General features: G+C 53.8%; 109 protein-coding genes (2 of these 109 cut by a window edge). 46 read left to right on the top strand and 63 right to left on the bottom strand.

Going from position 1 to position 115,343, the window contains the following annotated elements; translation table 11 throughout:
- Both malF and malG read left to right on the top strand, forming a co-directional pair.
- Nucleotides 1-424, top strand: partial view of a maltose ABC transporter permease MalF gene (gene malF, locus CUN67_RS22400; RefSeq protein WP_208717660.1) — the 3' end only. The gene continues 1,115 nt to the left of window position 1, outside the view; only the last 424 of its 1,539 coding nucleotides appear in the window; the start codon falls outside the window, past its left edge; the stop codon is at nt 422-424.
- Between the two features lie 9 nt (nt 425-433).
- Nucleotides 434-1,324, top strand: a complete 891-nt coding sequence (gene malG / locus CUN67_RS22405) for a maltose ABC transporter permease MalG (RefSeq protein ID WP_208717661.1) — start codon at nt 434-436, stop codon at nt 1,322-1,324.
- A gap of 89 nt (nt 1,325-1,413) precedes the next feature.
- Here the strand turns inward: malG and CUN67_RS22410 are convergent, their stop codons facing one another.
- From CUN67_RS22410 to CUN67_RS22440, 7 genes are all read right to left on the bottom strand, one after another.
- The gene (locus tag CUN67_RS22410) at nt 1,414-2,607 is read right to left on the bottom strand and encodes an ABC transporter substrate-binding protein (protein WP_208717662.1); all 1,194 of its coding nucleotides are present in this window, start codon (nt 2,605-2,607) and stop codon (nt 1,414-1,416) included.
- Between the two features lie 4 nt (nt 2,608-2,611).
- The gene (locus tag CUN67_RS22415) at nt 2,612-3,634 is read right to left on the bottom strand and encodes a CobW family GTP-binding protein (protein ID WP_208717663.1); all 1,023 of its coding nucleotides are present in this window, start codon (nt 3,632-3,634) and stop codon (nt 2,612-2,614) included.
- The gene (locus CUN67_RS22420; protein ID WP_208717858.1) at nt 3,634-3,924 is read right to left on the bottom strand and encodes a hypothetical protein; all 291 of its coding nucleotides are present in this window, start codon (nt 3,922-3,924) and stop codon (nt 3,634-3,636) included. Before CUN67_RS22420 ends, CUN67_RS22415 begins: the two co-directional genes overlap by 1 nt.
- Nucleotides 3,925-3,935: 11 nt before the next feature.
- Complete coding sequence (locus CUN67_RS22425) at nt 3,936-4,682, bottom strand: SDR family NAD(P)-dependent oxidoreductase (RefSeq protein WP_208717664.1); 747 nt, start codon at nt 4,680-4,682, stop codon at nt 3,936-3,938.
- 9 nt (nt 4,683-4,691) lie between these two features.
- The gene (locus CUN67_RS22430; protein WP_208717665.1) at nt 4,692-5,468 is read right to left on the bottom strand and encodes an SDR family NAD(P)-dependent oxidoreductase; all 777 of its coding nucleotides are present in this window, start codon (nt 5,466-5,468) and stop codon (nt 4,692-4,694) included.
- Between the two features lie 9 nt (nt 5,469-5,477).
- Nucleotides 5,478-6,842, bottom strand: a complete 1,365-nt coding sequence (locus CUN67_RS22435; RefSeq protein ID WP_208717666.1) for an MFS transporter — start codon at nt 6,840-6,842, stop codon at nt 5,478-5,480.
- An 85-nt stretch (nt 6,843-6,927) separates the two neighbouring features.
- Nucleotides 6,928-7,803, bottom strand: coding sequence for a polysaccharide deacetylase family protein (locus tag CUN67_RS22440; protein ID WP_208717667.1), 876 nt, complete (start codon nt 7,801-7,803; stop codon nt 6,928-6,930).
- Nucleotides 7,804-8,114: 311 nt separating this feature from the next.
- Here CUN67_RS22440 and CUN67_RS22445 point away from each other — a divergent pair, with 311 nt between their 5' ends.
- On the top strand, nt 8,115-9,125 hold the full coding sequence (locus tag CUN67_RS22445; protein WP_208717668.1) for a GntR family transcriptional regulator: 1,011 nt from the start codon (nt 8,115-8,117) through the stop codon (nt 9,123-9,125).
- 73 nt (nt 9,126-9,198) lie between these two features.
- Here CUN67_RS22445 and CUN67_RS22450 read toward each other — a convergent pair whose 3' ends face one another.
- The 5 genes from CUN67_RS22450 to CUN67_RS22470 all read right to left on the bottom strand — a co-directional run bounded on the left by CUN67_RS22450 (nt 9,199) and on the right by CUN67_RS22470 (nt 14,247).
- Nucleotides 9,199-10,083: a polysaccharide deacetylase family protein gene (locus CUN67_RS22450; protein WP_208717669.1), complete on the bottom strand. Its 885-nt coding sequence runs from the start codon at nt 10,081-10,083 to the stop codon at nt 9,199-9,201.
- Between the two features lie 4 nt (nt 10,084-10,087).
- Nucleotides 10,088-10,834 (bottom strand): SDR family NAD(P)-dependent oxidoreductase, encoded by a 747-nt coding sequence (locus tag CUN67_RS22455; protein WP_208717670.1) that lies wholly within the window; start codon nt 10,832-10,834, stop codon nt 10,088-10,090.
- The gene (locus tag CUN67_RS22460; RefSeq protein ID WP_208717671.1) at nt 10,831-11,844 is read right to left on the bottom strand and encodes a ketopantoate reductase family protein; all 1,014 of its coding nucleotides are present in this window, start codon (nt 11,842-11,844) and stop codon (nt 10,831-10,833) included. The genes CUN67_RS22455 and CUN67_RS22460 overlap by 4 nt, the downstream gene beginning before the upstream one ends.
- Before the next feature lie 16 nt (nt 11,845-11,860).
- Nucleotides 11,861-13,168: an MFS transporter gene (locus CUN67_RS22465; protein WP_208717672.1), complete on the bottom strand. Its 1,308-nt coding sequence runs from the start codon at nt 13,166-13,168 to the stop codon at nt 11,861-11,863.
- A gap of 320 nt (nt 13,169-13,488) precedes the next feature.
- Nucleotides 13,489-14,247: an IclR family transcriptional regulator gene (locus tag CUN67_RS22470; RefSeq protein ID WP_208717673.1), complete on the bottom strand. Its 759-nt coding sequence runs from the start codon at nt 14,245-14,247 to the stop codon at nt 13,489-13,491.
- A 239-nt stretch (nt 14,248-14,486) separates the two neighbouring features.
- Here CUN67_RS22470 and CUN67_RS22475 point away from each other — a divergent pair, with 239 nt between their 5' ends.
- A complete protein-coding gene (locus CUN67_RS22475; RefSeq protein ID WP_208717674.1) occupies nt 14,487-15,830 on the top strand; it encodes an MFS transporter in 1,344 nt (447 codons plus the stop codon).
- Nucleotides 15,831-15,880: 50 nt separating this feature from the next.
- Here the strand turns inward: CUN67_RS22475 and CUN67_RS22480 are convergent, their stop codons facing one another.
- The 8 genes from CUN67_RS22480 to arnB all read right to left on the bottom strand — a co-directional run bounded on the left by CUN67_RS22480 (nt 15,881) and on the right by arnB (nt 24,499).
- Nucleotides 15,881-17,023 (bottom strand): DSD1 family PLP-dependent enzyme, encoded by a 1,143-nt coding sequence (locus CUN67_RS22480; RefSeq protein ID WP_254711416.1) that lies wholly within the window; start codon nt 17,021-17,023, stop codon nt 15,881-15,883.
- A 126-nt stretch (nt 17,024-17,149) separates the two neighbouring features.
- Nucleotides 17,150-17,524 (bottom strand): 4-amino-4-deoxy-L-arabinose-phosphoundecaprenol flippase subunit ArnF, encoded by a 375-nt coding sequence (gene arnF / locus CUN67_RS22485; protein ID WP_208717676.1) that lies wholly within the window; start codon nt 17,522-17,524, stop codon nt 17,150-17,152.
- The gene (gene arnE, locus CUN67_RS22490; protein ID WP_208717677.1) at nt 17,521-17,853 is read right to left on the bottom strand and encodes a 4-amino-4-deoxy-L-arabinose-phosphoundecaprenol flippase subunit ArnE; all 333 of its coding nucleotides are present in this window, start codon (nt 17,851-17,853) and stop codon (nt 17,521-17,523) included. The genes arnF and arnE overlap by 4 nt, the downstream gene beginning before the upstream one ends.
- Nucleotides 17,850-19,499, bottom strand: a complete 1,650-nt coding sequence (gene arnT / locus CUN67_RS22495; RefSeq protein ID WP_208717678.1) for a lipid IV(A) 4-amino-4-deoxy-L-arabinosyltransferase — start codon at nt 19,497-19,499, stop codon at nt 17,850-17,852. The genes arnE and arnT overlap by 4 nt, the downstream gene beginning before the upstream one ends.
- Before the next feature lie 6 nt (nt 19,500-19,505).
- A complete protein-coding gene (gene arnD / locus CUN67_RS22500) occupies nt 19,506-20,402 on the bottom strand; it encodes a 4-deoxy-4-formamido-L-arabinose-phosphoundecaprenol deformylase (RefSeq protein ID WP_208717679.1) in 897 nt (298 codons plus the stop codon).
- On the bottom strand, nt 20,399-22,381 hold the full coding sequence (gene arnA, locus CUN67_RS22505) for a bifunctional UDP-4-amino-4-deoxy-L-arabinose formyltransferase/UDP-glucuronic acid oxidase ArnA (protein WP_208717680.1): 1,983 nt from the start codon (nt 22,379-22,381) through the stop codon (nt 20,399-20,401). The genes arnD and arnA overlap by 4 nt, the downstream gene beginning before the upstream one ends.
- A complete protein-coding gene (arnC, locus tag CUN67_RS22510; RefSeq protein WP_208717681.1) occupies nt 22,378-23,361 on the bottom strand; it encodes an undecaprenyl-phosphate 4-deoxy-4-formamido-L-arabinose transferase in 984 nt (327 codons plus the stop codon). The genes arnA and arnC overlap by 4 nt, the downstream gene beginning before the upstream one ends.
- 1 nt (nt 23,362) lies before the next feature.
- Nucleotides 23,363-24,499: a UDP-4-amino-4-deoxy-L-arabinose aminotransferase gene (gene arnB / locus CUN67_RS22515; RefSeq protein WP_208717682.1), complete on the bottom strand. Its 1,137-nt coding sequence runs from the start codon at nt 24,497-24,499 to the stop codon at nt 23,363-23,365.
- A 520-nt stretch (nt 24,500-25,019) separates the two neighbouring features.
- Between arnB and CUN67_RS22520 the strand changes: the two genes are divergently transcribed.
- From CUN67_RS22520 to CUN67_RS22535, 4 genes are all read left to right on the top strand, one after another.
- The gene (locus CUN67_RS22520) at nt 25,020-25,229 is read left to right on the top strand and encodes a hypothetical protein (protein WP_208717683.1); all 210 of its coding nucleotides are present in this window, start codon (nt 25,020-25,022) and stop codon (nt 25,227-25,229) included.
- Nucleotides 25,230-25,357: 128 nt separating this feature from the next.
- Complete coding sequence (locus CUN67_RS22525; RefSeq protein WP_208717684.1) at nt 25,358-26,113, top strand: prepilin peptidase; 756 nt, start codon at nt 25,358-25,360, stop codon at nt 26,111-26,113.
- A gap of 212 nt (nt 26,114-26,325) precedes the next feature.
- Nucleotides 26,326-27,711, top strand: a complete 1,386-nt coding sequence (locus tag CUN67_RS22530) for a diaminobutyrate--2-oxoglutarate transaminase (protein ID WP_208717685.1) — start codon at nt 26,326-26,328, stop codon at nt 27,709-27,711.
- 14 nt (nt 27,712-27,725) lie between these two features.
- The gene (locus CUN67_RS22535) at nt 27,726-29,198 is read left to right on the top strand and encodes a pyridoxal phosphate-dependent decarboxylase family protein (protein WP_208717686.1); all 1,473 of its coding nucleotides are present in this window, start codon (nt 27,726-27,728) and stop codon (nt 29,196-29,198) included.
- A gap of 167 nt (nt 29,199-29,365) precedes the next feature.
- Here CUN67_RS22535 and CUN67_RS22540 read toward each other — a convergent pair whose 3' ends face one another.
- Both CUN67_RS22540 and CUN67_RS22545 read right to left on the bottom strand, forming a co-directional pair.
- Nucleotides 29,366-29,515: a Hok/Gef family protein gene (locus CUN67_RS22540; protein WP_208717687.1), complete on the bottom strand. Its 150-nt coding sequence runs from the start codon at nt 29,513-29,515 to the stop codon at nt 29,366-29,368.
- Nucleotides 29,516-29,776: 261 nt separating this feature from the next.
- Complete coding sequence (locus CUN67_RS22545) at nt 29,777-30,961, bottom strand: pyridoxal phosphate-dependent aminotransferase (protein WP_208717688.1); 1,185 nt, start codon at nt 30,959-30,961, stop codon at nt 29,777-29,779.
- A gap of 211 nt (nt 30,962-31,172) precedes the next feature.
- Between CUN67_RS22545 and CUN67_RS22550 the strand changes: the two genes are divergently transcribed.
- Nucleotides 31,173-32,036, top strand: a complete 864-nt coding sequence (locus tag CUN67_RS22550; RefSeq protein ID WP_208717689.1) for an aldo/keto reductase family oxidoreductase — start codon at nt 31,173-31,175, stop codon at nt 32,034-32,036.
- Between the two features lie 21 nt (nt 32,037-32,057).
- Here the strand turns inward: CUN67_RS22550 and CUN67_RS22555 are convergent, their stop codons facing one another.
- The 3 genes from CUN67_RS22555 to CUN67_RS22565 all read right to left on the bottom strand — a co-directional run bounded on the left by CUN67_RS22555 (nt 32,058) and on the right by CUN67_RS22565 (nt 34,866).
- Nucleotides 32,058-33,203, bottom strand: coding sequence for a glycosyltransferase family 4 protein (locus CUN67_RS22555; RefSeq protein WP_208717690.1), 1,146 nt, complete (start codon nt 33,201-33,203; stop codon nt 32,058-32,060).
- A 231-nt stretch (nt 33,204-33,434) separates the two neighbouring features.
- Nucleotides 33,435-34,307 carry a 23S rRNA pseudouridine(2604) synthase RluF gene (gene rluF / locus CUN67_RS22560; RefSeq protein ID WP_208717691.1) on the bottom strand — a complete coding sequence of 291 codons (873 nt, stop codon included), beginning with the start codon at nt 34,305-34,307 and terminating at the stop codon, nt 33,435-33,437.
- 88 nt (nt 34,308-34,395) lie between these two features.
- Complete coding sequence (locus CUN67_RS22565; protein WP_208717692.1) at nt 34,396-34,866, bottom strand: Lrp/AsnC family transcriptional regulator; 471 nt, start codon at nt 34,864-34,866, stop codon at nt 34,396-34,398.
- A gap of 137 nt (nt 34,867-35,003) precedes the next feature.
- On the opposite strand from CUN67_RS22565, the gene CUN67_RS22570 reads away from it, so the two are divergent.
- Complete coding sequence (locus CUN67_RS22570) at nt 35,004-35,426, top strand: DUF2000 domain-containing protein (RefSeq protein ID WP_208717693.1); 423 nt, start codon at nt 35,004-35,006, stop codon at nt 35,424-35,426.
- Here the strand turns inward: CUN67_RS22570 and CUN67_RS22575 are convergent.
- A complete protein-coding gene (locus tag CUN67_RS22575; protein WP_208717694.1) occupies nt 35,423-36,310 on the bottom strand; it encodes an AraC family transcriptional regulator in 888 nt (295 codons plus the stop codon). The genes CUN67_RS22570 and CUN67_RS22575 overlap by 4 nt on opposite strands.
- A 93-nt stretch (nt 36,311-36,403) precedes the next feature.
- Here CUN67_RS22575 and CUN67_RS22580 point away from each other — a divergent pair, with 93 nt between their 5' ends.
- Entirely contained in the window at nt 36,404-37,141 is a 738-nt protein-coding gene (locus CUN67_RS22580; RefSeq protein WP_208717695.1) for an SDR family oxidoreductase, read from the top strand.
- On the opposite strand, the gene CUN67_RS22585 is transcribed toward CUN67_RS22580, so the two are convergent.
- On the bottom strand, nt 37,138-37,740 hold the full coding sequence (locus CUN67_RS22585; RefSeq protein WP_208717696.1) for a helix-turn-helix transcriptional regulator: 603 nt from the start codon (nt 37,738-37,740) through the stop codon (nt 37,138-37,140). The two genes, CUN67_RS22580 and CUN67_RS22585, sit on opposite strands and share 4 nt — an antisense overlap.
- A gap of 43 nt (nt 37,741-37,783) precedes the next feature.
- On the opposite strand from CUN67_RS22585, the gene CUN67_RS22590 reads away from it, so the two are divergent.
- Nucleotides 37,784-38,476: a B3/B4 domain-containing protein gene (locus CUN67_RS22590; protein ID WP_208717697.1), complete on the top strand. Its 693-nt coding sequence runs from the start codon at nt 37,784-37,786 to the stop codon at nt 38,474-38,476.
- A 29-nt stretch (nt 38,477-38,505) separates the two neighbouring features.
- Here the strand turns inward: CUN67_RS22590 and CUN67_RS22595 are convergent, their stop codons facing one another.
- The 3 genes from CUN67_RS22595 to CUN67_RS22605 form a co-directional block, all read right to left on the bottom strand.
- Nucleotides 38,506-38,913: a nucleotide triphosphate diphosphatase NUDT15 gene (locus tag CUN67_RS22595; RefSeq protein WP_208717698.1), complete on the bottom strand. Its 408-nt coding sequence runs from the start codon at nt 38,911-38,913 to the stop codon at nt 38,506-38,508.
- Between the two features lie 88 nt (nt 38,914-39,001).
- Nucleotides 39,002-39,508 (bottom strand): DUF1543 domain-containing protein, encoded by a 507-nt coding sequence (locus tag CUN67_RS22600; RefSeq protein WP_208717699.1) that lies wholly within the window; start codon nt 39,506-39,508, stop codon nt 39,002-39,004.
- A gap of 95 nt (nt 39,509-39,603) precedes the next feature.
- Nucleotides 39,604-40,752 carry an MFS transporter gene (locus CUN67_RS22605; RefSeq protein ID WP_208717700.1) on the bottom strand — a complete coding sequence of 383 codons (1,149 nt, stop codon included), beginning with the start codon at nt 40,750-40,752 and terminating at the stop codon, nt 39,604-39,606.
- 105 nt (nt 40,753-40,857) lie between these two features.
- On the opposite strand from CUN67_RS22605, the gene CUN67_RS22610 reads away from it, so the two are divergent.
- Together CUN67_RS22610 and cybB are read left to right on the top strand one after the other, a co-directional pair.
- Nucleotides 40,858-41,352 carry a MarR family winged helix-turn-helix transcriptional regulator gene (locus CUN67_RS22610; protein ID WP_208717701.1) on the top strand — a complete coding sequence of 165 codons (495 nt, stop codon included), beginning with the start codon at nt 40,858-40,860 and terminating at the stop codon, nt 41,350-41,352.
- Between the two features lie 91 nt (nt 41,353-41,443).
- On the top strand, nt 41,444-41,983 hold the full coding sequence (cybB, locus tag CUN67_RS22615; RefSeq protein ID WP_208717702.1) for a cytochrome b561: 540 nt from the start codon (nt 41,444-41,446) through the stop codon (nt 41,981-41,983).
- Here cybB and CUN67_RS22620 read toward each other — a convergent pair.
- The gene (locus tag CUN67_RS22620; RefSeq protein WP_208717703.1) at nt 41,975-42,868 is read right to left on the bottom strand and encodes a helix-turn-helix domain-containing protein; all 894 of its coding nucleotides are present in this window, start codon (nt 42,866-42,868) and stop codon (nt 41,975-41,977) included. The genes cybB and CUN67_RS22620 overlap by 9 nt on opposite strands.
- 110 nt (nt 42,869-42,978) lie before the next feature.
- Here CUN67_RS22620 and CUN67_RS22625 point away from each other — a divergent pair, with 110 nt between their 5' ends.
- Nucleotides 42,979-43,977 (top strand): class I SAM-dependent methyltransferase, encoded by a 999-nt coding sequence (locus CUN67_RS22625; protein ID WP_208717704.1) that lies wholly within the window; start codon nt 42,979-42,981, stop codon nt 43,975-43,977.
- Here CUN67_RS22625 and CUN67_RS22630 read toward each other — a convergent pair.
- Together CUN67_RS22630 and CUN67_RS22635 are read right to left on the bottom strand one after the other, a co-directional pair.
- Complete coding sequence (locus CUN67_RS22630; protein WP_208717705.1) at nt 43,961-44,314, bottom strand: MmcQ/YjbR family DNA-binding protein; 354 nt, start codon at nt 44,312-44,314, stop codon at nt 43,961-43,963. The two genes, CUN67_RS22625 and CUN67_RS22630, sit on opposite strands and share 17 nt — an antisense overlap.
- A 68-nt stretch (nt 44,315-44,382) precedes the next feature.
- Nucleotides 44,383-46,323: a methyl-accepting chemotaxis protein gene (locus CUN67_RS22635; protein ID WP_208717706.1), complete on the bottom strand. Its 1,941-nt coding sequence runs from the start codon at nt 46,321-46,323 to the stop codon at nt 44,383-44,385.
- A gap of 414 nt (nt 46,324-46,737) precedes the next feature.
- Here CUN67_RS22635 and CUN67_RS22640 point away from each other — a divergent pair, with 414 nt between their 5' ends.
- Nucleotides 46,738-49,557, top strand: a complete 2,820-nt coding sequence (locus tag CUN67_RS22640; protein ID WP_208717707.1) for an RHS repeat domain-containing protein — start codon at nt 46,738-46,740, stop codon at nt 49,555-49,557.
- A gap of 88 nt (nt 49,558-49,645) precedes the next feature.
- Here the strand turns inward: CUN67_RS22640 and CUN67_RS22645 are convergent, their stop codons facing one another.
- From CUN67_RS22645 to CUN67_RS22670, 6 genes are read right to left on the bottom strand one after another with little or no spacing between them, the layout of a single operon-like run.
- Entirely contained in the window at nt 49,646-50,113 is a 468-nt protein-coding gene (locus tag CUN67_RS22645) for a GlcG/HbpS family heme-binding protein (protein WP_084880987.1), read from the bottom strand.
- 46 nt (nt 50,114-50,159) lie between these two features.
- Complete coding sequence (locus CUN67_RS22650) at nt 50,160-51,560, bottom strand: c-type cytochrome (protein ID WP_208717708.1); 1,401 nt, start codon at nt 51,558-51,560, stop codon at nt 50,160-50,162.
- A gap of 3 nt (nt 51,561-51,563) precedes the next feature.
- A complete protein-coding gene (locus CUN67_RS22655; RefSeq protein ID WP_208717709.1) occupies nt 51,564-53,156 on the bottom strand; it encodes a GMC family oxidoreductase in 1,593 nt (530 codons plus the stop codon).
- Nucleotides 53,157-53,181: 25 nt separating this feature from the next.
- The gene (locus tag CUN67_RS22660; RefSeq protein ID WP_208717710.1) at nt 53,182-53,838 is read right to left on the bottom strand and encodes a sugar dehydrogenase complex small subunit; all 657 of its coding nucleotides are present in this window, start codon (nt 53,836-53,838) and stop codon (nt 53,182-53,184) included.
- A 15-nt stretch (nt 53,839-53,853) separates the two neighbouring features.
- Entirely contained in the window at nt 53,854-54,330 is a 477-nt protein-coding gene (locus tag CUN67_RS22665) for a GlcG/HbpS family heme-binding protein (protein ID WP_208717711.1), read from the bottom strand.
- Nucleotides 54,331-54,379: 49 nt separating this feature from the next.
- Entirely contained in the window at nt 54,380-54,778 is a 399-nt protein-coding gene (locus tag CUN67_RS22670) for a DoxX family protein (protein WP_208717712.1), read from the bottom strand.
- A 493-nt stretch (nt 54,779-55,271) separates the two neighbouring features.
- Here CUN67_RS22670 and CUN67_RS22675 point away from each other — a divergent pair, with 493 nt between their 5' ends.
- The 5 genes from CUN67_RS22675 (at nt 55,272) to CUN67_RS22695 (ending at nt 61,295) form a co-directional block, all read left to right on the top strand.
- Nucleotides 55,272-56,249, top strand: coding sequence for a hydroxyacid dehydrogenase (locus tag CUN67_RS22675; RefSeq protein WP_208717713.1), 978 nt, complete (start codon nt 55,272-55,274; stop codon nt 56,247-56,249).
- Nucleotides 56,250-56,251: 2 nt separating this feature from the next.
- Nucleotides 56,252-56,944 carry an RraA family protein gene (locus tag CUN67_RS22680; protein WP_208717714.1) on the top strand — a complete coding sequence of 231 codons (693 nt, stop codon included), beginning with the start codon at nt 56,252-56,254 and terminating at the stop codon, nt 56,942-56,944.
- 224 nt (nt 56,945-57,168) lie between these two features.
- A complete protein-coding gene (locus CUN67_RS22685; protein ID WP_208717715.1) occupies nt 57,169-58,629 on the top strand; it encodes an MFS transporter in 1,461 nt (486 codons plus the stop codon).
- Between the two features lie 686 nt (nt 58,630-59,315).
- Nucleotides 59,316-60,068, top strand: coding sequence for a hypothetical protein (locus CUN67_RS22690; RefSeq protein ID WP_208717716.1), 753 nt, complete (start codon nt 59,316-59,318; stop codon nt 60,066-60,068).
- 120 nt (nt 60,069-60,188) lie between these two features.
- The gene (locus CUN67_RS22695; protein ID WP_208717717.1) at nt 60,189-61,295 is read left to right on the top strand and encodes a Fic family protein; all 1,107 of its coding nucleotides are present in this window, start codon (nt 60,189-60,191) and stop codon (nt 61,293-61,295) included.
- Between the two features lie 44 nt (nt 61,296-61,339).
- Here CUN67_RS22695 and CUN67_RS22700 read toward each other — a convergent pair whose 3' ends face one another.
- The 11 genes from CUN67_RS22700 to CUN67_RS22750 form a co-directional block, all read right to left on the bottom strand.
- Complete coding sequence (locus CUN67_RS22700) at nt 61,340-61,672, bottom strand: YebG family protein (protein ID WP_208717718.1); 333 nt, start codon at nt 61,670-61,672, stop codon at nt 61,340-61,342.
- A gap of 73 nt (nt 61,673-61,745) precedes the next feature.
- Complete coding sequence (locus CUN67_RS22705) at nt 61,746-62,540, bottom strand: SIR2 family protein (protein ID WP_084880999.1); 795 nt, start codon at nt 62,538-62,540, stop codon at nt 61,746-61,748.
- Complete coding sequence (locus CUN67_RS22710) at nt 62,537-63,097, bottom strand: non-canonical purine NTP pyrophosphatase (protein WP_208717719.1); 561 nt, start codon at nt 63,095-63,097, stop codon at nt 62,537-62,539. Before CUN67_RS22710 ends, CUN67_RS22705 begins: the two co-directional genes overlap by 4 nt.
- A 251-nt stretch (nt 63,098-63,348) precedes the next feature.
- Complete coding sequence (locus CUN67_RS22715) at nt 63,349-64,143, bottom strand: amino acid ABC transporter ATP-binding protein (protein WP_208717720.1); 795 nt, start codon at nt 64,141-64,143, stop codon at nt 63,349-63,351.
- On the bottom strand, nt 64,127-65,053 hold the full coding sequence (locus CUN67_RS22720; protein ID WP_208717721.1) for an amino acid ABC transporter permease: 927 nt from the start codon (nt 65,051-65,053) through the stop codon (nt 64,127-64,129). The genes CUN67_RS22715 and CUN67_RS22720 overlap by 17 nt, the downstream gene beginning before the upstream one ends.
- Nucleotides 65,054-65,062: 9 nt before the next feature.
- Nucleotides 65,063-65,575 (bottom strand): GNAT family N-acetyltransferase, encoded by a 513-nt coding sequence (locus CUN67_RS22725; RefSeq protein WP_208717722.1) that lies wholly within the window; start codon nt 65,573-65,575, stop codon nt 65,063-65,065.
- A 9-nt stretch (nt 65,576-65,584) separates the two neighbouring features.
- Complete coding sequence (locus CUN67_RS22730; protein WP_208717723.1) at nt 65,585-66,520, bottom strand: ABC transporter substrate-binding protein; 936 nt, start codon at nt 66,518-66,520, stop codon at nt 65,585-65,587.
- A 15-nt stretch (nt 66,521-66,535) separates the two neighbouring features.
- Entirely contained in the window at nt 66,536-67,849 is a 1,314-nt protein-coding gene (locus CUN67_RS22735) for an LLM class flavin-dependent oxidoreductase (protein WP_208717724.1), read from the bottom strand.
- Between the two features lie 52 nt (nt 67,850-67,901).
- Nucleotides 67,902-69,059 (bottom strand): amidohydrolase, encoded by a 1,158-nt coding sequence (locus CUN67_RS22740; protein WP_208717725.1) that lies wholly within the window; start codon nt 69,057-69,059, stop codon nt 67,902-67,904.
- A gap of 22 nt (nt 69,060-69,081) precedes the next feature.
- The gene (locus CUN67_RS22745; protein ID WP_208717726.1) at nt 69,082-70,080 is read right to left on the bottom strand and encodes an MsnO8 family LLM class oxidoreductase; all 999 of its coding nucleotides are present in this window, start codon (nt 70,078-70,080) and stop codon (nt 69,082-69,084) included.
- Nucleotides 70,081-70,310: 230 nt separating this feature from the next.
- Nucleotides 70,311-71,117 carry a hypothetical protein gene (locus tag CUN67_RS22750; protein ID WP_208717727.1) on the bottom strand — a complete coding sequence of 269 codons (807 nt, stop codon included), beginning with the start codon at nt 71,115-71,117 and terminating at the stop codon, nt 70,311-70,313.
- A gap of 288 nt (nt 71,118-71,405) precedes the next feature.
- On the opposite strand from CUN67_RS22750, the gene CUN67_RS22755 reads away from it, so the two are divergent.
- Entirely contained in the window at nt 71,406-72,320 is a 915-nt protein-coding gene (locus CUN67_RS22755) for an alpha/beta hydrolase fold domain-containing protein (RefSeq protein ID WP_208717728.1), read from the top strand.
- 61 nt (nt 72,321-72,381) lie between these two features.
- Here the strand turns inward: CUN67_RS22755 and CUN67_RS22760 are convergent, their stop codons facing one another.
- Nucleotides 72,382-72,543, bottom strand: a complete 162-nt coding sequence (locus tag CUN67_RS22760; RefSeq protein ID WP_208717729.1) for a hypothetical protein — start codon at nt 72,541-72,543, stop codon at nt 72,382-72,384.
- Nucleotides 72,544-72,556: 13 nt separating this feature from the next.
- On the opposite strand from CUN67_RS22760, the gene CUN67_RS22765 reads away from it, so the two are divergent.
- The 8 genes from CUN67_RS22765 to CUN67_RS22800 are packed head-to-tail and all read left to right on the top strand — an operon-like array spanning nt 72,557 to nt 81,731.
- Nucleotides 72,557-74,179 (top strand): TIGR04028 family ABC transporter substrate-binding protein, encoded by a 1,623-nt coding sequence (locus CUN67_RS22765; RefSeq protein WP_208717730.1) that lies wholly within the window; start codon nt 72,557-72,559, stop codon nt 74,177-74,179.
- A gap of 12 nt (nt 74,180-74,191) precedes the next feature.
- Entirely contained in the window at nt 74,192-75,133 is a 942-nt protein-coding gene (locus CUN67_RS22770) for an ABC transporter permease (RefSeq protein ID WP_208717859.1), read from the top strand.
- Nucleotides 75,133-75,990, top strand: a complete 858-nt coding sequence (locus tag CUN67_RS22775) for an ABC transporter permease (RefSeq protein WP_208717731.1) — start codon at nt 75,133-75,135, stop codon at nt 75,988-75,990. The genes CUN67_RS22770 and CUN67_RS22775 overlap by 1 nt, the downstream gene beginning before the upstream one ends.
- Nucleotides 75,987-77,597: a dipeptide ABC transporter ATP-binding protein gene (locus CUN67_RS22780; RefSeq protein WP_208717732.1), complete on the top strand. Its 1,611-nt coding sequence runs from the start codon at nt 75,987-75,989 to the stop codon at nt 77,595-77,597. Before CUN67_RS22775 ends, CUN67_RS22780 begins: the two co-directional genes overlap by 4 nt.
- On the top strand, nt 77,594-78,589 hold the full coding sequence (locus CUN67_RS22785; protein WP_208717733.1) for a putative FMN-dependent luciferase-like monooxygenase: 996 nt from the start codon (nt 77,594-77,596) through the stop codon (nt 78,587-78,589). Before CUN67_RS22780 ends, CUN67_RS22785 begins: the two co-directional genes overlap by 4 nt.
- Before the next feature lie 12 nt (nt 78,590-78,601).
- Nucleotides 78,602-79,705: an alkylhydroperoxidase domain protein gene (locus tag CUN67_RS22790; RefSeq protein ID WP_208717734.1), complete on the top strand. Its 1,104-nt coding sequence runs from the start codon at nt 78,602-78,604 to the stop codon at nt 79,703-79,705.
- A gap of 2 nt (nt 79,706-79,707) precedes the next feature.
- Nucleotides 79,708-80,859 (top strand): amidohydrolase, encoded by a 1,152-nt coding sequence (locus tag CUN67_RS22795; protein WP_208717735.1) that lies wholly within the window; start codon nt 79,708-79,710, stop codon nt 80,857-80,859.
- Between the two features lie 23 nt (nt 80,860-80,882).
- Nucleotides 80,883-81,731 carry a VOC family protein gene (locus CUN67_RS22800; protein ID WP_208717736.1) on the top strand — a complete coding sequence of 283 codons (849 nt, stop codon included), beginning with the start codon at nt 80,883-80,885 and terminating at the stop codon, nt 81,729-81,731.
- A gap of 25 nt (nt 81,732-81,756) precedes the next feature.
- On the opposite strand, the gene CUN67_RS22805 is transcribed toward CUN67_RS22800, so the two are convergent.
- Nucleotides 81,757-82,533 carry an ABC transporter ATP-binding protein gene (locus CUN67_RS22805; protein ID WP_208717737.1) on the bottom strand — a complete coding sequence of 259 codons (777 nt, stop codon included), beginning with the start codon at nt 82,531-82,533 and terminating at the stop codon, nt 81,757-81,759.
- Nucleotides 82,534-82,723: 190 nt separating this feature from the next.
- Between CUN67_RS22805 and CUN67_RS22810 the strand changes: the two genes are divergently transcribed.
- The 7 genes from CUN67_RS22810 (at nt 82,724) to CUN67_RS22840 (ending at nt 90,646) form a co-directional block, all read left to right on the top strand.
- Nucleotides 82,724-83,785 carry an ABC transporter substrate-binding protein gene (locus CUN67_RS22810; protein WP_208717738.1) on the top strand — a complete coding sequence of 354 codons (1,062 nt, stop codon included), beginning with the start codon at nt 82,724-82,726 and terminating at the stop codon, nt 83,783-83,785.
- Nucleotides 83,786-83,795: 10 nt separating this feature from the next.
- Nucleotides 83,796-84,803 (top strand): ABC transporter permease, encoded by a 1,008-nt coding sequence (locus tag CUN67_RS22815; protein ID WP_208717860.1) that lies wholly within the window; start codon nt 83,796-83,798, stop codon nt 84,801-84,803.
- Nucleotides 84,804-84,839: 36 nt separating this feature from the next.
- The gene (locus CUN67_RS22820; RefSeq protein WP_208717739.1) at nt 84,840-85,889 is read left to right on the top strand and encodes a PLP-dependent cysteine synthase family protein; all 1,050 of its coding nucleotides are present in this window, start codon (nt 84,840-84,842) and stop codon (nt 85,887-85,889) included.
- Nucleotides 85,890-86,020: 131 nt separating this feature from the next.
- Nucleotides 86,021-86,533, top strand: coding sequence for an SRPBCC domain-containing protein (locus CUN67_RS22825; RefSeq protein ID WP_208717861.1), 513 nt, complete (start codon nt 86,021-86,023; stop codon nt 86,531-86,533).
- A gap of 237 nt (nt 86,534-86,770) precedes the next feature.
- Nucleotides 86,771-88,228 carry an OmpA family protein gene (locus tag CUN67_RS22830; RefSeq protein WP_208717740.1) on the top strand — a complete coding sequence of 486 codons (1,458 nt, stop codon included), beginning with the start codon at nt 86,771-86,773 and terminating at the stop codon, nt 88,226-88,228.
- A 14-nt stretch (nt 88,229-88,242) separates the two neighbouring features.
- Nucleotides 88,243-89,808, top strand: coding sequence for a hypothetical protein (locus tag CUN67_RS22835; protein WP_208717741.1), 1,566 nt, complete (start codon nt 88,243-88,245; stop codon nt 89,806-89,808).
- Between the two features lies 1 nt (nt 89,809).
- Nucleotides 89,810-90,646 carry a hypothetical protein gene (locus CUN67_RS22840; protein ID WP_208717742.1) on the top strand — a complete coding sequence of 279 codons (837 nt, stop codon included), beginning with the start codon at nt 89,810-89,812 and terminating at the stop codon, nt 90,644-90,646.
- Between the two features lie 52 nt (nt 90,647-90,698).
- Here the strand turns inward: CUN67_RS22840 and fhuE are convergent, their stop codons facing one another.
- Nucleotides 90,699-92,870, bottom strand: a complete 2,172-nt coding sequence (gene fhuE, locus CUN67_RS22845; RefSeq protein ID WP_208717743.1) for a ferric-rhodotorulic acid/ferric-coprogen receptor FhuE — start codon at nt 92,868-92,870, stop codon at nt 90,699-90,701.
- A 406-nt stretch (nt 92,871-93,276) separates the two neighbouring features.
- Nucleotides 93,277-94,164 carry a LysR family transcriptional regulator gene (locus tag CUN67_RS22850; protein WP_208717744.1) on the bottom strand — a complete coding sequence of 296 codons (888 nt, stop codon included), beginning with the start codon at nt 94,162-94,164 and terminating at the stop codon, nt 93,277-93,279.
- A gap of 128 nt (nt 94,165-94,292) precedes the next feature.
- Between CUN67_RS22850 and CUN67_RS22855 the strand changes: the two genes are divergently transcribed.
- The 3 genes from CUN67_RS22855 (at nt 94,293) to CUN67_RS22865 (ending at nt 97,564) form a co-directional block, all read left to right on the top strand.
- The gene (locus tag CUN67_RS22855; protein WP_208717745.1) at nt 94,293-95,423 is read left to right on the top strand and encodes an L-dopachrome tautomerase-related protein; all 1,131 of its coding nucleotides are present in this window, start codon (nt 94,293-94,295) and stop codon (nt 95,421-95,423) included.
- A 281-nt stretch (nt 95,424-95,704) separates the two neighbouring features.
- Complete coding sequence (locus CUN67_RS22860) at nt 95,705-97,000, top strand: CitMHS family transporter (protein WP_208717746.1); 1,296 nt, start codon at nt 95,705-95,707, stop codon at nt 96,998-97,000.
- 162 nt (nt 97,001-97,162) lie between these two features.
- Entirely contained in the window at nt 97,163-97,564 is a 402-nt protein-coding gene (locus CUN67_RS22865) for an H-NS family histone-like protein (RefSeq protein ID WP_208717747.1), read from the top strand.
- 52 nt (nt 97,565-97,616) lie between these two features.
- On the opposite strand, the gene CUN67_RS22870 is transcribed toward CUN67_RS22865, so the two are convergent.
- Nucleotides 97,617-99,326, bottom strand: coding sequence for a M60 family metallopeptidase (locus tag CUN67_RS22870; RefSeq protein WP_208717748.1), 1,710 nt, complete (start codon nt 99,324-99,326; stop codon nt 97,617-97,619).
- A 114-nt stretch (nt 99,327-99,440) separates the two neighbouring features.
- On the bottom strand, nt 99,441-100,373 hold the full coding sequence (locus CUN67_RS22875; RefSeq protein WP_208717749.1) for a LysR family transcriptional regulator: 933 nt from the start codon (nt 100,371-100,373) through the stop codon (nt 99,441-99,443).
- 173 nt (nt 100,374-100,546) lie between these two features.
- Here CUN67_RS22875 and CUN67_RS22880 point away from each other — a divergent pair, with 173 nt between their 5' ends.
- Together CUN67_RS22880 and CUN67_RS22885 are read left to right on the top strand one after the other, a co-directional pair.
- Entirely contained in the window at nt 100,547-101,224 is a 678-nt protein-coding gene (locus CUN67_RS22880) for a type 1 glutamine amidotransferase domain-containing protein (RefSeq protein WP_439332296.1), read from the top strand.
- Nucleotides 101,225-101,593: 369 nt separating this feature from the next.
- The gene (locus CUN67_RS22885) at nt 101,594-103,786 is read left to right on the top strand and encodes a TonB-dependent siderophore receptor (protein WP_208717751.1); all 2,193 of its coding nucleotides are present in this window, start codon (nt 101,594-101,596) and stop codon (nt 103,784-103,786) included.
- A 55-nt stretch (nt 103,787-103,841) separates the two neighbouring features.
- On the opposite strand, the gene CUN67_RS22890 is transcribed toward CUN67_RS22885, so the two are convergent.
- The 4 genes from CUN67_RS22890 to CUN67_RS22905 form a co-directional block, all read right to left on the bottom strand.
- Nucleotides 103,842-104,570, bottom strand: coding sequence for a helix-turn-helix transcriptional regulator (locus tag CUN67_RS22890; RefSeq protein ID WP_208717752.1), 729 nt, complete (start codon nt 104,568-104,570; stop codon nt 103,842-103,844).
- A gap of 224 nt (nt 104,571-104,794) precedes the next feature.
- Nucleotides 104,795-105,391 carry an N-acetyltransferase gene (locus CUN67_RS22895; protein ID WP_208717753.1) on the bottom strand — a complete coding sequence of 199 codons (597 nt, stop codon included), beginning with the start codon at nt 105,389-105,391 and terminating at the stop codon, nt 104,795-104,797.
- A gap of 2 nt (nt 105,392-105,393) precedes the next feature.
- Nucleotides 105,394-106,893 carry a pyridoxal-dependent decarboxylase gene (locus tag CUN67_RS22900; protein WP_208717754.1) on the bottom strand — a complete coding sequence of 500 codons (1,500 nt, stop codon included), beginning with the start codon at nt 106,891-106,893 and terminating at the stop codon, nt 105,394-105,396.
- Nucleotides 106,894-107,158: 265 nt separating this feature from the next.
- Nucleotides 107,159-108,202, bottom strand: a complete 1,044-nt coding sequence (locus CUN67_RS22905) for a LacI family DNA-binding transcriptional regulator (protein ID WP_254711417.1) — start codon at nt 108,200-108,202, stop codon at nt 107,159-107,161.
- A 119-nt stretch (nt 108,203-108,321) separates the two neighbouring features.
- On the opposite strand from CUN67_RS22905, the gene iolE reads away from it, so the two are divergent.
- Nucleotides 108,322-109,245 (top strand): myo-inosose-2 dehydratase, encoded by a 924-nt coding sequence (gene iolE / locus CUN67_RS22910; protein ID WP_208717756.1) that lies wholly within the window; start codon nt 108,322-108,324, stop codon nt 109,243-109,245.
- 12 nt (nt 109,246-109,257) lie between these two features.
- Nucleotides 109,258-110,439: a Gfo/Idh/MocA family protein gene (locus tag CUN67_RS22915; RefSeq protein WP_208717757.1), complete on the top strand. Its 1,182-nt coding sequence runs from the start codon at nt 109,258-109,260 to the stop codon at nt 110,437-110,439.
- On the opposite strand, the gene CUN67_RS22920 is transcribed toward CUN67_RS22915, so the two are convergent.
- Complete coding sequence (locus CUN67_RS22920; RefSeq protein ID WP_208717758.1) at nt 110,436-111,335, bottom strand: alpha/beta fold hydrolase; 900 nt, start codon at nt 111,333-111,335, stop codon at nt 110,436-110,438. The two genes, CUN67_RS22915 and CUN67_RS22920, sit on opposite strands and share 4 nt — an antisense overlap.
- A gap of 52 nt (nt 111,336-111,387) precedes the next feature.
- A complete protein-coding gene (locus CUN67_RS22925; protein ID WP_208717759.1) occupies nt 111,388-111,996 on the bottom strand; it encodes a TetR/AcrR family transcriptional regulator in 609 nt (202 codons plus the stop codon).
- Nucleotides 111,997-112,145: 149 nt separating this feature from the next.
- On the opposite strand from CUN67_RS22925, the gene CUN67_RS22930 reads away from it, so the two are divergent.
- Nucleotides 112,146-113,054 (top strand): DMT family transporter, encoded by a 909-nt coding sequence (locus tag CUN67_RS22930; RefSeq protein ID WP_208717760.1) that lies wholly within the window; start codon nt 112,146-112,148, stop codon nt 113,052-113,054.
- 5 nt (nt 113,055-113,059) lie between these two features.
- Here CUN67_RS22930 and CUN67_RS22935 read toward each other — a convergent pair whose 3' ends face one another.
- Nucleotides 113,060-113,947 carry a MurR/RpiR family transcriptional regulator gene (locus tag CUN67_RS22935; RefSeq protein ID WP_208717761.1) on the bottom strand — a complete coding sequence of 296 codons (888 nt, stop codon included), beginning with the start codon at nt 113,945-113,947 and terminating at the stop codon, nt 113,060-113,062.
- 444 nt (nt 113,948-114,391) lie between these two features.
- Here CUN67_RS22935 and CUN67_RS22940 point away from each other — a divergent pair, with 444 nt between their 5' ends.
- Nucleotides 114,392-115,343, top strand: partial view of a TonB-dependent siderophore receptor gene (locus CUN67_RS22940; protein WP_208717762.1) — the start only. It continues 1,178 nt past the right edge of the window; only the first 952 of its 2,130 coding nucleotides appear in the window; it begins with the start codon at nt 114,392-114,394; its stop codon lies beyond the right edge, outside the window.

Consider the following 115,343-nt stretch of genomic DNA (forward strand, 5'->3'; position numbering starts at 1 on the left):
CGTCAACACCTGGCTGGGCTACCCCTACATGATGATTTTGTGCATGGGGTTATTGAAAGCGATCCCTGATGATCTTTATGAGGCTTCCGCGATGGACGGTGCCGGGCCGTTGCAGAACTTCTTTCTCATTACCCTGCCGCTGCTGCTGAAACCGTTGATGCCACTGATGATCGCCAGCTTCGCCTTCAATTTTAATAACTTCGTGCTGGTACAACTGCTGACCAATGGCGGTCCTGACCGGATCGGTACCACCACCCCGGCGGGCTACACCGACCTGCTGGTGAATTACACCTGGCGTATCGCGTTTGAAGGCGGCGGCGGTCAGGACTTTGGTCTGGCAGCGGCAATTGCCACCCTGATCTTCCTGCTGGTGGGTGCGCTGGCGGTGATTAACCTGAAAGCTGTGCGGATGAAATTCGACTAAGGAGACGTTATGGCTATGGTGCAACCTAAATCGCAGAAGCTGCGCCTGTTGCTGACGCATCTGCTGCTGCTGGGCTTTATCGCGGCGATACTTTTCCCGCTGATGATGGTGCTGGCAATCTCACTGCGTGCCGGTAACTTCGCCACCGGCAGCCTGATTCCGGACCAGGTGTCGTGGGAACACTGGCGGCTGGCGCTCGGTTTGAGTATTACCCATGCCGATGGCAGCGTGACGCCACCGCCCTTTCCGGTGCTGCTGTGGTTGTGGAACTCGATAAAAATTGCGGCGATCAGCGCACTTGGCATTGTGACGCTCTCCACCACCTGCGCCTATGCCTTTGCGCGCATGCGTTTTGCAGGACGCGCCAGCCTGCTGAAAGCGATGCTGATCTTCCAGATGTTCCCGGCGGTGCTGTCGCTGGTCGCGTTATACGCGTTGTTTGATCGACTGGGCCAGTATCTGCCGTTTATTGGTCTGAATACCCACGGCGGCGTGATCTTTGCCTACCTCGGCGGTATTGCGCTGCACGTCTGGACCATCAAAGGCTATTTCGAAACCATTGACGGCTCACTGGAGGAAGCCGCAGCGCTGGACGGTGCGACGCCGTGGCAGGCTTTCCGTCTGGTGTTGTTACCGTTGTCGGTGCCGATTCTGGCGGTGGTTTTTATCCTCGCCTTTATCGCTGCGGTCACCGAAGTGCCGGTCGCCTCGCTGCTGTTGCGCGATGTTAACAGCTACACGCTGGCGGTCGGCATGCAGCAGTATCTCAATCCACAGAACTACCTGTGGGGTGACTTTGCCGCAGCGGCGGTGCTCTCAGCCATCCCGATTACGCTGGTGTTCCTGCTGGCCCAGCGCTGGCTGGTCAGCGGCCTCACGGCGGGAGGCGTCAAAGGATAAGTCTTCATCATTGCGTTGCCACTGCTTCCTCAATGTTCACTGCCATTGAGGGATTGAGTCTTTGGCGGCCTGCGGGCCGCCTCTTTTCTTTACGAACGCAAAAAATCCTGCCAGCGCCGCGTCAGATAATTATGCTCATCCATCACCGAGTTCCACACGGCGATATGGCTCATCCGCTGTTCATAACTGCCGCCATCGCGGCTTTCTCCCTGCGGAATCAGCGGAGCGCCCCAGGCGTCATACAGCATTTCTGCGGCGGGTTTGCCGCCATACCAGAAATCCCACTCGGCGGCGGAAAGATGCGCCTGACTGCGCTGCGGATTGGAGATGTAATATCCCTGACGTGCCATCACCGCACCCGGCCAACCGGATTGCCACCAGTTGAGGTAGGCGTAAGCAGCATCTTTGATTCTGCCGGTGGCGCAACGTGACAGCGACATGCCGCCATACCAGGCACGATAACCTTCGCGTGGATGCGCCATTTTATAGCCACGCTGATGGAAATGATGACGGAAGTAGATGGGTGCCCACAGGCTTTGTACTTCCACCTGACGGTTTTCAATTAAATCGCACGCCTGCTCCTGACTGGACCAGAACGCCGCAAAATGACCGTGGCGATTCAGACGCGTCAGCTCCTGGGTGAGCACATCAATTTCTTCCAGCGTCAGATTGCCGGTGTTGGCGAAACGCGCCAGACCAGCTCCCTGCATTGCCAGTGCGGCATCCAGCCCGCCCATTGCCGCATCTTCCTGCAACGCCACCTGGCCAGTGAGTGCCGGATGCAGCAGCCAGCTCCAGCTCTCCTCCTCTTCACGCAGCGCGGCGGGCAGCCGATCGACGTGATAAGCAAAGCTATCGGCGTTGTGTGTCAGGGGCAGCATACTGATGCGGTCGCTCGGCTGGCTGCCAAGGTGCAAATCACGCTGCACATACAAACGTTGCGACGGTACGCTGCCATCTGCCAGCGAGCCATCGCTATGCAGCGTGCCGGTTTTGGCCAGTGCATTCACTTCGTCCCAGTAGGTCAGGCGCTTTATCTCCAGCGGCTGAATGGCACGCGCCGGCCAGACGAAATCAATATTGTGGAACCATTGATCGTAGAGATCGTAACTTTCGGGATGCATCACGGCGATACGTTGCGCATCTTCCACGCTGCGCAACATATATTCGATTTTGATGCCGAGATCCTGTTCCGCGCGCACGCGCAGCATCTCCAGCAACGTGACGGAAGTTCCGAGCACGCGTAAGGTCAGCTGGTCATTGACCACTGCCGCAGAATTCATACCGTTATGGCTCCTCAAACGCCCGCAGGGTGCGACTGAACGCCTGTTGCAGACGATCGGCCCCCAGCCCACGCAAAATAAATACCAGTTTTGAACTCTCCAGCTCACCAGGCCAGTCGGCCAGATGTACCGGCGGATGCAGCGTATGCTGCACGCCATGAATCACCACAGGCGCGCTGCTGTCGCTCACACGTAAAATGCCCTTCATGCGGAGCACCGTGCGGCCATGGCAATGTAATAGCATTGATAGCCAGATAGCAAACGCAGGCCAGTTTATCGTTTGATGCAGAGTGATCACGCAGGTTTGCGTAACCGGATGTGAAGTGTTGTGCGCAGCAGGGGTTAACGTGACACCGTCACTGGCGCAGGCACCCAGCCAGCGGAAGCGTTGCTGCCGTGACCCGCTGGTCACTGTCTGACTAAACAGGCTTTGCGCATCGCGCAGTGCCTGTTCGGTATCACTCAGTTGGGCTAGCGGGTTAAGCTGACGCAGCCAGGCCAGCCTCTCAGCACGCACCGCATCTGTTACCCTGTCACCTTTACTCAGCAACAACTTATCTGCCGCGCTGACTTGTGCCAGCCACTCGGGTTGGGTGTCAGCCTGCTGGGTTGCGTGTTCCGCATCCACCAGCGTGACCAGCACTCCCTGGGTAAAATGGTGTTGCAGCTGGCGATCATGCTGCAGCGTTGACAGTATCGGTGAGGGATCGGCCAACCCGGTGGTTTCCAGAATCACCTGTTTGAACGGTGGGAGTTGCCCGCGTGCGCGACGTTCATAAAGATCGAGCAGCGCGGTTTTGAGTTCACCGCGAATCTGGCAGCAAACGCAGCCACTCGGCAGCAGCACCGTATCGGGCGCGACTTCATTCAGCAAATGGTGATCAATGCCCACTTCGCCAAACTCATTCACCAGCAGCGCAATATCATTCAAATCCTGCTGTGCCAGCCAGCCTTTCAGCAGCGTGGTTTTGCCACTGCCGAGAAAACCGCTCAGGACATGCAGGGATAACTTCTCTTCGTATTGCATCAGCCCTCCAGCGCCGCCAGCCAGTTTTCATCAAGTGGATCGATGGGGCGCCGTATCATCTTTTCTGCTTCTTTCCATAACACATCCAGCGAGTTGACCAGCGTTTGCTGGCCGGTCTGACTGGCCAGCAGCCAGCTGTTATGAAACTCAGTCAGGGATAACCGCCATGGTTTAAGCGCACGATTAAGCAGCGCCAGTTGTTGCAGGCGTAGCTGGCGGGCGGGTAGATCCTGTCGCAGTGGATCGCTCCACTGCGGCCCGTTATCAAGCAGACCGCAGACTCCACACATCATCGCCTCCGTTACGGCATCACATCGCCGGAATTCGGTCCCAGCGTCTGGCCGACAAACAAATTGCCGCCCGGCTCACTCGCTAGCAGCAGCGCCACGGGTGCCACCTCTTCCGCCCGGCCAAACCGTCCCAGCGGCAGCTCCGCCGCTTTTGCCTGTTTCCACGCCTGGTTGATACCCTCAATTAACGGCGTTTCAATCGGGCCGGGCGCGATAGCGTTGACCAGCACGTTATCGGCGGAAACCTCCAGCGCCAGAGATTTGGTAAAACCGATAACGCCCGCTTTCGCCGCAGCGTAGTGGCACAATTCAGCGCCACCTTTAATACCCAGCTGCGAAGCGATATTGATCACCCGTCCCCAGCGCTGGGCCAGCATTGCCGGCAGCGCGCGCTGCGTGGCTAAAAAGACGCTGCGCAGATCGACAGCCATCATCTCTTCCCACATTGCCAGGGTGATCCCGGTGCAACGCGCCTGGGTCAGCATACCGGCGTTATTAACCAGCACATCGATGCCGTCAAAGCGGGCAATACAAGCATCCACACCTGCGGTGGCACCGGCGATTTCACCAACATCCGCCACCACGCCATGACACTCAGCACCGAGTTGCTGGCAGTGCGCCACCCGCAACGCGAGTTTGTCGCCGTCGCGATCGGTCAGTACCAGCCGCGCACCTTCGCGCGCAAACAGCTCAGCAATGGCTGCGCCAATGCCGCTGGCGGCCCCGGTAATCACACAACGTTTATTTTGCAGTTGCATCGCGACTCCTTAGTCCGGCCAGCGCACGGTCAGGCCACCATCAACAATCAGGCTTTGCCCGGTGAGATAGCTGCTTTCCTCGCTGGTCAGAAACGCGATCACTTTAGCGATTTCTTCCGGGCGACCTACGCGTCCCAGTGGGATGGCACCGGCAGCTTTCGCCAGCCCTGCCGGGCCAAGGGAATTCTGCTTATCCAGCGACTGAGGCGTTTCAATCAACCCTGGAATGATGGCGTTGCAGCGTACACCGCGCGCAGCCAGTTCCACTGCCAGCGATCGGCAGATACCCGGCACTGCGGCTTTCGCCGCGGCATAGTGGGCATGATCCTGCCAGCCATAAACACCACCGGCGATGGAAGAAACCGCCACCAGGCTGGCACCGGCACGCAAATGAGGTGTGGCGGCGCGGAAACAGCGCATCACCCCGGTCAGGTCAACATTAAGCATGTCGTCCCAGCGGGCGTCGCTCATCTCTTCAATCGGCGCGCGGCGTAAAATGCCCGCATTCGCCACCATATAATCGAGGCGACCAAAATGCATTACCCCCTGCGCGATAAAAGCATCCACCGAATCCGTTGTGGCGACGTCCAGCGGCAGCCAGATGGCATCACCACCGGAGGCTTCCACCTGTGCCGCCGCAGCGGCCGGATCGTGCGGATCGGCGGGATAATAACCGGCGATCACCCGCACCCCGCGTTGTGCATACAGCGTTGCCAGCGCCAGGCCGATACCGCTGGCGGCGCCGCTTATCGCGGCGACCGGTTGAGTTGAAACAGAATCCTGCATGGTTATTCCTTAAACTGAAGTGACAGCGGCGCTTACGCCCGCGCGCTGATGCGCGTTAGCCCGCGCAAAGAACATGATGATGCCGGAGATAAAGCACGGAACGGCACCGAACCACAGTGCAGCATCCTGCCAGTGGCCGCCGCTGCTCAGAACGCTGGTGGTACCAACGCCAGCAATAATCGCGCCGACCGGTCCCATCGCCCCAATCAATGCCCCGGCGGTGGCGCGAATGGCAGTCGGAAAGCTTTCACTGATAAAGAACAGCGCCGCAGCGTAAGGACCGATCAGGAAAAACAGACCGATGCTGTAGAGGGCGACGATAGTGGCGAAATTGTCCGGGCAATACAGCATGGCGGCAAAGGAGACACCGCCCAGCATCCAGCCCACGGCGATGGTGTTGCGACGACCAAAGCGGTCACCGAGCCAGCCATGTACCAGATAGCCGCAGTAACCCACCAGATTGGACAGAATCAGAATCAGCAACGAGCTGTTAAAAGAGACGTCGTGGGTTTTGGTGATAACGGTAGTCCCCAGCACGCTGAAAATCTGAATGGCAAACCAGTTGATCAGTACTGCACCGCCCAGCACCAGGGTGGCACGCAGCGAAGGGCCACGGAATGCCGCCGCCATGCCTGCGCTATGTTGTTCTTCATAAGACACCTGATAATCCGCGGCGACCTGGCGCGCATCGCTATCGTGACCTGCGGCGCGCAACTGCTGAATCTTTTTCTGTACCTGGAATTGCGGGGTTTCTTTCAGCTTCAGCGCCAGCAGGGCAATCACCAGCGACGGCAGCGCGGCAAAGATAAAGCTGCCCTGCCAGCCGATGACGGGCATCAGAATCGCGGTCAGGGCTGAAGCCACCAGCGCACCGACCGGCCAGCCGCCCTGTACCAGGCTGTATACGAAGCCTTTACGTTTATTGAGTTTTGGATCGTCCAGCGCGGTATACAGCTCAGACAAATAGGTGGCGTTGACGGTTTGCTCGGCATAACCCAATCCGGCGACAGAGCGAATCGCGGTCAGCGCGCCTTTACCCCAGGCACCGCCCACTGCCGTCAGCAGCGAGCACAGCGCCGCACCGCCTACGGTGATGACAATGCCCATGCGGCGACCGAGGCGATCCACCAGCGGACCAATCGCCAGGGCGATCACCGCTCCGCCAACGGCGACCCAGGTGGCAATTTCCGCCTGCTCAACCTCGCTCCAGCCAAAATGACCACCGATTTCCGGCAGCAGCGTGCCAAACAGGATGAAATCATAAACAGCAAAAACCCAGGCAAAAAAAGCAATCCAGGTGGCAAATTTTACATCCCTGATGGTCAACTGCTGCGGCTGCCAGCCATTTACGGAGATTTTTTTAAAGATGCTCATAGCGCTATCACTCTGTCAGGGGCAGGTCACCATAAATGGCGACCCTACGGGGTTCTTGTAGGGAGCGCATTAATGCGCTCCGGGGTTAGCGCGGTTGGCGCTGTTTAAAGTCATCGGCGATTTCGTCAAAAGTCACGAAACGCACGCCTTCATGGCTGCGGATGTACTGAATCAGACGCTCCAGCATCAGCAACACCTGCGGGCGACCTGATACATCGGGATGGATGGTCATGGTAAAGACCGCGTAGTCGTTTTCGCGGTAGACCCAGTCAAACTGGTCACGCCACATCTCTTCCAGATGGCGTGGATTGACGAAGCCGTGGCTGTTGGGTGATTTTTTGATGAACATCATTGGCGGCAGATCGTCGAGATACCAGTTGGCAGGGATCTCTACCAGATCGGTTTCCGCCCCGCGCTCCAGCGGCTTCATCCACGCATCGGGATGCTGGCTGTAATCGATTTTGGTCCAGCTATCACCGACGCGGACGTAGTAAGGATGGAAATCGTTATGCATCAGGCTGTGATCATATTTGATCCCTTTCTTCAGCAGTAACTCGTTGGTGACATTGCTGAACTCCCACCAGGGCGCAACGTAACCAGTGGGACGTTTTCCTGCCAGTTTGGTGACCAGTTCGATGCTGCGATCCAGCACCGCTTCTTCCTGCGCTGGCGTCATGGCGATGGGGTTTTCATGGCTGTAACCGTGAATACCGATTTCGTGCCCGGCATCCACCACCGCTTGCATCTGTTGCGGGAAGGTTTCAATGGAATGCCCCGGAATAAACCAGGTCGTGCGCAGGTTTTGCTCGGCAAACATCTTCAGCAACCGTGGTGCGCCGACTTCACCGGCAAACAATCCGCGTGAAATATCATCCGGCGAATCTTCTCCGCCGTAAGAACCGAGCCAGCCAGCAACGGCATCAACGTCCACACCAAATGCGCAAAGGATTTCTTTGGCCATATCTGCAACTCCATAAATGTACATTTAAAAAAATATCCATTTATCGTTTGCAATAGCAATGCCAGGATTTTTGAAAGGTTTGTCTCCCGGGATGTCAGCCAACTATTAATATAAATTAATCAATGGGTTAAGTAATTTATCTCATCCGTAATATTGTGGCGATGCGCTTTTCGCGCTGCAACGCTAAAAATGTACATTTGTAGTTATGATCCATTATTGTGCGACGTGCACCAGGATTGTGCCTCACCGGTCGCGGCTTTGCAGCACGTCAGGATGTGATAATGTAGCGCGATGAAAACAGGACCGATGACATGACAATGCGGACAAAAACCCCTCCGGCAGCGACAGAAGAAACCGCTTCTGCACGCTATGAAGTTATTCGCCAGCTTTTATATAACGTGCTGAGGCAAAAACGCGTGCCGCAGGGGCTGGTGTTGCTGGAAGGCCCGCTGGCGCAGCTGTTTGGCACCAGTCGTGTGCCGGTTCGCCGTGCGCTGAGTTTGTTACATGATGAGGGGCTGATTGCCCGTTTCGAAGGCCGTGGCTTTATCGTGGCGAAGGAAGCGCAGGAAGTCGAACCGCTGCGCATCGCCCTGACGCGCGAATTACTGGGGCTGGATGAACAGGAAGCGCTGGTGGATACCCGCAGTACCGGGGAAAAAGTGCTGGAGAACCTCCAGGTGGTGCTTTCCACCGCCATGGTGTTTGGTTGTTATCAGGTGGATGAACAGCAAGCGGCACAGCATTACAACATCAGCCGCGCGGTGATACGTGAAAGTCTGATGCGTCTGCGCGACAAAGGTCTGGTGGAAAAAGAACCCTATTCCCAATGGTTGACCGGCCCGCTGACCGCGCGTGAAATTGCCGACCACTTTGAAATTCGCGCCAGCCTTGAGGCCACCGCGTTGCGCAAAGCGGGCCGTCATCTTGGCGTAGATTGGTTGACGGCATCGCTGGAAAAAGCGCAGAAATTCAAAGGGAAACAATTGACAGCCGCCGAGCTGGAGTTGCTGGAGGAAGATCTGCACGTGCGCTGCCTCGAACCGGCAGGCAATAAGCTGATGATGCAGATTCTGCGACAGAATCAATCCCCCTTTATCGTCACCCGTATCTTTTATGATTTGCTCGCCATACCGGTGGAAACCGCGATGCTGGAAGAACACAGCCTGGTGTACGAAATGTTGCTGAAGGGTAATTGGGAGCTGGCCGCGGCTTGTCTGCGCGACCATCTCGAACGGGCGCAGGTACGTACCTTGCAACGCCTGAAAGTTCTTTCGGTGCTGCCGGTCCCTGCTCTGCCGTCATTTATGGAGCGTCGTTAAACAATTAGCGCAATAAATTGCGCCGCTACAACCTGGTGCGATATTGGGTAGCGGCGCGATTTATCGCGCGTGTTCAGGCGTGCTCTTTTACCCAGCGCACAATATCCGCATGGGTAGCAAACCACGCATTGCAGGATTTCCCCAACCGGATGATCTCTTCCAGAATCCACACGCGGGAGCGTGGTGAAATGATGTGGGGGTGCATCGTCAGCTGGAACAGGCCGCCTTCCTGGTGGGCATACTCCAGCTCACGCCGGAAGATATCAAACACCGCTTCCGGTGGCGTGTAAGGACGGTGCGCCTGAAAACGGTTCATCATAAAATAAACTGCATCGTCGCGAATCCACTCCACCGGCAACTCGACGACTCCCGTCGGTTCACCCTCCAGCAGCAGTTCATAGCAATGTTCATCGGCCATCAGTGAGGAGTCATACATTAACCCCATCTCTTTAGCGATACGCAGCGTGTGCGGGCTGAAATCCCAGGACGGCGTACGCATACCCACCGGGCGCTGCCCGAGCACTTTCTCCAGCGTATCAGCAGACTTAAGCATCAGCGTGCGTTCATCTTCATAAGACAGTACCGAGTTCAGCTCATGGATCCAGCCATGCAGGCCGATTTCATGCCCCTGGGCACTCAGACGCGTTTGTTCTTCCGGGTAGAGCAGCGCGCAGACGGCGGGTACATAAAAACTGGCTGGCACCTGATATTGACTCAGCAGTGCCTCAATGCGTGGAATACCCACGCGGGTACCAAATTGTCCCCAGCTCATGCGTCCGAATGAGTTGCCACCGTCCCGCAGTTCATTGGATTCATGGTCGCTGTCGAACGACAGCGCCACAGCAAAACTCGCACCGTTGGGCCAATGCGAGGGTTTAAGCGCTTTACCTGCGCGCACGTGATTAACCTTCTGCTGCCAGACGTGATCCGGCCACTGCCAGGGCTGCTGCTCTTGCATCTGTTTAACTCCCACCATCAACTGAAATGATTTGTCCGTTAATAAATGACGCCAGGTCCGACGCCAGAAACAGCGCGACATGGGCAATATCCTGTACCGTGCCCAGTCGGCGCAACGCGATGCTGTTTAACACCTGCTGTTGACGCTGTGCACCAAAGTTGTCCCATTGCTGCTGCGTGGCTTCATTAGTAAAAACAAACCCTGGGGCGATGGCGTTCACCTGGATACCGTGCGGCCCCAGCTCATGTGCCAGCTGACGGGTGAGACCCAGCACCGCATGTTTGGCAGCACAGTACGCCTGCACACCGGTGAGTGACGCTTTGAGCGCCGCACCGGAGCTGATGTTGATAATGCGTCCCTGCCCGGCTTGTTTCATCAATGGGGCAACGGCCCGGCTCAGCACAAATGCGGCGCTCAGGTTGATGTCTATCACCCGGTCCCAGTCGGCATCGCTGACCTGTTCCAGTGCTTTGCCCTGCTGACCGGCAACGCCGCCAGCGTTATTAATCAGCACGTCGATCGGACCTGTTGCACCGATATGGCTGATCCACGCGGCTGCCGCCTGACGATCCAGCAGATCGACAACGCGGGTGGCGATCCCGGACGCCGCTAAATCGTGCATGGCTTCGGCCCGGATATCGCAAACGTGCACTTCAGCACCGAGGGAATGAAATTGCTGCGCCATCTCACGACCAAAACCGATCGCGCCGCCGCTGATGACGACGCGTTTACCGCTAAAGGAGAGCATCATGGCAATAACTCGTTGAGGTTATGATCAGCCAGCGGGCGTTCACCCGCCTCGATCTGATGGATCATGGCGATCAGCGCATCCACCGTGGGACAGGCAATGCCGCGTTTTGCAGCCAGACTGCTGACGATCCCGAGTTGCCCCTCAACTTCGGTGGCGCGCTTGCGCACCGCCAAATCACGCCAGATGCCGGAGTGGGTTTTGCTGTTGGGACGATTAAACGCTACCATCGCCGCGAAGGTTCGATCGATTTCCGCCTGACAGGATCCAGCGCGGAACGCAGCAGGATCGAACCCATTAAAACCTTTCAGTGGGATCTGTGCTGCCTCGGCCAGCTGCACAATCTCCCCTGCCAGCCGGGTCAATACCGGGCGAATATCTTCGCGCGCCAGACAATCGGCAATCCCCTTCTCCCCGGTGGCCTGTGCAAACAGCAATGAACCATAGGCCAGCTTACCCCATAACCAGCTATCGAGGTTGTCGGCCTGAATCACGTCCGGTTCAAAGTGGCGTAAATCGGCATGCAGCGCCGCCAGACGTGGCGTCATGCTGCCATCCAGCTCACCAATCACCGCGGCACCACGGTTGGAGTAGTGGATTTCACCGGGAGCCTGCCAGTCGGCATAAAAGTTGATAAAGGCACCCACCGTGCGGTGTGCACCAACGATCTCCGCGATCATCGGTTCGCATAAACCATTCTGTAGCGACAAGACATAACCGTCTTCCGCCAGGAATGGCAGCAACTGTGTGGTTGCCTGTACGGTATGGTGTGCTTTAACGGCGAGAAAAATCCGCTCCCAGCGCCCCTGCAATTCCCCAGGCAAAAAAGCCGGTGCCACCACGTGGAAATCTTCCACCCCGCTGAGGTGCAACCCTTGCTGTGGATCGCGGATACGACTGATATGTTCGGCATCGATATCCACAAAGGTCACCGCAAAACCTGCACGGGCCAGCCATGCGCCGACCGTACCGCCGATGGCTCCGGCTCCCCAAACCAATATTTTGTTATCCATCACATCCCCCTGTAGGTTATTGCAGCGTTTCTTTGGCCGTTTCACGCAGGCGCATAATCACCAGACCCGAGGCAATGCCTGCCAGCATCAGATAGAAAGTGGGCGAAATCGCCATGCCCGTCAGGTCAATCAACCCGGTAGAAATGAACGGTGCAAAGCCACCAAAGATGGCGGTGGAGAGGCTATAACCAATCGATAGCAGCATGGTGCGGGACGCAGTGGGAAATATTTCACACAGTGCCGCAGGCGCGGCCCCGGAAAAGGCGGCGATAAACAGGTTGAAGATAATCTGCACCGTTAACACCACGGCCAGCGTTTTACTGGTCAGCACCCAGAGAAAAAGCGGGTAAGACAGTACGGTGAACGCCAGACAGCAGGCCAGCAGTAGCGGTTTGCGCCCGATGCGATCGGAAAGCGCGCCAAAAAACGGAATGGTGGCAACCATAATCGCCAGCGCAATCGCGTTGGAGAACAGCGCCTGAGTCTGGGTAAAGCCGACCTGCTTATTCAGGAAGGTTGGCATCCACGACAGCATAACGTAGTAGGAAACGGTCCAGATAATGGCAAAACCGAAGGTCTGCGCCATCAGACGGATGGCGGTCGCGGTCGGCATTTTTTCAGCGGGTGCGGGATTATTTTGCGCCGCCACGAAAGCGGGGGTTTCTTCCAGATTGCGCCGCATATAGGCACCCACCGGCAATAATACCGCGCCCAGCAGAAACGGAATACGCCATGCCCATTCCACCATTTGTTGTTCACTGAAAATCAGCGTCACTACCGCCACGACCAGGCTGGTGACCAGTTGTGCTGAGGCGATAGCCGCCTGGCCTAACGCACCGAAAAATCCACGTTTTCCCATTGGCGCGGATTCCACCACAAAGGTGGTCGCCGTGCCCCACTCGCCACCTGCCGCCAGCCCCTGAATCAAACGGATAATCACCAGCAAAATGGGGGCAAGGATCCCGGCAGTTTCATAGGTGGGCAGCAAACCAATGCCTACCGTTCCCAGCGCCATACCATAAATGGTGATTTTCAGCGCCAGGCTGCGGCCATACTTATCAGCAATCCGCCCGATAACCGCACCGCCCAGCGGGCGGGCCAGAAAACCCACGCCAAAGGTGGCAAAACTCGCCAGTAAACCTGTGGCCCCGTCTCCCTGATAGAAGTTATGGGCGATAAGGGAGGCCATATAGGCAAAAATAATAAAGTCGTAATATTCCAGCACGTTGCCGATCATCGCGGCAAACAATTGCCGACGTTTCGGGGCAACAACGCGGCCCTGCGGATAATGATTTAACTCCTGGGTGAACTGGTCTTGGCTCATAGTCTGGCTCTCGGTCAGGACGACAGGAAAAATGAAAGTTCATATATGTGAACACTGGTTCTCATATATGAATTACGCTGACACAAAATTTCGGGGAGATAAAGTGGCAGCCAGAGTCAGGGAAGGAGAGGTTAATAAAACGTTAATAGCGCGATAACCCGCAATAATGCAGCGATAAATACGACACTTTTAATAATTAAAAGCATTTTACGCTGCAAAATAAGGTGAATCATGCTATCTGGCGGCGTGTGAAACGCCAAAACTGAACGTCAAAAATAAGAAGTTCGTATCATAACCAACAAAAAATCTGTCAGATGAAGTTATCCACTCAGTTGGTCAGTGAGCTTCTTCCCCTCTTCCAGCACCGCTTTGATAATGCGAGTTTTCTTGTCGCTGAAACGCGCTGAGACGCAGGAAACATTGAGCATCGCCACAGGCTCGCCTTGCGCATCACGAATCGGCGTACAGACGCCAGTACCACCAATATCCACTTCATCAGCGGAGATAGAATAATTGCGCGCGCCAGCTTCATTGATAAGCAACTCAAGCTGCCGGGCATCGGTGACGGTGTATTTGGTCCAGGGAACGACCGGGTAGCGTGCCAGCAGTGCCTGTCGTTCTTCTGCGCTTTTCACCGCCAGATACATACGGCCCATGGCGGTGCAATGCACGGGCAACTGCATCGACAGCGACATTTCATAACGTATCGTTTGTGACGTGAGTGCCTGATGTACAAGCCGAATTTTCCCCTCAGCCGTCAACACGCCGAGCGTCACGGTCTCTTCCAGCTCGCTGGCCATGCTGGCCATCACCGGTTTTGCCAGCGTCAGCAACTGCGTTAAACGCGCACCGCCCCAGTTGAAACCATGGCTGCGGAACGTTTCGTTGAGACGGTAGATACCTTGTTCATCCTTATCCAGATAACCGCGGGCGCACAGAGTGCGGAGCAGTCCCAACGCGCTACTCTTGGGTAAATGGAAGGTCTGGGAGATAGCCGCCAGATTGGCTTCTTTGCCACTTTCGCTGAAGAATTCCAGCAGATCTAATACACGAGCTGCCGAACGAACCACTTCACTCATAGTAATTCCATATAGGTACGCATGTTCATATATACGAACACTATACGAGTTTTTGAGGAGGGATGCACCGTAGCGGCGCGATAAATCGCGCCGCTACAAAATGTGCCTTAACTGAGCGGTATCACGCAACCTTCACTTACATCTGACGCTTTTTACTGAAGATGTGATCGTTTTCTCATCAGACTGAATAGCTATTCTTGTATGGTAGTAGGACAAAAACACACCTGCAGGTATTGATTATGTCTTCCTCTGCTGTTTCTTCGACCCAGGCTTCTCAGACAACAGACACCTCACTCATAAAGCGTGTTGCCGGGGCATCTGCCATTGGCACTGCGGCGGAATATTATGATTTCTTCGCTTACGGTACCGCTGCGGTGCTATTTTTTGGCCATCTTTTTTTCCCCAGCCACGATCCACTCGTCAGTACCCTCGCCGCTTTCGCCACTTATGCGGTAGGTTTTTTGGCTCGTCCGATTGGTGGCATCGTATTTGGTCATATCGGCGATAAAGTTGGACGTAAAAAAGCGCTGGTGGCGACCATTCTGATCGTCGGTCTGGGTACTTTCTGTATCGGGCTGCTGCCGACCTATGAAAAAATCGGTGTCTGGGCACCCGTCTTGCTGATTCTGATTCGTTTGTTACAGGGATTTGGCGTGGGTGGTGAACAGGCTGGTGCCGTGTTGATGACGGCGGAATATTCACAGTCTTCACGTCGGGGTTTCTTCGCCAGCTGGGTGCAGATTGGCGCACCGGTGGGCTTTTTGCTGCCTTTGGCGCTGTTTGCCATCCTTAACGCCACGTTATCTGACGATCAGATGATGGCCTGGGGTTGGCGTGTTCCCTTCCTGCTCAGCGCATTGCTGGTGATTGTTGGGTTGTTTATTCGCCTGCGTATTGATGAATCTCCGGTTTTTGCCGCCATTCGTGCCACTAAAGCCGCAGAATCCCGCCCACTGAAAGAAGTGATTCAGGGGAATCCGCGCCTGGTGATCAACGGCGTGGCAGCTAAGTTGATTGAAGCCTGCGCTTTCGCCCTGTTTACCGTCATCATCCTTGCGTGGGGCAAAGCCAACCAGATCGACGCAGGTATCCTGATGAATAGCATGATTGTTGCGGTGATTCTGGAAGTGTTCTCGATCCCGCTGATGGGAGCGTTGTCCGATAAAATAGGACGCAAACCGGTGTATATGATCGGTGCATTGCTCATCGTGTTATCTATCGTGCCATTCTTCCTCGCACTGTCGCAAAACAGCTATTGGCTGACGCAAATCGCCATGATTGTGGCGCTGACGCTGGGTCACAGCATGTGTTATGCCCCGCAGGCTTCCTGGTTTCCGGAACTGTTTCCCACCCATATTCGCTGTAGCGGCATCGCCGTGATCTGGCAGGTCGGTTCACTGATCGGCAGCGGCGTGCTGGGGCTGGTGGCGGTGAAGATTCTGCAGGTAACGGACGGACACTGGTATGGTCTGGCGATTTATGTGGCGGTGCTTGGGGTGATTTCCGTGCTCGGCCTGCTGCGACTGCCGGAAACCGCACCGGGTCGGCGCAACGGTGAATATCAGGAGTGGCAGCAGCATTAATGTTGTCAGGGCGGCACAGCATGCGCCGCCTGAGTGACAACGTCACACCATCACCAACCGAGAATACGCGACCAGCTTAGCGGCTGGTCATTTTCTGCCTGTAGCACCTGATATTGCTGATGCATAGCGGCGGTAGCACAGGCGTGATTTGGTAAAATACGTACGCGTGACCCCACCGGGAAATCCTGCACGCCGAGGCTGCCCTCTGCTGGCAAAGCGATGATCCCGTGTTCCTGATTGGTGGTACTAAGGCAGACATCTAACGGGGTTCCCTGCATATCGCACACCAGCCCGTAACCATAATCCACCGGGCCAGCCGCAGTGCCGCGATCACGCGACATCGCCATCCAGCCAGCATCAACGAATACCCAGTTCTTTTCGCTGTTGTGACCGATGACCGTGCTCACTACCGACAGCGCAATGTCCTGCTTTTGACAGACGCCAACGTTATGCATCACCAAATCAAAGGTGGTGAACACACCGGCCCGGACTTCGCTGATCCCCTCAAGTTCTTCGGCGTAATGGGCGGTCGGGGTCGCGCCAACGCTGAGAATCGGACAGGCAATACCCGTCTCACGCACCCGGCGCGCGGCGCGGCGAATGGCGTCGCACTCATTGCGCGCTGCCGCGCGAATCGCGTCTTCGCTACGACAATTATAAGATTCACCGGCATGGGCCAGCAGCCCACGTAGCACCGCCCCCTTACCTTCCAGCTGTTGGGCGATCTGCAACAATGCATCGCTCTCAGGAGGAATGCCGCCACGGTGACCATCACAGTCGATTTCAATAAATACCGAAAACGTGATGCCATGCTGGCGGGCAAATTCCGTCACCGCCTGCGCCTGTTCGGAGGTATCCAGCAGGATATGTATATTCACTCCCTGCTGCATCAAATGCGCCACTCGCGGCAATTTATGCGGCGCGATGCCGACGGCGTACAACAGATTGCGATAACCCGCCGCCGCAAAACCCTCGGCTTCTGCCAGGGTAGATACGGTAGCCGGATGCTCAGAGGTCTTCAGGAGATAAGCCGCGGCTGCAACCGAGCGCAGCGTTTTCAGATGCGGACGGACTACGCTGCCAAGGTGGGTGACACGCTGATATAGCCGATCAATATTGCGCTGATAACGCGCTTCGTCGATCAACAAATAAGGCGTTTCAAGTTGATGAAGCCAGTCGGGGGTCAATTTCACGGACATCTCCTGCGGAATGAGTGCGCTGAAGCAGCCAGGTCAAACGCCTGGCCCTGAAATGACAAAATATATAAAATTAGACAAAAAATCTATCCAATTCGGACACCCGCGATGCCCGCCAGAAGATTATTTTTTGCCTGGCAGGGATACGCAGAGCAGACCGGCAACAATCAATCCAACGCCAGCCAAACTACTCCAGCGGAAGGTTTCGCCGAATATCGGCAATGAGATCGCAGCCAGCCACACCAGCACATAACTGATGCTGAGCAGAGGATAGGCTCGATTCAGTGCCAGATGACGCAAAGAAATTATCCAGCACAGCATCGACAGTGCATAAGCGCTTAAACCAATAAACAGGAATACCAGCGGCAGCGGATGTTGCCAGAGTGCCGGGGTGAGAATATCCGGCCATGCCGGAAATTGCAGCATTGCGGTGCGCAGCAGCAGTTGTGCCAACGACACCAGCACAACACTGCATAATGCCAGTCCATAGCCTTTCATAGATGACTTCCCATCAGGGCCACGCCAGCCACAATCAATAGCGTGCCGAAAATCTGGCGAACGGTGAACGTTTCCCGCCAAATCAGACGGGCGGCGCAGGCGACCAGCACAAAGTTAAGGCTAAGCATCGGATAGGCCACCCCAACCGGAACCAGGCGCAGCACCGCCAGCCAGATCAGCATGGCAACGCCCAGCAGCAGCATGCTGAGCGCAATCCACATCAGTAAACGCGCCTTGCCATAACGTCTGCCAATATAAGCCGCCTGCTTCTGGCACAGCTGGGCGACGCAACTTAACAGGCTAACCAACAGGATCAATAACAGGCTCATGGCAATGAATGATATCCGTAATAAACCAGACGCCCCTGACGATAGATAAAGTCAGGTTTCGGTAAACCAGGGTCCGGGTTGGCATCGACAGATGACATCATCAGTACCAGTGAGACGTTACCATGCTGACGATGCTCAGCCAGCCAGTTGCTGAAGGCCTCAGCCGATACATAACGTTGTTGTGCGTCCGGGTAGTGCAATCCGTACTCCACTTCACCCTGCTGATCGTAGAGAAAAATATCGCTGCGCTGCACTTGCCATGCCACCGCAGAAGCAACACCAGGACCATTTGCCAGAATATAACGGCTGTCGGCAAGTTGCCCTGCGACCACATTCAGAAAGCTCTGCGGTTGCTTGGAATCACGTACCTTGTCCGGGATGGCAAAACCAATGATCAGCGCCAGCACCAGCGGACAAAGCGCGGCCAGTTGCCAGTTGCGGCGACTTAACGCCCCCGCCAGGCTCCAGCCGCCAAAGGCCAGCACGCCCAGCAGCAATTTATAATGCTCGCTCACGCTAAACGGTGGGCGATGCGCAACGCCCCAGGGGGCCAACACCACCAGCAGTGCCAGTGCCGCGATGCCACCAAATAGCATGTTGATCCAGGCATTTGCTTTCAGTGCTTTGATCACCTGCGGTGTCATGCTGTGCGCGTAGTGCGCCATCAGCAGCGCCAGCGGGGCAAAGCACGACAGTATGTAGGTTGGCAGTTTACCTTTGGCAATGCTGAAAAACAGCAACGGCATCACCACCCAGCTCAGCAAATAACTGAGGCCAGACTGCTGGCTACGTTGCCGCCAGCCCTGTAAAAGCGCACCCGGCAGCAATCCCAGCCACGGCAGTGAACCCGCCAGCAAAACCGGCAGGTAATACCAGAACGGCGCTTTATGCTGCGCATCGGACTCGGCGAAGCGCTGGATGTGTTCAACCCAGAAAAAGTAATGCCAGAAATCACCTTGCTGGCGATAAATCGCCAGTGACCAGGGGGCACTGACCAGCGCCGCGACCAGCACGGTCAGCGGGCCAAATCGCAACAGTTCGCCAAAACGACGTTGCGCAATGGCCCACGGCAAAATCGCCAGTACCGGCACCGCCAGCGCCAGAAACCCTTTGGTCATAAACCCCATGGCACAGGCAACGCCCAACAGCACATAGCCTGCCATCCGCTGCCGGGTGTCGTTGGCCTGCGCCACCAACCAGTAACTCGCCATGGCTGCCACCAACCACAGCGTCAGGATCGGATCGAGTACCGCATAGGTACCGACACCGTAAACCAGTAGCGAGGTGAGGAAAATGATGCTGGCACTCAGCGCCACCGCGCGGTTGGCAAATAACCGGATACCCAGCCAGAACACCAGCAGTGCGGAGAGCGTGGTACTGATAATGGAGCCTGCACGCACGCCAAAATTCGTATGACCAAATAGCAGTTGCCCGAGGTTATTCACCCAGTAGCCTGCTATCGGTTTTTCGAAATAGCGCAGGTCAAAAAAGTGCGGCGTGACCCAGTTACCGCTGACCAGCATTTCCCGGCTGATCTCCGCATAACGGGTTTCATCTGGTTGCCACAAGGCGCGGATTTCGATGGGGATAAGGTAATAAAGTGCAAATACAAACAGCAGCAGAGCCGTTTTGGTGCCAGTACGCATCCGTGGTTACCTGTATTGTTCTTGCTGACAACCAAGCCAGCCTTCGCGTCCGGGAATTTGTCCGCGCACGATGTTGCCAATTGGCAGCGTGCTTAAATCATCAGGTAGCAATTCACTGAGCGGACAGAATTGTATGCCCAGCTTTTCCGCCCGGGTAAGTAATTCCGCAAACGCCTGATGCCCGACAATCCCTTCCACCTCGGCGTGGATAGTGTAAACCGCTGAATCTCCTGCATCGCGCAGATGATCAAGCAGATAGTCGTTAAAATCAATGGCACTGACTTTCGGACCCACCACCTCATCCCAGGTAGGTAACGTCACCGGAATTTGCACCGTGCCCAGCGTACCGTCACTCAGGCGTGGCAGGAAAGGTCTGGTGCCGCGACAATCGCTGTTATAACGGAAGCCAAACTGTTGTTTTGCCTCAACCACCCGGCTATCAGCACGCCAGCCTGCCACTGCCGAACAAGTGACGTTGTCACCAATTATCCTTTCCAGCGCCTGCTTGCCTCGGGCAATCTCTTCGATTAAACGCTGTTCCGGCCAGCCCCCTGCCCAGGTTTGCCAGGCAAAATGGTCCCAGGCATGCAGACCGACTTCATGATGATCCGCTGTCGCGCTGATGATTTCCTCAAGACCGCGCCCAATTTGCTTCCCCGGCCATGCGGTACCGGCCAGCAAAATGTCCCAGCCATACAAAGATGCTGCGCGTGAACGCAGCATTTTCCATAAAAAGCGTGGCTTCATAAGACGCCACAAGTGGCGTCCCATGTTGTCCGGCCCGACGCTGAAAAAGAAACTGGCCTGCACCTGATGCAGGCTGAACAGTTCCAGCAGCGCCGGTACGCCTTGTTGCGTACCGCGCCACGTATCGACATCAACGCGCAAACCTACTTTTTTCATGAATTCTCAGCCTGCAACTCTACGGTACGCAGGAAGAAGTCGAGGGTGTTGTCGATGGTGATATCCATCTGCACTTCCGGCTTCCATCCCAGCAGACGACGGGCGTTTTTAATCGATGGCTTACGATGTTCAACGTCCTGATAACCTTTACCGTAGTAGCTGCTGCTTTCCACTTCGCGGAAACCGGCAAACGGCGGGAACTGACTGCGCAACGGGTGACGTTCAAAGCTGGCCAGTAACTGCTCGGCAAGTTCTTTGATGCTGGCTTCGTTATCCGGGTTACCGATATTGATAATCTGCCCATCACAGTTGTTTTGCTTGTTCTCGATAATGCGGAACAACGCTTCAACACCGTCACGGATATCGGTAAAGCAACGTTTCTGCGCCCCACCGTCAATCAGTTTGATCGGCGAACCTTCCACCAGGTTAAGAATCAACTGGGTAATGGCGCGCGAGCTACCGATGCGTGCCGCATTGAGGTTATCCAGACGAGGCCCCATCCAGTTAAACGGACGGAACAGGGTAAAACGCAGCCCCTCTTTCTCACCGTAGGCCCAGATCACGCGATCCAGCAGCTGTTTGGAAACAGAGTAGATCCAGCGCTGTTTGTTAATCGGTCCCACCACCAGATTTGAGTTATCTTCATCAAAATGGCGATCGGTACACATGCCGTACACTTCTGAGGTCGACGGGAAAATGATGCGTTTTTTGTATTTCACGCAATCACGGATAATTTTCAGGTTTTCTTCAAAATCCAGTTCGAAGACGCGCAGCGGATTACGTGTGTACTCAATCGGGGTAGCAATCGCCACCAGCGGCAGCACCACGTCACATTTTTTGATGTGATACTCAATCCACTCTGAGTGAATGCTGATATCACCTTCAACAAAATGGAAGCTGGGGTGACCCAGGAAACGACTGATCGCATCAGAGCTGATGTCCAGGCCATAAACTTCAAAGTTGTCATCTTCCAGCAGACGCTCGGTCAGGTGGTTCCCGATAAAACCATTTACACCGAGGATCAACACGCGGGTACGACGTTTCACCGCAGCGACCGGCTTCGAATAGAGCAGCGCGCTCGGCACCATACCCAGGCTTTGCGCCAGCTGGCTGCCGTTCATGTAAACGCCGTTCTCGCTCTGACCAGTGATGACTTCCAGCGCACCCTCACCGCAGGCAACCAGGAAAGGTTCAACCGACAATACGGTGCCTGGTTTAGCCCCGTGAGCGGCAGGGTGAACACGCCCTTTCCACACGATAAATTTCACTGTGCCAGCATAACCAAACGCACCAGGCCAGGGATCGGTGACGGCACGAATCAGGTTATTGATCTCCTGCGCCGGACGTGACCAGTCGATGCGTCCATCTTCCGGCGTGCGACGCCCTACCACGGTGGCTGCACTGTCATCCTGCGGCTGGGCATTGATTTCGCCGCGTTTCATCGCGGGTAATACGCTTTCCAGCAGTTGTGTGGCGCTGAGCACCAGCTTGCGGTGCAGCGTCAGCACATTGTCCTGCTCGTCAATCTGAACACGAACCTGAGCAACGATATCCCCGGCATCGGCACGTTTCACCATCCGGTGCAGGGTCACACCGGTTTCGGTTTCGCCATTGACCAGTACCCAGTTCAGCGGTGCGCGGCCACGGTATTTCGGCAGCAGAGAACCATGCAGGTTATAAGCACCGAGACGGGCGCTGTTGAGGATGTCGTCGTTCAGCAGGTTACGGTAGTAAAACGAGAAAATGATTTCCGGTGCCATCGCTTTGATGCGATCAACCCATAACGGGTGATTGACATCATCCGGCGCATAGACCGGGATGCCCTGTTCTGCGGCGATACGAGCAACCGAACCAAAAAAATGGTTCTCATTAGCAGCGTCCGGATGAGTGAAGATGGCACTAATCTCAAAGCCAGCTTGCAGCAGGGCATTAATACCTGCACAGCCCATATCGTGATAGGCGAAGACGATGGTTTTCATTGCTCAATTTCCTGTACAGATACATCTTTTTGCGGATGGATAACACGTTGAATGAAGTAGCGCGGACGGGCGCGTACATCGTTGTAAATGCGGCCGATATATTCGCCGAGCAGTCCCATACCAACGAACTGCGCGCCAACAAACATAAACAGCACGGCAAACAGCATAAATACGCCATCGCCCGCCCAGGCTGCGCCGAGGAATAAGCGCAGCACAATCAAAATTAATGAAAAGGCAAAACCTGCCAGCGCAATCATGCTGCCAACCACACTCAGCAAACGCAGCGGTGTGGTGGTCAGGCAGGTCACCAGGTCGTACATCAGGTTAATCAACCGCATAAAGCTATATTTTGAATCACCAAATTCGCGTTCAGCGTGTTTAACCGGTAACTCAATAGTGCGGCGGGCAAAGGTGTTTGCCAGGATAGGAATAAAGGTGCTGCGTTCGTGGCAATTCAGCATGGCATCAACGATATGACGGCGATAGGCTCGCAGCATACAACCGTAATCGCCCATAGCTTTGCCAGTAACACGTTGAATCAAATGGTTAATGGTGCGTGATGCCCGGCGGCGGAACCAGCTGTCCTGACGATTCTGACGAACCGTGCCGACCACGTCGTACCCTTGCAGTGCAGCGGCAACCAGATTCGGGATCTCTTCCGGTGGATTCTGTAAGTCCGCATCCAGGGTGATAATCAGATCGCCGCTGACGTGGCTGAAGCCCGCCATAATCGCGGAGTGCTGACCATAGTTGCGATTGAGCAACACACCCACCACGTGGCTGCCTGGCATATCGGCGGCCTCCGCGATCATTTCGCCTGAACGGTCACTGCTGCCGTCGTCGACCAACAGGATTTCATACTCCAGATTAATGGTGTCGCACGCAGCGTGGGTACGACGGATCAGCTCCGGCAGGCTCTCTTGTTCGTTGTAGACCGGGATGACCACGGACACTTTACGAATCGGTTTTTCTTCCAGCATTTCAGACTCCGGCCAGCTTACGCAGCGCGTTGATGACCCGCTCAACATCATCATCATTCATATCAGGGAACAGCGGAATGGAGCAGATGCGGTCGCTGTTCCATTCAGTATTAGGTAAGGACAATTGCGGATATTGTTCGCGATAATATTTGTGGGTATGAGCGGCACGGAAATGCAGGCCAGTACCGATATCCACCGCCTTCAGCGCTTCCATCAAACCATCACGGCTGATGCCACAACGCGCCTCATCGACACGAATAATGAACAGATGCCAGGCGTGCTGATGTGACCAGGTGGGCAGTGCCAGCGGCAGGAACGGCGTGTCAGCCAGTTCAGTCAGGTAACGCTGAGCGATGGCCCGGCGACGGGTGTTGATGTCAGCCAGTTTTTTCAGCTGTACCAGCGCAATCGCGGCGCTGATATCCGGCAGATTGTATTTAAAGCCGGGCATGATCACTTCAGCCTGCGGCCTGCGACCGTGGGTATGACGATCGTAAGCATCAACACCCAGACCATGAAATTTCAGGCTGCGAATACGATCTGCAAGGTCGGCATCATCCGTCACCACCACGCCACCTTCGGCGCAGGTTATGTTTTTAATGGCATGAAGGGAAAAGATGGCTGTACCGACCTGCCCGACGTGACGCCCCTTATAAAGGGTACCAGCCGAATGGGCTGCATCTTCGATGACCGGGATACCGTGACGCTCGCCGAGGGCGCGAATCGGATCGATATCCGCCGGGGCACCCGCGTAATGCACAGGAATAATCGCGCGGGTACGTGGCGTAATGGCCGCTTCAACCTGCTCGGGCGTGACCATCAATGTGTCACGATCAATATCTATCATCACCGGGGTAGCCCCCATTAAGGTGATAATATTGAGGGTTGAAACCCAGGTCTGTGAGGGGGTAATAACTTCATCGCCAGGCTTAATGCCCAGCCCCATCAGCGTAACGTGCATACCCGCCGTGGCGGAACAGACGGCGATCGCATGCTGATTGCCAGTCAATTGGCAAAAGGCTTGCTCCAGGGCGGCACATTGTGGGCCGGTGGTAATCCAGCCGGATTCAAACACCGCTTTAACCGCTGCTAACTCTTCTTCACCCAGCGAAGGGCGCGAGAACGGGAGAAAAGACATGGATTAGCTTCCTTAATGTGTAATGCCTTTCACTTAATAAGGGTAAAAATCATAGCCAGAATGATGATATGAAAATGTTATGTTTAGCGGGTTATCTCTCTTTAAGCGCACCAGATAAACAACTAGTACAGCATGTTGGTCTTAGCAAATAATTCTCACATTTTGAAAGCATTAGAGACATTGGGTTGTTTCTGCGTACACCAAAATACGATGGAAAACTTAACGGAACATTAAATAGAGTGCAGATGTGGGCATTTTTCGGATTAACGTTGAAGTTCTGTAGAAAAAAGACGAGCCAGATCACGCTGTTTTCTGCCTTGAGAGAAATCAGGTGCTGTCGGGGGTTCACAGCGATTCATCGCCACGGTTTACCGGGTTAACCGGTATTGATGATGCTGTGATGTTTCTGAAAACAACTGTTTAGGAGATTAACTATACTGTTCTTAAGGGAAAACTAAGGAAATCCTATTATGCTGATTTACTTAGCTTTTACTTACCCACAGGCACGGAGGTTGCTGCCGTGAAAACCGATACCGACCGTCTCTCGCAAGCTGCGCTGCGCCGTCATCATATTGGCGTAAAAACAAAAGGGTTGCGCTTCCGCGGAGCGCTTTATGTGTTTCGCTATAACGCCGGGCACTATGACGTCTTCCTGGACAATGCCCGCGTAATGCAGCTGGAAACCAGCAATGTGCAGGAAGCGATACAAATGTTTAAGCGACAGCAGTGACCCGCGTCACTGCATATTGTTGGGTGCAGATCTGAAAATCACATGCAACTTGTTGTAAGCATTACGTTGCGCTCGCCTTCGTTAATCACCTGGCATAGGGTGGAGACGAATATGGCGAGGAGAAGCACATGGAATGGTGTTACGGATTGATCGCAGGACTCAGCGTTGGCAGCTTTATTAATGTTATTGTTTATCGATTACCGCTGCGTTTACTCAATCAGGACGCGGGTCTGGATCTGTTTGTTCCTCGTTCGCATTGTCCCCATTGTCAAAATACCCTGTCCTGGTACGACAATATCCCCTTGTTAAGCTGGATGTTGTTACGCGGTAAATGTCGTCATTGCCACCACCCCATTGGCATCGGTTACCCGTTAATTGAACTGATCACCACGTTATTAAGCCTGGCCCTGTTCAGCCTGCTGGCCTTTACTCCCCTGCTAATAGCGGCGTTGTTTTTAAGCTGGACACTACTGACGTTGTCGATCATTGATATCCGCCACTATTTATTACCCGATACGCTTAGCCTGCCTTTATTGTGGATCGGTTTGATCCTGCACGGCTTCGCCCTCCTCCCCGGCTCGCTGGATGCTGCCGTGCTGGGAGCTGTAGCCGGTTATACCAGCCTGGCATTGCTGGCGTTGGGCTATCGAAAACTGCGCCATCGGGATGCGCTGGGGTTGGGAGATGCAAAATTACTGGCCGCATTAGGGGCATGGCTAGGCTGGGAACCTTTACCGATTGTGCTTATTATCGCCTGTTGTGGCGGTCTTTTATTTGGCTTAATTTCCAGAATCTTGTGGCAGCGAAGCTTTTCTCGCGCCATTGCTTTTGGTCCGTGGCTATCTCTCGCTGGCATAAGTCTTTTTATTAATTCGATTATTTAATCAACACGTCATAAGGCGTTGATAAAATAATCGGCCATTTCTTCAGCAAATCCCTGATTCGTATATAGAAGTAATAAACAATTCTAAACAAAATTAATCATTGCCCCCCAGGGTAAAAGGCTCTATATTGGCCGCGTTTTTTTCACAACTGATACTTTTTTGTTCAATTAACCAACCGGTGCGCTTTTCCCGCCGTCGGTTGTAGGAGAGATATGATGACGGATAAAGTCCGTATTGATAATTTTGGTGCCAACTCATTCAACGGAAACAACGACGAGTTCTTAGCCCGTCAGGCTGAGTTCGAATCGAATGTCAGGAGTTACCCGCGCAAATTACCTTTAGCAATTGCCAAAGCGAATGGCGTATGGATTACCGATGTTGAGAATAAACAATATCTTGACTGCCTGGCTGGCGCAGGAACTTTGGCTCTGGGTCATAACCACCCGGAAGTTCTGCAAAGCATCCAAAATGTCATTACCAGCGGCTTGCCGTTACATACCCTCGATCTGACGACTCCATTAAAAGATCAGTTCTCCGAATCCCTGCTGTCACTGCTGCCGGGTCAGGGCAAAGAATATTGCCTGCAGTTCACTGGCCCTTCCGGTGCTGATGCTGTTGAAGCCGCACTGAAACTGGCTAAGAAAGTGACTGGCCGTAGCAGCGTGATCAGCTTCTCTGGCGGTTACCACGGTATGACCCACGGTGCGCTGTCAGTAACTGGCAACCTGTCACCGAAAGAAGCGGTTAACGGCATGATGCCGGAAGTACAGTTCATGCCTTATCCGCACCAGTACCGTTGCCCGTTGGGCCTTGGTGGTGAAGCTGGCGTGAAAGCGCTGACCTACTACTTCGAAAACCTGATCAACGACGTTGAAAGCGGCGTACGTAAACCTGCTGCCGTGATCCTCGAAGCGGTTCAGGGTGAAGGCGGCGTGAACCCGGCCCCGGTTGAGTGGTTGCAGCGTATCCGTAAAGTGACTCAGGAACACGGTATTCTGCTGATCCTCGATGAAGTCCAGGCTGGCTTTGCCCGTACTGGTAAATTCTTCGCCTTCGAACACGCTGGCATTGAGCCGGACATCATCGTGATGTCTAAAGCGGTCGGTGGCGGTCTGCCGTTGGCGGTACTGGGCATTAAGAAACAATTCGACGCCTGGTCACCGGGTCACCACACTGGCACCTTCCGTGGCAACCAGTTGGCCATGGCTACCGGTCTGACTACGCTGAAAATCCTGAAAGAACAGGATATCGCTGGCAAAGTGGCGGCTCAGGGCGAATGGCTGAAAGCGCAGCTGGCTGAAATGCAGAAGCGTTATCCGGTAATCGGTCATATCCGTGGCCTGGGCATGATGATCGGTATTGAGATCGTTAAACCAAACGAAGCCGCTGACCACATGGGTGCTTACCCGGCTGATGGTGAGCTGTCTGCCCTGCTGCAGAAAAAATGCTTCGAAGCGGGTCTGATTCTGGAGCGTGGTGGCCGTCATGGCGCGGTTCTGCGTCTGCTGCCGTCGCTGCTGATCACCAACGATGAACTGGCGATTTTCCTTGATAAATTTGAGCAGGCGCTGCTGGGCGCTGGCATCAAACCTGTTTGATTCGGAAGAGTTAGATGACTGAAGTAAACCCGATTCTGGCCGCTTCTGCCCAAAGCATTGAAGCGTACCAGCAGGCGATTGCGCAGAGCAGCGCCGCGGTTGTGCAGTGGCTGAAACAGCCCGAGATGTACCAGGGCAAAACGGTTGCCGAACTGCGCGAGCGTATCAGGCTCGACTTCAATCCGAATGGCCTGGGCAACCAGGCCGCGATTGAACGCGCCATTGAGTACTTTCTGAAAGACAGCCTGTCGGTGCATCACCCGCAGTGCGTGGCGCATCTGCATTGCCCCAGCCTGGTGGTAAGCCAGGCGGCGGAAGTGCTGATTAACGCCACCAACCAAAGTATGGATTCCTGGGACCAAAGCCCGTCAGCGACCGTCATTGAGATCAAACTCATCGAGTGGCTGCGTGCGCAGGTTGGCTATCCGGCTGGCGATGCGGGTGTTTTCACCAGCGGCGGCACCCAGAGCAACCTGATGGGCCTGATGCTGGCGCGTGATGCGTTTTATGCGCGTCAGGGTCACTCAGTACAGCAGGATGGCATCACTGGCGATCTGCGTAAGATTAAAGTGCTGTGCTCCGAAAACGCCCACTTCTCCGTGCAGAAGAACATGGCGCTGCTGGGACACGGCTACCAGTCTGTGGTTCAGGTGAAGTCAGACCGTTTCGCCCGCATGGACGTTAACGATCTGCAAGCCAAACTGGCGCAGGCCGACGCGAACGGCGAGCAGATTCTGGCGATCGTCGCCACCGCAGGTACTACTGATGCCGGAGCCATTGATCCGCTGCGTGAAATTGCCGGTATCGCGGCTGAGCGTAATATCTGGGTTCACGTTGATGCAGCCTGGGGCGGCGCGCTGCTGCTGTCAGAGAAGTATCGCGATTACCTTGATGGCCTGGAGCTGGTGGATTCCGTTACTCTGGACTTCCACAAGCAGTTCTTCCAGACCATCAGCTGCGGTGCGTTCCTGCTGAAAGACGAACGCCACTACGAGTTGATGCGTTATCAGGCGGCTTACCTGAACTCGGAGTTCGACGAAGAGCAAGGCGTGCCGAACCTGGTATCCAAATCCCTGCAAACCACGCGTCGCTTCGATGCCCTGAAACTGTGGATGGGCCTGGAAGCGCTGGGGCAGAAACAGTACGCGGCGATTATCGATCACGGCGTCACGCTGGCACAGGAAGCGGCAAAATACGTTGCTGACCTGCCACGTTTCGAGCTGGTGATGCAGCCACAGCTGGCTAGCGTGCTGTTCCGTTTCCGCCCTGAGCAGCTGGCTGCCAGCGGTGATGCGGCAGTCGCGCTGTTCAACCAGCGAATCGGCGATGCCCTGCTGGAGTCTGGTCGCGCTAACGTCGGTGTCACCGAAGCGGATGGCATCACCTGCCTGAAGCTGACACTGCTGAATCCAACCGTAACGCTGGAGGATGTCAAAGTCCTGCTGGCGCTGGTGGAAAAAACGGCGGATCAGCTGCTGAGCGCATAATTTTTGCGTGCTGCGCACAGCTGGCAAGAATATGAAAAGGGTGCTTAAAAGCACCCTTTTTTTATTTCGTACAGACAATCAAAACGATGAAAAGAAAAGAATTGGGTGCATTGAGGCCAGCCGCAACAATATAAAGAGTGGAGGGGATCACTCCCCGCCGGTTGCTCTTACCTGGGTTCGTAATCCATGACTGCAGCAACCTCCATGTGGCCGGTTCGGATTCGCACCTCACAGAGGTCTTTCCTCGATACCAGTATGGCGGCTATGACCGCCCCTAATACGATGGTGGCGATCAGGATCGCCCTATGCTGCTTCATGGTTGCTTCTCCTTGCCTTTCGGCTCGTAAGAGGCTACCTTTATGTTGTCGATGCATAAAGATGGGCCTCAAGTTGATTTATAGTCACTTGGGGCTTTTCTCTTTCTGCCGTCGGCAAATGCTTAAGGCAGAAAGCCTCAAGCACCCGTCGCGATTCTATGCTAACCCTCTGACTTAGCCAAAATTCTTTAGATATTCCGCTGCAATAATTCGCGTTTTTATCCCGGTTTTGCGATCCACGACCGACTTTGTTCCTGCGCTTTAACGATTCCGCGCCAGAAACTCACTCAACCGAGCCAGTCCCTGCTGTAACTTATCCGTCGACGAAACCGCATGGCACCAGCGCAGCCAGCCGTTTCCTTCCGGGCCGAAGGCGGCACCGGGCGCAAGACCCAGCGAACTTTCTCGCACCAGGCGTTTCGCCAGCGTGGTGGTATCGTCAAATCTTTCGATACGGAAGAACGCATACATGCCGCCGCCGCTTTCCGGCACGCTTACGCCCGGCAGTTCCCGCAGGCCATGCACCAGAAACTGGTAACTGTGCACCAGCTCAGCGCGCAGACTAATAATCCCGCTTTCCCCGCCCAGCAGCGCCGCCTGCGCCGCGCGCTGGCAGGGTTCGAACAGGCAGCTGGTGTTGAACTCAATCAGTTTTCCCAGTGCGTCGATAATGGAAGGCGGAGCCACCACCCAGCCAACGCGGAATCCGGTCATTAGCCAGGCTTTGGAAAAGGTATTTACCGAAATCAACCGATCATCCGGTGTGGCGTAATCAAGGAATGAGGGGGCGTAATGGCGATCGCTGGCATAGATCAGGCGTTGATAAGCGTCATCACTGAGGATCCAGATACCGAGTTTACGGCAGTGCGCGAGGATGGTCTGGACCTCATCATCAGTGATTGTCCAGCCAGTGGGATTGCCGGGTGAGTTGATAATCAGCATCCGGACATCAGGTGTCAGCGCAGCCAGCAACAGGTCCATATCCAGCGCCCATGCGTCATCTTTCACCGTCAACGCCACCCGTTCGACGGATGCCCCGAGAATTTGCGGGATCTCTACCACATTCGGCCAGACCGGCGTAATGGCCACCACCTTATCACCCGGCGACAGGACGGTTTGTGCCACCAGCATCAGGCCGTTGATTCCGGCGCTGGTAATCGCCAGTTGATCGCTGCTGATAGTATGACCATGCAGCTGGCTCAGGTAATCGGACAATGCCTGACGTAAATAGGGCCTTCCGAGGTTTTGGATATAACGGGTCTCCCCCTGCTGTAACGAGGTGATGGCCGCATCGGTAATGAACTGCGGGGTGGGTTTATCCGATTCGCCAAACCAAAAGGCCAGCATGTCGGGACGATCCATCCCTTCATTGGCTATTTCGCGGATAAGTGAGGGTGAAATCTGGCTGATAGTGGCGCGCGAAACGAGGGGAAAAGAAGACTGCATGAAAAAACCTCCAACGATTATCCCTGTTTAACTGTTATTTCAATACATAGCACCCACCAGGTATATCACGCAGCGCAAAAGTTCAGGAATAGCAATTTTGTCTGGCTGGTATTAAGCCACGACCACACTGCCATTCAGCTCACGCACATAATTAATAAACGCCTGCAAGGGAGCCGTTACAATCTACAGACACCCTACAACGGAGGCTTCCATGTCTAATCCCGCACTGACTTACCCACTTGGTGATCGTAACGTTAATCGTCTCGGCTATGGTGCCATGCAGCTGGCCGGTCCTGGCGTGTTTGGCCCGCCAAAGGATGAAGCACGTGCCATACAGGTGCTGCGAGACGCCATTGCAGCTGGCGTTAATCATATCGATACCAGCGATTTCTATGGTCCCCATGTCACCAATCAGCTCATCAAAAAAGCGCTTTATCCGTATGCCGGGGATCTGGTGATTGTGACTAAAGTCGGCGCGCGTCGTGACCCGCAAGGCGGCTGGTTACCCGCTTTTACGCCTGCTGAGCTGACGCAGGCAGTGGAAGATAACTTGCGTAATCTGGGCCTTGAGGTGATGGATGTGGTGAATTTGCGCGCCATGTTTGATGTGCACGGTCCGGCGGAAGGTTCTCTGGAGGAACAACTCACGGCGCTGATCAAGCTGAAGGAGCGAGGGTTGATTCGACATATCGGTTTAAGCAATGTCACGGCGCAACAGGTGGCAGATGCCCGGATCATGACGCCGATTGCCTGTGTGCAGAACCTCTACAATCTGGCAAACCGCCAGGATGATGCACTGGTGGATCAACTGGCGACGCAGGGGATTGCGTATGTGCCCTTCTTCCCGCTCGGCGGCTTTTCTCCGTTGCAATCAGAACAGTTGACGGCGGTCGCAAACGAGCTAAATGCAACGCCACTCCAGGTGGCACTGGCATGGTTGCTGCAACGCTCGCCGAACATCTTGCTGATTCCGGGCACCTCTTCGCCAGAACATCTAAAACAGAATCTGGCAAGCTCCGGGCTGCGATTATCGGACGACATTGTGGCAAGACTGGAGGGACTGGCCGCAGCCTAATCCCTCGATTTATCTCTGGACCTAAGATAAATAAATTTCTTTCAGCCGCTTTTTAAAGGTTTGAGGATCATGCTGCTGGCGGATCCTCAATATTGCCTGCGCCGAGCGCTGGCTGATACTTTCAGGATCATGCAGGATATCAGCAATATACCCTTTCAGTTGGCTAACCACGGTATTTCTGATTCGCTGTTTCGTTGGCTCTGAATCGACAGTAAATTCATACATATCATTCAGTTGGTAATCAATAAGCCAACCGCTGGCCGGTGGATTAATTTCCGGCAAGGCACGTACATTGGTGGTTATTACCGGACAGCCACAAGCCTGCATTTCCAGCACGGAAAAACCATAAGTGTCCTGCCAGGTAGGAAGCAGGCCGACATCCGTTTCTTTTAATAACGCAATGACTGATGAATTAGGTAACGAACCGGAATGCTGGAAGAACGGCCATTTTTTGATTAACCCTTCGATTTGACTGTGAAATCCTTCGCCATCCTGATATTGACGATGGGCGATATTATGTTTTCGTGACAAATCACCAATGATATTCACCTTAATACGGTCAACATTGATGATCCCCTCATTTGCCAGTTCGGAAAACGCCATCACCACTTCAGCTCCACCTTTACGGTAAAACTCATTGCCGATAAAGGTAAAGGTGACTTTGTCGCCAGGGGCCTCGCGTCCTTTATCCGCCAGCAGAGGCTGGGGTGGGTGCATCACGCATAACTTTGCCGCGATAACATTTTTAAGCGCCGGGAAGGCTTCGAGCAGCTTCAGCTGGATATTGCTGGTGGCTTCGGAAATGGCAATCAATTGGACGCACTCTTTGCTTGCTGCAAGTTGCATCAGATTATGAAGTTCGGGATTGTCAGTTTTGGCGACACCGGCAACCGGTAGGACACGCGGAATTTCGGTTTCGAAGGTCGAAACCCAGCGGTTCGACGTGCGGGCGACCTCATTAAAAAGATGAATGATATCCGCATCATTTGCTGCCAGGCCGGGAACCGGTTGAAAGACAAATATCTTATTTTTCTTCAATAACTTCTGGCGCAGGGCATTGATGTAAAGATATATGTTTTTCTTTTTCAGATTCACATAATTGTTTTCAGGATCCACCATTATGTTTCTTTTTTCCGGGTAGCCATCACTACTTACTGCAATTTTCATCAATCCTCCTTTACACTTGACGAGTTTATAAGAATTAAAAAATCGCCAGTAATACAGTTATAAAATAATTTCATCATGAGTAAAGGCATTGCGGGAAAATTAGGAAAAGGTGCAATAACTTGCCTGGAAAGTCGCAACCGCGGGATTGATAGAATGAAGCAGAGTTTTCTGGCGATTAAGTGGTACCACTTAATAATGGGAATGCCAGTCTGGCTGGCATCCCCTGCTCAATCAGCGCCCTTTCTTTTTCCGCCCAGGCTGGGTAAAACGCTTACGTGCTGCCGGATGCGCCTCGGCTTTGTCGCTTTTCTTCGCGCCATTGCTGGCTGGCTTGTTCGCGCTGCTGGTCTTCGCCGGGGCTTTTTTCGTCGCCTTAGCTTCTGAAGACGAGTTTTCGATCAGCTTAAACAGGTCAATCAATTCATCATCAGTCAGGTCGCGCCATTCCCCGAGTGGCAATCCTTTCAGATTGACGTTCATGATGCGGGTACGCTCCAGTTTGGTGACTTCAAATCCGAAATGCTTACACATGCGGCGGATCTGACGATTCAGCCCCTGCACCAGCGTGATGCGAAACACAAAGGTCGATTCCTTCTTCACTTTGCATTTTTTGGTCACGGTGCCGAGCATGGGTACACCCGCCCCCATACCACTGATAAATTCGTCGGTGATCGGTTTATCTACCGTGACCACATATTCTTTTTCGTGGTTGTTGCCAGCGCGCAGAATTTTGTTGACCAAATCGCCATGGTTGGTGAGGAAGATGAGCCCCTGGGAATCTTTATCCAGTCGGCCAATGGGAAACACGCGTTTGCTGTGATTGACGAAATCGCTGATGTTATCGCGCTCGCCTTCCTCCATGGTGGTGATAATACCCACCGGTTTATTCAGCGCAATCAACACCAGATCATCGGCATCCCGGGGTTCAATCAACTGACCATTCACTTTAACTTCATCACCGGCAAACACCTGAGCACCCACAGAGGCGCGTTTACCGTTGATAAAAACGTTGCCCTGTTCGATGTAGCGATCGGCATCGCGACGCGAGCAAATGCCGCTTTCGCTGATGTATTTATTAAGGCGGGTGGATGAGTTGGTCAGCATGGTTCCTCCGAAAAAAGAAGCGGACTATACAACAACCTTTGGCAATTTTTGAGTGCTTTACGCAAAAGATGTAACACAGATGCCAGCACTAATCTGTGGCCTGAATCGGCCAGGCGGACTGGGCCTTGATTTCCTTCAGCACAAACATGCTTTGCATCTCTTTAATGCCTGGCAACCGTCTAATCACTGACATGGCAAAATCGGCATAGCGATCCATGTCGGCAGCGACCACCTGTAATAAAAAGTCGGCATCGCCGCCGATACTGTAGCAGGCGACGACGTTATCCAGCGCCGTGACTTCCGCTTCAAACTTACGCGCTTCTGCCTCGCTGTGGCTGTCGATGGTCACGCGAACAAACACCATCATATTCAGGCCAATTTTCTTGCGGTTAAGCACGGCGCGATAACCCTGAATCACCTCATCCTCTTCCAGTTTGCGCACTTTGCGCCAGCACGGGGACGGTGACAGACCAAGGGTGTCGGCGAGGGTCTGGTTGGTCATACGTGCGTCGCGCTGTAACTGTTCGAGAATCCTGATATCCGTCTTGCTAAGGCCCATCTGAGGTTATTCCTTTCTTAAATAAATAATATAAGGGTAAATCCTGCCTTAATTTAGAGAGATCCAGCGGTAATCAGCAAGCACTTTTCCGGCCCGCTCACGCACAATATCGCCATCAGCAACCGCAGGAGAAAAATATGGAATTCGATGCGAACGTACATCGTTGTACCCTGGTCATTGATCAACAGTTATCACCTGGCCTGGCGATGAATGCAGCCAGCGTGATTGGCATCAGTTTTGGCAAACTCATTGGTAATCTGGTGGGGCCGGATATGCACAGCCAGGATGGTTTTACCTACCCAGGAGTGATTTATGCCCCATTACCGGTGTTACTGGCGGAGGGCAATTATTTGCGTGAATTACAGCAGATCAGTGGCACAGACCCGGAGATCTTCAGTATGCCATTCAGCGCCCTGGCGCAATCCTGTAAAACCTATGATGAATATGGTGAACGCATCGCCACCACACACAGCGAGCAGATTGAGCTCGTGGCGATGGGATTGATCGGGCCAAAGAAAAAAATTACCCGCCTGACGGGAAATCTGAAACTTTATCGTTAAGCAAACTGCGTCGGTGACATACCCACGTAGCGGGTAAAGGCCACGCTGAAGGCACTGGCAGAGCGATAGCCCACACGCTCTGCCACTTCACCCACTGCCATCCCTTTCTCGCGCAGCAGGTTTTTCGCCAGCGCCATACGCCAGGTCAGCAGATAAACCATCGGAGCAACGCCTACCGCCTCACGAAACCGGACAAAAAAAGCGGAGCGTGATAGCGCAGCCACCCTGGCTAACTGTGCCACTGTCCATGCCTGTGCCGGTTTACCGTGAATTTCACGGATGGCTGCCGAGAGACGCTCATCAGCGAGTGCGCGAATGACCCCAGGGCAATCATGCGTGTTTGGCATGGTTCGCAGCGCTTCAATCAGCAAGACTTCCAGCAATCGCTCCAGCACCATTTGACGCGCCGGGCGTTGCGCACGGCATTCATCCACCACCAGCTGCACCAGCGTGGTCAGACGAGACTCACCACGGATATGAATAAATTGCGGTAACAAGGACACCAGCAACACAGCATCGGGCGCACCAAATTGGCAGTAGCCTATCAGGCTTTGCACATCCGCAGATCCATCAAGGGGACCAACCCAAAACTCACCGGGAGCCAGCATGGTCGGCATATCATGTTCGGCCTCATCGACTGGTGGCTGTGCACTGGTCATATAAAATTCCCAGGCAGCGGGAACCAGAATAAAGTCGCCCTGTTCCAGCATAACCGGTTCCCTTCCGGCCATCACCAACTGGCAACTCCCGTCCAACACCACGCAGTAAAAAGGCTGTCCCGTTTCCGTGCGATGTACGCGCCAGTGCCCGCTGCCACGTACCCGTTTAGAAAACGCGGCCTGTGGTTGCAGCAGGCTGACCATTTCAGCGAGGGGATCGATCACTTTGGACTCCTGCGAATAATATGTGGACTTTGCATTATAGTCCGTCCAACCACCGCCCTCTATAGTGAGGTTCTACCCATAGAGGAGTGAATCATGAAAACGATCCTTATCACCGGTTGTTCTTCTGGTTTTGGTCATGAAACCGCACGCTATTTTCTCGATCGTGGCTGGAAAGTGATTGCCACCATGCGCACGCCGCGTTCTGAACTCTTCCCTGCATCGGAGAATCTGCGTTTATTGCCGCTGGATGTCACCGATGCCGCCAGTATCGAACATGCCATTGCCGAGGCGGGGGATATTGATGTGCTGGTCAATAACGCCGGGATTGGCGTATTGACCTCACTGGAAGGGACTCCAATGAGCACAATACGGGAGGTGTTTGAAACCAATACTCTTGGCACCATTGCCTTAACTCAGGCGATAGTGCCGCAGTTTCGGGCAAAGCGCGCGGGGGTGATTATTAATGTGACATCGACCGTCACGTTAAAATCACTGCCACTTCTGGCGGTGTATACCGGCAGTAAAGCCGCAGTCAATGCGTTTACTGAGTCGCTGGCACTGGAACTGGAACCCTTTAACGTAAGGGTACGACTGGTGTTACCGGGTCTGGCACCTCATACCGATTTTGGCAAAAATGCTATGCCACGGATGGAAAATACTCAGCTGGCTCCTTACCAGGCGTTGATGGAGGGCATCCTCGCCAGCATGCAGCAACCACAACCGATCACTCATGCCATTGATGTGGCTGAAGCTGTCTGGCGGGCAGCCACCGATCCCAACGCACCAATGCGCATTCCGGCGGGGGAAGATGCGGTGGCGCTGGCGGGTTAACTGTGCAGCTCCGCCACCGTCATGGTGAAGACCAGGCGCTGGCTGCTGTGATTAGCATAACTATGCGGTGTCGCGGTTTTCGCCACCGCAGAATTGCCTGCGCTGACCTGCAACAGGATACCCTCCACGCTCAGGGTTAATTCACCCTCCTCAACATGCAGCAGTTCCCAGGTGCGTTGGGGATGCCCCTCGGAAGAGAACTGTTCACCGGGCAACATCTCCCAGCGCCAGAGTTCAATCATATCCGGCCCGCGAGTCCCAGCCAGCAGGCGCGCATGACCGCCTTTTTCTCCCTGCCACAGCACTGGGATGTCCTGTGCCAGGATCACATGCGCCAGGGGTTCATCGGTAACATCGACAATATCAGCAACGGATAAGCCCAGCGCCGCCGCGACCTTACATAAAATTGCGATACTGGGGTTTGCGCTGCCCTTCTCAATTTCCACCAGCATGCCTTTGCTGACGCCAGAACGGCGCGCCAGTTCATCCAGTGAAAGCTTCTGCTCCCGGCGTTGGGTTTTCACCCGGAGAGAAACGGCTGCGCTGACATGGTCAATACTGGAACCTGTTTCGGTCGTTTTATTGACTTTTTGCTTCATAGGTCAATATCATGGGATAAATTAGTCATTATGGGATTATCCAATGTTCTCTTTCGCTCCGTCAATCGATCCTTCAGTCATCGAACTGGCACCCGAATTCAGCGCCCTGAGCTTTTTGGTGCAGGCGGCACCGCTACAACACCCACAAACCGGCGCAACCGCCCTGGCGGCAGCCTGTGAGGCGATGTTGCGTGATGATTTTCCCTGGGCCGATCAGCATCTGAGTCAGTGGGCAGAAATGTTCCAGCGCTTCGGTGCTAAACCAAAAAGAACCCCCTGCTCGGCTGACGCACTGCGTAAACGCGTGTTGCGTGATGGCTCACTCCCTGCCATCGATCCAATCGTCGACCTCTACAATGCCGTCAGCATCCGCTATGCCATTCCGGTGGGCGGAGAAAATGTGGCGGCGTATGTTGGTCAGCCACGGTTGACGCGCGCTGACGGCAGCGAGCTTTTTGATATTTATAAAGATGGCATCCTCACTCATGAAACTCCGGAAGCGGGCGAAGTCATATGGCGTGATGACAGCGGCGTGACCTGCCGTCGCTGGAACTGGCGTCAGGGCGTGCGCACCCGCCTGAGTGTGGATCAGCAACAAATGTGGTTTATTCTGGAGCGCTTACCCGCGATGCCTGTTACAGCGTTGCAACAGGCCGGTGATATGCTGGAACACGGCATCCGTCAGATGATGCCGGAGGCGATGGTGGTTCGGACATGGCTGGGTGCGCCAGCGTAACTGTTCGGGAACCTTCATTATTGATGGCGTTACGGTTGTAACGCCGCTAATCCGTCGCGTTCAATCAGCGTGCGCAGCGGCGCAAAAAGCGGTTGTGGCAGTTGCTCCGGTGCGAACCAATACCAGCCTTCGCATTTTTCTGGTTCGAGGCACTGCGGCTCACCGTGGTGGCTATGCGCCACCATAAACAACGTGATGTAGTGTTTTTGTACTTCCGGGAAAACATCACTGACGAATGCGCCATTCCGCACGCCATCCAATAGCAATCCGGTCTCTTCCTGTGTTTCCCGGCGCGCGCATTCTTCCGGGGTTTCACCAAACTCCAGATGCCCACCCGGCGCGGACCAGTCACCCGCACCGTGACTGCCTTTACGCCGTCCCAGCAACAGTCGCCCGTCACGAAAAATCAACACACCCACACCAATTTTTGGCGACATATTTAGTACCTTACTTATCTCGCGCGACTCCGGTATCGCAGAGGGAATGGCGTGATAAATCACGCCGCTACGGGACGTGCACCCGGAATTATTCCACGCCAATCGGTTGATAGCCCTGCCATTCAGGACGGAACGGCGTACCGTTAGCATCCGGGGTCAGGTGAACAAACAGGTTACCGATTTTATCCAGCAGCAGACAATCATCCACATCCTTAAGATTGTCTTTGTGCTGATGATCCGCCCCCTTCAGCAGGTTTTCCAGCCCCTTTGCTTTAGCCTCAGCGGCATCGCTGGCGACAAACAAATCAAACGCATGCAACTCCGCCAGATTGGCAGGATGGTAAGCTCCGGCATTGACAAAGAACAGGTGCTGGTTACCGGTGGTGGGTTCCGGTGACAGCGACACGCGATAACCATCCGCCCAGGTGATGCGGGCATAACCATCAACATGGATCTTATCCGCATCGCCAAACCAGGCCTCACGCAGTGCGGGCCAGGCATCTTCGGGGTGTTCTGCAGCAACAAACTGGATGTCATGCACTTCAATATTGGATTTTCCGGCGTTGCCACCGACATAAAACATAAACAGGTTCACGTAGTCATTTCCTTGTGCTGAACGTGGGAGGAAATGTTGCGTTATAAAGCATGGTATATATCGATACAACTGTTTCGTGCCGACACCATGCCCGGCTATACCCCAGGCCGAAAGCGCAGCGCCATCCCCATCAGCAACACAATCCCCGCGCTCATGAGGAGCCAGGCACTGTCCAGCGACGCTGCGTGGTCACGTACCACTCCGGCAATCAGCGGCATCAGCGCTGCGAGCAGATACCCACCGCCCTGCACAAAAGAGAGCAAAGCCCCGGCCTGTTCTGCCGTTTGCGCATGGTCAAGGGTGACAATCAGGGAAAGCGGGAACAGCGCGCCGATACCCAGTCCAAGCAGCAGCGTGGGCAGCCAGGCCAGCGCACCACCGAACGTCATCAGGCAAATTAACCCGCTCAGGATCAATGCCAGTACCAGCAATAGCGGACGGCGGCGATCGGGAAAACGATGGATTAACGCCGAAAGCAGAAAGCCCGCCACCACCTCAGCCAGCGTTAACGCCCCCAGGATATAACCACTTTGCTCAGCACTCCAGCCATGCTGTTGATAAAACGGCGGCAGCCAGGCCAGTACCAGCGTGTAAGCCGCAGTGCCAATACCAAAAAACGCCATCAGCAGCCAGGCACGCGCGGCATTGATCGCCTGCGGACGTTTTACCACCACCGCCCGCACCGATAATGGCAATCCCCGTCCCCACAACAACAAAGCGATCAATGCGGGCAGTGCCGGTAGCGCCAGCGTCATTGCTAATCCCTGCGAGCCAGCCAGCGGAGCAGCACTGACGGCAGCCAGCGCCGCACCCGCCATAATCCCGGTGGTAAACAGCGCCATCAGCGTGCTGGCTCTGGCGCTAAAGCAACGTTTAATCAGCGCAGGCATTAGCGCCTGGATCAACCCAATCCCTGCACCAGCCAGCAGCGCGCTGGCAATTAACACACCTGGTTGCAGGATCAGACCGCGCACCAGACAAGCCAGCACCAGCAGGGTCAAACCAAGCGCGATACCTTTGATCTCCCCGACAATGCGCAGCAGTCGCGGCACATAGAGCGCAGCAACCCCCATCATGATCACCGGTAACGCTGTCAGCAGGCTAATCTGCGTCGCACTCAGATGGGCATCCTGTTGCAGGTAAGGATACAGCGGCCCTATGGCCGCCATCACCGGCCTGAGATTCAGGCCGATAATAAAAACCACTAAAGCAAACAACCCAATTGCGGGTAAGGTACGTTTCACATTGTTTCTCCGCTGGCGATTTATCTTAACGTTAAGATAAATATCCGCGAAGAAATAGCCCAACCGCACAAAGCAACACGGTAACCACAACAAGTGAGGGGAAAAGTGGCGGATCACGTCGATTTTGTGACACAACAATGGGCCATTGCGATGCCTGATCTGGATGCCTCATCCATGGCGATATTTGGTCGCATGCTGCGCATCATGAAACACCTGGCGAATATCCGTGCGGAGGCACTGGCCCCCTTTGGTTTTCGTGACGGGGAATTTGACGTGCTGGCAACGCTACGCAGGGCGGGCCCACCCTTCTGTTTATCGCCGACACAGTTGTATAAATCGTTGCTGGTCACCTCCGGCGCGATGACAAATCGTCTTAATCACCTCGAAGAGGCGGGACTGATCGCACGGGTTGCTGACGCGCAGGATAAACGCAGCAGTCTGGTCGCGTTAACCGCTGCCGGACGGGAAAAAATCGAGCAGGCATTGCAGGTACACACACAAACGCAAAATACGCTGCTGGCGACACTGGAACCCGCGCAGCGGCAGCAGTTGTCAGCACTGCTCAGCCAGCTGCTGGTCGCCAGCGAGCATGAGACTTAAGTAAACTGTTCAGTCATGTGTCGAAATATGAATTCACTCACCCCTTTTTCCGCTATGTTAGCGTTCCGCTTCGCTTTTTTACGGACAGGATATGCAGAATAAATTTGCTCCTTCACAGATTCTTCTCCACTGGCTGACGTTCTTCCTGGTGGTCATCGCCTATTGCACCATGGAATTTCGCGGGCTGGCAACGCGTGGGTCCTGGCAGGGTTTTACGATGATCATCGGCCATTTCAGTGCCGGAAGCTGTGTTCTGGTGCTGATGTTATCGCGCGTGCTGCTGCGCTTGCGTCATCGCAGCCCGGCAATCGTGCCAAAGCCAGAGGGCTGGCAAACCGGTCTGGCGAATTTGATGCACCTCGGGCTGTATCTGTTTTTTATCGCACTGCCGATATTCGGTATTCTTTCGCGATTTTACCTGGGGCGAAGCTGGTGGTTGTTTGGTATTCCGATGCCGGTCAGCGCCGATCCCGACCCGGACTTTGCCGATATCCTGACTGGATTGCATAAAACGCTCGCACCTTACGGTTACTGGCTGGTGGGAATACATGCGCTGGCAGCGCTGACCCACCACTATCTGATCAAGGACAACACCCTGCTACGCATGATGCCGTCCCGACGCTCACGCTGACCTGCCGCGCCCGGTCACCTGGCTGGCCGGGCGACCAAAGTAACGCTGGAACGCCACGCTAAAATTGCGGGGATGCTGATAACCCACCTGCCAGGCCGCCTGCGCCACCTGATACCCTTGCTCCAGCAGCCAATGAGCCTGCGCCATCCGCAATGCCAGCAACTTCTCACCGGGTGTGCAGCCAAAATGTTGCTGAAAGCCTTTTTTCAGCTGGTATTCACTCAGGCCCGCAGCCAGCGCCAGCGTTCCCAGGGTAAAAGACTCCGCCAGATGCGCCCGCATCCAGTTATGTGCCTGTTCCAGCCGGTCGATATCCTGGGGATGTAATTTCTTCACTTGCGCAGCGGCTGGTTGCAGCTGATGGCGATGTAACGCCAGCAGGTTCAGCGCCTGAATCTCACGCAGCAGTGGGTCGGACTGCACATCATTGAGTTGTGCGCTGGTAGCCTGACCGAACAGGCTGAAAAGATGGCGTTTCAATTGCGGCTGATACAGCAAGCGCTCAGCCGCATCATCTCCCAGATAACGCTGCACGCTGTCCGCATCCAGCACCAGGCGCAGCTGTTGCACCCGTTCCCCCGCACGATATAAACGCTCGCCGCTGCTGTGCTGAAAACTGGTGACCGTAAGGTGGCCCGCCTGGAACAAGACTTCATAACCGGAATCGGCACGGAAACGCGAGCTGCCCAGCAAACCGAAGGTCAGGACCAACTGCGGCGTATTCCCACCGGGCTGAGAGCTTTCTGCCAGCGCTTTTAGCGGCTGATAATCAGACTGTACCAGCCGTATCCCGCTGACCAGGCTGAACTGCCGTGAACGAAAAACCCCCGCACCGGGCTGGTGTTCAATCCATGGCTCGTCATCACCGCCAGGGTTCCGTTGCATCGTTTTCGCCTTCACGCAGAGTCAAATCGCCGTTTCGCAGACCAATGAGAATAAATTGCATTGGCATGAAACGCTAGTCTGTAGCCATCACCGTTGCTTTGGAGACAACCATGCCATCCCCGTTACCCTTTCTTGATAATCTGCTGGCGCAACACGCCCTGAGTGGCGCAGTGGCACTGGCCTTTGAACACCAGCTGTTTGATTTTCTGACACCGGGTGCCGATGCCACTGCCGTCGCGCAACATTTTGGCTGGCAGCCTGAGCCGGTCGGACACTGGCTGCGTTTGCTGTGGAGTGGTGAATTGTTGCAGCAACAGGCGGAGGGTTACCGTACCCACCCCGACGCACAGGCGTATCTGTGCCGCAGCGGTACGCGTTATATCGGCGATGCCTGGCGTTATCGTCAGCAGTTGTTGCAGCAGTTTGCCCGCCGGTTACCTGATCTGCTGAACCGCAGCACACCGCGCAGGCAGGACCCGCTGGAGATCGACACCGCCTGGGCCGACGCCGCCCTGAGCCAGATTGCACAAGAACAACGCGCCCTGAGCGGTGACACCGCCTGTGCCATCGCCAGCGATCTGGCTGATTTTCAGCGTCCTGCCCAACTGCTGGATATGGGCGGTGGCCCCGGATTGATTACGCTGGCGTTAGCCAGGCGTTTTCCACAGCTCTCCGGTGTGGTGCTTGATCTGCCCAAAACTGCGACCGTGGCGCAACATAATATCGAACGCGCTGGGTTAAGCGCACGCTTCCGCGCGCTTTCACAGCTACCGGAAACGCCGCAGGTTGACATCATCTGGTGTTCATCATTGCTGTACTTTATGGAGGACAGGCAGGCGATGGTGCAGCAGTTGTTCCGCCGTCTGAAACCGGGAGGATTATTGATTAGCGCCCATGCGGAAGTGCCGTCCGATCCGGCCGAAGCACGTCAGGTATTACCGTTTTTCACGCCATTGATGATGCGTGGTTACAGTGTCACGAATGAAGGTGAGTTAACGCAGCAATTACAGCAGGTGGGATTTACCATCGAAGCGATTAAGCGGCTGCAACCCTTCCCGATGTCGCCGCTGAATGTCCATCTGGCGCGCAAGCCTAAAACGTCAGACTAAAACTGTCATCCAGCAGGGCGAAAATCTCTTCATCTGGCAAGCCATCAGCCAGCGTCAGGCTGAGCCAGTGTTCTTTATTCATATGCCAGGCCGGATAGATGCCCGCCTGCTGGCGCAACGACCCGTTCAGTTCCGGGCGGGTTTTGATGTTCATCACCTGCACGACAGCACCGTCCGGCAGGCCCAGTTTGTGGCTCTCCAGCGGGAAAACCACGGCAAACCATTTACGGTGACGTGGATGGCGCAGCACCGCGTATTCCGGATTGGTTTTCCACGGATAATCAGGTTCAACCTGGTATTGCTGGTTTACCCAGGCAAACAGCTGCTGGCGGTTCATGCTTCATTCCTGTGGATGACAAAAAAAATCGTGGCGCGATGGCCACGACTTTACCCACTTCTGACTGATCAGGCCAGATGAAAGCGCCCTACGGTCTGCGCCAGCTGAGCAGCCTGATCTTCCAGCGAGCTGGCAGCGGCCGACATCTGCTGGACCAGCGCAGCGTTCTGCTGTGTGGTGCCATCCATTTCATTAACTGCAATGGTCACCTGGCTGATACCCCGCGCCTGCTCATCCGAAGCTGTCACGATTTCGCCGATAATGGTGCGCACCGAATGCACCGCATGGGTCATCTCCTGCATGGTTTTACCGGCATCCTGAACCAGTTGAACGCCACTGCCCACGCGCTGGCTGGACTCTTCGATCAGGGCAGCAATCTCCTTCACCGCATTGGCGCTGCGCTGCGCCAGATTGCGTACTTCAGAGGCCACAACAGCAAAACCACGTCCCTGTTCACCCGCCCGCGCCGCTTCCACGGCAGCGTTGAGCGCCAGGATGTTAGTCTGGAAGGCAATGCTATTGATGATGGCGGTGATATCGCCGATTTTTTTCGCGCTGTCGTCAATCTGCGCCATGGTTTGCACCACTTCACCCACCAGCGCTTCACCACGACTGGCGATTTGCGTGGCATTGTCAGTGAGCGCAGTCGCCTGATGCGCATTAGCCGCGTTGTGTTTCACCGTGGCAGTGATTTGCTCCATGCTGGCGGCTGTCTGCTCCAGTGCGGCGGCCTGTTGTTCGGTACGGGACGCGAGGTTGAGGTTGCCGCTGGCGATTTCTCCCGCCCCCTGACGTACCGACGCGCTGGCGTCCTGAATCTGTCCGACGATATCACGCAACTGGTTTTGCATGGTGCCCAGGGCATAGAACAGGCTGCTGGTGTCGTGTGATTTCACGGTGATGTGGTTATCCAGCTTGCCATCGGCAACCGCCAGCGCAATGGTGGCCGCTTCCAGCGGTTCACCACCAATGGGCTTCAGCACTTTGCGGCTGAACAGCAGCCCGAGCAGCGAGCTGACCAGCAAAATGCTGATAACCATCATGACGATGGCGTTGATCAACTGGCGATTGGCAGCGGCCATCACTTCACTGACCGGGGCCACAACAGCGAGATACCATTTCTGGTCGCTGTTGCCGATCACAATCGGTTGCCATGTCACCAGCGCGTCACCACCGATAATATCGTCATGGTGTTCAATGACGTGGTTGCTGAAATTGTTGGTATTACCTTTCCATGCCTTGCTGGTCAGGCTTTTATCCGGATAAGACACCACGTTTCCGGCGCTGGAAAGCAGCATTGCGTAGCCAGTGCCTGCCCAGGGTTTGATTTTATTGACCCGTTCCTGCAACGAGGCCAGCGAAATATCGGAGGTCACCACCCCCCACAATTTCCCCTGGCTGACAATGGGCGCGGCCACAGAGGTCAGCAACGTGGGTACGCCGTTGTAGGCGTAGCTGTAGGGTTCGATCAGCGTATCTTTCTGGCTTTTCTGTGGCAGCAGATAATAATCACCCTGTCCAGGGGTCAGAAAGGAAGCCAGTGGATGCATCCTGAAGTTGCCGGACTGATCGCGATCAACGAACCAGGCGTAGCGCCCTTTCGGTGCCTGACCGGGTTTATCGGCAAACTCAGCATCACGTCCGTCAAAGGCGTTTTCTTCCATGATCACGGAGACAGAAAGATAGCTGGGATTATCGCGCAGCGTCGATTCCATCATCTTGTCGATGACTTTGCGATCCTGCACACCGGCATCGGGCAGCGCGATAATATTGTGACCAAGGTTATGTGCCACATCACGCGCATAGCTGAGATCCTGCTGAATTTGCAGTGCCTGGCTTTGCGCAATTTGTTGCAGATAATTTTCTGCCAGCGATCGTTGTTCGTGGCTGGATTGCCAGCTAAGCACACCAATAGTGACGGTAAAGCCGAGGGTAATGGTTAAGGCTCCCGTCAGCAGCATTTGCGTGCGGGTGCTCATTTTTTTCTTATCAGACAGTCGTTTGGCCATGCTGGCGCTCCTGGGGTTGACACTTTCCGGTAAAAAGAACCACTCCCTGTGCACACACATTCCTTCGAATAATCTATCGGCGGTGTCGGGGGGAACTTGATGGCCTGGCAGGTCTGATCAGTGGCGGGGTGAAGTATTCTTGTGTTCAAGCCAGGGAAATGTCAGATCCAGTTTGCTGTGGAAAAACGGTAACTCTCCCGGTATGCGATATTTCCATCTATGCCAGCCGTCATTTTTTCCGGCCACTCCATGAATAAATCTGAAAAAAACAAACCGTTAAACACCCCTGCTGTCCAATAAAAGAAAAATAAGTACCTCCCTCATTTTTTGCCTTTTAACCCCAGACTGTAAATGAGACAAACCAGACCGTGTACATACGGGGTTTGATCGCTGCGGCTGGCACAGGGGAGCATCATGGGATCATCAGTCTTCGGCAACACGCCGTCACTCGCAGTACATAATGGTCGCGGGCAGATTGTTCGCAACGTTGAGTTTTATCGCCATCCAGACCTGCCAGCCAACCCCTCCGTGCGTCTCACCCGCCATCAGTATAACGCCCGAGGTTTGGTACAGAGCGCAGACCCTCGTCTGCATGACGCGGGCCTGGTGAACATTGTCTGGCAGCGGGACCTTACCGGGAACATTCTGCGCACCCAGAGCACCGATGCAGGTACCACCGTGAGGCTGAACGATGCCGTCGGGCGACCGTTGCTGGTGGTGGATTACATCGACACCGATGGGAACGGGAAAACTGATCTCAAACAAGCCGTGAAGCGGACCTTTGCTTACGAGAGTTTCGACCTGCCGGGACGGTTGCTGAGCGTGTCGGAACAGAGGGCAGCAGACGCGATACACTGCTCGGAACGCCTCATATACGCCGGAAACTCCCGGGCTGAGCAGCAGCAGAATCTGGCAGGACAATGCATCGGTCATTATGATCCCGCAGGCGTGGTGCAGACAAACAGCGTATCGCTGATCGGTGTGCAACTGTCGGTGACACGCCGACTGCTGCAAGGGGAAGACGATTCAACCTGGCGCACTGACTGGCAGGGTGACGATCCCTCCATCTGGAACCATCAGCTCACTGCGGAGCAGTACAGTACCCTGACCACAGTGGACGCAACCGGTGCCATACTTACCATCACCGATGCTGCAGGCAACCGGCAGCGCGCGGAGTATGACAGCGCGGGTAAGCTAACGGGTCGCTGGCTAACCATCAAAGGTGGCAGCGAACAGGTTATCGTCAAATCCCTTTCCTGCAACGCCGCAGGACTGAAACAGCGTGAGGAACACGGCAACGGAGTGGTGACGACCTATAACTACGAGCCGCAGACACAACGTTTGACTGGGATGAGGACGGAGCGCCCGCAGGGCCATCCTTGCGGATCGAAGCTGCTTCAGGATCTGAACTGGACATATGACCCGGTCGGAAACGTAACGCAGGTGATCGACGGGGCGGAAGACACGCAATTCTGGCGCAATCAGAAGGTGGAGCCGGAGAACACATACACCTACGACAGCCTTTACCAGTTGGTAAAGTCCACCGGGCGCGAGATGGCGAATTCAGGCCAGCAGGGCAACACGTTATCTCTGGCCACGACCCCCTTTCCGGTGGACCCTTCCGCCTATACGCTTTACACACGTATTTATACCTACGATACAGCGGGTAACCTGACGCAGGTACAGCATAATTCACCGGCTATCAGCAATCGCTATACCACCACCCTCACCCTCAGCGACCACAGCAACCGTGGCGTACTGAACACGTTGACCAAAAATCCTGCGGAGGTTGACCGATTGTTTGCGGCAGGCGGGCAGCAGTTGCTTTTACAGCCGGGGCAGGCATTGACCTGGACACCCCGAGGTGAGCTACAGCAAGTGATACCCGTGGTCCGTGATGGGATATCCGACGATAACGAGAGATACCGGTACGATGCAAACAGCCAGCGTATCCTGAAGCGAAGCACACAGAAAGCTGGCGGCAACGAGCAAACACACCGGGTGCTATACCTGCCAGGGCTGGAACTGCGCTGTACAAGGAGCGGTAGCACGGTAAAAGAAAATCTGCAGGTCATCAGCGTGCAAGAAGCGGGTGGTGCGCAGGTGCAGGTACTCCACTGGGAGAGCGGGCAACCGGAGAACATGGATAATGACCAGTTTCGTTACCGCTATCACAACCTCATCGGCAGCCTCTGTCTGGAGGTAGACGGCGGCGGGAATATCATCTGCCGGGAGGAATATTATCCCTACGGTGGCACGGCCGTACTGACAGCACGAAACCGAATGGAGGCAGATTACAGAACCATAAGGTACTCAGGCAGGGAACGGGATGCGACAGGTCTTTACTACTACGGGTATCGCTATTATCAGCCGTGGGTGGGACGCTGGCTGAGTGCCGATCCAGCGGGCACCCTGGACGGACTCAACCTGTTCCGGATGGTAAGAAATAATCCTGTAACATTATGGGATAATGACGGGTTGGAAACAGTAGAAACCGGGAAATATAAAGTCAACGTCGGTATTAAAACCAGCATCGCGGCAAAATTAATACGGAGTAAAAGCAGAGTCAGTGTTTATGATGAAGCGAAAAAAACATATGTGTCATCGAAAGAGTTTAAAGTTGTCGAATTAAATGACCAGGATGCTGAGGGCTTTCTATTTGGCTCTGACGAATTAGCGGAAAACGCCAAAGGATTTTATAATCAGTATGTCGACATACAAAAAAATCGCCATGAATTAAGCGATGCACAAAAAACCAACATTGCTCTTGGCGTGGAGGTTGCCAACTATATGAAAAAAACCTCTGCCGGAATATTGTATGATGAAAATAATATCATGGAAAATAGATTTTTATCCGGATTCCGCCTTAACACTAACTCTGCGACAGGAAAAAAAATCTTTGCATTAATGCGAAAAAAAGATAAAAACGTACTCGAAGGAAGAAAAATTTATGGCCTGCTTGAGGCTCAAGTTTTTACCTACTATGATGAAGGCAATAAAACAGACATTGTTATTAACTATGCGCTAGCCAACCCGAAAACGCAGGTTCCAACTGCTGTTGGTGAGGATATAGATCCTGAATTTCGGGTTAAAGGCGTTGGCTCCTTTTTGTCACTGCGTAGCATTATGATATTAATGAAACAATATAAAGTCAGGAGCATTACTACCGAAGCAATTAATGTCAGATCGGCCGCCATTGTGAAGAAATTTGGCGGTAAAAAAATTTCGAATTAATTTCACAGGTAACATAGTTATAAATACACGAAAAATATATTTGTCGTATTGGCGCGGCAAACAATACCGCGCCAACGCATAAACCTGATTATTTAAAACTGTCACTCGCCGCTTTGGCGATGGCGATTTCATTCGGGTTGGCCGAGCCACTGACGCCAACCGCGCCCAGCGTATTACCCTTCCACACCACCGGAGAACCGCCGCCCAGCGGGATCACGCCCGGCAACGTGGCGATAGCCGGTTCTTTGCCATTGGCGCGATCCATATATTTGTCGGTTGGCGTGCGATACAGCGCCGCAGCACGGCCCTTCAGAATCGATGAATCAATACAACCGACCGGAGCATTGTCCATACGCTGGAACGCCAGCAGTTCACCAGACTGATCCAGTACCGCGATACAGACGTTGGCATTCAGCGCGTGGGCTTTTTCCTGCGCGGCGGCAATCAGTTTCTGCGCATCACTCTCTGTCAGAATGGTTTGTGTGGTAACCGCCTGAGCACCCGCCGCACCGAACAGAGCGGCACTCAGCAGCGCCAGAGACAGGATCTTTTTCATTTTCAATCACTCCATAATAAGGGAGCCAGATCGCGGCTCCCGTGGATTACCCGCGCCGACGGCGCAGAAGATAAATTAACCACAGCAGTACCATCACCGCGACAACAGCGCCAGCGATAGTTAGAGGTTGCGCGTAACGGATCAACCAGCTGCCACTCTCACCTTGCAGTGTCTGGCTGACATCAACAGAGGTGATCGGGTGTTGTGGGTTGCCAAAACTGGTCGAGACGTAATTTGCCACTTTCGCCAGTTGTTCCTGACTGAACTGGGTACGGAACTCCGGCATAAAGGCATGTCCGGCGGCAGTATTGCGATCCACTCCTTCGGCGATGGTCATGATCAGGTTGGCCGGGTCAGCAGCCAGCACCGCCGAAGATCCCACCAGCGACGGGTAAAAGTGCTGCGCATCGTGCGTACCCCGACCATCACTGGCATGGCAGGTGGCGCAGGCTCCGTTGTAAAGCTGCGCACCGCTCATGGCATCCGCTGAGACGTAATCATTGATGTCATCTTTCATGCCCGTTTCAATCGCCGACAGCGGCGTGGTCGCAGGGGCAACGGCAGGCGCTTTACGGTCGTCTCCACCGATGGCGGGCACCTGCTTCAGATAGCGCGCAATGGCTTGCAGATCGCTGGCATCCATTTTCGAGAACGAATTCTGTACCGCCGTGCCCATCTCTCCGGCCGCAATCGCTTTACCATGCAGCGCGCCGGTGCGCAGGTAGGTTTCAATTTCGGCTTCGCTCCAGTCACCAATTCCGGCTTTGGCATCCGGCGTGATGTTTGGTGCGCTCCAGCTACCCACTTTCCCGCCAGAAAGGAAACGATCCCCCTGCTCCGCCATCATGCCATTACGCGGCGTATGACAGGTGGAGCAGTGCGCCAGAGTCCGTACCAGATACTCACCGCGTTCGGCACTGCCCGCTGCGGCAGCGCTGCCCGGCACTGCACTTTTATCGAGGAACATCAGGTTCCACATCGCCATCACCGGACGGAAAGAAAACGGGAATGGCAGATGGGTTTCCGGTGCCGGATGATCATCCGCAGGGACACCCAGCATCAGGTAAGAATACAGCGCGTGGATATCCTCGTCCGACATCCCGGCAAACGCGGTGTAAGGCATCGCTGGGTAAAGATAATGATTGCCCGGCGCTTTGCCCTCACGCATCACCGCAGTGAAATCGGCGAGGCTGTAATTACCAATACCGGCGCTTTTCGATGGTGTGATATTGGAACCGTAAATCATGCCCATCGGCGACTGGATGGCATAACCACCGGAGAACGGCTGGCCGCTTTGTGGATTGCGATGGCAGGCGGAGCAATCCCCGGCGGTTGCCAGATATTCGCCGCGTTTTACCAGATCTGGCGAGGCATCCTGCGCCAGGCTTACACCGCTCAGCAGCAACAGGCTGGCGCTGGCGATGCGAAAAAACGTTTTTATACGCATCGATCAGATCTCCCTGGCAATGGTGTCGGCCATGCGGATCGCCAGAGCGATGCCGGTCAGCGTCGGGTTAACGGTTGCCGAAGTGGGCATCACACCCGTGGTGGCGAGGAACAGATTGGGGTGATCCCAGCTGCGACAATGGGCATCAACCACCGAATCCTGGCGGTTATCACCCATAATGGTGGTGCCCATGATGTGATACTGGTTGCGCCAGCCGGTGGGGGCTTCAATCACTTCGCCGTTAAACGCCTGCAAAAAGTTGGCAAAGTCTTTGTACGCCTGTGGGCGCATGCCACGCACGTAATTGTCGAGGTGATAGTTCACCTTCAGCATCGGCAGACCAATGGAGTCTTTGCGGTCGTAATTCGGCACGACGCGGTTGGTCGGGCTGGGCAGGGTTTCGCTCATGGTACTGATATTCATAATGCGTGAGGCACGATCGCGGATGGCATCATCCAGTGCCTGGCCCATCATGCCCTGCTTCAGCAAGGGCACCGTCACATCAACGTTGGGCACCAGGTTACGCAGCGAGTAGCGAATGGCGGAATGCTGCGCGCGGCTGGCTTCATCGCGACGATTGGCGATAGTGCCATGTTGCACGGAACCACGCCCGGTCCACAGCGGTTCGTCGGCGAGGAAAGTCAGGCTCAGACCGGTGTGATCCATCAGATTACGGCCTACCTGATCGGAACTGTTGGCGATGTCATTCATCAGCAGCAACTTAGGCGTTTCCAGCCCGTGTGCCGCCACCACAAACACCTTCGCGGTGAGGCGGGTGTCTTGACCATCGGGCTTGCGATAGGTCAGTGCGACAATCTTATTGCCCGCGCCCTTCTCCAGTTTCCAGGCCACACATTCCGTCAGCAGCTTCACACCCAGCGCCACCGCCTTATCGACATGCATATCACCGGAGTACATCGCGCCAATCGGGCAGATCGGTTCACAATTGTTATTCCCGGCACAGGCCGGACGGCCATCGTAAGGGCGAGATACGCGCGCATGAGGCTCATGCACCACCTGATAGCCCATCGGGCCGAGTTTGGCCTGCATACGCTGCACCATATAAGGCTTAGCTTCCGGCGGCAGCGGATACTCAGCAGAACGCGGGGGATAATGACCACGTCCCTGGCCGCTCTGGTCCTCTTCACCGGTGCCCACCACGCCGATTTCACGTTCGGCTTTGACATACCAGGGTTCCAGCTCGCTATATTCAAACGGCCAGTCGCGCCCCACGCCATAGACGCTTTTCAGTTTGAAATCGTTAGGTAACAGACGCCAGCAGGCGGATGCCCAGTGGCGGGTACTGCCCCCGGCCACGCGCAGGTAGCTGGTGACATACTCAAAATCCTCATCCCCTTTGGCGTCGATGTAACCTTCGGTGTAGGAGTTGGGTGCCCAGGGCAGATTCGGATACGGTGCGCACCAGTTACGTTTACTGGCACCGTTGCGATAGTTTTCCACCACTTTCCAGCGGGGAATATAGGGACCGGCTTCCAGCATAATCACCGACTTCCCGGCTTTTGCCAGCTGGTAAGCCGCATTAGCGCCGAGTGCGCCGGAGCCGATGATCACCACATCAGCATCAAATTCGCTCATTTTGTCTTCCTGCTCACGTTTCTTGTTATGTGTTGTTGTGCTGCGCCAGCAACGCCTCGGCTTCCACGAGGGTTTTGGCTTTGCCCTGAATCATCAGCAGCCACGGGGCATCCGGTTCTTTGATGGTGCTGGCGGCAACGGGCGAGCGATCGCCCCAGGCACGAATTTCTGCCGGCATCGCAGGGGCATTCACACCCGGCGGTACCTCGGCCCAGTAATCACCACCCGCACGCGCGTAGGTAGGGCGTATGGTGTGATCGCGCGTGGGTTCGTACATCAATGCGGACAGGAAGGTGACGAAGTGTGCGTCATCCACCGCTTTGGTGGTTGAGGGATGACCGGTGTAGCCGAGATACCACGGTGAAATGATGGTCAGTGCGGTTTTCACCTCGTCATCGCTGAGCTGGGCAACAATCTGTTCGCGATCTTCGCTGTGCAGCGCGTTCAGTCGCGTCATCAGGCTGGCGAGCTGCGCAGGGAACGCGCTATCCTGCTGGCACTGCAGGGTCCACAGGCGTTCGGTGATACCGATATCCAGCCCGCGCCGCCCGGTGAGCAACTCACTGGCGCGCAGCAGCAGCGCGGCTCCGCTGTCCACCGGGGCCGCCAGCAAAGGCTGCATCGGAATGGCGACGATAACCGGTGTCGCCATCATCAGTTGTAAAAAGCGTCTTCTTTCCATTTTCAGCTTCTCACGCTAACCGACATTCAGGGCCGACAGCGCCCCTTTAGCCGCTTCGGCATCAACATTGCCATCCGGCGTGCTGACGCCAATCGCCCCCACCACCACGCCATTGAGTTTGACCGGCTCGCCACCAGGCAACGGCACCACTGCCGGATTACCCAGCATCCCGATATTCCCTGCCGCGATCTTCTGCTGGAAGCTGGCCGTCGGTACGCCGAACGCTGCTGCGGAATGGGCTTTTTTCGGTGCCAGCTCACTGTTTGCCAGGGTCGCACCATCAAGACGGTCAAAACTAATCAACTGACCAAAGGGATCGACTACCGCGACCACACCACCAATCTGATGGCTACGGATGATTTGTTCCGCTTTTGCCACCAGCGCCTGCGCCTGCTGATGAGTCAGTACGGAAACCTGGTTAACCGGTTGAGCGGCCTGCGCCGTTACGCAGATCAAGCCACTGCACAGCAGTGCTGTCGGAATCAATTTCATGATTTAGTCCTGAAATAATGGGTTAAGGGATGTTAAGTATTTTTCCCGCTCAGCTACGGGCGAAGCGGCGTTGCAGCACATGGTCGAGGCTCCATTTGCCGCCACCATGCAGACACAGCAACAGGAAACCGGCAGCGCAGGAGATGTTTTTCAGCCACACCATCAGATGTGCGTAGCTGTAGCCCTGGTAGAACAGGAAGCCTGCTACCACGGAGAAAACGGCCATAAAAATTGCCGTGAAACGGGTGAGAAAACCGAGGGCAATCGCCAGTCCACCGCCGACTTCCAGCAGGATCACCAGGGGCAGGAAAAAGCCCGGTACGTTGTTACTGGCCATCAGTTGCAAGTTGTCGCTGTAGTGCGAAATTTTGTCGACGCCGGAGGTAAAAAACAGGCCGACGGCCATCACCCGGCCGAGCACGGAAAGCAGATCTTTGGACTGATTCATGATGTAACCATTCTGATATGTAGTTGTTAATGAACCAGACAGTACATTTTAAATCTTTACTAACTTTTACCATTTCGTGCTGGCAAAAAGAGTGCTGTATTTTTGCGCGGGCGCGCGAATGACACATTTTTGCACCGAGGGAAGTAAGCAATTGTTTCTTTTGTAACAGGCGGTTGAGGGTGGAATTTGAAGTCGATCACACTACAGACGCGTGCCCGGACCCGATGAAGCGCTGTGACACAAGGCTTATTTCTGCAGCCTTACAGCCCGATCGTTTAACAAAAAGCGTTAGCCAATATGCCGCTATTGATGTCATCAGAAAGTGAACAAGTTGTTAACGCAGTATGGCGCGCGGTTTGCGGTGATTTTGCCCGATTTCCTTCAGCAAAAAATGCCCACCTATTCCCATCAGGAATGAATTAATAACTAACACAGAATATTTTTTATCGGTCCCCGATGCCAGGATGACGCTAAACCCTATCGGAGAATCATCATGACTTATCGCTTTCTCGTGACCACCACGAGCCTCGGCCAGGGAGGCCGCACCTTACTCGCTGACGCCCATTGCGTCGTGGATTATCTGGACAACGCCAACGATGCGGTGGAAGTGGAGCGCCGTATGAGCAGCGTGCCTTATGACGCGGTGATTTCACGTACTGTTGAGTTAAGTGCCAAAGCGATAGCAGCCTGTCCGACGTTAAAAATCATCTGTAAACACGGTGTTGGTGTCACCAATATCGATGTTGAAGCCGCGACCCGGCAGGGTATCCCGGTACTCACCACCCCGGCGACCAATGCGCAATCGGTCGCGGAACTGACGCTGGCACTGATGCTGAACTGCGCGCGCCGCCTGCCTTTCTTCCAGCAGGAAGTGACCGCCGGTCGCTGGACACGTAGCGGTGATGGCGAAGAGTTGCAGGGGAAAACACTCGGGCTGGTTGGTTTTGGCGAAATCGGCCGCCGCGTAGCACGCGTTGCTCGCGCTATCGGTATGCAGGTGGCATTTTTCGACCCGGCCATTGCTGCCGATGCCGATGTTGAAGGAGCGCAACGCTGTGCATCACTGGACGATTTGCTGCCGCTGGCCGATGTGCTGAGCCTGCATTGCCCGGTAACGCCAAAAACCCGTCAGATGATCAATGTGACCTCGCTCGCACTTTTGCCGAAAGGCGCGATCCTGATTAACACCGCGCGCGGCGAGCTGGTGGATGAAGAAGCGCTGGCAACGGCACTGCAAAATGGCCAGTTGCGCGCAGCGGCGCTGGACACCGTGGCCCAGGAGCCGCTGGCCGCCGATCATCCGTTCCGCGCACTGCCAAACCTGATCATCACCCCGCATATTGGCGGGTCCACCCCCCAGGCGCTGGACGCAGTGGCACAAAGCGCAGCGCGCCAATGCCTGGCCTGGCTCGATAACCAACACATTCACCTTCCTGCCTGTGTGAATCCGCAGGTACTTAACCGGAGTTAATTATGACGATGCGAAGTGACTGGCCGATTGGCTATTTTATTGGCGAACGTGGTCCTCAGATTGATAACGCAACCCTGGAGGCGTTCCGTCAATTGCCCGTGCCAAATATTGGCGACTCAATGGGGCGCAGTGTCGGTGCATTGGGGCTGACGGCTTATCACAACGACCCGCAACTGGTGCTGTGTGGCCCGGCACTGACGGTGAAGGTTCGTCCTGGCGACAACCTGATGATTCACAAAGCCATTGAACTGGCGCAACCTGGTGATGTGATCGTGGTGGATGGTTCGGGCGACCTGACTCAGGCGTTGATTGGTGGCCTTATGCGCACCTCGGCCGTCGCGAAGAAAATTGCGGGTTTTGTCATTGACGGCGCAGTGCGCGATCTTAACGAATGGGCTGAGGGCGGCGTTGCAGTCTGGGCGCGTGGCAACACGCTGCGCGGACCATCAAAAGACGGTCCTGGTGAAGTGAACACCACGGTGCACTGTGCCGGGCTGGTGATTTCCCCCGGTGATCTGATCGTCGCGGATGCGGATGGCGTGATTGCCATTCCGCATGACGAGTTGAGTGTATTGCTGCCACGCGTGCAACAACATGCGCAGCGTGAAGAGAAAATCCGCGCCAGCAATCTCGCCGGAACCAATGACCCAGAACGTTTTAACGCGATCCTGCGTGCCAAAGGTTGTCCTTTATAACTACCGCTGTGCGTCAATCCTGATGAAATCGGCGCGATAAATCGCGCCACTACGGATTCGTGCGATTATTGGCCTGGTCGGCATCAATGCCGACCCTACGCCTGTAGGGTGCGAATTTATTCGCACCAGGAATTGACGCTCAGGACGGTAGCTACGGTCAGTGTTTTACCTGAACGATATAAACCTGCGTTTCCATCATTATAAAAACAGTGGAGTACCCTACCGTGCTTAAAAAAATTTCACTGAGCGAGTCGTTACCGCCACCGATCACCTGGCGTGACAATTTCACACCAGAAGAAGGGAAAGCCTTTGGTGCACAGCTTTCCGCGCGACTGGAGCGATTACCGGCCGCTCGTCCACTATGGTTAATCATCTTTGCGCTGGCCCTTGGTGGCTGGTTCGAAGTTTATGACGTGTTTCTCACCGCCTATATCGGACCGGGTATGGTGCGTGAAGGGATTTTCACCCATGGCAGCCATAACTTCTTCGATCCCAGCAGCCTGGGGGCGTTTGTGGCGGCCATGTTTCTTGGCGTTTTTCTCGGTACTTTGCTGATTGCCAATCTTGCTGACCGGGTAGGACGGCGCAAAGTCTTCATCATTGCTTTGCTGGTGTATGCCATTGCCAGCGGTATTATGGCTTTCCAGCATCATCCCTATGCCGTGGTGTTCTGGCGCATCATTTCGGGGATCGGCGTCGGTGCAGAGCTGGTCACCATTGATGCTTACGTATCGGAATTCATCCCGGCACGTCTGCGTGGTCGTTCATATGCCTTTGTACAGGCGATTCAATACACCTCGATCCCCACTATTGCCTTTCTGTCATGGCAACTGGTGCCATTGGCGCCGTTTGGACTAACCGGCTGGCGCTGGGTGGTGTTATTCGGTTGCATCGGGGCGGTGATTGTCTGGTTGATCCGGATGGGACTGCCGGAAAGCCCGCGCTGGCTGGTGGAGAAGGGTCGTTACAAGGAAGCCGAGGACATTGTGCGCCGCCTCGAAGCACGCGTCGCCAAATCCACAGGCGCGGTATTACCCCCCGTCAACGTCGACGCGCTGAAACCGGTGGAGAATGTCCCTACAGTGAAAAATGAGATGTGGCGGCCGCCCTACCGTCGTCGCACCATTATGCTGCTGGTGTTCAACTTCTTTCAGTCGATTGGCTACTACGGTTTTGCCAGTTGGATCCCGACGTTACTGGCCGCGAAAGGTGTCACCTTCACCCATAGCCTGCTGTATTCGTTCCTGATTGCGTTTGCCAGCCCGCTCGGACCGCTACTGGCCATGACCTTTGCTGACCGTATCGAACGTAAATGGCTGGTGAGTGGCTCCGCACTGGCAATAGCGCTGGTGGGCACCGTGTTCTCATGGCAATCGCAGCCGGTGATGCTGGTCACCCTGGGTTTGCTGTTGTCTCTGGCCAGCACCTGTATGACTTTCTCCTATCGCGCTTATCAGGCGGAATTGTTCCCGACACGTTTTCGTGCCAAAGCCATTGGCATGGTGTACTCGGTCAGCCGTATCAGCGGTATGTTATCGGGCTTTACCATCGCATGGGTGTTGCATGAAATGGGGGTGGGTTCGGTGTTTATGGTGATCTCAACTGCAATGGCGATTGTGGTATTTACCATCGGCATTTTCGGTCCACGCACCCTGAATCGTCGCCTGGAGGAGATTGCCTCCTGATTCCGGATTTGGCAAAAGCTGCGTAAATTGCGTGATTTGATCGCAATTAAAACATCACGGGGATGCTTGCATCCCCTTTTTTGATCCAGCGCAAAAACATTGAACGCATCTCCTGTCAGCTTATTCCTCACAGGGTCTTCACACCCACATAACAAGAGGATACGAAGATGAGCACTAAAGTGACTTTGGCAGGCGTGTTATTGGTATGGCTGGTGTATGTCGGTTGGATGGTGAATTACTACGCGGGGACTTTCTCGTTGTTTACCCATTGATTGGCGCGGCGGCAAATTTTATCGTGCGTGGTTAATCCCCTCGCACGATAAATCGCGCTGCCATGGCATGTGCCCACTTAATTTCCTGTCTTTTCCGTGTTGTTCAGACAAAAGTTTGTCACCTCGCTCTTTTCCACTGCATCAAACGTGAGAATTTCAGGCTGAAATCGCCAGCAATGAACAAAAACCGATCGCATGGTCTGATGCGACAACTCAGGAAAAACCGTAATGATTTCGGTATCTTTCGTCGTGATAAACCACAAAATTTTCACAGATAAGCCTGCGACGAAAATCAGGAAAAACTCATTACTAAAGAATAGACGCGTTTGTTTACACTTCCTGAGTTGAAGAGTTATCGCTCGTTCAGCACCTCAAACACTGATCAAACAATTATCTATAGAGAGGTTTGTTGTCATGCGAATACTATCTCCTTATTCCCATCTCACTGATCATCTGGATACGATATTTACAGATACAACATCGTTAAGTTATAAAACAGAAGAAATAATTAAAAACTTCTGTAAGAATTTAACGAAGGTTGTTAATGCTGGTGAAGCTTATAATAAGCTGGTATCAAATTCGTCAGGAAGTCGTATTGGCGGTGATCTAAGGTATCTCAGGAAGGCATGCAAAAAACTCCCACGAGCAGAAGAGAAAATCATTGCCAGTATTGATAAGGCAAGGTCACAGGGTGAAAATTTAACTCATCCTTCTCAGACGCAAATAAAAATATACCAGGACATTGGTAAGATTCAGGGGTTAATTAAAGGAGCAGACCTGATGACATTATGGTTAGTGGCTCCAGAACCTTCACGTATTAAGATCGCTCCTGAAAAACTCATCGTGGCACAAGCTTATTTATATGAGTTTATTAATGAACGGAAAATCTTTAATTATTTTTCGAATCATGGACATTATCCACTTAATGGCCAAATGTATCATCGCAGTAATATTGCGGTTAATCGTAATCCGCCTGCGGTTCCCAGGGCAGTGAATCGTGTTCCCCCCTCAGCGCCACCGGCTGTTAGCCATGATTTAGCGGATCATTTCAGTGGAATCACCGTTAATGAAGCCCCTCCCTCTTATGAGCAAGCCATGCGACAAGGGCAAAATCAGCGCATGAATCCCTGGTCTGGCATAGGTTATGCCAACCCGGCTGGTCAATGAGCCGAATATGGTCTACTATTCGGCTCATTATATGGGTCGAATAGTCACCTTAATCGACTCAACATACGAGCCGAATAAACATTCCATTCAGCTCATACGCCGTTATATATGAGGTGAATCATGTGGATATGGCAACAACCCGACTGGCCAGCCTTCCACTGGCAGGATGAAAAATTACTGCCACTACTCCGGCATTTACAGCAAAAGCGTGGTGTTTTGCTGGGACAGGCCAGCATTGAAGACAATAACGATCGCCAGACGCTGGATACATTGCTGACAAATATCCTGTCTTCTTCAGCCATTGAGGATGAACGGATAAATGCCCAGTCGGTACGGTCCTCGCTTGCCCGCCGCTTAGGGGTGTCACTGGAACAACCCTATCCGGTATCTGAACGCTCGGAAGGATTAGCGGCAATGATGATGGATGCTATTACCCTGCGCGACCAACCTTTAACGCTGGCACGTTTATACGAATGGCATCGCTGGTTATTCCCTGTCAGTGAGTGGTCAATTCAGCGTTTCAATGTCGGGGGCTTAAGGGGTGATGAACCTATGCAGGTGGTGTCCGGGCGGATTGACCGACCCACTGTCCATTTTGAAGCCCCTCCTCGTGCCGGGCTGGATTCGCAGCTGCAACAGTTTATCGACTGGTTTAATCATAGTCGGGAAGACGTTTTACTCGATCCTTTATTACGTGCAGGGCTGTGTCATTTATGGTTCGTGACGTTACACCCCTTCGACGATGGTAATGGGCGTATTACACGCGCATTAACCGATCTGGCTCTGGCGCAGGCTGATAGTCAAAGTATTCGGTTATATGCCATGTCGGCATCAATTCTGGCTCGCCGTTCTGATTACTACCGCATTTTGCAGGAGACGCAACGAGGGGACATGCAGGTGACAGCCTGGCTGACATGGTTCCTGGAGGTACTCAACGACAGCCTTGAACAAGCCCTGGTCGTGGTAACTCGCACACAGCAAAAAGCCCGCTTCTGGCTGAAGCACCAGGGAGCAGAACTCAGCATGGAGCAAACGAAGGTGCTTAATCGCCTGCTGGATGGCGGTGAGCAAGGCTTTGTCGATGGCATCAGTGCAAGCCAATACCAAAAAGTGGCAAAAGTGAGTAAATCCACTGCGACACGCCATTTAAACGAGTTACTGGAGAAAGGCTACCTGGAGAAACTTCCGGGCGGTGGCCGTAGCACTCGCTATCACATCAAACATTAATTCAGAAACAACAACGCCGTCATCAGCGACGGCGTTGTTTCAAATCAGGCGACCTTTACGGCGCGAACTTTCTTTTCTGGTGCATCGCCATTATCCGCTGCGGCGGTTTCAGCAGGCGTGGATTCTTCAGTGCTCGCCGGCTCTGGCAACTTACTGGTACGCAGAATGTGCTGCACCGCGTCTTTTTGCTCCGCCAGTTGCAGTCCCACTGCCTCTGCCTGGCTTTCATCCATCTCAGGATTATTTTGCAACAGCCAGTCTGTGAAGGCATCAGCCATGTCGAGCATCTTGTCCCAGGCATCTGCGTCTTTTTTATTGGCAAACGTCATTTTCTCTTCACCCTTTCTGACCACAACATATTTGGTTTCGACTGCCATGATGCACCTCGTTAACTGTATTTATATACAGTATATTCCGAATTATCGTTGCGGGGCAATGGTTTTTTGCCCATCAGGCGATCAATTCCTGTAAAAAATCCGCGAGTGCTTTACGCGGATCATCCTCTTCAGAGACGATCATCTCAATCCCCCACTGCCCTAAAACCTCTTTTGCCACCGGGTTATTACGGTTGGTAAACAGGTAAGATTTAGGTCGTGCTGACGCCAGACCGGTTCGTCCCCACATCTTAGTCAGCCGATAAAACAGCAGACGGATATTAAAATCACTGATGCTATAACCGACAAACAGTACCGAGTTACCCATTACATCGTGGGTCAGCTTAATATCCAGCGGCGAATCAAAATAGAGTCGTTCAAAGTAGCTACTTTCATCTAAAACAATCGAGGTGTCATCGTCGAAATCACCGTGTAATTTGATGATATGACGCTTATCTTCCGTCAACGATACCAAATCAGCCGCGTTCGCCACTTTGCTGTAAGGCACATTATGCGCTTCGTGCGCCATTTCCAGCCAGCGATCGTAATTGGTGGTATAAATTCGCGAGAAATTGCCCTGCGTGATCATGGTATGAATTTCTGAACTGCGCACATCAATATCCGGGCGGTGCCACTCACGATCCATCCAGCTGCGCAGCGGACCAAGTGACCCTTTGCGTTGTTTGTAATATTCCGCCAGCGAAAGATGGGTACCGTAGGTATTGAAGATTTTCGGGTCATAACCGAGTTCATTAGCGAGATGTGCAATCAGTTCATGCCACTCGGGCAGACCCAGGTTGCGCGAGATTCCCGCCCCGGCAAACAGGATCAACTTACCGGCATCGTAAGCACGTTTCAGTTCCGGTTTCATGCCAGTCCCCGTGAGGTTTTCAGAAAAGTGGCAAAACGATCCAGTGCCAGTCGTCGCATGGAAACCTCATTTTTTAACTCGCCCATTTCCGCAAAAGTTTGCGTATGTCCTTCGGGGATAAACACGCAATCCCACTGGAACTCGCGCGGCCCGGCGGCCTGAGCAGCAATGGTGCCACGGACTTCACCTTCAAACATATACATCTTGCGGCCATCGCAATAGCCGAGCAAGGTTTTGGCCGTCACGCTCTGACTCTCCAGTCCCTGTACCAGCTTGGTAAAGCGCTCCGCCTCCAGCCTATGCCAGAAAATACGTGTCAACCCGGCAGGCAGGCCGTTTAATCCGTCGAGATACAAACCGGTGTGTTCAACAAACAGCGGGCGTCCAATAATCGAGAACGCCTTGGTAAGCTTATCGCGCACCAGCTCGACCTCATTTTCCGTCTGAATCTCTTCAATACGGCGCGCGATAGGGATCACCTCCACGCCCACCGGTTCGAGGATGGTACGCACCTCGGCCAGTTTATGCTCGTTTGCAGATAGAAAGCGTATTTTCATTGCAACCAGTTGATTTCAAATGGGTGAATAGCAGCAGATTATAAGTTTATGCCGCAGGATAGCGGCTTTCGATGACAGTTTATTGTAACGACGTGACTTTAGTCCCACCGTGTTTGTGAGGATAGTGCAGTTTATTCTGAATGCAACCGATTGACGCATAAAGGAGAAAAAGGAGGAGTGGCGTTAATTATCTCTGGTTTGTCGGGGGCTTGGGCCGGGGCGGTCTGCCCCGGCGGTGACAATGAGGCTTATTACAACACCCGCGCCAGAAAACGTTTTGTCCGTTCGTGACGCGGCTGATTCAACACCTGATGGCTGCTGCCCTGCTCAACGATACGGCCATCAACCATAAACACCACGTTATCCGCCACCTCGCGCGCAAAGCCAATCTCGTGAGTGACGATGACCAGCGTAGTGCCGGATCGTGCCAGTTTTTTGATCACATCCAGCACTTCCCCTACCAGTTCCGGGTCGAGCGCCGAAGTCGGTTCGTCAAACAACATCACACGCGGATTGAGCATCAGCGCCCGGGCGATGGCGATACGCTGCTGCTGACCACCGGAAAGGTGGCGAGGCCAGGCATCGGCTTTATGGCGTAAACCGACAATATCCAGCAGTTCACCCGCCCGGATAATCGCCTCGCGCCGGGAGAGCTGCCGATGGGCAACCGGTGCTTCAATCAGGTTCTCCAGCACCGTCAGATGCGGGAACAGATTGAAGTTCTGGAACACGTAACCCACGTTAATGCGCTGGCGCAGAATGGCGTGCTCTTTCAGTTCGTAAAGTTTATCACCCCGTCGCTGATAACCGATGTACTCGCCATCGATCTGGATAAACCCTTCATCCACCCGTTCCAGGTGGTTAATGGTGCGCAACAGTGTCGATTTTCCTGAACCGGAAGGGCCGAGGATCACCGTCACCGATCCCGGTGCCAGTTCCAGCGACACATCATCCAGCGCCTGATGGCTGCCGAAAAATTTGCTGACGCCGATGATGCTGATGGCCCCGGTGGCATGCAGATTGCGGTAATCAATGGCTTCGGACATGGGAAAGTTCCTCATTAGCGGCATCGGTGGCAACGCGATTGCGCCATTGACGCCAGCGCGATGGTTGGGGTTCCCGGGTGACGCTGCGCGCCAGCCAGCGTTCTACGCTGTGCTGCAACAGCGATAAAACGGTGGTGATAATCAGATACCAGGCGGCACCGACCATCAGCAACGGGATCACCTGCTGGGTACGGTTGTAGATCATCTGGATGGTGTAAAACAGTTCCGGCATCGCCAGTACGTAAACCATCGCGGTGCCTTTCGCGAGGCTGATCACTTCATTAAACGCGGTGGGGATAATGGCGCGTAGTGCCTGTGGCAGAATGATGCGAAACGTCCGGCGCGATGAGGATAAGCCCAGCGCTGAGGCCGCCTCGAACTGCCCCTGATCGACCCCGAGAAAACCACCGCGAATGATCTCCGCACTGTAAGCGCTTTGCACCAGTGTCAGGCCAATGACGGCGGCCGGAAATTGCCCCAGCACGTTGATGGTCTGGAAATGGCCCCACGATAAGGCCGTAAACGGAACGCCGAAGGAGAGCGTGTCGTACAAATAGGAGAAGTTATACAGAATGATCAGCACCACAATCAGCGGCAGCGATCGGAACAGCCAGATATAACCGAATGCCAGCGAACTCAGCAGCCATGAGGACGACAGGCGGGCCAGTGCCAGCAGTCCACCAAAAATCAGGCTGAATACCGTGCCAAAAAGTGTCAGCAGCAGGGTTTGTCCTAAGCCGTTGAGAATCACCGGATCGAAAAACCAGCGACCAAATACGCCCCACTCCCAGCGTGGATTAAACGCCACCGAATCAATCACCCCCGCCAGGATAAACAGCGCGACTATGGCCCCGACAGTCCGTGCCGGATAGCGTGCTGGCACCACGGTTAAACGTTGTTCAGTTTTCATGCTGCCTCCTTAGCTGGCTTTGGCCACGCTATGCACATCAATCACTTTGAGAAAACGCAATCGCCCGTCATGCGGTGGCTGGCCATAGATCTCCATATCATCACGCAGTTCAAATTGCGGCTGGTAACCATGACCGATATACAACTGCACCGCCTCCGGCTGACGAAATCCGGTGGTGAGGTAGACACGCTGATAACCGGCGCGCAGCGCACGCCGTTCCAGTTCCTGCAAAATCAGCAACGCCAGCCCCTGGCGACGCAGATCCCCACGCGTCCAGATACGTTTCAGCTCGGCGGTGTTGTCGTCATAGGGTTTGTAGGCCCCCATCGCGATGATTTCGCCATCCCGTTCCAGCACGATAAACAACCCGCGCGGCGGTAAGTACCATTCGGTCAGCTCCACTTCTTTGCTGTTGCGGAAAAAATCACCGTAACGCGCCTCATATTCACCAAACAATCCGCTGAGGATAGGTTGTAATTCCGGCGCTTCCGGCGAGACTTCACGGAAAAATTGCTGGCTCATCTCGCCTCCTTAATCGCCGAGACCGGCCGGGTTCACTTCAGAATGATCGATGTGCTCTACGCCTTCACCCCAGCGATTCAGCACCCGGAGGTAATCACCGTTCTGCATCACACCGTTGAGGGCGGTGCTGATCGGTTCTGCCAGACCGCTCCCCTTTTTCACCGTCACCGCGATATGAGCCGCTTTTGGCCAGCCGCCATCAACACTTCCCACTAAACGTGTCTGCCCGGTCAGCGCGGCTTTCCATGCGCCAATCACATTGGGGCCAAAGTAAGCGTCGGCGCGACCGGATTGCAGCGCCAGAGTTTGTGCCGCGTCATCTTTGGTGTAGATCGGCGTGAACGGCTTCAGCCCTTTGGCCTGATTCTCTTTATCCCATGCCAGCAAAATCGCTTCCTGATTGGTACCGGAGCCGACGATGATACGCAGTCCGGCAATATCAGCCGCTTTGGTCAGGGATTTAATCGGGCTGCTGGTTTTGACATAAAACCCGAGGGAGTCTTTACGGTAGGTGGCAAAATCGAAGCGTTCTTTGCGTTCTTTGGTCACGGTGATATTGCTGATAGCGGCATCGTATTTACCGGAGGCGACGCCCAGCGGCCAGTCCTCCCACGAGGTCGGGACAATATTCAGTTTCAGCCCGAGGCTATCCGCCACCAGCCGGGCGATATCCACTTCACTGCCAAGTAACGTTTTATTGTCATCGCTGAATACCGTCAGCGGCGGGGAATTCTGCGCTGCCACGGCCACGGTAAAGCTACCAGGTACGGCAAAATGATGTCCGGCGGGGATCTGTGCCACCGCAGCGCTATTTTTACCGGTGTTAATCGGGGTTTTGTTGGCTTCGAGGCTGACCTGCTGGCCATTCAACGCCACCTCTTCGGCGAGAGTAGCCGTGCTGGTGGTGAGAAATAACAGGGCGATGAGGGCGATCTTCTTCTGCATAGCATCTACTCGCTTTTATTGTTGTGCGAACTGGTTTTGCGGATCCTGCAAGGCGAAACTGGCGCGCAGTGTGCTGCCTGGATATTCACGGCGCGTCAAACCTCGTGCCTGTAAAATCGGTACGACGCGATCCACAAAGCGCTCGAAGGTATCCGGCGTTCCGCCCTGAATAATGAAGCCGTCTGTGGCTGCACTTTCGAACCACAGTTGCAACCCGTCGGCGACCTGCTCCGGCGTACCGTGGAACAACGGACGTGGCGTAGCCGCCTCAAGCGCAGCCTGACGCAGCGTATGGCCCTGCTCACGTGCTTTGCGTTTGATTTCATCGGTGGTACTGCGGAAGCTGTTCTGGCCGATATCACCAATGTCAGGGAAGGGTTCATCCAGTGGATACTGCGAGAAATCGTGATGATCAAAGAAGCGCCCGAGATAATTCAGCGCATCGGTGATCGAGACCAGCGCAGCGGTGGTTTGATACTGACGCTCCACATCGTCGGCATCATCACCCACAATCACGCTGACGCCCTGGAAAATATGCAAATCCTCTGGCTGACGACCATTCGCCACCAGCTGCGTTTTCACATCGCGGTAGAAGGCCTGGGCTTCTTCCCGTGTCGGCTGGTGGGTGAAAATCGCATCCGCATGGCGGGCCGCCAGCTTTTTACCATCTTCAGATGCGCCTGCCTGGAAGATAATTGGCCGCCCCTGCGGCGTGCGTGCGATATTGAGCGGCCCCTGTACCTGGAAAAAATCGCCATGATGATCCAGCGTATGCAGTTTGGCGGGATCGAAGAATTGACCGCTCTCTTTGTTGCGTACAAAAGCATCGCCTTCCCATGAATCCCACAACCCTTTCACCACCTGCAAATATTCATCGGCGATGCGATAGCGCAATGCGTGTTCCGGGTGTTGCTGGCGCGAAAAGTTCTTCGCTGACCCTTCCAGCGGCGACGTCACCACGTTCCAGCCCGCGCGCCCACCGCTCAGATGGTCAAGACTGGCGAACTGCCGCGCAACGGTGAAGGGTTCGCTATAGGAGGTGGAAACGGTCCCCACCAGCCCGAGATGCTCGGTCACGCCAGCCAATGCTGACAGCAGCGTCAGGGGTTCGAAACGATTGAGAAAATGCGGAATCGACTTTTCATTGATAAACAGCCCATCGGCAACAAACAGAAAATCCAGTTTGCCCTGCTCTGCTTTACGCGCGATATGTCTGGCGTAGTCAAAATTAATGCTGGCGTCTGCCTGTGCCGCCGGATGGCGCCAGGCGGACATATTGCCGGATGCGCCGTGCAGAATAGTACCCAGTCGGAGTTGTCTGGTCGTCATAATCGTTTCTCTCTGTCCATAGCACATGTCGATTAAAAAATGGGGGAATTTGTCAGTTCAGGATGACGTCACGACATCGTGCGTTAAGGTGTTGCAGCGCTTGTTGCGCCAGTTGCGCAAAATAACTGGCCGCGGGGGCGATCAAGGCTTCATCCGGATTAAACCCGCCATGATGCAGACCAAAATCGCTGGCGCTGCCGATGCTGACAAAAGCACCGGGGATCAGTTGCAGGTAAAAGGCGAAGTCCTCACCCCCGAGATGTAAATCGGCAGTTTGCACCCGATATCCGGCCTGCTGCGCCACCTGGCTGGCAAATGTCGCCCAATGCGCGTCGTTATCCAGTACGGGCGGACCGGCGTGCCAGCTCAGTGTGGCAGTGGCACCGTTCGCCACGGCCACGCTTTCCACCAGACGCCGTACCCGCTGTTCCAGCAGTTGCCGGACCAGCAAATCGTGAGTGCGGGCAGTACCGCCAAACTCAACTTCTCCCGGCAGCACATTCCAGGTTTTGCCGCCGTCGATACGGGTAATACTCAGCACCAGGCTGTCGAGGGTATTAAAACTGCGGCTGGTCAGGGATTGCAGCGCCTGAATGATCTGGCTGGCGACCACGATGCTATCCACCCCCTGCTCCGGATGCGCCGCGTGCGCCCCTTTACCGTTAACACGGATGACAAAGCGGTCAGCATTGGCATAAAACGCCCCGCCGCGAGTGGCAAAGGTGCCCGTCGGCAATCCCGGTTCGTTGTGCATGCCGAAAATTGCCTGCACATCCTGCAACACCCCTGCCCGGATAAATTGCCGTGCGCCGGTAGCATTCTCTTCGCCGGGCTGAAACAGAATGCGAATGCGCCCTGGCAACTGTGCTTCCTGCGCTTTAAGTTGCAGTGCTGCGCCCAGCATCACTGCGCTGTGTACATCGTGGCCGCAGGCATGCATGACCCCGCTATGACGCGAGCGATAGGGCAAGCCGGTAGCTTCATGAATCGGTAAGGCATCGATATCTGCGCGCAGCGCAATCACGGTGTCGCCCTGGCCGATTTCTGCCACCACGCCGGTTTCCAGCGCATAATCCAGCAGACGTATCCCTGCGGCCTGTAGCCATCTGCGCAAACGTGCGGTGGTCTCAACTTCGTGGCTGGAGAGTTCCGGCCAGCTATGCAGCTCGCGCCGCCAGTCAATCAACTGTTGTTGTGAAAATTGCGTCATGGGTGCCTCCGGGGTGTGCCGTTCAGGCCGCAACCAGACGATGGGTTGCCAGCAGTTCGAGGGATTTCAGACGTGAATGTTCATCCACAACGGGTGAATCAATCACAAATTCATCAATGCCAAAGTTCTGATGCAGTGCCTCAAGCTGCGCATGTACCTGGGCGGCCGTACCTTTCAGCAAAGAAGGTGTGCGCGGCTCAATCACATAATCGTGGTAACCCCCCTGGCGCACGTAGCGTTCGGCCTGCTCAATGCTGCCGACATTGACGCTTTGGCCGTCTTTCACCGTTACGCGATAAAAACGCAGGTTGCTGACCAGCAAATCGGCTTCTGCCGGGGAATCCGCCACCACCACCTGCACTGCCACCAGCGCGCGCTGGCCGTGACTGAGTTGGTGGTAACGTCCCAGCACCCTTTCCAGCAGTTGACGATCACCATTGAGATGGGCGGCAAACACCAGCTGCCAGCCGAGTTCTGCGGCCAGCTTTGCGCTCTCTTCACTGGCCCCCAACAGAAAACGATTGGCCGGACGGGTGGGCTGCGGGGTCGCGTTAAGGGTTTCTTCGTCAGTGTGTGGCGCTGCGGGTTGTAACCAGTTATCCAGCAGCGCCAGCTGTTCGGCAAAACTGCCCTTTTCATCCTGATGGACACCCAGTTGCAGCGCCCGCGTGGAGAGCGGTAATCCGCCGGGGGCCTTGCCGACACCAAGATCGATACGGCCCGGTGCCAGCGACGCCAAAAGATTGAAGTTTTCCGCCACTTTGTACGGGCTGTAATGCTGTAACATCACGCCACCCGAGCCAACGCGGATATGACGTGTCTGACCGATAATCCAGGCAATCAGTAATTCCGGTGCCGGGCTGGCCAACTGGGCCGAGTTATGGTGTTCAGCCAGCCAGAAACGGTGATAGCCCCATGCCTCTGCCTGTTGTGCCAGATGCAGGGTGCGGTGCAACGCCTGAGTTGCACTCTCTCCTTCGGCAATCGGCGATTTATCCAGCAAACTGAGTCGGTATGACATACGCCTTATCCTTTCTGCAATGAATATGGCGGCTAGTGTGGAACGGCGCTTTTATTTCGCCAAACAACAAATTCGACAAAGTGCATTAAGAAAATGGGAATAGTGTCGGCATTTATGCTGACCAGGAAAATAACCGCACATTTTCGTAGCGGCGCGATTTATCGCGCAATTCTGTGCACGGTGCCGGTAAACCCCGCGCAATAAATTGCGCCGCTACAATTTTTGATGATTTATAGCCGGGTATCCATTGGCTGAACACTTCTGTTTTTAATTATATCAAGAATACCCTTCAGTTCTGGTTTATAGACAGAGGAACAATTCTTCAAACTATCTTCATCTATTCTCAACTCTATCCTTCCCCAAATAGTGGTTATTTCCCTGAGAACTTCACTGGAATCTCCCTGCGCATATGAGCGGTCAGAAAGCAGCACCCCTCTCGGATTTTCCAGCATGATACGAGGCCGCTCAATAGTCGTATTCTTTTCATCGCCCTGTTGTGAAAAGCCACGAAATCTGTGTACTCCCCCCATGTTTCTCAGTGTGCAGGTCAAAACATTTTCAATCGAATTGGCTACAATAAATTCTTTGCCGACTATCTTTAAACTATATTCCACCCCTGCCATCGTCAGATATTTTTGCAACTCCTCCTGAAGTTCATTCTTTTCAGCATAAAACTCTACGTGCTTTTCAAGATTTTTCCGCCCTGCCTCTGCATCGACAGTTTCAGCAACGGAAAAAACCGGTGGGCGACGATCAAATAATGCCTGAAATTTTTCTCCCAGCTTTCTGATTTCAATACGCTGAGACATCTCATAACCCGGAGGGGCAGGATAGGGCTGAGGTGGCAGGAAATCGCTCGGGCCTGAATAACCGTCATAGGATGGCGGCGCGACAGGCATCTGCGGATTATTCGATGCCGGTAATAGCGTTAACTGAGATAATCGCGCAATCGGCAGGCGTGATCTCGAATTATTATTGTTACGTGCAACCGAGGATGTTGCCATATGAACAGAAGAAAAACCGATACGATCGGACATCGTTACACTCCCTGATTTATAACATTTTTATTCCCAGCGTCGTCGCTATGGATTTACGTGCTTAACAGTAAGCGATATTGATAAAAATAAAATATTACTGGCTGTGATAATTTACTGAAGGTAACATCATAAATATCACATCAACTTTAAAACTGATTTATCTCTGAAATAAATTACCTGTTGATTTTTTTATGGTGACCAAAAATATCATCTGTACAGCGCCATTCGAATAAACCATCATCGGGAACAGCTGAAACTATTCGCTTTTGCTAACCGGAGATTCTGTCTATGTCACAGCATGCTTATAAACCTGGCGAAACGCGCCATCCCTTGTCTGCCAGCGATCTCACGCGTGCGCCACAAATCATCGCAGCTATGGACCAGCTGCGAGCGAACTTTACCGGCACGATGCGGGAAATGTATGACGAGATGCTGGCCCAGACGCCCATCGCCGACGGCGTGGTCACAGAACACATCAATCACGATGGGATACAGGGCTGGTGGGTGAAACCGCAGCAGGCTTCAGGTAAACGGGTGCTGGTATTTATTCATGGCGGCGGCTATACGCTGGGCAGCGCCCGTGCCTATCGCGGTTTTGCCAGCCAGTTAGCCGCCCGTAGCGGTGTTGCGACATTTGTTCCGGACTATCCCTTAACCCCCGAATCCCCTTTCCCGGCAGCACCAGAGGCCATCGCGCGACTTCCAGAATGGCTCGCAGCCCAGGGACTGACACAGCTGGCGTTAGCGGGAGACTCTGCGGGAGGTGCACTGGTGCTGGGATTGTTACAAAATCCGCAGGTGGCGGCTAATGTGGCTTCTGCCGTGGTGTTTTCGCCGTATCTCGATCTGGCATTTACCGGAGATTCCTTTAATGACCCGGCGACGCACGACCCAATATTCCATCCTGAAATACTGACCCAGCTGGCTGGGGTATATCTCAATGGCACCTCCGCCACCAACGGCTTAGCCTCACCGTTGTACGCCATACCCAAGCATTTACCCCCACTGGCAATTCAGGTGGGAACGGATGAATTATTGCTGGATGACGCCACACGTTATGCCGCCGCAGCGGCAACACGAGGCGGCGAGGTCCAGCTGGATATTTATGAAGGCATGCACCATGTCTTTCAGAGCACAATCGAGCTTGAAGCAGCGCGCCATGCGCTGGATGCCGCTGCCGGGTTTATTTCGCGCCACTGGTGATAAATACCTTACTGGCACTGTTCCGTAGCGGCGCGATTTATCGCGCAATGTTTTTGGCGCGTCAATCAAAACCCGCGCGATAAATCGCGCCGCTACATGAATCTGCGGGTTTTAATTTACCCTGCCATTTACCTTTTTCAGCAAAGCTTAGTGCATTTCCTTGGTTCAACTCCCCGACGCGGCGTTCGATGATAAAAACCGCCCGTCGGGTAATTGATAACAAAGGAATTCACCATATGAAGCAACGTTTTCACTTGCAGGCATTCAGTTTTGCCCTGCTGTCAGGGATATTCAGTGCTCACGCAGCGGACACGCCGGTTAAAGGCGGCACGCTGATTTATCTGGAACAACAGCCACATACCAACCTTTATCCCCCAGCGGGTGGTTTTTACCCCAACGGTGGCATCCTGAATCAGATCACCGATAAGCTCACGTGGCAAAACCCTAAAACTTTACAGGTTGAACCCTGGATTGCCGAAAGCTGGAGCAGCAACGCCGACAAAACCGAATACACCTTTAAAATTCGTCCGGGTGTGACGTTCTCCGACGGCACACCGCTGGATGCTAACGCGGTGGCAAAAAACTTTGATACCTATGGTCTGGGCAATAAAGCGCAGCGTTTGCCGGTGTCTGAGGTGATTAACAATTACGATCACAGCGAAGTCATTGATCCACTGACGGTGAAGTTTTATTTCACCAAACCCTCGCCGGGCTTTTTACAGGGCACTGCCACCATCGGTTCGGGCCTGGTATCCCTCAGTACCCTCAAGCGCAGTTTCGATCAGTTGGGCGATGCACGTCACATCATTGGCTCGGGTCCGTTTGTGGTGAGCAATGAACAGCTGGGCCGTGAAGTCGATTTGGTGGCGCGTAAGGATTACCACTGGGGACCAAAGAATATTGCCCAGCAGGGTCCGGCCAATCTCGACGGCATCAAGTTTATCGTCACACCGGAAGACAGTGTCCGTATCGGTGCGTTGCTGGCAGGCCAGGCTGATTTTATTCGCCAGGTCCAGGCGTATGACGAGAAACAGGCCAAAGAACAAAACTTCCCGATTTATGCCGCCCCGACGCGTGGCGTCAATGACAGCATCAGCTTCCGCCCGGATAACCCACTGGTCAGCGATCTGAAAGTGCGTCAGGCGTTGCTGCATGCCACCAACGCCCAGCAGGTGGTGCAAACCTTATTCTCACCCAACTATCCGCAGGCGACCTCGGTGATTGCCGCCAGCGCAGCGGGGTACGTCAATCTGAGCGACAAACTCAGCTATAACCCGACGCTGGCGAAACAATTGCTGGATGAAGCTGGCTGGAAAGTGGGTAGCGAGGGTATCCGTGAAAAAGGTGGCGAGAAACTGGCGCTGACGGTGTATGAATCCCCGCCGCAGCCGCAAAACAAAGAAGTGCTGCAACTGGTCGCCCAGCAATGGCGTCAGGTGGGTGTCGCGCTGACGGTGAAAGCCGGTGATGCAGGCAGCAAAACGCTGGATAACCTGGATCCGCTAAAAACTCCGCTGACGGTCTCCGAAGTGGGACGTGCCGACCCGGATGTGGTGAAAAGCATGTTCTATCCCACCAATCGTGATGCGTTGCTGCAAAAAGGTGGCTCCAGCGACAAGGTGAAAAACTTCCGTGACGACAAACTCAATACGCTGCTGGTCAATATCTCGGCCGAGGTTGATGCGCAAAAACGACTACAACTCACCGGCGATGCGCAGCGTTATCTGCTCGACAACGCCTATGTCATCCCTATTTTCGAAGAACCACAGGTGTTTGCCGGTGCGCCCTGGTTAAAAGGCGTCAGTTTTGAAGCGGTAGGTCGCCCGTCATTTTATGGCGCGTGGCTGGAAAAACACTAAGGCAGGCTGATGATGCGACATTCTCTGCTGCACAGATTAGGGCAAAGCCTGCTGGTATTGTGGGCGGCGTTCACCCTGTCATTCTTTCTGTTGCAGGTGCTGCCGGGTGACGCGATTCTGATTAAGTTTCAGAACCCGGATCTCGGCCTCAGCCCGGCGCAAATTGCTGAGATGCGGCTGGCATACGGTGCTGACAGCCCCATCTGGCAGCAGTATGCGCATACGCTGTTTGCCATGCTGCGTGGTGATTTCGGCTACTCCGTGCAGGCGGGCGTGCCGGTCAGCGAACTTATCACCAGCAATCTGCCCGCCACTCTGAGCCTGGCGATACCCGGTTTTTTGCTGGCGACAGGGCTGGCGTTTGCGCTGGCGGCGTTGTCGCGTCTGCCCGCATTACGCCTGCTGCGTGCATTTTTACAGTCCATTCCCGCGCTGTTTATCTCCCTGCCGACCTTCTGGCTCGGCATCGCGCTTATCCAGCTGTTCTCGTTTCAGTTGCGCTGGATCCCGGTCATCAATCCTTCGGCACTCCAGGGCTTGATTCTGCCGGTGGTAACCGTAGCAGTGCCCATCTCCGCCCCACTGGCGCAGATCCTGTTGCGTAGCATTGATGACGTCTCCACCCAACCCTTTGTGGCGGTTGCGCGCGCCAAAGGCGCGAGCGAAAACCGGGTGTTGTGGCGTCATGTATTGCGCAACGCGCTGCTGCCGGTGTTGAACGTTGCTGGTTTACTGCTTGGCGAATTAATTGCTGGCGCGCTGATCACTGAAACGGTGTTTGGCCTGAGCGGGCTGGGGCAACTGACGCAGCAGGCGGTCAACAATCAGGATGTCGCGGTCCTTCAGGCGGTGGTGATGATCTCCGCGCTGGGGTTTGTGCTGATTAATTTACTGGTCGATCTGTTGATGCCGCTGCTTGATCCCCGGCTGCAACCAATCGCGGGAGGTCACTGATGAGTCTGGTGGATTACGCGGCAGCCCGCCTCGGTTCGCGCAGGAAACCTCGCTGGCAAAGCGTGCAGCTGCAACCCGGGCTGTGGCTGGCATGGGCGGTGATGGTGCTGGCACTCCTGGCCGCATTCGCGCCGGGATTATTGACCCACTTCAATCCGACGGAAGGCATTGCGGGTGCGCAGCGTCTGCCGCCACAGGCAAGTTACTGGCTCGGTACGGACCAGCTGGGCCGCGATCTGTTTACCCGCATCGTTTATGGCGCCTCGCAGTCACTGGCGGCGGCGTTTGCTGCGGTGGCGATGGGCCTGATTGTCGGCACCGCGCTGGGCGTGATTGCAGGTGCGGTCGGCCAGCGCACCGAAACCTTACTGATGCGGCTGGTGGATGTGCTGCTCTCTATCCCTTCTCTGCTGCTGTCACTCAGCATCCTGATTTTGCTGGGCTTTGGTACGGTACACGCTGCGCTGGCAGTGGGAATTGCCTCGATTGCCAGCTTCGCCAGGCTGGCACGCGGCGAAGTGGTCCGAGTGCGTCGTAGCGAATTTGTTGAGGCCGCTTACGGCAGTGGCGGCAGTTTCTGGACGGTGCTGTGGCGGCATATCCTGCCGAACTCACTGACGGCAGTGATCGCTTACGCGGCATTGCAATTTGGTCAGGCGATTCTGGCGCTCTCAACCCTGAGTTTTCTCGGTTATGGCACACCCCCACCGACACCTGAATGGGGATTATTGATTGCTGAAGGGCGCAACTACCTGGCGACCGCCTGGTGGCTGACCATCTTCCCCGGCATCGTGGTGGTCGCGGTGGTATTGGCAGCCAATCGTATTAGCCAGCAACTGGCGGGAGGGACGAAATGAGCACCATACTGGCAATTGAAAACCTCACCCTCAGCTATCGCCAGCATGGCGAATGGCGACCGGTGGTGCATAACGTCAGTTTTAACCTGCAGGCCGGCGAAATGGTGGCCCTGGTGGGTGAATCGGGTTCCGGTAAAACCACCACCGCGCAGGCGATTATTGGCCTGCTGGCAGAAAATGGCCGCCGCGACAGTGGCCGCATTTTGCTGAATGGCACCGATATCAGCGACTGGTCAGCCAAACGACTGGACACCCTGCGCGGCGTGCGCATCAGCCTGGTGCCGCAGGATCCAGGCAATTCACTCAATCCGGTGAAAACCATCGGTGAACAGGTGGGTGAAATGCTGCAACTGCATCTGCGTATCAGCCGTAAAGAACGCCAGCAGCGAGTGATTGAGTTACTGAGCCGCGTGGGGTTGAGCCACCCTGAGCAACGCGTAGATCAGTATCCGCACCAGCTCTCCGGCGGGATGAAGCAACGTGTCCTGATCGCCATCGCCCTTGCCCTGCGTCCGCAAATCATCATTGCCGATGAGCCGACCAGCGCGCTGGATGTCACGGTGCAAAAACGTATTCTCGATTTGCTGGATATCCTGCGACGCGAATCCGGCACGGCGGTGTTGTTTGTCACCCATGATCTGGCGCTGGCTGCTGAACGCGCTGACCGGCTGCTGGTGTTTCGTCACGGCGAGATCCAGGAACAGGGCGACACCGCACGGGTGAACCATGCTCCACAGCATCCCTACACCCGGCAGTTGTTGCAGGATGCCGCGCTGGATTCCCTGACATTGTCCCCGCCACCCGCGACAGCGCTTGCCACACCAGCGATTCAGCTTTCCGCCATCGGCAAACGCTTCCGCCTTGGACGTCAGCAGCAACTTCAGGCGCTGCATGAAGTCAGCGTCAGCGTGCCCCGTGGCACCACGCATGCGCTGGTGGGAGAGTCCGGGTCGGGCAAAACCACCCTGGCGCGTATCCTGCTGGGATTCGAACAGGCCGACAGTGGCCGCGTGGTGATCGACGGCATCGATGCCAGTCACCTCAGTAACGAAGCGCGTCGTCAGCTGCGGCGCAAAATTCAGTTCGTATACCAGAACCCTTATGCCTCACTTGATCCACGCCAGACGCTGTTTGCCATTATCGAAGAACCACTGCGCAATTTTGCCCGCCTGCCTGCGGCTGAGCGTCGTCAGCGCGTTGCCGCCGTCGCACAACGCGTGGCGTTGCCGCTGGAGTTGCTGACGCGCAAAGCGCGTGAGTTATCTGGCGGCCAGCGTCAGCGCGTGGCGATTGCCAGAGCGTTAATTGTCGAACCGGCGATTCTGGTGCTCGATGAAGCCACTTCGGCACTGGATGTCACCGTACAGGCGCAGATTCTGCAATTGCTGCAACAGTTGCAGCGCGACCTCGGCCTGACCTATCTGTTTATTACCCACGATCTCGCCACCGTGCGACGGCTGGCGCATAGCGTCACGGTACTGCGATCGGGCGAAGTGGTGGAACAGAGTGACGTTGTCACGTTATTTGCTGCCCCCCGTGATCCCTACACCCGATCTTTAATTGAGGCGATTCCCACTTTCCGTCCGCTGATTAAGGAGTCTGCATGACGCGTAAACGCATTGGTTTTTTCACCCGCCTGCTCGATGAAGGTAGCGCACAGCAGCGCTACCGGCTGGCAACCGAACAGATTCAGCACGCGGAACGATTTGGCTTTGATAGCGCATGGATTGCGCAGCACCATTTTCACGAGCATGAAGGTGGCCTGCCATCGCCGCTGGTGTTTCTCGCCCATATCGCAGCGCATACCCGCAGCATTCGTCTCGGCACCGGCATCATTACCCTGCCACTGGAAAATGCCCTGCGTGTCGCCGAAGATGCCGCGGTACTGGATTTGCTCAGCAACGGACGCCTCGAAGTCGGTTTTGGTTCCGGCGGCACCGCGACCTCCTTCCTGCCGTTTGGCCTGACCATCGATCAACGTGCGCCCTTCTTTGCGGAGCAACTGCATAGCGTGCTCAGCGCCTGGCGTGGTGATAGCCTGGCGCATCCGGATAACCATCTTTATCCCGCTGCACCGACGCTGGCGCAACGCGTCTGGATCGCCACGTTTTCGGTTGAGGGCGCTGCGCGCGCCGGTCAGGCAGGCCACGGTCTGATGTTATCGCGCACCCAGCCACGTCCCGCCGGACAAGCTGATGTGCCCCTGGATGCGTTGCAGAACCCGATGATCGACGCCTATCTGGCCGCGCTGCCGGAAGGGGTTGCGCCGCGTATCCTTGCTTCACGCACCGCTTTTGTCGCCGATTCCAACAGTTATGCACGCCGTCTGGCTGAACCGGGCCTGCAACGCCAGGCGGATCAGTTCCGCGCCAGCGGGCATAGCGTAGCGGGTGACTCACTGGATGATCATATCCGTCAGTTTGACGCCCATCTCGGCGATCCCGCAACGGTGCTGGCCTCTCTGGCGCAGGATAGCGTGCTGGCACGCGCCACCGATATCACCTTCCAGGTACATTCGATCGATCCTCCCCACGCGGATATTTTGCGCTCGATTGAACTGATTGCCGACCACATCGCGCCGCAACTGCGCAACGCGTAACAGGAGAAACTCATGTCACAACCCGATGATTTGCTGGCAGCGCTGGCCGATATTGATCCCGCTTCAGAGCTGGCGCAGGCACGCGCACAACGTGATGCCGCCACCCGTCACACTCAGGGCAGCTATGAAGTGTTATTTAGCCAACAGGATGAAGACTTCCCCTTGCCGGAACGCTTCGCGCTGGCGGCGGTGGTCGCCGCCTGGCATGGCGAAGTGACTTTGCAGGCGCATTATCAGCGTCAGATACAGGATGCACGGCACAGCGCGCGCGAAGAAGCGGGACGTGCTTTCGCGGAACAACTGAGTTTCCATCCGGTGGAAGCGACACCGCAACACATTGCCAATCTGCAAAGCGCGGGCTGGACAGCGCGCGGCATTGTCACGCTGGCGCAGCTGATCGCATTTGTCAGCTTCCAGAGCCGTCTGCTGGCTGGTTTTCGCCTGCTCAAGGGCGATGACTTAAACACACAGCAGCACGCCGTAGCTGGAAAATGGCATAGCGCGCCACTGACCTTTAGCGGCAAGACCGCCCTCACCGCGTTTACCCAACAGGAACTGGGATGGGAGCCCTGGCTGGCCGCCAAACCGCTTGAAGAGTTTGATTCCACAGAGAAAGCCACGCTGGCGCGTTTTGGCCATAGTGATTCTGATTACTTCCGCCTGCTGGGGCGTAACCTGCCGCTGCTGGAACAGCGTACCCTGACCGACAAAGGCATCTTTTATACCTCGGGTGGCCTGCCGCGTGCTGAGCGTGAACTGGCAGCCACGGTGGTGAGTAAGGTCAACGGCTGCATCTATTGCGCCTCAGTCCATGCCCGTAAAGCCAGCCAACTGGCGAAGCAGGATGCGGCGGTGCAGAAGTTGCTGAATGTGGTGCCAGGCGCAGAGCTTTCGCACGGACAATCGCCGCGCTGGCAGGCGATTATCGATTTCAGCGCCGCGTTGTCCGTCACCCCCGCCAGTGCCAGCCAGGCACAGTTGCAGGCGCTACGAGCGCAGGGGCTGGATACCTTGCAGCTGCTGGATCTGGTGCAGTCCACCGCCTTCTTCGCCTGGGCCAACCGACTGATGCTGACACTGGGCGAACCCTTCCTGCCTGATGACGCCAAAGGATAACTATGACAGCCATTTCCACTGAACAACTTGTCCATTGGCGACGTGAACTGCATCAGCACCCCGAACTGTCTAATCAGGAACACGCTACCACCGCCCGTATTACCCGCTGGTTGCAGCAGGCCAATATCCGTTTGCTGCCACTGGAACTGGAAACCGGAGTGGTGGCGGAGATGGGTCAGGGCGATACGGTGATTGCCCTGCGCGCCGACATTGATGCCCTGCCGATTGAAGAACTCACCGACAGGGCGTGGAAATCACAGCAAAAAGGGGTGATGCATGCCTGTGGTCACGATCTGCACAGCAGCGTGATGCTTGGCGTCGCCCACCAGCTCAAACGTATTGAAGCGCAGTTGCCAGGCCGGGTGCGGATTCTGTTTCAACCCGCAGAGGAAACGTTTAACGGCGCGCAGCAGCTGATTGATGCCGGAGCGTTGCAAAATGTGCAGGCCATTTTTGGTCTGCACAATGCGCCAGATTTGCCGGTGGGTACGCTGCGCACGCGCGGCGGTGCCTTCTATGCCAACGTTGATCGTTTTCAAATACATATTCACGGCAAAGGCGCGCATGCGGCGCGACCTCACGAAGGTGTCGATGCGATTGTCATCGCCAGCCATATCGTCACTGCGCTGCAAAACCTGCCTGCTCGCGTGTTTAGCGCGCTGGAATCGGTGGTGGTCAGCGTGACGCGATTCACTGCCGGTAATAGCTGGAATGTCCTGCCCCATCAGGTGGAGCTGGAAGGTACGGTACGTACCCATAACGCGCAGATTCGTGACCACATCGTGCATAAAATACGCGACCTGATTGCGGGTATCGCTGCCGGGTTTAACGGCGAGGCCGAGCTACTGTGGCAGCCAGGTCCCCCTTCGCTGGTGAATACCCCTGCCTGGGCCGACTTTGCATTGCATCTGGCACAGCAGCAGGGATATCAGACGGAAGTCGCTATTCCACAGATGGGTGGTGAGGACTTTGCATTTTATCTGCACCATGTACCCGGCACCTTTGTCAGTATCGGCAGTGCCAGCACTCAGGGCCTGCATCATCCCGCATTCGACCCGGATGAAGCGATGCTTGAACCGGCGGTGGCGTACTTCACTGCCCTCGCCCAACTGGCGCTGGTTGAAGTGCAGCAAGCACAGGAACTGGCCTCGTGACAGTACGAACAAGGAGAAGACCGATGGCGATTACCGTTCCTCTGCCGCGACTGGATCATGTGGTGATTAACGTGGCAGATCACCTGGATGAAGCACGTACCCTGTATCAAAGACTGGGTTTTCAACTCACCGCGCGCGGCCACCATTCGCTTGGCTCCAGCAATCATCTGGCGGTTTTTGGCGAAAACTATCTGGAGCTGCTCGGCTATGAACCGGATCGCGGTAACCTGCGGCAGGATTTGTGGCAATCGCCACTGGGACTGAGCGGGCTGGTGTGGAAAAGCGAGGATGCGGACGCGGTGTGGCGTTATCTGGAAAGCCAGGATATCGATGGCGATCCCCCCGCCAGTTTTTATCGCCCGGTAGACCTGCCTGATGGTTCGCGACAGCAGGCGCGTTTTCGCACCGTGCGGCTGCGTCCCGCTCTGGTGCCCAATGGCCGCAGTTTCTTCTGCCAGCATGAGACGCCACAGGCGGTATGGCAGGAGGCGTGGCAGCAGCATCCGAATGGTGTCAGCAATATCGTGGAATTTGTCGTGGTGGCGCAGGATCCCGCCGCTGCCGCGCTAGTGTATAGCCGCTTATTCGGCGCGGGAAGGTTGCTGGCCTGTCAGGAAGGCGCATTCGTGTTAAAAGCCGGGGCCGCAACGGTGCGTTTTGCTTCTGCTGACTATGTCCGGCAGCGCTTTAACAGCCTGCCCGCAGATTATGACGGCAACGCGCGCATGGCGGCATTGAGTCTGCAAAGCCACGACCTCAGCAAAGTGAAAGCCAGTTTACTGCTGGGGGACGTGCCTTTCAGCGAGACGGAGCAGGCGTTGGTTGTCGCGGCGGAGCAGGCATTCGGTGTGGCGTTACGTTTTCAGCAATAACCCGTCGCGGCGCGACGGGAATAATTTAAGCCGCCGCGCGTTCCGACCCCAGCAAGTCCAGAATGTGGCTGCGCAACGCGACCAGTTGCGCATCATCGCGGCGGCGCGGCCAGGGCAGCGCCACCGTAATAATGTCCAGTATCTTTGCCGGACGTGGGCTGAAGACCACCACGCGATTAGCCATCACCAGCGCCTCTTCAACATCATGCGTGACCATCAGGGTAGTGAATTGCTGCTCCTGCCACAAATCGACAATCTCCTGCTGCATCCGCAACCGGGTGAGAGAATCCAGCTTACCAAGCGGCTCATCCAGGATCAGCAGGCGTGGATGGTTGACCAACGCCCGTGCCAGCGCCGCACGTTGCGCCATACCGCCGGATAACTGGTGTGGCCAGGCGCGGGCAAACTGGGTGAGTCCGACGCGCTCCAGCATCGCGTTGATACGCTGTTGACGCGTCGCCCGGCTTTCGCCACGAATCTGCAGTCCCAGTCCGACATTGTCATAAACCGTGCGCCACGGATAAAGCGTTGGATCCTGAAAAACCACCACGCGCGAAGGATCCGGGGCGGTGATTGCGCGTCCTTCTTCCACCAGCAACCCGCTGGCGGGCTGCTCCAGCCCTGCCAGCAATCGTAATAGGGTGGATTTGCCACAGCCCGATGGCCCGAGCAGCGCAACGAATTCACCGGCTTTCACTTGCAGATTAATATCCTCCAGCACCGGCAAGTTTTGCCCTTCAAGGCTGAAATGGTGGTTAACCTTCTGAATATCAATATTAACGCCCGATAATTCACTCGCCATTTAATGACTCCTGAAATTCACCAAATAAAAAATATCCGCCACTTTCATCGGGGGGGAAAATATAAATTCCAGAAAACATTGTGTCTGATTTTCATAAGGAGAAACTGCATGAAGACATGCGGGATTGTTATTTTGTCGCCTGCGAGGCGTTTGCCATCATGTCCCCAGTGTTTTTTTACAAGGAAGGAATATGGCAATGCAAAATATCTCTCTGACGCGTCGTTCATTATTACGTGGCCTGGGTTTATTAGGTGCCGCGACAATGGTGAATCCCTCGGTATTGGCGGCAGATGCGCCGCTGAAAACCATCAAACTGGCCTGGGGGCAAACAGCCGTCTGTCAGGCCCCGATTTCCGTGGCCTTAAAGCAAGGATTTTTCAAAAAATATGGCCTGAATGTGGAGCCGGTCAATTTCAGCGGGCCAACCGATGCGCTGTTGCAGGCGATTGCCACTGGACAGGCTGATGGAGGTATTGGCATGGCACTGCGCTGGCTCAAGCCGCTGGAGCAGGGATTCGATGTCGATCTCACAGTCGGTACTCACGGTGGTTGTATGCGCCTGCTGGCCCCGCAAAACAGCGGCATTCACCAGGTAAAAGATCTGGTGGGTAAGTCGGTCGCGGTGAGCGATCAGGCCAGCCCTATCCGCAATTTTTTCGCTATTCAGCTGGCGAAACAGGGAATCGATCCCGATACCCAGGTGAACTGGTTGCAATATCCGCCTGACCTGTTTGGTGAAGCGCTGCGCAAGGGCGAAGTGCAGGCGCTGGCTACCGACGATCCGCAGGGCTGGCTGCTGAAAAAAGCCCACAATCTGGTGGAGGTCGATAACAACCTGAATGGTGAATATGCCCACCTCACCTGCTGTGTCCTTGGGTTGCGCGGCTCGCTGGTTCGTGACGATCCCGCCACTGCGCGTGCGATTACCCAGGCGATTGTTGATGCCCAGCAGTGGACCGCCGATCATCCGGAGGAAACCGCGCGGATCTTCCAGCCTTTCGTGCCTGGCTCGGTACCGGTGGAAGACATCACCGCCATGCTCAAAGAGCACACCCATCACCATCACTCCACCGGGACGCAGCTGCGTAGTGAAGTGGCGGTATACGTGGATGAGCTGAAGAAAATCAACGTGATCCGGCCAGACACCGATGCACAGCGTTTTGCTGAACACTACGTACCGCAATTGCTGACGAAGACGTCCACTCACCAACATGCCAGCAATATGGCCTCGATGAGTAACATGTCCAGTTAAGGAGAGGATGATGGCCAGTGACACCTTGACAATAACCCGCGGCCATCAGGTGGTGCGCCGTATTGATCCTGCTATCTGGGGAGCGCTGGTGCTGTGGTGGATGCTGCTGGCGCTGATGGTGACGGTGCCGGATAAGCCAGTGGGCTTTGCGGCACCCCGCTACGTTAATGAAACCCATGAATTGTTCGCTGCTTTTGCCGGTTTACTCAGCGTGCTGACGATTGTGACCGGGCTATTCCCCCGTCTGAGTCTGGCGGCCCCGCTCAGGCGCTACGGCCCCTGGCTAATCGCGCTGGCTTTGCTCATCGGCCTGTGGGAGACCGTTACCGCCAAGCTGGCGTTGCTGCCCGTTCCCTTCTTCGCACCACCGCGTGCTCTGATTGAAGCCTATGCGACGGACTGGCCACGCCTGCTCGATAGCGTATTAAATTCGCTGCGTCTGCTCGCCCTGGGCTTTGTATATGGCAGCCTGATGGGGTTTGTCACCGGGGTGGCGATCGGCTGGTCACGCGGACTGGGATATTGGGTGCACCCGATATTACGTTTCCTTGGCCCGGTGCCCTCAACCGCGCTGCTGCCACTGTCGCTTTATTTCTTCCCTTCCAGCTTCTCTGCGGCGGTATTCCTGATTGCGCTGGCAACCTGGTTCCCGGTCACGGTGCTGACCTGGTCCGGCGTCGCCAGTGTCGATAGCCGTTATTACGATGTCGCCCGCACACTCGGCGCTAACTCGTTATTCCTGGTACTGCGTGTCGCCGTACCGGCGTCGTTACCCCATCTGTTTGTTGGCCTGTTTATGGGACTTGGGGCGTCTTTTTCGGTGCTGGTCGCCGCGGAAATGATGGGGGTCAAATCAGGCCTGGGCTGGTATCTGCAATGGGCGCAAGGCTGGGCAGCTTACGCCAATATGTATGCCGCGCTAATTGTGATGGCGTTGCTGTTTTCTTCTCTGATTTCGCTGCTGTTCCTGGTTCGGGATCGCACGCTGGCATGGCAGCGTAGCGCAGTGAAATGGTAATCCTTACCGCAACTCCTTACCTGTATGAGGTTGACGATGACTGCAAAGATAGCTGGATCCATCATTGAACTGATTGGTAATACGCCGCTGCTGCGTCTCGCGCGCTATGCATCCCGGCAACATATTAAGGCAGATTTGATCGCGAAACTGGAACTGTTCAACCCCAATCACAGCGTGAAAGATCGTATCGCGCTGAGCATGATTGAGGCTGCCGAACGCGACGGTATTATTAAGCCTGGCGATACGCTGGTAGAAACCACCAGCGGCAATACCGGCATTGGTCTGGCAGCGATTGCCGCAGCCAAAGGTTATAAATTCCGGGTATATATTAACGATTTTGTCAGCATTGAACGTAGCCAGCTGATCCAGGCCTATGGTGCAGAAGTGGTGCCATTCAGCGCCATCGAGGGATTTAAAGCATTTTATGATGCCAGCAATGGTGATTTTGTGGCGGCGACGCGCTGGTTAGCTGAGCAAGTCACCACACAGGAACCGGAGGTGCATTTCCTGTTACAGCTTGAGAACCCCGCCAACCCAGCGATCCACGAACAAACCACCGGCCCGGAGATCTGGCGCGACAGTGCAGGCGATGTGGATATCTTTATCGCCGCCGTCGGAACCGGCGGCACCCTTTCCGGCACCGGACGTTATCTGAAGGCACAAAACCCGGCTATACAGATTATTGCTGTCGAGCCAGGTGTCGGTTCCCAGCCAAGTGAGCTACGCCCGGAACCACTGGAAATCACCGGCGTACATGCGTTTAGCAATCAGCCAGCGGAACGTATTCCAGCCAACCTCGACCATCGCGTCTATGACGAGGTGATTGCAGTGGAAACCTGGCAGGCCTATGAGGCCGCCCGCCAGCTGGCCCTGACTGAAGGGGTATTGGTGGGCGATTCTTCAGGTGCGGTACTTTGGGCGGCACAACAGGTGGCGAATCGTGAGGAAAATCACGGCAAGCGGATCGTGATATTGCTGGCGGACGGTGGCAGCAGTTATCTCTCCACCCAATTGTTTGCACACCAGGTTCCGACAGAAAACCTGAAGCTGGCGAGTGCAGTGCAGACTTCGCAAAAGATTGCCTGAGTCGTGTAACGGCACGATAAAACCTGAAATAAAAACTGATGATATCTCATATCATGACTCGCCATTTCACTTATATGAGAAGTTCGCCCATGCTTGTCCCATCAAATCAATGAGAGGTGACGAACATGAAAATGAATGCCATTGTCTGGCCAGAAGGCTTTGTACCGGGTTTTACTGATAATTACTGCTCGAATGAAGTGATTGTCGCAGGCCTGACTGCGGCAGAGATCTGGCCATTGCTGGCGACACCGTCGCTGTGGCCGACCTATTACAAAAACTCAGCCAATGCCCGCTTTTACGATAACAAAGGCCCGGTGCTGGCACAGGATGACCGTTTCTACTTCGAGACCTTTGGTTTCCCGGTGGAAGCGCGTGTGACGGAGTATGTTGCGCCATCAGCCGGTGAACCTGGCCGCGTTGCCTGGCATGGCTGGGCAGGCGAGGAAGGTGCTGATGATCGTCTTGACGTCCTGCATGCCTGGCTGGTGGAAGATCTGTCCGACAACCGCGTGCGCATTCTGACCCAGGAAACACAGAACGGTAACCCGGCAAAAGAACTGGCAAAAGCGCAGCCGAACCCAATGATCAATGGTCATCAGGACTGGCTGGATGGCCTGGTCGCGGCGGCCAGAGCGAAAAAATAACCATCACCACGATGCCAGTCAGTGCAATCTGACTGGCATTGATCATTACTGCTTATCTAAAAACCACCTTCACTTCCATCCCCCCTTTCTCGCCACCTTTATCATATTGAATCAAATATATTTTAATTAAAAACTAAAGTTGAAGATTTTACTGACGATAACAACAGGTGAATTTTTTTTATTAATTCGGGACTCACTCAAACTACGTACTGATGCTTTTTTAATCAAGGAATAGATGTGAATTCACCCTTTGTTAAGAAGGCTGCATCCGTATTGATCGCAGCCTCTCTCACCAGCAGTTGCTCATCCATGCATGATTTCGCCCGTGATTACGGCACAGCCGCTGGCTGTATTGGCGGTGCCGCATTGGGCGGTGGCATAACCTATCTCGTTACTCATGACGCTAAAAAAGCGCTGGTCGGTGGGCTGGCAGGTGGCGTAGCAGGATGTGCCGTGGGCAACGTCTGGCAGAGTCGCGAACAGGCGCTGGAAAAAATCGCCCAGGAAGAAAAAATCCGCATTAGTACCGAGGCATTGAGGGCGCAGGAAAATAGCAAGCATGATCAGGTGGGGTTCGTTGCCCAGGTTGAGGATGGCTCCATGTTTAACAGTGGCAGCGCTGATCTCACCAGCGCCGGTTTGCGCCAGGTACAGAAAATTGCTGCCGCGATGAGAAGTGGTCAGCAGGATGACAAAGGCGTGCTACTGGTCGTGGGACATACCGATGCCACCGGCAGCCCGGCGTATAACCAGCAGCTTTCCGAGGCTCGGGCTCATAATGTGGGGCTGGTACTGGAACAGAGCGGTATCAAGGCCAGCCAGCTCTATTTCCAGGGAGTGGGTTCATCGCGTCCGTTAGCTAACAACGACTCAGACAGCGGGCGGGCACAGAATCGCCGGGTGGAAATTGTGGCCCTGGCCAATGAAGGTCTGCTGCGCCAGCGTCTGGCCCTGGAAGATAATAACCCACGTTATTTGCGTTACAGTTCAGCCGCCGAAAATACGCTGGCTCGCACAGCGCAGCCGAAGAAGAAGACGCAGACTACCACCAAAAAAACGCCAGTTGCGTCGACGCAGGTGATGGCGACGCCAATGGCAAGTGCCGTCGTGACCAATCCAGCCAATTTTATCGACTTTGGTGGTTCACCCGCCTCCACACATCCGACAGGACTCGCCAGTAACCTGAAGCCACTATCTCAGGGGTTTAGCCTGATCAGCCAGGCACAGGCCAGCAATGTCGCAGGGAGTTGTCTGACCGACCTGCCACGCGTGAGTGGATTGGCGAAAAATCTCGCCAGCGGCCAACCGGTTGAGAAACACGAAACACAGGCATTCCTGCCGAATATGAATGGTCGTGCCTGGGCCGGATTGGTAAATGGCAACCTCGTCACCCTTACTCCGGTATCGGTCTTGAAAGACGGAGCAAAAGTGACCAAAAATCCACAGATAATCATTACGCCCGACTACGCCCAGGGGAAACGCACCTCACTGACAGCAATGTCCGGCATCGCGAATAGCTGGGAAGGTGAGGACAGTATTCTTTACCGTGTCTATATCGAAAACGCCCAGCAGCAACCTGTTTCCTGTCTTGATCTGCTGTTACCAAAGTCCGGTCATCCGGCTCAGCAAGGCCAATTGTTTTACAGCAACCACCGCCAGCCCTGGCTGGCTGACTATGCTCCCCAGCGTGGATAACGGAATATTATCGAATGGAAATTTTAAATACCTTATTTCAGACTATCGCGACCTATCGCTATATTTTTTGGCCACTTTTCGCCCTGCTGGCGTTAACTATCACAGTCATAAAATGGTGGGAGCAGGTACGCTACTTTTTCCTTAACCTTTTTTGTTCGTTACCCGTGATTGGGACTATCAGCCGCCTTTCTCGCAGCCATGAATCACGCCGCCCTGGCACTGGCAAATTAATCTGGCATCCGGCAGAAGAAGCGCTGTGCGGCAAATTTTATCAGTTTCACAGTATTTCAAACCGCGACGCCGATTTTTATCTCCGCTGCGTCAATTATCTCAACAAAGTCGATGAACGAGGGCGCAAACCCACCAGCGTGTTATTGTGGCTGTGCAGTATCGCACTGGTGATCCTTGAAGCGTTCATCTTTGCCCTGGTTCTGTCCCCTTTCATTGCTAACAATATTTCAGCAAACCAGGCTGAATTGTCCGCAATTGTGGTTTCGGTGTTGATTGGGGTGATCCTCGTCCCCGCAACGCATCTGATGGGGACACAACTGCACAAAAATACGCTGCTGAAAAAAATCCGCTACTGGCATAAAGAAGCGCATCTTGAAGGAAATGCTCAGGCGCTGAAGAAAGATCCTGAAGTTTCGCTGGAGAACACCCGCATCGATGATGATGCCCCCAGCTATCTGCAAATGCTTAACCGCGTTCAACACGGTATCGGGGCAAAACCTCAGTATGTTCAAACCGTTGTCACCCTGCTGCTGATTATCACCTTTGCGATTGGTGCCTATTTTATTCGCGCTGCCACTATCAATGCTGCTGAAACTCAGGCAGTGAATGGCACGCCTTTTAGCCAGACCAGCGCGGTCACTACAGGTTCACCATTTGAACTGCCACAACAGGCGATTGAAGATAATCAGCAAGCCGATCAGCAGGCTGCAAAGGAAGTGACTGACAATCGCGTCTTTGCTTCAAAACTGACGTTTATTATCCTTTCGGTGATCTTTATTGGGGTGCAGCTTATTGGCATTCTGATTGGCTATTACCGCTCGCTGGTGGGTATTGAATCCCGGCAGGCGGCGAAATACGTCGGTAACTTCAGTGGCTCAGAAGAGTTCGCGGCATGGTATGCCATGCGTCGTGAGCGTGTCGAACGTGATGCCCAGGATAAACTGGCCAGTTTGCAAAATCGTATGGCGATGCAGCGCGCCAGCAGTGCCAGTAACGCCAGAAATGACGTTCGCACCTTTGATGAATATGTTCGCGGTAAACAGCGCGACAAAATCGAGGCCGATGAGCATGCTGCATCGCGTCAGTCATATGTTCCTGCCGCTCATGTTCGCGAGATGCATAAGCCAGAACCGGCATTAGTGGTTGAACCTGCACCCGCGCCCCTCACCCCGGTGGCGCTTGAACCAAACAACGCAGATGACAAAGCCCGCATTGCGGAGCTGGGGGATTTGACCGTACTTAACGATGAGGAACTCCTGCTCGTTGCTGAAGACGCTGGACTGCCGTTTGAGGCTTTGCAGCATCGTCGCAAAGTCCAGCTGGTTTTACATAAAGCCAGGGGTGGCTAAGGTGAGGCTTATCACAGCATGTCTGTTGCTGCTGGCCGGGGCAAGCGCCCTGGCTCAGGCGGCCGAACGCAATGATATTCCCGGCTGTTATGATTTCACGAAATTAACCCAATATCGCCCAGCCAGTAGTGGTCGCGAATTGGTGGTGATTATCGATCAGACGGTAAAAGTTCCTCTGGAGATCAAGAACGCCAGCTGGCAGCAAATCCTGCGATTTAGTCAACCTGGCGATCGCGTGGTGCTGTATCAGTTTTCTGCGTTGCTGCAAAATAATTTTATGCAGCGCTTGTTCGACGGACGCCTTGAGCCGCTGCTGGTGGATAAGAAAATCCGCGACAATCTGGGCATGGAGAGTCTGAAGCATCTCGACCAATGCCTGGCGGAACAAAAAAGTTTCTTTGCGAAAACCGTAGGTTCTTTGATGGCAAAGAGTTTTGCAGAGAAAGGGGATAATATCGCGAAAAGCGAAATCCTTGACAGCCTGAAACGCATAAGCAGCGATCTGCAACAGGATGCTGTTCAATCACGCACGGTGTTTCTGATCTCGGACATGCTGGAAAACAGTGCGTTCGATAGTTTTTATCGCAATAACGCGTTGCGTTTACTGTCACCCCAAAAAGAACTTGAGCAGGTCAAAAGTCAGAACCTGTTGACTGATTTTTCCGGGGCAAAGGTGTTTGTCGCTGGCGCAGGTTTGATTGATACCGATGCGAAAAATAACTATCGCTCAGGAAAAGTATTGCAGCAGCTCGAAGCGTTCTGGCGTGATTATTTCACCGCCTCAAACGCTGTGCTGGTTAGTTTTGGTGCTCCGGCTCTCAATGTTGATCTGCAGTAAAAACAGAGGGGATGCCAAAGCATCCCCTCCTCTTTTAACATCAAGCAGCCAATTAGAAACGATAGTTTGCTGAGATGGAGACGTTACGCGGCGCACCATATACCGTGTTTCTGCCCACATCAATGTTGTAGGTTTTGTCGAACAGGTTATTCAGGTTCGCCTGGATTGACAGCTGCTTGTTCACGCGATAGCGCGTAAACAGGTCAACCAACGCATAGCTGCCCTGATCGGCATACAACGTGCTCGCACCATCCGGACCGGCCACATGATCCCAGGTATGGGTCTGCCAGTTAACACCGCCACCTACCGTCAGATCCTGGAGCATCGGCAAGCGATAGCTGGTGAAGAACTTCAGAGAAGTGCGCGGCTGAGTGGGATTCAGCGCTTCACCATCACCGTCTTTCGCCACATAACGAGTCGCGCCGAAGGTCATTTGCAGGTTATCCGTCACCGCACCGTTGATTTCGAATTCAATACCTTTGCTGACCGTGCCGTTTTGCTCATAGTAGGCATAATCCGTGCCGCCATTAACCAGCGCGTAATCCGTTGCCCCCAGGTGATCCTGCTCGATACGGAAGACGGCCACTGAAGCCGTCAAGCGGCTATTCAGCCAGTCACCTTTGATCCCGGTTTCATAGCTTTTGCCGGTAACCGGTGAAAGGTAAGCGCCGTTAACATCGCGGTAGGTTTGTGGTTTGAAAATTGAGGTGTAGCTGGCGTAGGCGGAATATGTATCGTTGATGTCATACACCAGGCCCGCGTAAGGCGTGATGTTGTTCTTTTCCATATTCTGCGTCAGCGTATCGGCGGTGTATTTGGTGTAGCGCGCGCCGAGGATCAGATGCAACGGATCCGCCAGCGAAATGCGCGTCGCCAGATAGGCTGATTTCTGATTGATCGTATTGTCCTGAGACAGCGACTGAGGATCCCAGTCTGGCTCCGGATAATTACCCCACTCATTAAAATCACCGACATCGGCTGAGGTGAAACTGGTGGATGAACTGAAGTAACGATCATTCTGGCGAATCCAGGTCACGCCAGCCATCATCTCATGCTGACGACCAAACAGCTCATACGGGCCGCTGACGTAAGCATCAACAGAATTTTCCTTGCGCTTCGCGGTGTTATAACCGGTGCCGCCGAGCAGGTCATAACCCGCATAAGGCCCAATACCGATGCCAGTGGTTTTATCAAAGTAACCATCGATATACAGCAGCTTACTGTCCATGGTGGCTTCAGTGTGGGTGCCACTCAGGGTGAACTGCCAGCCGTTGTTAAATTCCTGCTTCAGGCTGGCAAAGACGGATTTTGAGTCGCTATTGTTGTACGCCCAGTCAGGAGCCAGGTTAGTGCTGCGAGAATAATTGGTTTTGCTGCCATCAAGATAGAACGTCGGCAGACCACCCCAGGTTGCGCCCGAGATATTGGTTTCCTGATAATCATATCCCAGGGACAGCGTGGTGGAATCGGTCAGATCGGCATTAACCACGCCATACAGGAACTTCTTCTGGGTATGGTAGTTATCCAGCCAGCTGTCTCCATCCTGGTAACCCGCTACCACACGACCACGTACATTGCCTGACTCCGTCAGCGGGGCAGAGAGATCGGCGACATAACGCTGGTTATCCCAGCTGCCATAGCTGGCTGAGACATCGCCTTTGAATTCTTTGCTGTCGGCTTGCTTGCGAATCATATTGATCGAAGCCGCCGGGCTGCCTGCACCGGTCATTAAACCCGTCGCACCGCGCACCACTTCGACCCGATCATAAATGGCCGTATCAGCCAGGGTATCGCCGATATTCCACTGGGAATCAATCAGTACCGGGACGCCATCGATCTGATAGTTATCGATCATAAAACCGCGCGAGTAGTAATTGCTGCGGTTCGCGCCGGAATTAAATTCGCTGATGCCGGTGGTATTTTTTAAAACATCATTCAGCGTTTCCAGCTGTTGATCCTGCATACGCTGTTTGCTGATAACGCTGATGGACTGAGGCGTGTCGCGTGCGGTCAGAGCCATTTTGGTGGCAGCCCGGGTAACCGGCACATTGTAATCACTGGCGGCCTGCTGCTGCTGATCGTCGGTGCTGGCGTTTACCGTCAGCGTTTGTTCCTTGTTATTGGCTTCAGCCGCATGAGCGATACCTGATGCAATGAACAGCGCCAGCATGGAAAGGCGTAATGCTGGTTGCGATCCCCTGACCCGCTTAACTTCGAAAGACATAATATTCCTCAATCAACTTATTTTTATTTAGATGACGACACACCCGCTGACGTCTGCTGGCATCCCGCCGCAAAGGAGTTGAAGAATAAATGTCAGGTAAGAGGAAGCGCCTGACTGTGCCGTCCGGGCACTCACAGCGCGACAGTAAACATGTCGTTAAGAAAGCAAATGAGAAATATACGCATTAAGATTTCTATTGCAAGAAATTGTTAATCTTCAGCCAAAAGTTTCCTGGATAAAATTCACTTATTCTTCAATGGGTAATAATACGAAAGAGTTGAGGGAGGGTATTATCACAACAGTAAATCTGTGTGCTTGTGTCCTGGCGGCGCGATTTATCGCGCGGGTGTATTACGGCGATGCGGCTAAAGAGGCGCAATAAATTGCGCCACTACATGACGGACTGTTACCAGTGCCAGCGTTTTTCCGCTAATTCAACCAGCAAACGGGATGCCGGTGATAGTTCACTTAACGACCGGAACTGCCAGCCAAAAGTTCGCGGCATGGTAACCAACGGCAACGGGATCTCCACCAGCATGGCGTCATCACCCTCGCCTTTCAGCAAACGGCGTGAGAGAAAACTCAGTAGCTGTGTACTGGCGATCACCTGGCGTAGCGGCGACAGTGTATTACTTTCCATCTGGACCCTGGGTGGCGCATAGCCTCCGCTGCGCAGGCGCTGCTCCAGCCACTGGCGCGTAGCAACATTCGACGACGGCAGCAGCCAGCTGTATTGCTCCAGCTGTTCCGGCGTAGGATGAATATTTGCCAGCGGATGACGGCGGCTGGCGGCAATCACCACGGGATCGTCAATCAATGGGCGAGTGACAAACTCGCTATTGCCATCCGGCAGAAAGCCCAGGATCAGATCGATTTTGTTTTCCCGCAGCAGTTTCTGCAGCAGGTCGTTCATGCCGACCGTCACTTCAAGCCGGGCTGTCGGTGCTTTGTGCAGCAGATCGCGGCTTAACATCGGCAGCATAAATTCCGCCGCCGTAGCCGCCACCCCGAGTCGAATCACCCCTGCGGTACCGGCCCCCAGCGCCTGTAAATCCTGGCGCGTCACCTGCATCATATGCACCACTTTTTGAGCACGTTCACAAAGTAGCAGTCCCGCTTCCGTCAGTTGCATACCGCGCCCGACCTTTAAAATCAGCCGTGTGGCATAGAACTTTTCCAGCCGCTGGAGACATTTGGTCAGCGCTGGCTGAGTGATACCAAGGGATTGGGCCGCTTTGCCAAGATGTCCGGTCTCCTTCACTGCCAGCAAATAATGCAGGTCTTTTAGCTCCATTCATTCCCACCAGGAATTAATTGATAAAAATCAGAGAATATAATTTATCACTGCGGCCTGCCAGGATGAACAGACATTAACAACAGAGCAACAAATAACCTGCAATGTTAAGTAAAAGGGAGAGAAGGATGAAGCATTCACTCAAGGCGCTGGTCGCCGCGCTGACAATGACTGCCGCCGGGCAGGTACTGGCACAGGATACGTTGCCGGTAAAACTGCCAACGCAGCAGGATAGCCGTCTGCAGCAGGTTACCACCTCACCTCGCGTGTGGAATGGTATCACCGTGAGCCACGATGGCCGTATTTTCGCCTCTCTGACCCAATCGGAAGGCAGCGGTTTACAACTGGCTGAAGTGGTGAACGGTCAGCTTAAGGCGTATCCCGACGAGAGCTGGAATCAGTGGCAAAGCCAGGACCCGGAACACCATTTTTACCATGTTAATGCGCTGCGTATTGGCCCGGATGGCGCTCTCTGGGTAATGGATGCCGGTAACAAAGGCATTGGCACGGGCGACCAGGCCGTACCCGGTGCCGCCAAGCTGGTACGCATCAACCTGCAAAGCGGAAAAGTGGTGGGCAGCTATGTGTTTAAATCCCCCACGCTGAAGGCGACCAGCTATCTGGACGATGTCCGTTTTAATGGTGATTTCGCCTATCTGACCGATCCCGGCGCGGTGGGTCTGGTGGTGTTGAACATGAAAAGCGGTAAAAGCTGGCGTGTTCTGGACGACCATCCGCTTTCCATCGATCACCAGCCCATTTATGCCGACGGCAAGAAACTGTACCTGCGCGATGGCCGTGAAAAACGTGTCGGCCTCGATCAGCTGGAAGTCTCGCCAGACGGCAAATGGTTGTACTACCAGGCTATCCCAGGGCCACTGGCTCGCATCGAGACCCGTTACCTGAATGATGAGAAACTTTCAGAAGCGGAGGTGGCACAACACGCTGATAAAGTGCGTGATACCTGGAGCACGGGCGGCACGGCAATTGATGCGGAAGGTAATATTTATGCCTCGGACATCAATACCCGCAGCATAAAACGTATTGCGCCTGACGGCACAGTCACTACCGTGATTCAGGACCCGCGTCTGGTGTGGATTGATGCCATGTGGATTTCCAAAGGCGCGTTGTGGATGCCGTCGGCACAGATCAACCGCACGCCAGCCACCACCGGCGGAAAACCTTCTACCGTCGAATACCCGGTAAAACTCTATCGTCTGCCTTTACCGATTGCGCCGTCACCGCGCGATCACGGGTAACAGGATCGCCCGGCCAGGTGTCGGGCGTTGTTATTTATCACAGGAATCATTAAGGAGCGGAAATAACACCAGGATAAATCATCACCTGAAGCGAGTTTATTTTTATTAAAAATAAGAAGTTGCACACATTTTTACCCGCAATATATCTTGTTATATCTGGAACACTCTTCAGATAATAGCGTATGTATGTCGAGGGCAAAGATGGCACTTCTGCACATTAAATAATCATTTTGTTGTTTTTTATTTATACCCGATATTCCCTCTGAACAGGATACCTCGCCATGCTGCTAATTCTCAGTGTGCTTATGATTGGCTGCTTTATCGGCTTATTAATGAGCAAAAAACTCTCTGCCCTGACGGCATTGATTATTATCCCAACACTTTTCGCGCTATTTTCCGGGCATGGTGTAGAGATGGGCAGTATGGTGATAAAAGGATTGCGTACTGTCGCCCCAACCGGCGTGATGCTGATTTTCGCCATGCTTTATTTTATGAGCGTCACCGATGCCGGGATGTTTGATCCGATTATTAAACGCATTGTCTCTGCCGTCGATGGCGATCCGGTCAAAATATTTATCGGCACGGCGCTGCTGGGTTTTATTGTGGCGCTGGATGGCGATGGCGCAACAGTATATATGATTGTCCTGTCGGCATTTATGCCGATATATGAACGTGTTGGCTTATCTAAATTGAGCGTTGCCTGCCTGTTATTACAATGTACCGGGTTGGGGAATATGTTTCCGTGGGGTGGCCCCACTGCCCGTGCCGCCACCGCCGTTCATGCCGATGTCGCCACCTTATTCGTACCCATGTTATTACCGTTGCTGGCCTGCGTAGTATGGACCTTTGTGATGGCGTGGTTGCTGGGGCGCAATGAACGTAAGCGAATTGGCTTTGATGCTGGCTCATCTGCAACGATGAGCGGTCTGCAATTTGAAGAAAAACCCTGTGTAGCCTGGCGCTTCTGGTTTAACTGGGTGCTGACCATCTCCCTGATGACCCTGCTGGTGCTGGATGTGGTGCCGATGGCCTATCTGTTTATGCTGGCAACGGCGATCATGTTTGTCGTTAACTATCCACAGCTCAGCCAGCAACAGGAGCAGATGGCACGCCATGCGCCAGCCATTCTCGCCGTGGCCGGACTCATCTTCGCCGCTGCGGTGTTTACCGGGATCTTCTCCGAAACCGGTATGGCAGATAGCCTGGCAACAGCGATTGTGAATGTGATCCCCCCGGCACTCGGCCCTTATCTGGCGGTGATTACTGCGGTGATCAGTATTCCGGTGACCTGGATGGTTTCCAACGATGTGTTTTATTTCGGCATGCTGCCGGTGCTCGTCCAGGCGGCTGGACATTATGGTATCGAACCGATTGAAATGGCTCGCGCCGCATTAGTGGGCCAGCCGGTGCATATTCTCAGCCCGCTGGTGGCCTCCACTTATTTACTAATCGGCATGCTGAAACTGGATTATGCTCAGGCCCAGCGTTTCACTCTGCGTTGGTCATTTATTACCTGTCTGGTATTACTGCTGGTCGCACTGATTACCGGATGCTTCCCATTCTATCGCGATGCTTAAATAATCCCCATATAGCCAAACGAGATATCAGGTTATAAGTTTATTTTCTGCTGTCTCGTTATTTTCAAGACAAATCTGCATGCACGGCAATATTTTCTTTTGTGTCATTTTCCCGTAGAATGCCCTTTTTTTCATATGTAAGACAATAATCAAGGGTTTTTTATGAGCGATGCACTGAAGGCATTGAACAATCTTCGCACACTGCGTGCTCAGGCGCGTGATGTTGAGGTTGAAGTTTTAAACGAAATGCTGGAAAAACTCAGCGCGATAATCGCCGAACGTCGTGATGAAGTGGCTGCAGAAAATGCCGCGCTGCGCGAGAAAGAAGAGAAACTGGCGCTGTATAAAGAGATGCTGCTTAACGATGGCATTGATATTTCTGAACTGGCGCAATTAAGCCAGGGCGAAAGCAAACCTAAAGCAAAACGTACACCGCGTCCGGCCAAATATAAATTCACTGATGAAAATGGTGAAGAGAAATTCTGGACTGGTCAGGGCCGTACACCATCGCCAATCAAGAGCGCCATTGATGCTGGCGGTTCGCTGGACGATTTCCTGATCTGATCTTTCAGGTAAAAATAGCGGAGAGTGCCCAAAGCACTCCCCGCTGTCAGTTCTACGGCTTTCCTGCTTCGATCGTAAACTTCATATCACTGCTTGCCTCACTGCCGTCCTTGCCTGTTACCGTTAGCCGGTAGACAGCCTCACCCGTTACGTTAGCCGGAATCCATGCCTGAGCGACAGCATCCTTTACCTCATCGAGGTCGTTACCCCTTTTGTCCTTCAGACCAAAGCGTTCCTGACCGCTAACCATTGACCATTTAAAGGCCACCGCGTTCTTGCTGGCGTTACCATCAAGCGTAAATATGTGGGAGATTTTGTTCGAACTAATGAAGACATCAGGGTCGGTAACCGCCTTAAGCTCTTTTTCGGCATAATCATACTTGATTGAGGAATCACGATTCTCCCAGATTGGGGCGGTTAACAAGGGTAAGCTCGTGCTGCGCTGTGCCAGATACTTGCGGGTATTATCCGTTGGCATCAGGCCCCACTGCTCAAAGAATGGTATCAGGTTAAAATGGCTGATACGGCTGGTTTGCACAATGAATTGCTGCATCTTTTCATCATTGGTACGTGGTAGATCCTCATCGTCCATTTCCCGATAATGGCGCGCCAGAGTCGCGTAAAAATCTTTACCGAAGGTCAAATCAAGCTGCCACAACATCGCAATTTTGGTCCAGTTATCCTGGGCATTGTAATCACGTTGCGGTTGTTGCAGGTATTTGAATGCTTTTGCCCACACACCATCCGTTTCGAGACGGGAAGTAAGGCCAAACTCACGCTGTATATACAGCGAGGTAAGATTAACCGTGACTTCACTCATCCCACCCCATGTCAGTGGTGACATCTGTAGATTATGACCAAGTTCATGCCAGGGTCCCCAGCCATCGCTTCTCAGGACATGATTGTTCACCACACCCTGCATCGCATTTTCATCGCAGGTCTGCATGCGCCACTTTCCGGTATTCATATAACCAGCACATTTGTCGCTGTTTTCAGTACCTGCCAAAGGGATACCATCCACAAAATGGAAGTGATAAGGAAAAACCGGATGTTTGCTGGCAGGATCGTCATTTGTCAGGCCATACTGCTGTTCCGCCAGCTTGACGATACTATCCCAGGTGGTCAGCATGCTGACTGGATCGCCGTTCTCAATGAATTGCGCCGCTTTTTCACGTCGCAGGGTAATCATCATACGGTCACTCAACAGCTCAACGTAGGGAGAGTTATTTAACACCGGGTCAGTCAGCATGCGTTTCCAATCCCCCTGTTGATTCTGCTTGAGGATAAAACGTGGGAAGGGATGACCACCATGAATCTGAAGGGCGATTTCGCCGTCAATCGGCTTATCCATATTCGCAATATACAGAATGCCATCCTGATCAACCTGAAGGGTGTTGATGCCCCATTCAAGCTTTTGGCGTTGCGCGTGGCTGAATTCATAGGTGCGATCACTGGGAACGGAGATAAATGCTTCCAGTGACGGCTTTATATCGCGGTTACCGTACAGAATCGCCAGGTTCAGTACCTCGCCTTTCTTCACATAATAACCCGTCGATTGAAAGGGTGTCTGGCCGTGGTTAGTGCGTTGCCGATCCCGCAACGATTCCAGGTTAACGTGCTGATCAACAGTAATATCGCGAGATGGAATAATATCGTTATTTTTAGCGTTTGAAGGTGTGAAGTTGTTATCTGCTCCAGCCGTGAGGGGAAGACAGGCGGCACTGATGGCGAGAACCAGAAAACCACATTTAAAATATTTCATAACATTCCCAATAAGTTACAGTTAAATCCTGTCGCTATTAGAGAACAAACGAAATATCAAGCACAGAAGAGTTGCCTGGTAAGGTGTGAGACCTTTCGCATTAATTTTAAGCCATTACTCGCTAACGCTGGTCCGGATATCATTCGCGCCAGTCACTGTTTCAAACAACAGACCGCGCAACCAGCGATATCCCGCATCCCGGTGGGTTCGTTCATGCCAGGCGACATTTTTGGTAAAACCAGGGATGGTCAGTGGCGGTGTCAGCACCCGTAATCCTGCGGTATTGACCGCCAGCCGTCGGGGTACCACAGCAATCAAGTCACTGACCCGTAAAATCTCCGGTAATACCAGGAAGCTGCTCACTGATAAAGAGACGCGCCGTGATTTTCCCAGTGCCGCCAGTGCATCATCAGTTACACCATGGAACTGTCCACCGTGATAGGAAACCAATGCATGATCAAGTGTGCAGAAATCTTCCAGGGTAATGCCGTTGCCCTGCGCTGCCGGATGGTCATGGCGCAACAGGCATACATACTCTTCATCATACAACGCACGTGCATGTAAATCTGGCGGCGTGGTGTCCGGTGTAATCAGCGCAATGTCGACATCACCGCGCTCGAACTGAAAAGTCAGTTGATCATTATTGACGGGCACGACCGCAACGCGAATACCCGGCGCGAGTTTACGTAATGCCTCCATATAGGGCACCACCACAGCGCGGAGTGCGTAGTCGGTAGCGGCGATGGTGAAGGTCATTTCTGCGCTGGCCGGATCAAAGGCTTTGGGTTGTAGCAGGCCATTAACTTCAGCAAGAATCTGTTTTACCGGCGCAGCCAGTTCCAGCGCCCGCAATGTAGGCACAATTCCGCGTTGCGTTCGAGTAAACAGCGGATCATCGAAACACTCGCGTAGCCTTGTCAGCATGCCACTGACCGCAGGTTGCGTCAGTGCCAGCCTGTTAGCCGCACGCGTCACATTACGTTCATCCAGCAGAGCATCCAGTGCTTTGAGCAGGTTGAGATCCATGGTTCTGATATCAATTGGCATGATGGCTATAAGTAAAGTTGCAGATGAAACTTATTTCATCACGGGGAACTGCTTTCGGCAAGCGTGGCAGTTATTACCTGGAATGATAGCTGCAATCATAAATGACGATAATGCTGATGACAGCCAATACGTCATACTGGTGAATCAGATGATTAAGTCGCTAAGGAACGATGATGTCTGCTAAAAAAATACTTTTCGTGCTCACCAGCCATGACAAACTGGGCTCAACCGATGGCGCAACGGGTTTCTATCTTCCTGAATTAACTCACCCTCTTGAACAGCTGGAAAACGCCGGTTTCAGCGTGGATTTCGCTTCAATTAAAGGCGGCAAACCTCCGGTCTATGGTGTTGAGCTGGATGACTCGGTCAATGCACATTACTGGAATAACGAGAATTTTCAGCACAAGCTGGCGCATACGTTGGCGCTGGAGCAAGTGGATGCTGCACAGTATGCGGGCGTGCTGTATGTAGGCGGACATGGCACGATGTGGGATTTCCCGCAGAGCGAAGCGGTACAACGCGTGACTCGCGAGATATGGCAGCATAATGGCGTGGTGGCAGCGGTCTGTCATGGCCCTTCCGCATTGGTCAATGTCACCCTCAATGACGGCAGCCTGCTGGTTGCGGGTAAGCATGTCAGCGCCTTTACCGATGAAGAAGAATGTATTGTGCAGCTGGAAAACGTTGTGCCGTTCTTGCTGACCAGCAAATTGCAGCAGCAGGGAGCAATCATTGCTGGCGCCGCTGCCTGGCAGGATCAGGTTTCCGTCGATGGGCGTTTAGTTACCGGGCAAAATCCGCAGTCCGCCGCCAGCGTGGGTAAAGAGATGGTGAAGGTGTTGCAGGGCTAATCCTCTTCTTAGTCGTATTGCCGCAAGAATGTATTCCTCCCTGCCGTTGCCGGGTTGGCATTTATGTCTGCCCGGTTAATCACGATAGAAAATCTCGACCAAAATTGCTGGCTGACAAAGAAGTGCTCAGGAGCAGAAGTCTGCTTGTTATGCCGCGAACTTTAAGTATGTTGTAATTATATGCGCATTATTTCGCCTCCACTCTTTACGTCTCGCCCCTGAAATAAGCTATTCACGCCCGAAATGTTCACTTATTAAGCAATATTGGAGACAAAAAGGAGATTCACCCCTCTTTATATACAATGAGAATTATTATCATTATCATGCGCATTCGCTTACGAATGTTAACAAAACAGGGAGAAAACTTTAGTGAATGCAACCAAATGTAACGCAAGACGACCTGTTGCTCTGTTTTTGACCGGACTGTTGAGCACATCAGCTTACGCCGTCAATGAGGAGCCAACCGAGAAACTGGCTGACGATGAATCGATGATTGTCACAGCGGAAGAAGAACTGAAACAACAGCCAGGTGTTTCAATCATTACTGCGGAAGACATTCAAAAAAGCCCTCCCGTTAACGATTTATCAGACATCATTCGCAAAATGCCCGGCGTCAATCTTACAGGTAACAGCGCCAGTGGTAGCCGTGGGAATAATCGTCAAATCGACATACGCGGCATGGGACCAGAAAATACCTTAATTATGATTGATGGGGTCCCTGTCACTTCGCGTAACGCCGTTCGCTACAGCTGGCGCGGCGAGCGTGATACTCGTGGCGATACCAACTGGGTTCCGGCCGAAATGGTGGACCGTATCGAGGTTATTCGTGGACCGGCAGCTTCCCGCTATGGTTCTGGGGCAGCAGGTGGCGTAGTGAACATCATCACTAAACGCCCGACTAATGACTGGCATGGCTCCCTGTCGCTGTTCACCAATCAGCCAGAAGATGATAAAGAAGGTGCCACTAAACGCGCCAACTTCAACCTCAGTGGTCCGCTGGCCGGTGATGCTCTCACCATGCGTCTGTTCGGCAACATCAATAAAACTGACGCCGACGCTTATAACATCAATACCGCTGAAAACGGATCTTATGCGGCAGGCCGTGAAGGTGTGCGTAATAAAGACATCAACACGGTGTTCTCGTGGAAAATTACTCCACTGCAAATTGTCGATTTCACTTATGGTTACAGCCGACAGGGCAACATTTATGCCGGAGACACCCAATACAGCAACGGCAATATCAGCCCGGATGGCATAGTGGAGTCGCTTTATGGCGATGAAACTAATCGCATGTATCGCCAGAGTTATGGCATTGCCTGGAATAGCATCTGGGATTGGGGTACCTCAAAACTCAATTTCAATTATGAAAAAACCAACAACACCCGCCTGCAAGAAGGTTCAACAGGTCGCGTTGAAGGGATGATCAACAGCAATACTTACTCTACCAGTCGTCTCGAAAGCTATCGTGCCGGTGGCGAGATAAACTTCCCGGTTGAGATGCTGGTCGATCAAACGGTCACCCTTGGTGCTGAATGGAACCGTGATGAGCTAAACGATCCTGCTTCTATGAGCGCAACCGATGTATCCGGTGTGATCATTGATGGCGTATCTGGCAATCCATCAGAACGTAGCAGCAAAAATAGCGCAACCATCAGCTCATTGTTTTTTGAAGATAACATTGCCGCCACCGACAGTACCGAAGTTATCCCAGGCCTGCGCTTTGATTATCACGATAAGTTCGGTGCCAACTGGAGTCCGAGTCTCAATATTTCGCAAGGTCTGGGCGATTATTTCACCTTAAAATCAGGTATTGCCCGCGCATTTAAAGCACCGAACCTCTATCAATCCACCGAGGGGTATCTGCTTTCCACGCGAGGCAATGGTTGCCCGGTAGGTCTCACCAGCGGCAGCTGTTATTTATTAGGTAATGATAATCTCGACCCGGAAATCAGCGTCAATAAAGAAATCGGTATTGAATTTAATCACGATGGCTATATCGCCGGAATTACCTGGTTCCGCAATGATTACAAAAACAAAATTGTCGCGGGTGATGATCTGGTGGGCTATGCCTCAAACGGCTATAACATATTACGTTGGGAAAATGGCGGTAAAGCGGTTGTTGAAGGTCTGGAAGGTAATCTGACAATTCCGCTGGTACGCGATACGCTGGAATGGCGCACCAACGCGACTTATATGTTCCGTTCTGAAAGCAAGAAAACAGGCAATCCGTTGTCTGTTATCCCGGAGTTCACCATTAATTCTCAGCTTGACTGGCAGGTTACGGATAAACTGGATGCCAATATTAACTGGACCCAGTACGGAAGACAGAAACCGCGTCAATATGCTGAAATCCGCAATGAAGTCAATGCGATCTCTAACCGGGAAATCAGTCCCTACTCCATCTTCGGTTTAAACGTGAATTACGACATCACTAAAAACCTGCGTGCCAATGCTGGGATAAATAACCTCTTTGATAAACGTATTTATCGTGAGAATGATGGCGCATCGACCTATAACGAACCAGGCCGTGCTTATTATGCCGGATTAACTATGTTGTTCTGATGTGATCCACCATCCTGCCAGCACTGCGCTGGCAGGGTATCTTCTCCGATGGAGTTTACTTATCTGATGGATGCGAAATAATGTTAAGTTCAATTGCCAGACTAATAGCATGTTTCGCATTCTTAACGCCCAGCTTTCTGACAATATTTCCCATATGAAATTTTACAGTGCTAACGGTGATATTAAGTATGCGGGCAATTTCAGGGTAAGTTTTACCGGTACTACTCCAGTAAAGGATCGAGTTTTCACGGGAAGAGAGGGTACTTTCCGTGTTCTGTTGAGGTTTATTCTCATCACGATAGAGATGCAGTAACAATTCATGGGTATCAATTAGCAAACCTTGTATTTCATTTCTGTTTCTTCTTATATTCTCATCCAGCTCTGGCATCAGGAATTTATTAATATATAAAGATAACACCACAAGATTATTATTCTGGTCATGCAGAATAAAGCTTTGCCCACTCACCACATCATAAGGTTTAATAGAGTCAAAAATCTTGCTGATTTTCCACTGAGAGTTAATCGTCAGACTATCATCCCAGATGAGAGGTGAAATGCGATTCAATGCATTAATTATCACCGGATCTATGCTTTGATATTTAGACTCCAGATAGATTTCAGAAAAGTAATCAGGAAAACTGGTGATGATAATCATATCATCAACATTGCGCTTATTCATTACTGCGTAAGCGTAATTTATCTCTCCGTATTTCGATAAGTATTTTTCCAGATTATTTTTCATGATTTCATTTTTTTGGGAATCTGAAAAAAAATTTCTGCTCATTAACTTATTCCTCTAAGTTCACTAGCCTGCATTATATTACCTTTAGATACAGCATCATCGACGATAGTATAGCAGATAGCTGTCGTCATTTTTGAGTGGAAATATCTATATTTATATGAGAACCAGCTTGCCAGACTGGCCTCACACCCTTCGACCCACCATGAACACAAGCCATTGAAAATAAATAATTATTTAAGACAAATGCCTTATGGGTTATGTTTCACTCATTGCGGCTCGCGCCAGACCGGTAAAAGTTCAGGAAACCCTTCAATAGATAAGGGATTTCCTGCATCGCAATATCCGAATCGCCTGACCAGGGTCCTTGTACTGAAAGTTGTACATTCTGCGTAACAAGGCATTTTTTCCTTATCAAGGATACCATTCAACCTCCGGAACAACTTTGCTACCTGTTCACCTCCTCTATCAGAACGCAGTACAGCGAGAAGAAAGATGTAATAATGTGCTGGCTCTCGTGGATGAAAATGGTCGAGGCCGTTCATGAACGCCAGCGCTGTCAAATAATCAGCCCCACACGCCTGACGTAGCTGGCTATCAATGAACTGATTATCTTCTTCCGTCATCTCCATCAATTTCGGACCGAAATACACCAGGGTACCGGTATTGTTCTCTGTAAGCAGGACGCCTCCAAGCTTATGAGCGAGTTCAACATAAATACGAAAAAAGCCGCGCATCACCTTCTTGCGCTCATCTCTATCGGAGCCCGTAAACGCAAATTTAAGCACCGGATCGTCATAGAATTCGGATGTCAGGAGATCACAGACGATATCCAGTTCGGAATCTTTAGCATGTCTGCATCCCATGTTTATACCTCCGAATGTTTCTTATTCGCATCGTTGCTGAGAAGATCCTGTGCCAAAAAAGCATCATCTCGCTGTAACGCTTCAACAAGATTATCAATCGCTGCGCGTGTAACGTGCGGCATAACCACAATATGAGCCATGTCCCCACGCCCACTCAGGTGGAATTTTTGGAAGATCGCATCTCCGGGTCGCGTAAAGATTACCACCAACGAGTGTGGTCCGCGTTCCACACAGAATGACGGGTGAATGGCTTTGATAGTTTTTAATTGTTCATAAGCATACGCGGTCAGCTGCTCACAACGTGCCGCGATCTCTGCCTGCATAGCCGAAGGGATGGTATTAATTGCATACCAGAGCAATAACGCGGACATCCCATTACGAGTGCCCCCCAGGGTAGTATCAGGAGAATGAATATACTCAGGCAGAGTGGCTGGCTGCATCCGGTACTTTTCTTTACTCATATAGACCCCTGAAGCAAAGGGTGCGCCATACCATTTATGGGAACTCATCACTATCGAACTAACATAGGGAAGGCGAAAGTCAAACTGAGGCCCCTTCACCCCACTCAATTCTTTCTGATTAGCCATTTCCAGATAGGGTAAATAGGCAGCCCCAAGCGCGCCATCAATATGAATCCAGAAGTCGGGGCGGCAATCACTTTTAGTCTGAACACAGAAATCATGTCGTTCAAGCACAGGACATAATTGTTGCCAGATAACCTGCGCATCATCAAATCCTCCCTGAAACGTGGTTCCCACATTCAAAACAATAATGGGAGGATGTCCATGAGATGCAAAGAAATTGACCAAAGCTGATAATGCTTCAGGATTTACCGCACCGTGTTGATCGACTGGTACCCCCTGTGGCCATGTGCCATCTGCCGTCACCGGGCATTGACCAGGATAATATTTATCACCCATTTCCTGAAATGTGGTGAGCCCCAAAATGTATGCGCACTTCTCTAAGGAATAATGTGACTCCTGAGAATAATAAAGTATCGGTTCAGAGATCTTTTTTTGTGTTGTCTGACTGACACGAAAATACTCTCTTGCGCTCCACAAGGCATACATATTCCCTTCCGTCGATCCCATAGCCAATACATAGCCCCAGAATGACTCTTCGGTTAACGGCTTACGTGATTTAGCATGCCAAAGCCCGCTAAAATAGTTGAGAACCTCCTGCTCCAGCTCATGCGTATGTAACAGCATTGAGCTATTCTCGAAAGGATCACCAATATTATTTAAATGAACATTTATAAAAGTGGAAAGCGCAGAATAGTCAAATTTTTGATTTAAAGGATATCCTAAAGAATATTCCTGGCGACTAACTACATTACTATAGAAGTTTTCCAGCCGCTTTCTGACCTTGTCGGGAATGCAAAAATTCGCGAGAGGATAAGCATGAGGCCGAATTTCATATTTAAAAAAAGAATGAGGAATTGCGTTGACTAAGCTTGTTTTTGGATTTACAGAGTTTTTATTTACACCAAAATAATTATCCATAACAGAAATCTCCATTTAGAGGGAACAAAAAATGTGAAAAGGCAGCAATAACATCACCATGCTATGGTTGTCATTACAAGGCAAGTAATCCAATCTGCCATATTTATAAAGCTTGTATTGTGCACTGGCTAACAAATTAGCCGTACAGAGTCAGACAACTCGCTAATGATATAAATCTGAGGTGTCTCATAAATAGGGGTAACAAAAAATTTTTTTGCACCTCTAGCCTGCCAGAGCCCGCCAATGACTCAGCCCTCCAGCCGCATCAGGTCTGGCTCAGTCCACCTTCGGCCGGGCAATTCTCGCGGATAAACAGGTTAAAAGGGGTGATGTTGTCGTGCAGGGAAAACTCCTCGCTGCGATTAAAATGCCGCGCCAGCAACGCCAGTGCACGACGTGCTTCCTCGTATGGATTTTGATCGATAATCGCCGCCAGTGAGCCTTCCCGTAGTAGCAGACGTCTTTCTGGTGTTAACTCATGGGTGATCAGTTGCGCCTGTCGCCCCAGCGATTGCAGCGTCGCAACAATGTTGCTGTTTCCCGACGAGGTATTGTAGATACCTCGGATACGGGGATTTTCCAGCAACGCCTGGCGTACCACATCACCTGCCCGTCGTTGGTTTTCTGCACTTTCCAGCGTGACTGCCCAAATGCATGCCGGGAATCGCTCACGTAACACCGCACGGAAACCGCGTTCACGTTCCTCGTGGCCAATCATGTTATGCATACCCAGCACCACCAATATCTCACCGCCGCGTTCACCGAGAAAACGCCCCATCAGCTCTCCGGCAGCCCTTCCCATTTGCCGGTTATCGGGTCCGACGTAGGCCAGACGGCCGCTGGACGGGATATCGGTCGCCAGCGTTAAGATCGGCAACTGTCCGGAGACGCGCTTTAACGCATCCGCCAGATCAGGATCGTTCGGACAAACCACAATCAAGGCATCGTGACTGGCGGCGATCGTCTCAACCTGTTTTATGGTGGCGCGAATATTGCCGGGATTGTGGTAATGGATCACCCCGTTAATCCGCATCTCAGCCATCCCGGCACCAAGATCGGCAAAAGCATCGCGCAATCCTTTGTAGAAAGGGTTTTTGGGGGATTGCAGCAGGATCGCCACGCGTAACGCACGCAGGTAACCACGAAACAGCACGCGATCAACATTCAGTTTGCTGGCCCATTCCAGCACCCGTGCTTCTTTAGCGGGAGAGACGCCACCGCGTCGATTCATCACCCGATCCACAGTGCTCAGACTGACACCTGCGGCGCTAGCTATCTGTTCCAGCGTCGTTTTTTTGCGATTGATCACAGTAATTTCTTCCTGAAGGTTTGCCGTCAAAAATTGAAGGTTTCCCTTCAAATTAGCCATAGCAGCAGAAAATTGCATCCGCTATTTTCGTCCTCATCACAATCAAGGGGGAGAAGAGAATGATTAAGGATGCGTTTTACCAGGCCGGACAACCGGAACCCAAACTCGGTGTCAGCCCGCTGTCGTGGGTCAATGAAGTGCTGCCACAGCTGGGTGCAGGTACCAGTGCGCAACAATGCCTCGCGGAGGCAGCTCAGGCTGGCTACCAGGGTGTGGAGTTGAGCCGCATCTTCCCACGTGAGCCCGGCGCACTGCGTACTTTGCTGGCACAGCACAAGTTGCATCTGGTCTCCGGCTGGCACGATGGTTTCCTCACGGAGCGGAGCGTGCAGCAGGAACTGGATGCGGTGCATAACCATGCCGCGTTGTTACAGGAAAATGGTGCCGGGGTGATGGTGTATGGCGAATGTGGCTGGATGACAGACAATGCGCTCGATGTCCCGCTGGCCCAGCGTCGCCTGCTACCGGAAGAACAGGTACAGGGCTATGCAGCGCGCCTGTCTGCCTTTGCCGAGGCGTTGCATCAGCAATATGGCCTGCGCCTTGCTTATCACCATCACCTGATGATGGTGACCGAAACCCTGCCAGAAATTCGCGCTTTGCTGGCTGCCTGTGCTCCGTCGGTGGGCCTGTTACTCGACACCGGACATGCCACCGCTGCCGGTTTTGCCTATACCCAGCTGATCGATGAATTTGCTGACCGCATTTGCCATATCCACCTGAAAGACGTGCGGCTGGATCGACTCCAGCAGGTGCGTCAAAGCGGAATGACGTTTAACCAGGCCGTACTGGCAGGAATGTTTACCGTGCCGGGGGATGGCGGCATTGATTTCCGACCACTGGCACAGTTTATCGCTCGCAGCGGCTACCGGGGCTGGATGGTGGTGGAAGCAGAACAGGACCCGGCAATAGCCCCGCCGCTTGCTACCGTCACGCGCGCGCAACGCTATGTTACCGAACATATTTCACCTGCAGCCCAATAAAGGAAAGAGAACATGACCGGAAAAAAACTCAACGTCGGCCTGATTGGTTCGGGTTTTATGGGCCAGGCGCATGCCGACGCCTGGCGTCGTGCAGGCTTGTTATATCGTAATCTGCCACTGCAACCGGTGCTGCATACGCTGGCTGATGCCACTCCGGCGCTGGCGCAAGAAGCTGCACAGCGTTTTGGTTTTCAGCACAGCACGGCAGATTGGCGGGCCATGATTGCTAACCCGGCAATCGATATTGTCGACATCACCACCCCGAATAATATGCATTACGACATGGCGCTGGCGGCGATTCGTGCGGGCAAACATGTCTACTGCGAAAAACCCCTCACGGTTTCATTACTGGAAGCGCAAACCCTGACACAGGAAGCGGAACGCGCCGGAGTAAAAACCATGGTGGCGTTTAACAACATCAAAACCCCTGCAGCGCAGCTGGCGAAACAGATGATCGAACGAGGGGATATCGGTACGCCTACCCGTTTTCGTGGCTGGTTTGATCAGGGTTTCTTCAACGACCCGGAGCTGCCGTGGAGCTGGCGCTGTTCGCGCGAGCAGGCCGGTTCTGGCTCCCTCGGCGATCTCGGTTCGCATGTGGTGAGTGTGGCGCAATATCTGATGGGACCGATCACCAGCGTTATCGGTCAGGAGCAGCTGTTTATTGACTCCCGCCCGGCCGCCGGTGGTGGTTCTGGCTATGGTGCACACGCCAGCAAGGATGCGGCACGACTTAAGGTGGAGAATGATGATCAGTTTCAGTCGCTGATTACCTTTGCCAACCATGCCGGAGGGGTGATTGAAGCCTCAAGGATTTCCGCAGGGAAAGTGTTTGGTATCGCCTGGGAAGTGTCTGGCACCGAAGGCACCATCATTATGGATGGCGAGCGTTTTAACGAGCTGAAAATTGCCCGCTATCGCGATGAAAAACACGATCGCGGCTTTAAAACCCTTTATGCCGGTTCTCAGGTGGAACAATTTGGTGGCTTCTTTGGTTTCGACTTCGCGGGCGGTGGACTCGGTTATTTTGACGTCAAAGTGATTGAAATCTATGACCTGATCAAAGGCCTGAGCGGAGCAAGCGGCTGCTTCCCGGATTTCCGCTTCGGCCTGGAGAATCAGCAGATTATTGAAGCGATGGTGCGCTCCTCTGCCAGCGGTACGCGTGTTGAAGTGGCCAGTCTGCGGGCTTAACGGAAAAACGTCGCCAGCGCATCAGCCAGCGCCTGCGGCTGCTCATCAGGGATGAAGTGGCCGCTGTGGGCAATGGTTATGCCGGTAACGTTGTCCGCGAACTGCCGCAGGGGCGCCGCCATGTCGGGGATGGATCCCTGATCGGCACTGATCGCCAGTAGCGGCAACGTTAATTTGCCCTGCTCGCGTAAGGCCCGATTCTGTGCGGCTGAGTGCATCACTTCACGATACGGTGCCAGTCCGGCGCGCAGCGCGCCATTTTGTTTCAGCAGACGCACGTATTCCGCCATATCCGCAGCGCTAAACACCATCGGACTGGCGGTTTTACGTCGCAAAAACCATTCCAGATAAATCTCTTCACGGCCACTGATTAACGCCTCCGGCAGATCCGGCAATAAATGGAAGGCGAAATGCCAGGTCTTCCACGCTTTATCCGGCGTCGCGGGTAAGGCATCTGGCAGCGTAACGCCGGGAATGCCCGCATCAAGCAGGGCCAGTTTTATCACCTGCTGGCTGTAACGCATGGCATAGGGCCACGCTACCCAGGCCCCGACATCATGGGCAGCAAGGTAGTAGCGCTCAATCGCCAGCTTTTGCATTAAACCCTGCACTTTTTCCGCCAGCGACTGGGTACCGTAACCGGCTTGTGGTTTGTCAGAATCACCCTGCCCTGGCAAATCAGGCGCGATGATGAAATAACGATCCCCCAACTCAGCCATGACCTGATGCCAGGCGTACCAGCTTTGCGGAAAGCCCGCCAGCAGCAACAACACTTCGCCCTGCGGATTTCCCCCGCTGACGTAGTGCAGGCGAACACCGTCCACCGTGGTATAAAAATGAGCGAAGCCGGGCAAATGCGCGACAGGCTGTGACCAGGGTTGTGCAAATTCAGACATTCAAACCTCTCATGATTTAGGAAATGACTATTTCCTTATTAGACAAAAAATTTTAATCGAGCAGCGTCAGCGTGGTAGCAATCAGCTGCTCACCTGCCGGTAAATCCTGCATTTTGCCAGCCACACGCATCCCCAGCACCAGACACAACAACACGCCACCCAGTGCCTGGGCATCATGTTGCGGATTAATCGAACCATCCTGCTGGCCCTGTTCGATCAATTGCAGAATCGATTGCTGATTACGCAGCAATGCAGCGCGCACGCCTGCGGCCAGCTCGTCATCCAGCAGTTGTAATTCAACGGTGCTACCGACCACCAGGCAACCCCGCCGCCCTTCCATATCGCTGGCAGATTCGAGGTAAAAACGCAGCAGCTCGGCGATACGCGCCCTGCCATCAGGTTGTTGTGCCAGCCGCTGGCGCAAATCATGATTTCGCAGTGAGGTGTACCGCGCGAACACTTGCAGGAACAGGCCGTGCTTGTCAGTAAACGCTTTGTAGATACTTCCGGCGGTGAGCTGCATCGCCTCACTCAAATCGCTGATCGAGGCGCTGTGATAACCCTTTTCACGGAACACCAGCATGGCGCGATCTAGGGCAACGTCGAGGTCGAACTGGCGTGGACGGCCGCGCTCCCGCACGATCCGTGGCTGCTCTGACATTTTTTCACCATTTAGGAAACGTTCAATTCCTAAATGGTGCCACAGTTGTGTATCGATGGAAAGCGCGATTTATCACGCATCTCACCTTGCCAGCTGACCTGTTTATATTTACAGTCTTCACCCCTGCAAATAATCCATTTTACATTCTTATGAGAACATCAGACACATTGCGTCTTTTGCTACTGGCGGCTATCTGGGGCGCCAGCTTTTTGTTTATGCGCATTGCCGTCCCGGCACTGGGGGCGGTAAATACCGCGTTTCTGCGGGTGTTATGTGGCACCTGCGGCCTGCTGGTAATTATGGCGATCCTGAAAATGCCGCTGCGTTTTGACGGTAAACTACGCTGGGCAATGCTGCTTGGGGTCATTAACTCCGGCCTTCCCTTTCTGATGTATTGTCTTGCCGCCCGCGTCCTCCCGGCTGGTTATTCCGCCATCCTTAACGCCACCGCGCCATTGATGGGGGTCATCATGGGGGCCGCCTTCTTCGCGGAAAAGCTTACGTTGAAGAAAGTGCTTGGCATGGTAGCCGGTTTTGCCGGCATCCTGCTGATCAGTGCCACCGGAGAGGCCCATCTCACCCGCGCGTTAATGCTGGGCATCCTTGCCTGCATGGTCGCCACCACCTGCTATGGCATGGCCGGGTTCCTCGCTAAACGCTGGATTAGTGCGCGTGGTGGGCTGGATGCCACCAAAGTGGCGTTTGGTAGCCAGCTCGGTGCCTCGGTCTTTCTGCTGCCATTTTTTGCCGTTACCGCCCCGCAAACGGCAACCAGCCAATGGCAAATCCCCGAAGTCTGGGCCTGCATTCTGGCGGTGGGTTTTATCTGTACCGCACTGGCCTACATTCTCTACTTTCGCCTGCTGGCTGATATTGGGCCGCTGCGCACGCTGACTGTCACCTTCCTGATCCCGCCTTTTGGCATCTTCTGGGGCTGGCTGGTGTTGGGTGAAAAACTTAATGAGGGCTTTACCGCAGGGGCGCTGTTGATTGTTTGCGCGGTGTGGCTGGTCGTCAGTGCTGATCGGCCAGCGCGTCTGGTTGCCAGCACGAAATAGCCCGGCTATTTTTTGCCGGGTTTCATGCTGCGATTCAGATCCTGAATACGTTTCATGGTTTTGACGGTGCGCGACGCCGTGGCCGATGCCACCGACAAAATCAGCATTTCGAGACACACCAGCACCGTGCCATGCAGCGGCATGCGGCCATCTTCTCCGCCGCGTGGCACATTGATCACCACATCCGCCTCCTTCGCAAAAAACGAATCGGTGGCGTTGGTCAGCAGAATAATCGGGATACCGAGGCGCTTTGCCTCCTTTACCGTGGTGATACCCTCACGATGGGCCGATTTTTGCGCCATCATGATCAACACATCGCCGCGCTGAAGGGCAATCAGTTGCTCAGCCAGCGCCACCCCGGACCGGTTGAGCGCCACCGCCGGAATGCCGATACGCACAAATAAACGACGGCTGTAATCCGCCAGTACGCCTGACGCATTAATACCAAACAACCCCACCTGACGCGCTTCAATCAATAACGCCACCGCCGCAGAGATGGCCTGGCGATTATGTGGTTCTGATAACGCATCACAGGCGCGTTTATGTCCGCCTAATACGAAATCAATGCCGGAATTAATATCGCAGGAAAGCTCGCCCACGGTCGTAATCATTTTGTCTTCGGAATTCATCGCCGGTCCAAACCAGGCGACCAGCGTTTTTTTTAAATCACGCAACCCGGCAAAACCCAATGCCTGCACGGCACGCACCACGGTGGCATCAGAACTTTGCGTCGCGGCAGCAATTTCCATGGCGGTCGCCTCTACCACCGCCTCACGATTTTCGTGGATATAGCGCACCACCGTTTGTAGCTGGGGTGACAGGGCCGCAGCTCGTGCACGATAACGTTCACCCAGCACATCGACCCGATTTTTTATTTTATTGCCTGATGCCATTTTCGTATCCGAACTGTTTGTTTTACATAAGATTGTTGATTTCCCCTGCACAGCTTCATCACCAGTCTGTAGTGGGAACAATCCATTGCGATGTTCAAAACTACACAAAAAGAAGCCGGAAATCATCATAAAATCAGTGAGGGACTCACTTTAAATCGCGTTTATTCAGTCAGTTAAATGAAACCCCCTCGAACACTGGCCTTGTACAATGCTGATGTAGCATTGGTATGATTTTTTGCATTTACTACTACATTGGTTCATGTTTGAATGATTCTCAATTACATTGAGGTCGCATCTTAACGGCTTTCAACGTTCAATAAAATAATAATACCCCGATAATTAGCAATGTTTATCAGAGCAACACATCTGGCCTGATTATTAAAAAGGCCGGCGATTTCTTCATGGACGAAAATAACCAGACAATAAATACCAGGTTTATATTAAATGAATAACAATCAGCCGTTCACTTTTAAAAAGAAACCTCATCCGGCCATTATTGCGGCTATTTATGGGGTGACAATTTTTACACCAGGAATCAGTTTTGCCACAGAGGAAAATAATACCCTCACCGTAACGGCACAGGAAAACAGCGATCAAGGTTACAACGCCACCAGCAGCTCGGTTGCCAGCAAAACCCCGACGCCACGCGTTAATGAAGCGCAATCCGTCAGCGTCGTCACTCAGCAACAGCTGGATGACTATCAGGTCAGCAACCTGTCAGAAGCGATGCGTTTTGTCAGTGGCGTTACCGAAGGGAATACCCTCGCTGGCACTGAAGATGGTTTTGTGCGGCGTGGCTTCGGCAGTAACTCGGATGGTTCCATCTACCGTGACGGCGTGCGCAGCAGCCAGGGGCTGAATTTCGATGCCACCACCGAACGAGTGGAAGTGTTAAAGGGATCCGCGTCCCTGCTGTATGGCATTCAGAATCCGGGTGGTGTGATCAATGTCATCAGTAAAAAGCCGCAATATGAATGGCACACCAAAGTCAGCGGTCGTTACGCCAGCGAAGGCGGCGGAGCTGGCACGGTGGATGTCACCGGCCCGCTCGGCAACGGCTTTGCCTTCCGTTTGATCGCGGAGAAACAAAACCAGGATTACTGGCGTAACTTCGGCACCGATAAACACACGCTGATTGCTCCCTCACTGCAATGGTATGGCGAAAAAGCCAGCTTCCTGATCAGTTATGAAGATTATCAGTACGATATCCCCTACGATCGCGGCACGGCATTTATCAACGGCAAGCCGGTGAACATTGGCTACAAGGACCGTCTCGATGACAAAGCCAACCACGCGTGGGGACATAACAAGACCCTGAATGCCCATTATGACTGGCAGTTCAACGATGACTGGAGCACCCGTCTGACCTTCGGCATGAACCAGCGTCAGTATGACA

This window comes from Pantoea cypripedii (assembly GCF_011395035.1).
GTDB lineage: Bacteria > Pseudomonadota > Gammaproteobacteria > Enterobacterales > Enterobacteriaceae > Pantoea > Pantoea cypripedii_A.

Coding starts and splice junctions, on each gene's coding strand:
- malG (WP_208717661.1), top strand. CDS start 434: ATGGCTATGGTGCAACCTAAATCGCAGAAGCTGCGCCTGTTGCTGACG.
- cybB (WP_208717702.1), top strand. CDS start 41,444: ATGCAGAATAAATTTGCTCCTTCACAGATTCTTCTCCACTGGCTGACG.
- CUN67_RS22925 (WP_208717759.1), bottom strand. CDS start 111,996: ATGTCAGAGCAGCCACGGATCGTGCGGGAGCGCGGCCGTCCACGCCAG.
- CUN67_RS22820 (WP_208717739.1), top strand. CDS start 84,840: ATGACTGCAAAGATAGCTGGATCCATCATTGAACTGATTGGTAATACG.
- CUN67_RS22425 (WP_208717664.1), bottom strand. CDS start 4,682: ATGCAACTGCAAAATAAACGTTGTGTGATTACCGGGGCCGCCAGCGGC.
- CUN67_RS22850 (WP_208717744.1), bottom strand. CDS start 94,164: ATGGAGCTAAAAGACCTGCATTATTTGCTGGCAGTGAAGGAGACCGGA.
- CUN67_RS22715 (WP_208717720.1), bottom strand. CDS start 64,143: ATGTCCGAAGCCATTGATTACCGCAATCTGCATGCCACCGGGGCCATC.
- CUN67_RS22530 (WP_208717685.1), top strand. CDS start 26,326: ATGATGACGGATAAAGTCCGTATTGATAATTTTGGTGCCAACTCATTC.
- CUN67_RS22420 (WP_208717858.1), bottom strand. CDS start 3,924: ATGTGTGGAGTCTGCGGTCTGCTTGATAACGGGCCGCAGTGGAGCGAT.
- CUN67_RS22810 (WP_208717738.1), top strand. CDS start 82,724: ATGGCAATGCAAAATATCTCTCTGACGCGTCGTTCATTATTACGTGGC.
- CUN67_RS22825 (WP_208717861.1), top strand. CDS start 86,021: ATGAATGCCATTGTCTGGCCAGAAGGCTTTGTACCGGGTTTTACTGAT.
- CUN67_RS22735 (WP_208717724.1), bottom strand. CDS start 67,849: ATGACGACCAGACAACTCCGACTGGGTACTATTCTGCACGGCGCATCC.
- CUN67_RS22770 (WP_208717859.1), top strand. CDS start 74,192: ATGCGACATTCTCTGCTGCACAGATTAGGGCAAAGCCTGCTGGTATTG.
- CUN67_RS22675 (WP_208717713.1), top strand. CDS start 55,272: ATGACTTATCGCTTTCTCGTGACCACCACGAGCCTCGGCCAGGGAGGC.
- CUN67_RS22870 (WP_208717748.1), bottom strand. CDS start 99,326: ATGAAATATTTTAAATGTGGTTTTCTGGTTCTCGCCATCAGTGCCGCC.
- CUN67_RS22700 (WP_208717718.1), bottom strand. CDS start 61,672: ATGGCAGTCGAAACCAAATATGTTGTGGTCAGAAAGGGTGAAGAGAAA.
- CUN67_RS22915 (WP_208717757.1), top strand. CDS start 109,258: ATGACCGGAAAAAAACTCAACGTCGGCCTGATTGGTTCGGGTTTTATG.
- CUN67_RS22705 (WP_084880999.1), bottom strand. CDS start 62,540: ATGAAACCGGAACTGAAACGTGCTTACGATGCCGGTAAGTTGATCCTG.
- CUN67_RS22470 (WP_208717673.1), bottom strand. CDS start 14,247: ATGAGTGAAGTGGTTCGTTCGGCAGCTCGTGTATTAGATCTGCTGGAA.
- CUN67_RS22755 (WP_208717728.1), top strand. CDS start 71,406: ATGTCACAGCATGCTTATAAACCTGGCGAAACGCGCCATCCCTTGTCT.
- CUN67_RS22875 (WP_208717749.1), bottom strand. CDS start 100,373: ATGCCAATTGATATCAGAACCATGGATCTCAACCTGCTCAAAGCACTG.
- CUN67_RS22540 (WP_208717687.1), bottom strand. CDS start 29,515: ATGAAGCAGCATAGGGCGATCCTGATCGCCACCATCGTATTAGGGGCG.
- CUN67_RS22535 (WP_208717686.1), top strand. CDS start 27,726: ATGACTGAAGTAAACCCGATTCTGGCCGCTTCTGCCCAAAGCATTGAA.
- CUN67_RS22785 (WP_208717733.1), top strand. CDS start 77,594: ATGACGCGTAAACGCATTGGTTTTTTCACCCGCCTGCTCGATGAAGGT.
- CUN67_RS22745 (WP_208717726.1), bottom strand. CDS start 70,080: ATGTCATACCGACTCAGTTTGCTGGATAAATCGCCGATTGCCGAAGGA.
- arnE (WP_208717677.1), bottom strand. CDS start 17,853: ATGAGCCTGTTATTGATCCTGTTGGTTAGCCTGTTAAGTTGCGTCGCC.
- CUN67_RS22920 (WP_208717758.1), bottom strand. CDS start 111,335: ATGTCTGAATTTGCACAACCCTGGTCACAGCCTGTCGCGCATTTGCCC.
- CUN67_RS22815 (WP_208717860.1), top strand. CDS start 83,796: ATGGCCAGTGACACCTTGACAATAACCCGCGGCCATCAGGTGGTGCGC.
- CUN67_RS22445 (WP_208717668.1), top strand. CDS start 8,115: ATGACAATGCGGACAAAAACCCCTCCGGCAGCGACAGAAGAAACCGCT.
- CUN67_RS22550 (WP_208717689.1), top strand. CDS start 31,173: ATGTCTAATCCCGCACTGACTTACCCACTTGGTGATCGTAACGTTAAT.
- CUN67_RS22895 (WP_208717753.1), bottom strand. CDS start 105,391: ATGGGATGCAGACATGCTAAAGATTCCGAACTGGATATCGTCTGTGAT.
- arnD (WP_208717679.1), bottom strand. CDS start 20,402: ATGAAAAAAGTAGGTTTGCGCGTTGATGTCGATACGTGGCGCGGTACG.
- CUN67_RS22565 (WP_208717692.1), bottom strand. CDS start 34,866: ATGGGCCTTAGCAAGACGGATATCAGGATTCTCGAACAGTTACAGCGC.
- CUN67_RS22465 (WP_208717672.1), bottom strand. CDS start 13,168: ATGAGCCAAGACCAGTTCACCCAGGAGTTAAATCATTATCCGCAGGGC.
- CUN67_RS22635 (WP_208717706.1), bottom strand. CDS start 46,323: ATGGCCAAACGACTGTCTGATAAGAAAAAAATGAGCACCCGCACGCAA.
- arnC (WP_208717681.1), bottom strand. CDS start 23,361: ATGCTGGAAGAAAAACCGATTCGTAAAGTGTCCGTGGTCATCCCGGTC.
- CUN67_RS22880 (WP_439332296.1), top strand. CDS start 100,547: ATGTCTGCTAAAAAAATACTTTTCGTGCTCACCAGCCATGACAAACTG.
- CUN67_RS22855 (WP_208717745.1), top strand. CDS start 94,293: ATGAAGCATTCACTCAAGGCGCTGGTCGCCGCGCTGACAATGACTGCC.
- CUN67_RS22710 (WP_208717719.1), bottom strand. CDS start 63,097: ATGAAAATACGCTTTCTATCTGCAAACGAGCATAAACTGGCCGAGGTG.
- CUN67_RS22740 (WP_208717725.1), bottom strand. CDS start 69,059: ATGACGCAATTTTCACAACAACAGTTGATTGACTGGCGGCGCGAGCTG.
- CUN67_RS22725 (WP_208717722.1), bottom strand. CDS start 65,575: ATGAGCCAGCAATTTTTCCGTGAAGTCTCGCCGGAAGCGCCGGAATTA.
- CUN67_RS22630 (WP_208717705.1), bottom strand. CDS start 44,314: ATGAACCGCCAGCAGCTGTTTGCCTGGGTAAACCAGCAATACCAGGTT.
- CUN67_RS22655 (WP_208717709.1), bottom strand. CDS start 53,156: ATGAGCGAATTTGATGCTGATGTGGTGATCATCGGCTCCGGCGCACTC.
- CUN67_RS22570 (WP_208717693.1), top strand. CDS start 35,004: ATGGAATTCGATGCGAACGTACATCGTTGTACCCTGGTCATTGATCAA.
- CUN67_RS22645 (WP_084880987.1), bottom strand. CDS start 50,113: ATGAAAAAGATCCTGTCTCTGGCGCTGCTGAGTGCCGCTCTGTTCGGT.
- CUN67_RS22640 (WP_208717707.1), top strand. CDS start 46,738: ATGGGATCATCAGTCTTCGGCAACACGCCGTCACTCGCAGTACATAAT.
- CUN67_RS22455 (WP_208717670.1), bottom strand. CDS start 10,834: ATGATGCTCTCCTTTAGCGGTAAACGCGTCGTCATCAGCGGCGGCGCG.
- CUN67_RS22865 (WP_208717747.1), top strand. CDS start 97,163: ATGAGCGATGCACTGAAGGCATTGAACAATCTTCGCACACTGCGTGCT.
- CUN67_RS22595 (WP_208717698.1), bottom strand. CDS start 38,913: ATGTCGCCAAAAATTGGTGTGGGTGTGTTGATTTTTCGTGACGGGCGA.
- CUN67_RS22800 (WP_208717736.1), top strand. CDS start 80,883: ATGGCGATTACCGTTCCTCTGCCGCGACTGGATCATGTGGTGATTAAC.
- CUN67_RS22750 (WP_208717727.1), bottom strand. CDS start 71,117: ATGTCCGATCGTATCGGTTTTTCTTCTGTTCATATGGCAACATCCTCG.
- arnT (WP_208717678.1), bottom strand. CDS start 19,499: ATGCGTACTGGCACCAAAACGGCTCTGCTGCTGTTTGTATTTGCACTT.
- CUN67_RS22695 (WP_208717717.1), top strand. CDS start 60,189: ATGTGGATATGGCAACAACCCGACTGGCCAGCCTTCCACTGGCAGGAT.
- CUN67_RS22620 (WP_208717703.1), bottom strand. CDS start 42,868: ATGCAACGGAACCCTGGCGGTGATGACGAGCCATGGATTGAACACCAG.
- CUN67_RS22775 (WP_208717731.1), top strand. CDS start 75,133: ATGAGTCTGGTGGATTACGCGGCAGCCCGCCTCGGTTCGCGCAGGAAA.
- CUN67_RS22730 (WP_208717723.1), bottom strand. CDS start 66,520: ATGCAGAAGAAGATCGCCCTCATCGCCCTGTTATTTCTCACCACCAGC.
- CUN67_RS22805 (WP_208717737.1), bottom strand. CDS start 82,533: ATGGCGAGTGAATTATCGGGCGTTAATATTGATATTCAGAAGGTTAAC.
- CUN67_RS22765 (WP_208717730.1), top strand. CDS start 72,557: ATGAAGCAACGTTTTCACTTGCAGGCATTCAGTTTTGCCCTGCTGTCA.
- CUN67_RS22450 (WP_208717669.1), bottom strand. CDS start 10,083: ATGCAAGAGCAGCAGCCCTGGCAGTGGCCGGATCACGTCTGGCAGCAG.
- CUN67_RS22680 (WP_208717714.1), top strand. CDS start 56,252: ATGACGATGCGAAGTGACTGGCCGATTGGCTATTTTATTGGCGAACGT.
- CUN67_RS22900 (WP_208717754.1), bottom strand. CDS start 106,893: ATGGATAATTATTTTGGTGTAAATAAAAACTCTGTAAATCCAAAAACA.
- CUN67_RS22555 (WP_208717690.1), bottom strand. CDS start 33,203: ATGAAAATTGCAGTAAGTAGTGATGGCTACCCGGAAAAAAGAAACATA.
- CUN67_RS22835 (WP_208717741.1), top strand. CDS start 88,243: ATGGAAATTTTAAATACCTTATTTCAGACTATCGCGACCTATCGCTAT.
- CUN67_RS22660 (WP_208717710.1), bottom strand. CDS start 53,838: ATGGAAAGAAGACGCTTTTTACAACTGATGATGGCGACACCGGTTATC.
- CUN67_RS22795 (WP_208717735.1), top strand. CDS start 79,708: ATGACAGCCATTTCCACTGAACAACTTGTCCATTGGCGACGTGAACTG.
- CUN67_RS22665 (WP_208717711.1), bottom strand. CDS start 54,330: ATGAAATTGATTCCGACAGCACTGCTGTGCAGTGGCTTGATCTGCGTA.
- CUN67_RS22625 (WP_208717704.1), top strand. CDS start 42,979: ATGCCATCCCCGTTACCCTTTCTTGATAATCTGCTGGCGCAACACGCC.
- CUN67_RS22930 (WP_208717760.1), top strand. CDS start 112,146: ATGAGAACATCAGACACATTGCGTCTTTTGCTACTGGCGGCTATCTGG.
- CUN67_RS22720 (WP_208717721.1), bottom strand. CDS start 65,053: ATGAAAACTGAACAACGTTTAACCGTGGTGCCAGCACGCTATCCGGCA.
- CUN67_RS22790 (WP_208717734.1), top strand. CDS start 78,602: ATGTCACAACCCGATGATTTGCTGGCAGCGCTGGCCGATATTGATCCC.
- CUN67_RS22430 (WP_208717665.1), bottom strand. CDS start 5,468: ATGCAGGATTCTGTTTCAACTCAACCGGTCGCCGCGATAAGCGGCGCC.
- arnB (WP_208717682.1), bottom strand. CDS start 24,499: ATGTCTTTTCTCCCGTTCTCGCGCCCTTCGCTGGGTGAAGAAGAGTTA.
- CUN67_RS22580 (WP_208717695.1), top strand. CDS start 36,404: ATGAAAACGATCCTTATCACCGGTTGTTCTTCTGGTTTTGGTCATGAA.
- CUN67_RS22410 (WP_208717662.1), bottom strand. CDS start 2,607: ATGAATTCTGCGGCAGTGGTCAATGACCAGCTGACCTTACGCGTGCTC.
- CUN67_RS22590 (WP_208717697.1), top strand. CDS start 37,784: ATGTTCTCTTTCGCTCCGTCAATCGATCCTTCAGTCATCGAACTGGCA.
- CUN67_RS22585 (WP_208717696.1), bottom strand. CDS start 37,740: ATGAAGCAAAAAGTCAATAAAACGACCGAAACAGGTTCCAGTATTGAC.
- iolE (WP_208717756.1), top strand. CDS start 108,322: ATGATTAAGGATGCGTTTTACCAGGCCGGACAACCGGAACCCAAACTC.
- CUN67_RS22475 (WP_208717674.1), top strand. CDS start 14,487: ATGTCTTCCTCTGCTGTTTCTTCGACCCAGGCTTCTCAGACAACAGAC.
- CUN67_RS22670 (WP_208717712.1), bottom strand. CDS start 54,778: ATGAATCAGTCCAAAGATCTGCTTTCCGTGCTCGGCCGGGTGATGGCC.
- CUN67_RS22460 (WP_208717671.1), bottom strand. CDS start 11,844: ATGGATAACAAAATATTGGTTTGGGGAGCCGGAGCCATCGGCGGTACG.
- CUN67_RS22545 (WP_208717688.1), bottom strand. CDS start 30,961: ATGCAGTCTTCTTTTCCCCTCGTTTCGCGCGCCACTATCAGCCAGATT.
- CUN67_RS22525 (WP_208717684.1), top strand. CDS start 25,358: ATGGAATGGTGTTACGGATTGATCGCAGGACTCAGCGTTGGCAGCTTT.
- fhuE (WP_208717743.1), bottom strand. CDS start 92,870: ATGTCTTTCGAAGTTAAGCGGGTCAGGGGATCGCAACCAGCATTACGC.
- CUN67_RS22435 (WP_208717666.1), bottom strand. CDS start 6,842: ATGAGCATCTTTAAAAAAATCTCCGTAAATGGCTGGCAGCCGCAGCAG.
- CUN67_RS22780 (WP_208717732.1), top strand. CDS start 75,987: ATGAGCACCATACTGGCAATTGAAAACCTCACCCTCAGCTATCGCCAG.
- arnF (WP_208717676.1), bottom strand. CDS start 17,524: ATGAAAGGCTATGGACTGGCATTATGCAGTGTTGTGCTGGTGTCGTTG.
- CUN67_RS22935 (WP_208717761.1), bottom strand. CDS start 113,947: ATGGCATCAGGCAATAAAATAAAAAATCGGGTCGATGTGCTGGGTGAA.
- arnA (WP_208717680.1), bottom strand. CDS start 22,381: ATGAAAACCATCGTCTTCGCCTATCACGATATGGGCTGTGCAGGTATT.
- CUN67_RS22690 (WP_208717716.1), top strand. CDS start 59,316: ATGCGAATACTATCTCCTTATTCCCATCTCACTGATCATCTGGATACG.
- CUN67_RS22415 (WP_208717663.1), bottom strand. CDS start 3,634: ATGCAATACGAAGAGAAGTTATCCCTGCATGTCCTGAGCGGTTTTCTC.
- rluF (WP_208717691.1), bottom strand. CDS start 34,307: ATGCTGACCAACTCATCCACCCGCCTTAATAAATACATCAGCGAAAGC.
- CUN67_RS22890 (WP_208717752.1), bottom strand. CDS start 104,570: ATGAGCAGAAATTTTTTTTCAGATTCCCAAAAAAATGAAATCATGAAA.
- CUN67_RS22650 (WP_208717708.1), bottom strand. CDS start 51,560: ATGCGTATAAAAACGTTTTTTCGCATCGCCAGCGCCAGCCTGTTGCTG.
- CUN67_RS22860 (WP_208717746.1), top strand. CDS start 95,705: ATGCTGCTAATTCTCAGTGTGCTTATGATTGGCTGCTTTATCGGCTTA.
- CUN67_RS22440 (WP_208717667.1), bottom strand. CDS start 7,803: ATGGCCAAAGAAATCCTTTGCGCATTTGGTGTGGACGTTGATGCCGTT.